General features: G+C 70.3%; 81 protein-coding genes, 2 tRNA genes and 1 pseudogene (1 of these 84 cut by a window edge). 36 read left to right on the forward strand and 48 right to left on the reverse strand.

The window, feature by feature from the left end:
• Positions 1-39, forward strand: partial view of a DUF885 domain-containing protein gene (locus O2L52_RS13935; protein WP_270116189.1) — the 3' portion only. Its footprint begins 1605 nt before the window's first position; 39 of the gene's 1644 nt are visible here — the last part of the coding sequence; its start codon lies off the left edge, out of view; its stop codon occupies positions 37-39.
• Between the two features lie 108 nt (positions 40-147).
• Here O2L52_RS13935 and O2L52_RS13940 read toward each other — a convergent pair whose 3' ends face one another.
• Entirely contained in the window at positions 148-1029 is an 882-nt protein-coding gene (locus O2L52_RS13940) for a CHAD domain-containing protein (RefSeq protein WP_270116190.1), read from the reverse strand.
• A gap of 134 nt (positions 1030-1163) precedes the next feature.
• On the reverse strand, positions 1164-2303 hold the full coding sequence (locus tag O2L52_RS13945; RefSeq protein WP_270116191.1) for a lytic polysaccharide monooxygenase auxiliary activity family 9 protein: 1140 nt from the start codon (positions 2301-2303) through the stop codon (positions 1164-1166).
• Between the two features lie 189 nt (positions 2304-2492).
• Here O2L52_RS13945 and O2L52_RS13950 point away from each other — a divergent pair, with 189 nt between their 5' ends.
• Positions 2493-2942, forward strand: coding sequence for a peroxiredoxin (locus O2L52_RS13950; protein ID WP_270116192.1), 450 nt, complete (start codon positions 2493-2495; stop codon positions 2940-2942).
• 88 nt (positions 2943-3030) lie between these two features.
• Here the strand turns inward: O2L52_RS13950 and rdgB are convergent, their stop codons facing one another.
• Both rdgB and rph read right to left on the reverse strand, forming a co-directional pair.
• Complete coding sequence (rdgB, locus tag O2L52_RS13955; protein ID WP_270116193.1) at positions 3031-3615, reverse strand: RdgB/HAM1 family non-canonical purine NTP pyrophosphatase; 585 nt, start codon at positions 3613-3615, stop codon at positions 3031-3033.
• Entirely contained in the window at positions 3612-4340 is a 729-nt protein-coding gene (gene rph / locus O2L52_RS13960; RefSeq protein ID WP_270116194.1) for a ribonuclease PH, read from the reverse strand. Before rph ends, rdgB begins: the two co-directional genes overlap by 4 nt.
• 156 nt (positions 4341-4496) lie before the next feature.
• On the opposite strand from rph, the gene O2L52_RS13965 reads away from it, so the two are divergent.
• Positions 4497-4578, forward strand: a tRNA-Leu gene (locus O2L52_RS13965).
• 44 nt (positions 4579-4622) lie between these two features.
• Here O2L52_RS13965 and O2L52_RS13970 read toward each other — a convergent pair.
• The 8 genes from O2L52_RS13970 to O2L52_RS14005 all read right to left on the reverse strand — a co-directional run bounded on the left by O2L52_RS13970 (position 4623) and on the right by O2L52_RS14005 (position 15141).
• Positions 4623-5735, reverse strand: coding sequence for a sulfite oxidase (locus O2L52_RS13970; RefSeq protein WP_270116195.1), 1113 nt, complete (start codon positions 5733-5735; stop codon positions 4623-4625).
• Between the two features lie 82 nt (positions 5736-5817).
• Positions 5818-8352, reverse strand: a complete 2535-nt coding sequence (locus O2L52_RS13975; RefSeq protein ID WP_270116196.1) for a glycoside hydrolase family 2 protein — start codon at positions 8350-8352, stop codon at positions 5818-5820.
• Positions 8349-9575 (reverse strand): mannose-6-phosphate isomerase, class I, encoded by a 1227-nt coding sequence (manA, locus tag O2L52_RS13980; protein ID WP_270116197.1) that lies wholly within the window; start codon positions 9573-9575, stop codon positions 8349-8351. Before manA ends, O2L52_RS13975 begins: the two co-directional genes overlap by 4 nt.
• A gap of 513 nt (positions 9576-10088) precedes the next feature.
• On the reverse strand, positions 10089-11030 hold the full coding sequence (locus O2L52_RS13985) for an N-acetylglucosamine kinase (RefSeq protein WP_270116199.1): 942 nt from the start codon (positions 11028-11030) through the stop codon (positions 10089-10091).
• Complete coding sequence (locus O2L52_RS13990) at positions 11027-11980, reverse strand: glycoside hydrolase family 113 (protein ID WP_270116201.1); 954 nt, start codon at positions 11978-11980, stop codon at positions 11027-11029. Before O2L52_RS13990 ends, O2L52_RS13985 begins: the two co-directional genes overlap by 4 nt.
• Positions 11977-12834: a carbohydrate ABC transporter permease gene (locus O2L52_RS13995; RefSeq protein ID WP_270116202.1), complete on the reverse strand. Its 858-nt coding sequence runs from the start codon at positions 12832-12834 to the stop codon at positions 11977-11979. Before O2L52_RS13995 ends, O2L52_RS13990 begins: the two co-directional genes overlap by 4 nt.
• The gene (locus tag O2L52_RS14000) at positions 12831-13805 is read right to left on the reverse strand and encodes a carbohydrate ABC transporter permease (RefSeq protein WP_270116203.1); all 975 of its coding nucleotides are present in this window, start codon (positions 13803-13805) and stop codon (positions 12831-12833) included. Before O2L52_RS14000 ends, O2L52_RS13995 begins: the two co-directional genes overlap by 4 nt.
• A gap of 10 nt (positions 13806-13815) precedes the next feature.
• Entirely contained in the window at positions 13816-15141 is a 1326-nt protein-coding gene (locus O2L52_RS14005; protein ID WP_270116204.1) for an ABC transporter substrate-binding protein, read from the reverse strand.
• Positions 15142-15414: 273 nt separating this feature from the next.
• On the opposite strand from O2L52_RS14005, the gene O2L52_RS14010 reads away from it, so the two are divergent.
• Entirely contained in the window at positions 15415-16428 is a 1014-nt protein-coding gene (locus O2L52_RS14010; RefSeq protein WP_270116206.1) for a LacI family DNA-binding transcriptional regulator, read from the forward strand.
• A 433-nt stretch (positions 16429-16861) separates the two neighbouring features.
• On the opposite strand, the gene katG is transcribed toward O2L52_RS14010, so the two are convergent.
• Positions 16862-19075 carry a catalase/peroxidase HPI gene (gene katG, locus O2L52_RS14015; protein WP_270116207.1) on the reverse strand — a complete coding sequence of 738 codons (2214 nt, stop codon included), beginning with the start codon at positions 19073-19075 and terminating at the stop codon, positions 16862-16864.
• Between the two features lie 301 nt (positions 19076-19376).
• On the opposite strand from katG, the gene O2L52_RS14020 reads away from it, so the two are divergent.
• Complete coding sequence (locus O2L52_RS14020; protein WP_270116209.1) at positions 19377-20084, forward strand: response regulator transcription factor; 708 nt, start codon at positions 19377-19379, stop codon at positions 20082-20084.
• Between the two features lie 41 nt (positions 20085-20125).
• A complete protein-coding gene (locus O2L52_RS14025) occupies positions 20126-21568 on the forward strand; it encodes a sensor histidine kinase (protein ID WP_416259897.1) in 1443 nt (480 codons plus the stop codon).
• A gap of 7 nt (positions 21569-21575) precedes the next feature.
• Here the strand turns inward: O2L52_RS14025 and bcp are convergent, their stop codons facing one another.
• On the reverse strand, positions 21576-22049 hold the full coding sequence (gene bcp / locus O2L52_RS14030; protein WP_270116211.1) for a thioredoxin-dependent thiol peroxidase: 474 nt from the start codon (positions 22047-22049) through the stop codon (positions 21576-21578).
• Between the two features lie 304 nt (positions 22050-22353).
• Here bcp and O2L52_RS14035 point away from each other — a divergent pair, with 304 nt between their 5' ends.
• Genes O2L52_RS14035 through O2L52_RS14050 form a run of 4 tightly spaced genes read left to right on the forward strand, consistent with a single transcriptional unit; the run spans position 22354 to position 24891 of the window.
• On the forward strand, positions 22354-23049 hold the full coding sequence (locus tag O2L52_RS14035; RefSeq protein WP_270116213.1) for an energy-coupling factor ABC transporter permease: 696 nt from the start codon (positions 22354-22356) through the stop codon (positions 23047-23049).
• Positions 23046-23387 (forward strand): PDGLE domain-containing protein, encoded by a 342-nt coding sequence (locus O2L52_RS14040; RefSeq protein ID WP_270116215.1) that lies wholly within the window; start codon positions 23046-23048, stop codon positions 23385-23387. The genes O2L52_RS14035 and O2L52_RS14040 overlap by 4 nt, the downstream gene beginning before the upstream one ends.
• Positions 23384-24142, forward strand: coding sequence for a cobalt ECF transporter T component CbiQ (gene cbiQ, locus O2L52_RS14045; RefSeq protein ID WP_270116216.1), 759 nt, complete (start codon positions 23384-23386; stop codon positions 24140-24142). The genes O2L52_RS14040 and cbiQ overlap by 4 nt, the downstream gene beginning before the upstream one ends.
• Positions 24139-24891 (forward strand): energy-coupling factor ABC transporter ATP-binding protein, encoded by a 753-nt coding sequence (locus tag O2L52_RS14050; RefSeq protein ID WP_270116217.1) that lies wholly within the window; start codon positions 24139-24141, stop codon positions 24889-24891. The genes cbiQ and O2L52_RS14050 overlap by 4 nt, the downstream gene beginning before the upstream one ends.
• A 122-nt stretch (positions 24892-25013) precedes the next feature.
• On the opposite strand, the gene O2L52_RS14055 is transcribed toward O2L52_RS14050, so the two are convergent.
• Entirely contained in the window at positions 25014-25751 is a 738-nt protein-coding gene (locus tag O2L52_RS14055; protein ID WP_270116218.1) for a DsbA family protein, read from the reverse strand.
• Between the two features lie 69 nt (positions 25752-25820).
• Between O2L52_RS14055 and O2L52_RS14060 the strand changes: the two genes are divergently transcribed.
• Complete coding sequence (locus tag O2L52_RS14060) at positions 25821-27482, forward strand: copper resistance CopC/CopD family protein (RefSeq protein WP_270116219.1); 1662 nt, start codon at positions 25821-25823, stop codon at positions 27480-27482.
• Positions 27483-27710: 228 nt separating this feature from the next.
• On the opposite strand, the gene O2L52_RS14065 is transcribed toward O2L52_RS14060, so the two are convergent.
• Positions 27711-28568, reverse strand: coding sequence for a TatD family hydrolase (locus tag O2L52_RS14065; RefSeq protein ID WP_270116220.1), 858 nt, complete (start codon positions 28566-28568; stop codon positions 27711-27713).
• Between the two features lie 232 nt (positions 28569-28800).
• Between O2L52_RS14065 and O2L52_RS14070 the strand changes: the two genes are divergently transcribed.
• The gene (locus tag O2L52_RS14070) at positions 28801-29922 is read left to right on the forward strand and encodes a hypothetical protein (protein WP_270116221.1); all 1122 of its coding nucleotides are present in this window, start codon (positions 28801-28803) and stop codon (positions 29920-29922) included.
• A gap of 70 nt (positions 29923-29992) precedes the next feature.
• Here O2L52_RS14070 and metG read toward each other — a convergent pair whose 3' ends face one another.
• The gene (metG, locus tag O2L52_RS14075; protein WP_270116222.1) at positions 29993-31783 is read right to left on the reverse strand and encodes a methionine--tRNA ligase; all 1791 of its coding nucleotides are present in this window, start codon (positions 31781-31783) and stop codon (positions 29993-29995) included.
• A 171-nt stretch (positions 31784-31954) separates the two neighbouring features.
• On the opposite strand from metG, the gene O2L52_RS14080 reads away from it, so the two are divergent.
• From O2L52_RS14080 to O2L52_RS14095, 4 genes are all read left to right on the forward strand, one after another.
• Positions 31955-32722, forward strand: a complete 768-nt coding sequence (locus tag O2L52_RS14080; RefSeq protein WP_270116223.1) for a hypothetical protein — start codon at positions 31955-31957, stop codon at positions 32720-32722.
• Between the two features lie 218 nt (positions 32723-32940).
• Positions 32941-35082, forward strand: coding sequence for a transglycosylase domain-containing protein (locus O2L52_RS14085; RefSeq protein ID WP_270116224.1), 2142 nt, complete (start codon positions 32941-32943; stop codon positions 35080-35082).
• Between the two features lie 65 nt (positions 35083-35147).
• Positions 35148-36713, forward strand: coding sequence for a dolichyl-phosphate-mannose--protein mannosyltransferase (locus O2L52_RS14090; RefSeq protein ID WP_270116227.1), 1566 nt, complete (start codon positions 35148-35150; stop codon positions 36711-36713).
• A gap of 67 nt (positions 36714-36780) precedes the next feature.
• A tRNA-Ala gene (locus O2L52_RS14095) sits at positions 36781-36853 on the forward strand.
• 65 nt (positions 36854-36918) lie between these two features.
• On the opposite strand, the gene O2L52_RS14100 is transcribed toward O2L52_RS14095, so the two are convergent.
• The 4 genes from O2L52_RS14100 to O2L52_RS14115 all read right to left on the reverse strand — a co-directional run bounded on the left by O2L52_RS14100 (position 36919) and on the right by O2L52_RS14115 (position 42026).
• Complete coding sequence (locus O2L52_RS14100; RefSeq protein ID WP_270116228.1) at positions 36919-38424, reverse strand: molybdopterin-dependent oxidoreductase; 1506 nt, start codon at positions 38422-38424, stop codon at positions 36919-36921.
• Between the two features lie 425 nt (positions 38425-38849).
• Positions 38850-39962 carry a trans-sulfuration enzyme family protein gene (locus O2L52_RS14105; RefSeq protein WP_270116230.1) on the reverse strand — a complete coding sequence of 371 codons (1113 nt, stop codon included), beginning with the start codon at positions 39960-39962 and terminating at the stop codon, positions 38850-38852.
• Positions 39959-40729, reverse strand: a complete 771-nt coding sequence (locus tag O2L52_RS14110; RefSeq protein WP_270116231.1) for an S-methyl-5'-thioadenosine phosphorylase — start codon at positions 40727-40729, stop codon at positions 39959-39961. The genes O2L52_RS14105 and O2L52_RS14110 overlap by 4 nt, the downstream gene beginning before the upstream one ends.
• 10 nt (positions 40730-40739) lie before the next feature.
• A complete protein-coding gene (locus tag O2L52_RS14115; RefSeq protein ID WP_270116232.1) occupies positions 40740-42026 on the reverse strand; it encodes a glycosyltransferase family 2 protein in 1287 nt (428 codons plus the stop codon).
• Between the two features lie 113 nt (positions 42027-42139).
• Here O2L52_RS14115 and O2L52_RS14120 point away from each other — a divergent pair, with 113 nt between their 5' ends.
• The 4 genes from O2L52_RS14120 to O2L52_RS14135 are packed head-to-tail and all read left to right on the forward strand — an operon-like array spanning position 42140 to position 46377.
• Positions 42140-42829, forward strand: coding sequence for a response regulator transcription factor (locus tag O2L52_RS14120; protein WP_270116234.1), 690 nt, complete (start codon positions 42140-42142; stop codon positions 42827-42829).
• Positions 42829-44058 carry a sensor histidine kinase gene (locus O2L52_RS14125; protein ID WP_270116235.1) on the forward strand — a complete coding sequence of 410 codons (1230 nt, stop codon included), beginning with the start codon at positions 42829-42831 and terminating at the stop codon, positions 44056-44058. The genes O2L52_RS14120 and O2L52_RS14125 overlap by 1 nt, the downstream gene beginning before the upstream one ends.
• A complete protein-coding gene (locus O2L52_RS14130) occupies positions 44055-45332 on the forward strand; it encodes a hypothetical protein (RefSeq protein ID WP_270116237.1) in 1278 nt (425 codons plus the stop codon). Before O2L52_RS14125 ends, O2L52_RS14130 begins: the two co-directional genes overlap by 4 nt.
• 19 nt (positions 45333-45351) lie before the next feature.
• Complete coding sequence (locus tag O2L52_RS14135) at positions 45352-46377, forward strand: NAD-dependent epimerase/dehydratase family protein (protein ID WP_270116239.1); 1026 nt, start codon at positions 45352-45354, stop codon at positions 46375-46377.
• A gap of 130 nt (positions 46378-46507) precedes the next feature.
• Here the strand turns inward: O2L52_RS14135 and O2L52_RS14140 are convergent, their stop codons facing one another.
• From O2L52_RS14140 to O2L52_RS14175, 8 genes are all read right to left on the reverse strand, one after another.
• A complete protein-coding gene (locus O2L52_RS14140) occupies positions 46508-47452 on the reverse strand; it encodes an NmrA/HSCARG family protein (RefSeq protein WP_270116241.1) in 945 nt (314 codons plus the stop codon).
• A gap of 101 nt (positions 47453-47553) precedes the next feature.
• Positions 47554-47931, reverse strand: coding sequence for a DoxX family protein (locus tag O2L52_RS14145; RefSeq protein ID WP_270116242.1), 378 nt, complete (start codon positions 47929-47931; stop codon positions 47554-47556).
• Between the two features lie 412 nt (positions 47932-48343).
• Positions 48344-49243, reverse strand: coding sequence for an alpha/beta fold hydrolase (locus O2L52_RS14150; protein WP_270116244.1), 900 nt, complete (start codon positions 49241-49243; stop codon positions 48344-48346).
• 426 nt (positions 49244-49669) lie between these two features.
• Positions 49670-51421 (reverse strand): ABC transporter ATP-binding protein, encoded by a 1752-nt coding sequence (locus O2L52_RS14155; RefSeq protein ID WP_270116245.1) that lies wholly within the window; start codon positions 51419-51421, stop codon positions 49670-49672.
• Positions 51421-53256, reverse strand: coding sequence for an ABC transporter transmembrane domain-containing protein (locus O2L52_RS14160; protein WP_270116246.1), 1836 nt, complete (start codon positions 53254-53256; stop codon positions 51421-51423). The genes O2L52_RS14155 and O2L52_RS14160 overlap by 1 nt, the downstream gene beginning before the upstream one ends.
• Before the next feature lie 26 nt (positions 53257-53282).
• Positions 53283-55487, reverse strand: a complete 2205-nt coding sequence (locus O2L52_RS14165; protein ID WP_270116248.1) for a thioredoxin domain-containing protein — start codon at positions 55485-55487, stop codon at positions 53283-53285.
• A 17-nt stretch (positions 55488-55504) separates the two neighbouring features.
• Positions 55505-58216, reverse strand: a complete 2712-nt coding sequence (locus tag O2L52_RS14170; RefSeq protein ID WP_270116250.1) for a KGGVGR-motif variant AAA ATPase — start codon at positions 58214-58216, stop codon at positions 55505-55507.
• Positions 58217-58219: 3 nt separating this feature from the next.
• Complete coding sequence (locus O2L52_RS14175; RefSeq protein WP_270116252.1) at positions 58220-58636, reverse strand: hypothetical protein; 417 nt, start codon at positions 58634-58636, stop codon at positions 58220-58222.
• 273 nt (positions 58637-58909) lie between these two features.
• Between O2L52_RS14175 and O2L52_RS25475 the strand changes: the two are divergent.
• Positions 58910-59383: pseudogene (locus O2L52_RS25475) on the forward strand (DUF998 domain-containing protein); the annotation flags it as partial.
• A 75-nt stretch (positions 59384-59458) separates the two neighbouring features.
• Here the strand turns inward: O2L52_RS25475 and O2L52_RS14185 are convergent.
• The 3 genes from O2L52_RS14185 to O2L52_RS14195 all read right to left on the reverse strand — a co-directional run bounded on the left by O2L52_RS14185 (position 59459) and on the right by O2L52_RS14195 (position 62248).
• Entirely contained in the window at positions 59459-60130 is a 672-nt protein-coding gene (locus tag O2L52_RS14185) for an aggregation-promoting factor C-terminal-like domain-containing protein (RefSeq protein ID WP_270116256.1), read from the reverse strand.
• A 54-nt stretch (positions 60131-60184) separates the two neighbouring features.
• A complete protein-coding gene (locus O2L52_RS14190; RefSeq protein WP_270116257.1) occupies positions 60185-60874 on the reverse strand; it encodes an aggregation-promoting factor C-terminal-like domain-containing protein in 690 nt (229 codons plus the stop codon).
• 69 nt (positions 60875-60943) lie between these two features.
• Entirely contained in the window at positions 60944-62248 is a 1305-nt protein-coding gene (locus tag O2L52_RS14195) for a PhoH family protein (protein WP_373897032.1), read from the reverse strand.
• A 181-nt stretch (positions 62249-62429) separates the two neighbouring features.
• Here O2L52_RS14195 and O2L52_RS14200 point away from each other — a divergent pair, with 181 nt between their 5' ends.
• The 9 genes from O2L52_RS14200 (at position 62430) to O2L52_RS14240 (ending at position 72641) form a co-directional block, all read left to right on the forward strand.
• On the forward strand, positions 62430-62696 hold the full coding sequence (locus O2L52_RS14200; RefSeq protein WP_270116260.1) for a hypothetical protein: 267 nt from the start codon (positions 62430-62432) through the stop codon (positions 62694-62696).
• Between the two features lie 72 nt (positions 62697-62768).
• Positions 62769-63542 carry a hypothetical protein gene (locus tag O2L52_RS14205; RefSeq protein ID WP_270116262.1) on the forward strand — a complete coding sequence of 258 codons (774 nt, stop codon included), beginning with the start codon at positions 62769-62771 and terminating at the stop codon, positions 63540-63542.
• A gap of 35 nt (positions 63543-63577) precedes the next feature.
• Positions 63578-66376, forward strand: coding sequence for an FtsK/SpoIIIE domain-containing protein (locus tag O2L52_RS14210; protein WP_270116264.1), 2799 nt, complete (start codon positions 63578-63580; stop codon positions 66374-66376).
• Between the two features lie 8 nt (positions 66377-66384).
• Positions 66385-67053: a hypothetical protein gene (locus O2L52_RS14215; RefSeq protein WP_270116266.1), complete on the forward strand. Its 669-nt coding sequence runs from the start codon at positions 66385-66387 to the stop codon at positions 67051-67053.
• A 104-nt stretch (positions 67054-67157) separates the two neighbouring features.
• Entirely contained in the window at positions 67158-67712 is a 555-nt protein-coding gene (locus O2L52_RS14220) for a hypothetical protein (protein WP_205324320.1), read from the forward strand.
• A 704-nt stretch (positions 67713-68416) separates the two neighbouring features.
• Positions 68417-70219 carry a phosphoenolpyruvate carboxykinase (GTP) gene (locus O2L52_RS14225; RefSeq protein ID WP_344473614.1) on the forward strand — a complete coding sequence of 601 codons (1803 nt, stop codon included), beginning with the start codon at positions 68417-68419 and terminating at the stop codon, positions 70217-70219.
• A gap of 237 nt (positions 70220-70456) precedes the next feature.
• On the forward strand, positions 70457-71224 hold the full coding sequence (locus O2L52_RS14230; protein WP_270116268.1) for an isoprenyl transferase: 768 nt from the start codon (positions 70457-70459) through the stop codon (positions 71222-71224).
• A gap of 116 nt (positions 71225-71340) precedes the next feature.
• Positions 71341-71892, forward strand: a complete 552-nt coding sequence (locus O2L52_RS14235) for an RNA polymerase sigma factor (RefSeq protein WP_270116269.1) — start codon at positions 71341-71343, stop codon at positions 71890-71892.
• Positions 71889-72641 (forward strand): midas domain-containing protein, encoded by a 753-nt coding sequence (locus O2L52_RS14240; protein WP_270116271.1) that lies wholly within the window; start codon positions 71889-71891, stop codon positions 72639-72641. The genes O2L52_RS14235 and O2L52_RS14240 overlap by 4 nt, the downstream gene beginning before the upstream one ends.
• Before the next feature lie 52 nt (positions 72642-72693).
• Here O2L52_RS14240 and O2L52_RS14245 read toward each other — a convergent pair whose 3' ends face one another.
• From O2L52_RS14245 to O2L52_RS14290, 10 genes are all read right to left on the reverse strand, one after another.
• Complete coding sequence (locus O2L52_RS14245) at positions 72694-73248, reverse strand: isochorismatase family protein (RefSeq protein WP_270116273.1); 555 nt, start codon at positions 73246-73248, stop codon at positions 72694-72696.
• A gap of 145 nt (positions 73249-73393) precedes the next feature.
• On the reverse strand, positions 73394-75070 hold the full coding sequence (ctaD, locus tag O2L52_RS14250; RefSeq protein ID WP_270116275.1) for an aa3-type cytochrome oxidase subunit I: 1677 nt from the start codon (positions 75068-75070) through the stop codon (positions 73394-73396).
• Between the two features lie 225 nt (positions 75071-75295).
• Positions 75296-75700, reverse strand: a complete 405-nt coding sequence (locus tag O2L52_RS14255) for a roadblock/LC7 domain-containing protein (RefSeq protein ID WP_205324330.1) — start codon at positions 75698-75700, stop codon at positions 75296-75298.
• An 11-nt stretch (positions 75701-75711) separates the two neighbouring features.
• The gene (locus O2L52_RS14260; protein WP_270116277.1) at positions 75712-78165 is read right to left on the reverse strand and encodes a sensor histidine kinase; all 2454 of its coding nucleotides are present in this window, start codon (positions 78163-78165) and stop codon (positions 75712-75714) included.
• Between the two features lie 108 nt (positions 78166-78273).
• Positions 78274-79620 carry a TrkH family potassium uptake protein gene (locus O2L52_RS14265; RefSeq protein WP_270116279.1) on the reverse strand — a complete coding sequence of 449 codons (1347 nt, stop codon included), beginning with the start codon at positions 79618-79620 and terminating at the stop codon, positions 78274-78276.
• A gap of 1 nt (position 79621) precedes the next feature.
• Positions 79622-80302 (reverse strand): potassium channel family protein, encoded by a 681-nt coding sequence (locus tag O2L52_RS14270; RefSeq protein WP_270116281.1) that lies wholly within the window; start codon positions 80300-80302, stop codon positions 79622-79624.
• A 222-nt stretch (positions 80303-80524) separates the two neighbouring features.
• Complete coding sequence (ehuA, locus tag O2L52_RS14275) at positions 80525-81337, reverse strand: ectoine/hydroxyectoine ABC transporter ATP-binding protein EhuA (RefSeq protein WP_270116283.1); 813 nt, start codon at positions 81335-81337, stop codon at positions 80525-80527.
• The gene (locus O2L52_RS14280; protein ID WP_270116285.1) at positions 81318-81986 is read right to left on the reverse strand and encodes an amino acid ABC transporter permease; all 669 of its coding nucleotides are present in this window, start codon (positions 81984-81986) and stop codon (positions 81318-81320) included. Before O2L52_RS14280 ends, ehuA begins: the two co-directional genes overlap by 20 nt.
• Positions 81986-82711 (reverse strand): ectoine/hydroxyectoine ABC transporter permease subunit EhuC, encoded by a 726-nt coding sequence (gene ehuC, locus O2L52_RS14285; protein WP_270116286.1) that lies wholly within the window; start codon positions 82709-82711, stop codon positions 81986-81988. The genes O2L52_RS14280 and ehuC overlap by 1 nt, the downstream gene beginning before the upstream one ends.
• Positions 82712-82722: 11 nt before the next feature.
• Positions 82723-83631 (reverse strand): transporter substrate-binding domain-containing protein, encoded by a 909-nt coding sequence (locus tag O2L52_RS14290; RefSeq protein WP_270116287.1) that lies wholly within the window; start codon positions 83629-83631, stop codon positions 82723-82725.
• Between the two features lie 201 nt (positions 83632-83832).
• Here O2L52_RS14290 and O2L52_RS14295 point away from each other — a divergent pair, with 201 nt between their 5' ends.
• Positions 83833-84636, forward strand: a complete 804-nt coding sequence (locus O2L52_RS14295) for a GntR family transcriptional regulator (RefSeq protein WP_270116289.1) — start codon at positions 83833-83835, stop codon at positions 84634-84636.
• Between the two features lie 182 nt (positions 84637-84818).
• Positions 84819-85589 carry an SGNH/GDSL hydrolase family protein gene (locus tag O2L52_RS14300; RefSeq protein WP_270116290.1) on the forward strand — a complete coding sequence of 257 codons (771 nt, stop codon included), beginning with the start codon at positions 84819-84821 and terminating at the stop codon, positions 85587-85589.
• A gap of 97 nt (positions 85590-85686) precedes the next feature.
• On the opposite strand, the gene O2L52_RS14305 is transcribed toward O2L52_RS14300, so the two are convergent.
• From O2L52_RS14305 to eccD, 3 genes are all read right to left on the reverse strand, one after another.
• Positions 85687-86496, reverse strand: a complete 810-nt coding sequence (locus O2L52_RS14305) for an Rv0361 family membrane protein (protein ID WP_270116291.1) — start codon at positions 86494-86496, stop codon at positions 85687-85689.
• A gap of 137 nt (positions 86497-86633) precedes the next feature.
• Positions 86634-88229 (reverse strand): type VII secretion protein EccB, encoded by a 1596-nt coding sequence (gene eccB, locus O2L52_RS14310; RefSeq protein WP_270116293.1) that lies wholly within the window; start codon positions 88227-88229, stop codon positions 86634-86636.
• A gap of 44 nt (positions 88230-88273) precedes the next feature.
• Positions 88274-89680: a type VII secretion integral membrane protein EccD gene (eccD, locus tag O2L52_RS14315; protein WP_270116295.1), complete on the reverse strand. Its 1407-nt coding sequence runs from the start codon at positions 89678-89680 to the stop codon at positions 88274-88276.
• Positions 89681-89931: 251 nt separating this feature from the next.
• Between eccD and eccCa the strand changes: the two genes are divergently transcribed.
• Together eccCa and O2L52_RS14325 are read left to right on the forward strand one after the other, a co-directional pair.
• Positions 89932-93963: a type VII secretion protein EccCa gene (gene eccCa, locus O2L52_RS14320; RefSeq protein ID WP_270116296.1), complete on the forward strand. Its 4032-nt coding sequence runs from the start codon at positions 89932-89934 to the stop codon at positions 93961-93963.
• 124 nt (positions 93964-94087) lie between these two features.
• Positions 94088-95251 (forward strand): hypothetical protein, encoded by a 1164-nt coding sequence (locus tag O2L52_RS14325; protein ID WP_270116298.1) that lies wholly within the window; start codon positions 94088-94090, stop codon positions 95249-95251.
• On the opposite strand, the gene O2L52_RS14330 is transcribed toward O2L52_RS14325, so the two are convergent.
• Positions 95252-96085 carry a hypothetical protein gene (locus O2L52_RS14330; protein WP_270116299.1) on the reverse strand — a complete coding sequence of 278 codons (834 nt, stop codon included), beginning with the start codon at positions 96083-96085 and terminating at the stop codon, positions 95252-95254.
• 92 nt (positions 96086-96177) lie between these two features.
• On the opposite strand from O2L52_RS14330, the gene O2L52_RS14335 reads away from it, so the two are divergent.
• A complete protein-coding gene (locus O2L52_RS14335) occupies positions 96178-97332 on the forward strand; it encodes a hypothetical protein (protein ID WP_270116301.1) in 1155 nt (384 codons plus the stop codon).
• Positions 97333-97395: 63 nt separating this feature from the next.
• On the opposite strand, the gene O2L52_RS14340 is transcribed toward O2L52_RS14335, so the two are convergent.
• On the reverse strand, positions 97396-98130 hold the full coding sequence (locus O2L52_RS14340) for a hypothetical protein (RefSeq protein WP_270116302.1): 735 nt from the start codon (positions 98128-98130) through the stop codon (positions 97396-97398).
• 11 nt (positions 98131-98141) lie between these two features.
• Positions 98142-98519, reverse strand: a complete 378-nt coding sequence (locus O2L52_RS14345; RefSeq protein WP_270116303.1) for a hypothetical protein — start codon at positions 98517-98519, stop codon at positions 98142-98144.
• A 387-nt stretch (positions 98520-98906) separates the two neighbouring features.
• On the opposite strand from O2L52_RS14345, the gene O2L52_RS14350 reads away from it, so the two are divergent.
• Complete coding sequence (locus tag O2L52_RS14350) at positions 98907-100427, forward strand: S8 family serine peptidase (RefSeq protein WP_270116304.1); 1521 nt, start codon at positions 98907-98909, stop codon at positions 100425-100427.
• The last annotated feature ends 150 nt before the right edge of the window (positions 100428-100577 follow it).

Below are 100577 nucleotides of genomic sequence, written 5' to 3' on the forward strand. Positions count from 1 at the left end.
ATCGGCCTCGACAACCTGGCCACGGTGCTGCGCGGGTAGACGCGAACACGGACGGGCCCAAGGCGAAAGCCTTGGGCCCGTTTGCTATTCGGTGGTGTCAGTAATCTGGTGAGCGCGACTTCGTCACCCTTACAAGATCGCTGCTCGCTAGGCCCACCGCTCGACCATGCCCGCTATGGCATTGTCGATCTGCTCGCCCAGCTGCCGCAGATGCTCCTTCTCGAGGCCGGCCAGGCTCGTGGTGAGCCGGTCGGCCCGGTCCGCGCCCGGCAGGCGCAGCAGCCAGTTGCGGGCGATCACCGACTGGCGGTACCGGTCGAGCAGGTGCTCGAGGTCCGCCACCGGGATGACGACGTCCATCGCGGCCTGCCCGAGCGCGGTCGCGGCGGCTTCGGCGAGGTAGTGCGCCTGGCGGGCCGCGATGCGCGTCTCGTCGCGTGCGAGCACGAGGTCGGTGGCGTGGCCGAGTCTGCCGTAGGTGTCGAGCAGGTGCGTCTTGGCCTTCGAGAGGTCGCCCATGAGCGCGGACGCGGGCCTGTCGCCGTCCCGGGTGAGCCGGGCGTGCTCGATGAAGAGCCGCACCTGGCTGAGCAGGACCGCGACCCAGGTCTGCGAGGCGATCCCCTCGGTCTGGCGGTAGGACTCGCGCATCTCGTGCTCAAGGGCCGCATACCATTTCGGGTACTCGGAGGTCTCGAGCGCGAGCTGGTCGAAGCGGTCGGAGAAGTGCACGCGGAGCTTCTCGAGGTCCTCGGTGTGCTTGAGCGCCTCGAGCAGGTGGTCGAGTTCCCGGCTGCGCGGCGGCGTCTCGGTGAACAGGTGCGAGTAGCCGCGGATGACGGTGCGCAGCCGGTGGATGGTGACGCGGACCATCCCGGCGGAGCCGGGCGCCTGCCGCTCGAAGGCCGCTATGGCGCGGTTGAGCGCGTCGACGTGATCGGAGATGTAGGTCTGGACGACGACGCCGGCGCGTGTCGACGCCGTCATCGGCTGCGGGCCGGCGTGTGCCGGCGCTGCGGGTGCTGACATGGCTCCTCCCCCCGGAAGACCTGCTGAGTCAAGTATCCAGCAGCCCTCCGGAGGGAGGAGTCGAAGCGGCGATTATGTCGACGAACGTTCAGGTTTCAGCCCTGTGTTCGTCGTCTCCGCGAATCACCGCGTTGTCACGCGGGCATGCACTCCAGGGTCGGCATCGTCGTCAGGTTGCCGCTGACGTTGAAGCCGAAGCTCGCCGTCCCGCCCGATGCGATCGTCGCGTTCCAGCCGGAGGGTCCGGCCATCTGCATGTCGCCCATCGTGGTGATCGTGGTGTTCCACGAGTCCCTGACGGTGATGCCGGAGTTCGGCGCCCACAGCCAGTGGATCATCCAGTTGCTCATGGTCGAGGGACTGGTGTTCTTGACGGTGATGTTCACGGTCGCGCCGCCGCTCCAGGAGTAGATGGAGGACGTGGCGGTGCAGGTGCCCGTCGGGCCGCCGGTCGGCGTCTCGGTCGGGTCGCCCGTGGGGGTCTCGGAGGTGGGAGGGTCGACCACGCCGCCGTCGTTGCCCGGCAGGTTCGCGCCCGGGCGGATGCCGGTGACCTCGCCGTTGCCGCCGTCGAAGACGACGTCGGAGCAGGCGTAGAAGTTCTCGTTCGAGTCCGAGCGCACCCAGTGCGTGAAGACCATGTGGTAACCGGACTTCTGCGGCAGGGTCAGGTTCGCGTAGTAGTAGTGGTCGTCGCTCCCGGGCCCGCCGTTGGAGGCCGGGTTCGTGAAGGTCTGGAACTTCTCGAGGTCGTCCCAGGCGAGCGGCTGATTCGGGTCCCATCCGTCCTTGGTGATGTACAGGTCGAACTTGCCGGGGTGGTGGGCCCAGTTGTTGTAGCGCCACTCGACGGTGTCGCCGGCGGTCACGTGGGTCTTCGGCCAGTTGCCCGGGTCGTTGAACGCCGAGAAGTCGTACGGGCCGCGGCCGCCGCCGTCGCAGATCTGGCCGTCGGGGATGTACCCGACGGTCTTGCCCGCGCCGTTGGAGTCGAGGTTGCCGAACCAGTTGTAGAACGGGGTGGACCCGCCCTGGTCCAGGGCGGCCTGGCAGGCCTCGTTGTAGGGGTCGAGCTGGCCGCCCCCGCTGAGGCCGTCGAAGTAGCAGAAGTACTGGCGCGAGCCCGGGAAGACCGTGGCGCCGTGGGCCTCGGCCTCGTCTCTGCTGAAGAGGCCTGTGATGGTCATGGCCGTTACGGCGGCCAGGACCATTGACATGACGGCGGCGATTCTGCGGCGTCTGCCGCCGAGTGCCGCCGTGGCGGTGGTGGACATGGAGTTACTCCTCTGCCGGACATGGAGCGCTCCCAACCTGGCCCTCGAGGAGCCAGCGCGATCTCGTGGACTGCTGCTGACAGTATCGTGATATTCGAGTGTATCTATATCTATTGGTGGAACGCAACGGTACCCGGCCGCCCGGCAAGGAACTGCTCGATTCCGGCGCACGCGGATACACTCGGCTCCATGGACACCGGAGACACCGCACCCGCATTCACCCTCGCCGACGAGACCGGAACGCCCCGCAGCCTCGACGAACTCCTCGAGTCCGGCCCCGTCGTGCTCTTCTTCTACCCGCAGGCGATGACCCCGGGCTGCACCGCCGAGGCCTGCCACTTCCGCGACCTCGCCGCCGACTTCCAGGCCGCCGGCGCCACCCCGGTCGGCATCTCCACCGACACGGTCGACCGCCAGGCGGCCTTCGCCGCCAAGCACTCCTTCGGCTACCCGCTCCTGTCCGACCCGGAGGGGAAGATCGCCGAGGCCTTCGACGTGCGCCGCAAGCTCGGCATCGTCGGGACCAAGCGCAAGACCTTCGTCATCGGCGAAGGCCGGACCGTCCTCGGCGCGTTCAAGAGCGAGCTGAACATGAACGCGCACGCGGACAAGGCCCTGGAACTCCTCAAGTCCCGGTAGCGAAAAGAGGCGGCCCTAGGGCCGCCTCGATCCGTTGGTCTATGTGTTGTGGGGCTTCAGATGCCGGTCGCAAGCTCCCGGCCGAGCTTCAGATACCGGTCGCAAGCTCTCTGAACGCCTTGCCCCGGTGGGAGATCGCGTTCTTCTCCCCTGCGGTGAGTTCGGCGCTGGTGCGGTCGAAGCCTTCGGGGGTGAAGAGCGGGTCGTAGCCGAAGCCGTTGGCGCCCTTCGGTTCACGTCCGACGGTCCCGCGCATCTCGCCGTGGACCACGAGCTCGCGCCCGTCGGGCCAGACGATCGCGGCGGCGCAGACGAACTTCGCGCCGCGCAGGCTGTCAGGGACGTCGGCGAGCTGCTCGAGGAGCAGCGCGTTGTTCGCCGCGTCGTCCTTGGCGCTGCCGGCCCAGCGGGCCGAGAGCACTCCGGGCATCCCGTTGAGGGCGTCGACGGCGAGACCGGAGTCGTCGGCGATCGTCGCGAGCCCGGTGTGCTTGACACCGTCGTGGGCCTTGAGCAGCGCGTTCCCCGCGAACGTCAGTTCGGTCTCGGGGGTCTCGGGGTAGTCGGCGACGGCGTTCAGGCCGACGAGCTCGATGTGCGGGGCGGCCTCGGCGAGGATCTCCCGCAGCTCGTCGATCTTCCCGGCGTTGCGGGTGGCGAGGAGGACCCTCATGGCGAGAGCAGGGTCCGGGCCTGGAGGCCGGCGAGTTCCTTGCAGCCCTTGAGAGCCAGGTCCAGCAGCGAGTCGAGCTCGGCGCGGTTGAAGACCGCTTCCTCGCCCGTGCCCTGGACCTCGACGAAGTCGCCTTCGCCGGTGCAGACCACGTTCATGTCGACCGAGGCGGCCACGTCCTCCTCGTAAGGGAGGTCGAGCACCGGCACGCCGTTCACAACGCCGACGCTGATCGCCGCGACCGAGGTCGTCAGGATCTTGTCGGGCTTGCGGGCGATCTTCTGCTCTTTGAGCCAGTCCACGGCGTCGTGCAGGGCCACGTAGGCCCCGGTGATCGCCGCGGTGCGCGTCCCGCCGTCCGCCTGCAGCACATCGCAGTCGAGCGTGATCGTGTTCTCGCCAAGGGCTTTGAAGTCGATGCAGGCGCGCAGGGAGCGGCCGATGAGACGCGAGATCTCATGCGTCCGGCCGCCGATCTTCCCGCGGATCGACTCGCGGTCGGAGCGCGAGTGCGTGGACCGCGGCAGCATCGAGTACTCGGCGGTCACCCACCCCTCGCCGGACCCGCGCCGCCAGCGCGGCACGCCGGGCGTCACCGTCGCGGTGCAGAGCACCCGCGTGCGGCCGAATTCAACGAGCACCGAGCCCTCGGGGTGGTCGGTCCAGGAGCGGGTGAACTTCACGGGGCGCAGCTCATCGGCGGCGCGCTTGTCAGGTCGAGTCATCCCCACCAGACTACGGGACCCCTGACGCGTGTGAAACACTAGTTGCTGCCCATCGCCGGACCACCCGGCACGGCACCCGGCGCATCGGCGACGATGCCGCCGGCCACTGCTGGCGCGAGTGGCGACTGATCCTTCCGATCCGCCGCGCCGCGCTGCGCGCGAGTGGCGGAACTGGCAGACGCGCAGGATTTAGGTTCCTGTGTCCTAGGACGTGGGGGTTCGAGTCCCCCCTCGCGCACGATGAAGGCCCCGGTCATGCGGGGCCTTTCTTGCTGTCAAGGGTCAGGCGGCGCAGAGGACCGGGACGCGCTGGACGAGGTTGTTGGCGAAGCCGCCGCGGTTCCAGGGCTGGGACAGGGGCTGGGTGCGGCCTTCGGCGTCGGTGGCGCGGGCGCACAGGACGTGGTCGCCGGGGGCGGCGGTCCAGGTGTACTGCCAATGGCGCCAGGCCCAGCGGTGGTCGGTGGGCGGTTCGAGGTTGGCGGGGTTCCAGGTGCGGCCGTCGTCGGTGCTGATGTCCACGGCGCTGATCGGGGCCCGGCCGGACCAGGCGCGGCCTTCGAGTTGCACGCTGCCGGGGCGGACGACGCGGGAGCGGGACATGAAGTCGGGGAAGCCGGGCGGGACCATCAGGGCGCGCGGGGCGATGCGGGTGACCGGCACGCCCTCCTCGTCCGGTTCCTGCCGGAGCCGGTAGGCCGTTGTCTGCTGGAAGCCGGTGAAGGGGCGCTCGGCGATCGTGATGTCGCGCAACCATTTGACGTGCGCCATGCCGTACCAGCCGGGGACGACCAGGCGGAGCGGGCGGCCGTGCTGCGGCGGCAGCGGTGCGCCGTTCATCGCGTAAGCGACCAGGACCTCGGGTGTGCCGCCCAGGGCCGTGTCGAGGGGGAGGGCGCGCTGGTAGTCCTGTTCGACGCCGCGCTCCACGCCGTGGTCGGCGCCGGTGAAGACCACGTCGACCGCGCCGTCCCGCACGCCTGCTTCATTGAGGAGGGTCCGCAGGGGCACACCGGTCCAGTCGGCGGTGCCGACCGCTTCGAGCAGCCAGGGCTGGCTCACCGGGCGCGGGGAGAGGAGCGCGCGGCCGTTGCCGGCGCATTCCATGGTGACGCGGGTGGTGACCGCATGGAGCGCTCGGAGCCCGGCCATGTCGAGGCGCAGCGGGTGCTCGACGTGGCCGCCGACGGTCAGCTCCCAGGACGTGTCGTCGGCGACGTACGGGATGTCGTAGTGGGTGAGGACGTAGTGCATGCCGGGCGGGGTCACGTCATAGCGCAGGCCTTCGAGCGGCAGGCCGTGATTGCGGGCGGCGAGCGAGAGCTCGTCTCGGCCGATGCCTTCTTCAGGTTCGGCCAGGCGTGCAGGTGTGCTGATGTCCTCGAAGCGGACCACGCCCTGATCGTATCGCCCGGGGGCCGGAAAGGGCCGTGCTCAGCGCAAAGGCCTCGGGCCCTCGCGCTGAGCACGGTCGCGGTCAGAGCAGGTCGTTGGCGCAGCGGACGGCCGCCGCGAACGCGGCCGGGTCGGCGCCACCGGTCGCGCTGACACGGATCTCGGCGGTCTCGCCGGCGCGGAGGGTGACCATGCCGCGGTCCGGTCTGGCGGTCGGGTGGACGGTGTCGGCGAGGCAGTGCGCGTCGCGGACGAGGGAGGTCGCGGTCAGGCGCAGCAGGACCGTGTCGCCCTCGCCGACCGCTTCGATGCGCAGCGGCTTCGGGTCGAGGTGCTGGTCGACGACCTCGGCGGCGTACCGGAACGCGGGGGCGAACCCGGAGCCGGGCGCGGTGACGGCGACGATCGCCTCGGCCGCCGGGTCGCCGAACGCGGCGACGTCGGCGGGCACCGCGACCTGGGCGCTGCCGCGCGCGGGGACGCTGACCTCGACCACGGTCTGGGCGAGCACGATGCCGTCGAAGGTCTCGCGGGTCAGGGTGAATGCGCCCGCGTAGTCCTCGCCCGTGTCGTTGACGAGCACGAGGGCCAGGTGGTCGGGCGCGGGTTCGGTGCCCTCCCACGCGTTCGCCTGGGCCTCTTGGGAAGCGCGCGGCTGGAGCGTGGCCAGGCGCGGGGCGTAGGCGTCGCGCAGGGCGTGCCACATGGGCTTGCGGTGCTCGTTGAAGTCCACGGCGGCCCAGGAGACGACGGGCCAGTTGTCGTTGAGCTGCCACATGATCGTGCCCGTGTTGTGCGGGGTGAGCGAGCGGCAGTGCTCGACGCCGAAGCGGATCGCGTGGGCCTGGTTCAGCTGCGTCGTCCAGTGCCAGTCCTGAATGGACTGCGGGTGGGGGAGGTGGCCCTTCCAGCCGCGCTCGAGCTTCGCGTTGCCCAGGTTCGCCTTCTGGTGCACCAGCATCTGCGGCCCGAACGGGTCGAGCGGCTCGTCGTGCACCACCGCCGCGAGCGTGGACCAGGCGGGCGGGGCCTGGAAGCCGAACTCGGAGAGGAAGCGCGGCTTGTACTCGGCGTACTTCGTGTAGTCCTCGCGGTTCCACACGTCCCAGATGTGCATGGTGCCGTAGCGCTCGTCGTTCGGGTGCCGGTAGTCGCCGAAGGAGTACGGGCTTGCCGGGGAGTACGGGCGGGTCGGGTCGAGCTCGGCCAGGAGGCCCGGCAGGACCTCGCTGTAGTAGGCGTCGCCCCAGCCGCGCTCGTCGACGCGGTGCGCCCACTCCCAGTCGACCGAGCCCCAGGTGTTCTCGTTGTTGCCGTTCCACAGCACGAGCGAGGGGTGGGCGCTCAGGCGCGTCACGTTCTCGCGGACCTCGGCCTCCACTTCGGACCTGGTGTGCGCGTCTTCGCTGTACGCGGCGCAGGCGAACGGGAAGTCCTGCCAGACGAGCAGGCCGCGTTCGTCGGCGAGGTCGTAGAACGCCTCGGACTCGTAGATCCCGCCGCCCCACACGCGCAGCAGGTTCATGTTGGCGTCCAACGCATCCGCGAAGCGGCGCGCGTACCGGTCGGCGTCGATCTCGGTGAGGAACGCGTGGTCGGGGATCCAGTTCGCGCCGCGCACGAGCACGCGCTCACCGTTGACCTGCAGCAGGAACGGCGCGCCCGCCGCGTCGGGAGCGGTGTCGAGCGCGACGGTGCGGAAGCCGACCCGGCCGTTCCAGGCGGCATCGGCGGTGGCGACCGCGACGCCGTACAGCGGCTGGTCGCCGTAGCCGACCGGCCACCAGCGGCGCACGTCCGGGACGCGCACTTCCACCGTGGTCGAGGACGCGCCGGGCGCGACGGTGCCCGTGGCCTGGCTGGTCCCGCCGTCCGGGCCGGTCACCGTGATCGTGACCGGCACCGGTGCGTCGCCTTGGGCGCGTTCGATGTCGACGTGCGCGGTGAGGACGCCGTCGTGGCCGCCGCCCACGCGCTCGACCACGTCCACGAGGGGACGGACCGCGGCGACGCGGACCCCGGTCCAGGACTCGAGGCCGATGGGCTTCCAGATCCCGGCCCCGGCGACGTCGATGCCCCAGTCCCAGCCGAAGGAGCAGGCCATCTTCCGGATCTGGTTGTACTCGTGGTGGTTCACGCGCGGCAGCGCGCCGTCGCGCTCGGCCCGCGCCTCGGTCTCGGGCACCGGCGCGGCGAACTCCACGGTGAGGGTGTTCGCGCCTTCGCGCAGCGCCCGGCGCACGTCCCAGCGGTAGCCGCGGTGCTGGTTCTCCGTGCGGCCGATCTCGATCCCGTTGAGCGACACGACGGCCACGGTGTCGAGCCCGTGCGCGACCAGGTCGTGGCGGGCGGAGCCGTCGTCGGTCCAGTCGAACTCGGTCGAGAACCGCCAGGCGGTGTCGCCGATCCACTGCTGCGCGGTCTCGTTGTCCCCGTCGAACGGGTCCGCGATGAGTCCCGCCCGGACCAGGTCCAGGTGGGCCTCACCGGGAACGGCGGCTGGGATGCCGGCCGCGAGCGGGACCGCTACCGCCTCGGGTGCGTCGGCGGCGAGGCCGGACGCGGTCAGCGTCCAGCCCTCGTGGAGCGCGCGGAAGGTCGAAGGAAGGTCGGTCATCGCTGATCCTCTTGGTGTTCGGGTGTCGGGTGGTGCTGTGACGGCGCCTCATTGACCGTGGCCAGGAAGACTTCGCCGGTGCCGGTGATCGCCACCGGCGACTCCTCCGGCGTGAGGTACCAGGCGGTACCGGGGGCGAAGTCGGTGCCGGCGATCCGGCCGCGACCGGTCGTCGCGATGGCGACGGCCGGGCCGTCGAGGCGGATCGAGGCGGACGCGGTGTCGAGGTCGAGCTGGTAGAGCGCGAAGTCGGGCACGTCCGGGCGGAAGCGGCGCACGCCGGGCGCGGGGTGCTCGGGGTCGAGCCGCGGGACCGGCAGCGGTTCGCAGTCGAGGACGTGCAGCAGCTCCGGCACGTCGATGTGCTTGCCAGTGAGGCCGCCGCGCAGCACGTTGTCCGAGGCGGCCATCAGCTCGATGCCGACGCCGTCGAGGTACGCGTGGAGGTTCCCGGCGGGCAGGTACAGCGCCTCGCCGCGGCGCAGGCGCACCCGGTTGAGCAGGAGCGACACGGCCGCACCGGGATCGCCGGGGTAGGCGGCCGCGAGCTCGCGCACGGTGGCGAGCGCGGCGGCGGCGTCGTCTGGCAGGCCTTCGGCTTGCGCGGCGAGGTGCACGAGGCGGGCGACGGCCGGTGCGGCGTCGCCGCCGAGGAGCCACGCGACCGTGGCGCTGTAGCCGTCCTCGAGGTGCTTCGCGAACGCCCGCAACGGTGCCGAGTCGTCGAGTGCGATGATCGCGTCCAGGATCGAGCGGGCCTCCGCGACCGGCCGGAACCCGCACAGCGCGTCGAACGTCTCGCTCACGGCCACGATGAGCTCGGGCTTGTGGAACGGGTCGCGGTAGTTGCGGTCCGCGGCGTCGAGCGCGAGCCCGGCGGCGTTCTCGCGGGCGAAGCCCTCGGCCGCCTGCTCGGGATTCGGGTGGGCCTGCAGCGAGAGCGGGGAGCCGGCCGCGAGGACCTTGAGGAGGAACGGCAGGCGCTCGCCGGCGGCGAAGTGCGGCCCGAGAGCGCTCTCGGGATCCTGCGCGATCCACTGCCGCAGGTCGGCGGCCCCGCCGGCCGCGGCCGGATCGAGGAGCCGCGCGGGCGAACCCGCGTGGGCGCCCAGCCACAGCTCGGCTTCGGGGCCGCCCGTGGCCGGGCGGTCGAGCAGTGCCGCGATCCGGCCGACCGCGCCCCACGCGTACGGCCGGGGGTCGTTGTCGATGGGGATGAGCAAAGCCGTTCCCTCTCTTCGGATTGTTGTGGTGTGGTCGTCAGGTCAGGTGATGCGGGCCGGTGTCGAAGGCTGCGGTGCCGCGAACCGTCGGGTTCGCGGTCCGCCGCGCGCCTTCCGGGCGCACAGGCCGCTCGGCGAGCGGATCGGCTCGGCCGGCGCCGCGGGCACAGCCCTCGGGAGCAGGTCGCCCGGCGGCGCCGCAAGCGTCAGTGCCCGCGATCTGCCGGGCGCGTCGGCCGCTTGCGAGCGGGATGACCCAGCCGGTGCGGGCCGCCGCGCCTGCGGGTGCCCGGCGCGCTGGACACGGTGCGCTGCGGAGCCTGGGGATCGGCCCGCGGTGCGAGCCGACGCCTTGGAGGTGAGCGCCGAGCGCGACCCGCACGTCCCCGCCTTCCCGACCCGGCCCTCCGGTCGGGCGCCTGCCGTCTCGGCGCGGCCGATCCGGCAGCGCCGCAGTGAGAATGGAGTCTTCGGCGGGCCACCCGTTCCCGTTCCGCATGGCGACCATGCTCCTCAGGCGCCGGCCTGCGGCACGCGTGCGGCGGCGATGCGGGCGGCGAGCGCGCTCGACGCGGCGACGTCCGGGAGCAGCCCGGCGCCGTCGAGCGGGTGCGATTCGCCCACGGCCACTTCGGCTCCCGGAAGCGTCGCCTGGACCTCGCGGGTGAACGCCTCGGCGAGCGCCGGTGCCGTGAAGACCCCGCCGATGCCGCGCACGCGCGGCCGTTCGGCACCGTCCTCGCCGGTGCGGCGCAGGCCCGCGAGGGCCGAGAGCGCGAGCTCCCGGCCGGCGCGGTCGAGGATCGCGGCGGCGACCGCATCGCCTTCGGCCGCAGCGGCGGTCACGGCCCGCGCGTACCCGGCGGTGCGGCGCACGCGGTCCGCGTCGGCCTGGAGCTCCAGGTAAGCCTGCTCCAGATCGGGGAAGTCGGCCCTGACCAGGTCGGTGAGCGCGGTCGCGTCACCGCGGCCGTCGTGGGCGCGCATGACCGCGTCCAGGCCGGCCCGGCCGATCCAGTAGCCGCTGCCGGCGTCGCCGATGAGGTGGCCCCAGCCGTCGACGCGGGCGACCTCGGTGCGGCCCACCGCGAGTGTCACGACGCCGGTCCCGGCGGCGACCACGGCCCCGCACCCGTCGCCGAGCGCGCCGAGGAACGCGGAGACCGAGTCGTGGGCAATGTGGACGGACTGCACGCCGCCCTCGCGGTACCGCTCGAGGAGGCCGGCCGCCTCGGCGTGCGCGGACTCCAGGCCCGAGACGCCGAGCGCGAGCCGCTCGAAGGCGTGGCCGTCGGCGACGGCCCGGTCGACCACGGCGGCGAGCTGCGGCAGGAGCGGGCCGTCGGTGCGGATCCCGGGCGCCGACCACTCGGTGGCGCGGCTCCCGTCCCGAAGGCGCACTTTGACACTGGTCTGCCCTGCGTCGATCGCCAGTGTCGCGGTCGCACCGTTCACTGGGCGGTCCTCTCGGTGTAGTGGCGGGCGATCACATCGGCCGCGGGCTTGGCGTAGGGGCAGTAGTCGTCGTTCGCGGCCGCTTCGTCCTCGGTGTAGAGACGCGGCGGCCAGTCCCAGAGCATGAACCCGCCGACCCACGGCCGGGCGTCGCAGGCGGCGAACATGGCCTCGTAGTACCGCGCCTGCTCCGCACCGGAGGGCTCGCCCGGCAGGGCCCAGTCGTTGGGCTTGTCGGGGGAGCCGGTGCGGGAGGGGCAGCCGGCCTCCATGAAGAAGAACGGCTTGCCCGCGGCGGCCACGGCCGGCTCGATCCGGTCGAGCTCGGCCTCCCACCCGTCGACCGGGTAGTAGCCGGAGGAGGAGACCACGTCGACGGCGTCCCACCAGGTGACGCGGTCCTCCTGGTACTTGTCGCAGTTGTACGTGATGAGTCCTGAGTAGACCCCGCGCACATCGGCGATGAGCGCGCGCCACTCGAACTCGCGGGCGTCGGCCCGCACCATCTCGCAACCGACGCAGAGCATCTCGCAGCCTTCGGCTTCGGCGATGCGGGCCGCGTGCATGATGAACTCGCGGTAGGACGCGAACCACTCGCCCCACGTCGGCTCCCCGGGCACGTCCCGGTCGAAGAAGCCGATGTGGGCGCGCCAGGTGCCGTCGCCGACGTTGACCACGGGCTTGAGGCACACCTTGAGGCCGTGGGACTTCGCCTCGCGGATCGCCCACACCACTTCATCGTCAGTGACCGTGGGCGCCTCGCGGAACGGGACCTCGGTCGACTGGGCGGTCTCCTGGACCGCGGCGTAGGCGAGCGCGGTCCAGTTGGCGCCGATGCCGGTCATCGCGCGCATCGACTCGGCGGCCTCCGGGGCCGCCCACGTGCCGCGCACCCCGGTCCAGCCCCAGGTCATCCCCGCTACGTACGGGGCCAGAGGATTCGCGGTCATTTCACGGCTCCCGAGGTGAGGCCCCTGTAGATCCACCGCTGGAGGAACAGGAACGCGATGAGGGTGGGGATGATGACGATGAGCGTCCCGGCCGAGATGACCTCCCACTGCGCGCCGAACGGCCCCTTGAACCGGAACAGCGAGGTGGAGATCAGGTCCTGCGAGGGCAGGTACAGGAACGGCGTGTAGAACTCGTTGTAGATCGCGATGCCCTTGATGATGACGACCGTGGCGATCGCCGGCCGCAGCAGCGGCAGGATGACCTTCCAGTAGATCGTCCAGCGGCTCGCGCCGTCGATCATCGCGGCCTCGTCGAGCGAGGTCGGGATGGCCTGCATGAACTGGATGAACAGGTAGATCGCGATGATGTCCGTGCCCATGAACAGCAGGATCAGCGCGGCCTTCGTGTCGTACAGGCCCATGCCGTTGATGACCTGGAAGGTCGCGACCTGGCTGGTCACGCCCGGGACGAGCGTGGCGATGAGGAACAGCGCGAACACGAGCTTCTTGCCGCGGAACTCGAACCGGTCGAGCCCGTAGGCGGCCATGGTGCCGATGAGGATCGTGCCGGCCAGCGAGACGACGAGGACGATGCCGGTGTTGAGGATGCCCTCGAGCATCTCGCCGCTGTCGAAGGCGGTCACGTAGTTCGAAAGGTTGAGCCAGTTCGACGGTGGCGTGAGCGCACCGGTCGTGCCGTACTCCTCCGAGGTCTTCAGGCTCGCGAACAGCACCGTGACGAGCGGCAGGAGCGTGCACGCCGCGGCGATGACCAGGCTGAGGTACTTCGCGGTGCCGACGGTGACCCGCTGCGCCTTCGCGCCCGTGCGTGGGACATTGTGGATGGTGGTCATGTCAGGTCCACCTTCTCGTCGGGGAAGAGCTTGCGCTGCACGAAGGTCACCACGAGGACGATCACCAGGAGCACGACGGCCATCGCGGAGGCGATGCCGACCTGGCGGTGGGTGAACGCGGTCTGGATGGTCTGGATGACGAACGTCGAGGTGCCGTTCGCGCCGCCGGTCATGATGAACGGGATCTCGAAGACCGAGAGCGAGCCGGCGATCGACAGGACGAAGCACAGGCCGATGATGCGGCGGATGCCCGGCAGGATGATCGCCCAGAACTGCTGCCACTTGTTGGCGCCGTCGAGCTCGGCGGCCTCGTAGATGTCGCTCGGGATCGACTGGATCGCACCGAGGAACAGCACGAAGTTCATGCCCATGTACCGCCACACGCTGGTGCCGGCGAGGGACCAGTTGGCGATCTCGGGGTCGCCGATCCACTGCGGCGGGTCGGTGAGGCCGAACCACGACAGGACCGTGTCGAGCGTCCCGTCCGGCTGGAACAGGTACAGGAACACGAACCCGATGGCGACGCCGTTGATCAGGTACGGGAAGAACAGCACGCCGCGGAAGAAGTTCCGGAACCTCGTGTTGAAGCTCAGGATCGTCGCGAAATACAGCGCGAGCCCGATCTGCAGGAACGAGGCGCCGAAGTAGTAGAGGCTGACGTAGAAGACCTCGAAGATGCGCGGGTCGGTGAAGACCTGCACGTAGTTCTCGAAGCCCACGTAGTTCAGGTCCTGGTCGATGCCGTCCCAGTCGGTGACGCTGAAGTACAGCAGGTTCGCCGCGGGCCAGTACGTGAGCAGGAGCAGCAGCGCTACCGCCGCCGCGATGAACAGGTACGGGGTGAGCTGGCGCCGCGTCTGCCTCCAGGTCCGCCGCCGGGCGGCCCCGGAGGGCCGCACGGGGCGGCCCTCCGGGTGGAGGCGGTCGGCGCCCGTGTCCGCCGAGGCGGGACCGGTTGCGTTGATCGCCATTGGTGTTCCTTTAGCTCGCGACCCGTTCGACCGACTCGCTCCAGCGAGCGTTCAGGTCGGCGAAGAAGCTCTCCTTGTCGCCGTCGGCGGCGCCTCGGGCGACGTCGACGAGCTCCTGGCGGTAGATGTTGCCGAACAGGTCGACCTGCGAGTCGCTGGAGACCTCGTTGAGCAGGCCCTCCTCACCGGACGGGGCGGCGTTCATCTCCATGAGCTGGACGCCGTTCTCCTCGAGGCCGGCCAGGTTCTCGGGCAGCGGCGCGGCCTTCACGGTGGAGATCATGGCCTCGTTCTCGGCGAAGCCGGACTCCTCGATGAACCACTGGATCCAGGCCCAGGCCGCGGCCTTGGACTCGGAGTGGCGGCTCACGGCGAGGTTGTAGTCGCCGCCGATGACCGCGTGCTGGGTGCCGTCGACGTTCGAGGGGAACGCCATGTAGCCGATGTCGTCGGCGGAGGCGCCGTTGTCCTCGGCGGCGGCCTGCATCTGCGAGATCGCCCAGGAGCCGAGGGTCATCGTGCCGATCTTGCCGGTCGCGATGTCGATCTTGGACTGCTCCCAGTTCGTGGTCAGCGGGTCCTCTTCGGTCAGGCCCGCGGCGACGGCGTCGTAGAGCAGGCCGTCGATCGCGTACATGTCCTTGCCCTCGGTCCAGGGCGCGGTGTCCTTCGCCATCTCGCTGGAGGCGTCGGGGTTGGCGGTGACGCCGCCGAGGTTCCCGAAGGACTGGCCGAGGGGCCAGCCGTCCTTGTAGTTGGTGTACATCGGGATGGCGTCGGTGTTGTCCTTGACCTGCTGCAGCGCGGCGATGAACGCCTCAGGGGTGGTGGGCAGCTCGGTGATGCCGGCCTGCTCGAAGACGCGCTTGTTGTAGAGCACGCCGTTCGCGTTGCCGCCGATGGCGAGCCCGTACTGGGTCCCGTCGTAAGCAGCGCCGTTGAGGAACCGGTAGGTCGCCTCGAACTCGGCCTTCTCGCCGAGCGGCTCGAGGAACTGGTCGAACTGGTTCGGCTGGATCGCGGCGGGGATGCCGATGACGTCGCCGTAGTTGTCGCTGCTGAGGCGGGTGGTCATCTCGCCCGCGTAGTCGGTGATGCCTTCGACTTCGACCGAGACGTCCGGGTACTTCTCCTCGAACGCCGCGATGTACTCGTCGAACTTGCCGCTTTCGACGAGGTCGGTGCGCCAGGTGATGATCTTGAGATCACCCTCCACCTCGCCGTCGATCGTGTTCGAGGGGTCGTTGTCGCCGGCGCCGCCGGTGGTGCAACCGCTCAAGGCGATAGCGGCGGCGGCGAAGGTCGCGACACCGGCCAATGCCTTCTTGGGTCTCATGGGGACTCCTTGTCGGGTTCTTCATTGAACTGCTCCGCGCGGCCGTTCAAGCGGAGCGATTGAAAGCCTAGGTTCTGAACCGGTTAATCGCAAGTTCATGTCAACGCTGTCTTGTTATCGATCAGTGACCTGAGTGATGCTGGTAACGGTATTGAGCTGGCGATTCATTTCGATCGAGCGGCAACCTTTTCATCGAAACTCGTTCGACTGTCCGACGATGGACATCGCTGAGCTTGACCGGGTAAGCTCAACTTTCAGGGGGAGGGGTCCGGTATGGCGGTGCAGCAGCGCGCGACGGTCGAGGACGTCGCGAGGCTCGCGGGGGTCAGTTCGAAGACCGTGTCGCGGGTGTTCGGGAACCGGGACCTCGTGGCCCCGGCGACGGTGGAGCGGGTGCTCGACGCCGCGAAGCGGCTGCGGTTCCGCCCCAACTCGCTGGCGCGGACCCTGCGCCGCGGCGGCGGCACCGACACGATCGGCTTCGTCATGGGCGAGCTCGGCAACCCGTTCTACTACGGGATCGCCTCCGGGATCGAGCAGGAGGCCTCGCGGAACGGGAACGCGCTCGTCGTCGCGACCACCGGCGACACCCCGGACGGCGAGGAGCGGGTGGTCGACGCCCTGCTCGCGCAGCGGGTCGGCGCGCTCCTGCTGGTGCCCGTGGCCGCCGACCAGTCCTACCTCGAGGGGGAGCGGCACCTGGGGACGCCGGTGATCGCCATCGACCGGCCCGCCCGCAACCTGGTGGCGGACGCGATCGTCCTCGCCAACCGCAGCGGCGTGTTCGACGCGACCTCGCGGCTGCTCGCCCGCGGCCACCGCCGCGTCGGCTATGTGTGCAACCCCGCCGCCGTGAAGGCCCAGGCCGAGCGGGTGCAGGGGTACCGGGAGGCCATGGCCGCGTACGGCATCGGCGGCACCTCGCGCTGGGAGCGGCTCGTGGACGACCCGCGCGCCGCGCCGGAGCGGATCGTCGCGGACCTGCTCAGCAGCGCCGACCCGCCGACCGCCCTCATCACCGGGAACAACCGGATGACGATCGGCGCGCTTCGCGCCATGCGCGGCCTCGGCGAGGACGCGCCGGCCCTCATCGGCTTCGACGACTTCGACACCGCCGACGTGCTCGGGGTCAGCGTCATCTCCCACGACCCGGTGGAGCTTGGCCGCCGCGCGGCCCGCCTCGCGATCGAGCGCATCGGCGACCCGCTCGGGTTCACTCAGCGCATCGAACTGCCGACCCGCTTCATCGGCAGGGGATCGGGGGAGCGCCCGCCGCCGAAGGCGTGAGCCCGGGCGCGGCGTGAGGGCGTAGCGCCGGGCGGGCCAGGGCCGCTCGACCATGCGGGGGCGCGATGCGCTCGCGGCGGAGGACTCCGAACGGTTTCGGCCGCACTCGCCGGGGCGCAGCGCTCGGCGGTTTGCGCGGTTCGACCCTGCCAGCGCGATGCGCTCGGCCGCGGCCGATGCCCGACCGCTGCAGAACGCCGGCGGCCCGGCTGCTCGCCGGGGCGCAGCGCTCGGCGGTTCCCGCGGTCCGACCCTGCCAGCGCGATGCGCTCGGCCGCGGCCGATGCCCGACCGCTGCAGAACGCCGGCGGCCCGGCTGCTCGCCGGGGCGCAGCGCTCGGCGGGCCCGAGCGGCTCGACGCCCTCGGCCGTTCCGCTTCCGAACGCATGCGGCCCCCGGCGCATCGCCGGGGGCCGCCATGCTGTCAGGGCGTCAGCGCAGGTCGAAGCGGTCCAGGTCCATCACCTTTGCCCAGGCTGCGACGAAGTCCCGCACGAAGTGCTCCTCGGCGTCGTCGGCCGCGTACACCTCGGCGACGGCCCGGAGCTCCGCGTTGGAGCCGAACACGAGGTCCACGCGGGACCCGGTCCACCGCACCTCGCCGGAGGCCCGGTCGCGGCCCTGGTACGTCTGCGAATCGTGCCCGGCCGGCTCCCAGTCGATGTCGAGCGAGAGCAGGTTCCGGTAGTAGTCGTTGTTGAGCGTCCCGGGCCGGTCGGTGAGGACGCCGACAGGCGAGTCCTCGACGTTCGCGCCCAGGACCCGCAGGCCGCCGATGAGGACGGTCATCTCGGGGACCGTGAGCCCCAGCAGGTTCGACCGGTCCACCAGCAGGTACTCGGCCGGGAGCGGGTGGTCCTTGCCGAGGTAGTTGCGGAACCCGTCCGCGGTCGGCTCGAGCGGCGCGAACGACTCGGGGTCGGTCTGCTCCTGCGACGCGTCCACCCGCCCGGGCGAGAACGGCACCTCGACCTGGTGCCCGGCGAGCTGCGCGGCCCGCTCGACCGCGGCCGAGCCGGCCAGGACGATCAGGTCCGCGAGCGAGACGCCCTTGCCGCCGCCGCTGCCGTTGAACGCCTCCTGCACGCCCTCGAGCGCGCGGAGGACCTCGGCCAGCGACTCCGGTTCGTTGACTTCCCAGTCCTTCTGCGGTTCGAGCCGGATGCGGGCGCCGTTCGCGCCGCCGCGCTTGTCGCTGCCGCGGAACGAGGACGCCGCACCCCACGCGGCGGCCACGAACTGCCGCAGGGTCGGGCCCGACTCGAGGATCCGCTCCTTGAGCTGCGCGATGTCGTCGGCGTCGATCGGCTCCCAGCTTGCGGCCGGGAGCGGGTCCTGCCAGAGCAGCTGCTCGGAGGGGACCTCCGGGCCGCGGTAGCGGACGACCGGACCAAGGTCGCGGTGGGTGAGCTTGAACCACGCGCGCGCGAACGCGTCCGCGAGCTCGTCCGGGTGCTCCAGGAAGCGCCGCGAGATCGCCTCGTACACCGGGTCGAACCGCAGCGACAGGTCGGTGGTGAGCATAGTCGGCGCGTGGCGCTTCGTCGGATCGTGCGGGTCCGGGACGGTGCCCTCGCCCGCGCCGTCCTTCGGCCGCCACTGGTGCGCGCCCGCCGGGCTGTCGCACAGCTCCCACTCGTAGCCGAACAGGATCTCCAGGAAGCTGTTGTCCCAGGTGATGGGCGTGTTCGTCCAGATCCCCTCGAGACCGCTGGTGATGGTGTCGTTGCCTTTGCCGGTGCCGTGCGCGTTGGCCCAGCCCAGGCCCTGCGCCTCCAGGGGCGCGGCTTCGGGCTCCGCGCCGAGGTTCTCCTCCGGCGCGGCGCCGTGAGTCTTGCCGAACGTGTGGCCGCCGACGATGAGCGCCACCGTCTCCTCGTCGTTCATCGCCATGCGGCGGAACGTCTCGCGGATGTCGTGCGCCGAGTCCACCGGGTCGGGGACGCCGCCCCGGCCCTGCGGGTTCACGTAGATCAGCCCCATCTGGGCCGCGGCGAACGCGTCCTCGATCTCGCGGTCCTCGCCGCGGCGCTGGTCGTCGAGCCAGTCGCTCTCCGGACCCCAGTAGATGTCCTCGTCGGCCTCCCACACATCCGCGCGGCCGCCGCCGAACCCGAAGGTCCGCAGGCCCATCGACTCCAGCGCCACGTTCCCGGTGAGGATGAGCAGGTCGGCCCAGGAGAGGCTGCGGCCGTACTTCTGCTTGACCGGCCACAGCAGCCGCCGGGCCTTGTCGAGGTTGATGTTGTCCGGCCAGCTGTTGAGCGGCGCGTACCGCTGCTGGCTGGTGCCGGCGCCGCCGCGGCCGTCGCTGATCCGGTACGTGCCGGCGCTGTGCCAGGCCATGCGGATGAACATGGGCCCGTAGTGCCCGAAGTCCGCCGGCCACCAGTCCTTGGAGTCGGTCATGACCGCTTCTATGTCGCGCTTTACAGCCGGGAGGTCGAGGGCCTCGAACGCCGCGCCGTAGTCGAAGTCCGCGCCGAGCGGGTCGCGGACGGGCGGGTTCTTCGCGAGGAGCTTGAGGTTGAGCCGGTCCGGCCACCAGCCCTGGTTGCCGCCGCCTTGGACGGGGAGCAGGGCGCGGCTGTGCTGCACGGGGCAGCCGCCGGTGTCCTGGTCGTTCGGTTCTTGCTTGGCAGACATGGGAATCCTTCCGCATGGACGCGTCGGGGAGCCCAGTGCTCGACCGAGCTTTTACACGACAGTGGGAGCCCCCCCATGAGGTCATACCATCACAATCTTTATTTATGCCTGAAATCGCCCCACTGATCCCAGCTGATTCGAGCCCGCGGCCCGCAGCATCCAATCAGGCGAACCGGTCAACGATCGTTGGAGACGGCGCCGCCGGACCCCGCTGACTCTTACCGTTCTTTGAGCCGACTCCCAGCGGCGCCGTGGGCCGCCGCGGTAGACATGCCCGGTACGCAGCACCGAAGGAGTCCAGGTGACCGAAGCGACCGAGCCCAAAGACCGCGTCCTCGTCGTCGACGACGAGGAGAACATCGGCGCGCTCCTGTCCGCCACCCTCCGCCTCACCGGCTTCGAGGTCGACGTCGCCCGCGACGCCGCCGAAGCCCTCCGGGCCGCCGCCCGCTTCGAGCCCGACCTCGTGATCCTCGACGTCATGCTCCCCGACATGGACGGCTTCGAGGTCGCCCGCCGCCTGCGCGCCGCCCGCGACCTGCCCGTCCTCTTCCTCACCGCCCGCGACGCCGTGCGCGACCGCGTCACCGGCCTCACCGTCGGCGGCGACGACTACGTCACCAAGCCCTTCGACCTCGAAGAGGTCGTCCTCCGCGTCCAGGCCATCCTGCGCCGCGCCAAGGCCCCCGCCCCGCCCGAGGACCGCGTCCTGCGCTACGCCGACCTCGAACTCGACGAGGAGATCCACGAGGTCCGCCGCGCCGGCCGCCCCGTCGAGCTCTCGCCCACCGAGTTCAAGCTCCTGCGCTACCTCATGCTCAACGCCGGCAAGGTCGTCAGCAAATCCCAGATCCTCGACCGCGTCTGGAACTACGACTTCGGCGGCAACGGCCGCATCGTCGAGTCCTACGTCTACTACCTGCGCAAGAAGATCGACCAGGTCGAACCCGCGCTCATCCAGACCGTGCGCGGCTTCGGCTACGCCCTCAGGGAACCGCGATCAAAGTGAGTAAGCCTCGGCGCTGGCGGCACTGGACCGTCCGCTCCCGCATGGCGTTCACGATCGTGACACTGTGCGCGCTCGCGCTGGCCGCGGCGGTCCTGGCCGCCACGCTCCTGCTCCAGAACGTGCTCACCGACCGGATCGACTCGCAGCTGCGGACCGCCGCGACGGCCATGCGCGACGAGGCGCCCCGGGCCCAGGACGACGGGTTCGAGCCGCCCGGCCCGCAGCCGGGGATGCCGGACGCGCCGCAGGTCTACGTCTACGACGCGGGCGGCTCGCTGCTCCACTCCTTCGGGGACGACGACGCCGCCGCGCTCACCGGCCTGGGCGACCTCGCCGCGAGCACCGGCGAGACCGCCACCGTGGAGGACGCGGACGGGAACTCCTGGCGCGTCCTCGTCGAGGAGGGCGACACGGCGGACACGTACGTCGTCTACGCGCTGTCCTCGGAGTACGTCAGCGCGGCCACCGAGTCGCTGCTGCTCATCGGCGGCGGGGTGACGCTCGCGATCCTGCTGCTGCTCGCCGTGAGCGCGTTCTGGGTCGCGCGGCTCGGCCTGCGCCCGCTCGACCGGATGCAGGCGACCGCGGACGCGATCGCCGAAGGCCGCCTCGACGCGCGCGTCACCGACACCGACCCGCACACCGAGACCGGGCGGCTCGGCGCCGCCCTCAACACGATGCTCACCCGCATCCAGGCCGCGCTCGACGCCAGCGCCGCCTCCGAGGCGCGCCTGCGGCAGTTCCTCGCGGACGCCTCGCACGAACTGCGGACCCCGCTGACCTCGATCAAGGGGTTCGCGCAGCTGTACCGGCGCGGCGGGGTGCCGCCGGGGCCGGCGCTCGACGAGACCATCGGGCGGATCGAGGCGGAGTCCAAGCGGATGGGGCTGCTGCTGGACGACCTGATGCTGCTCGCGTCACTGGACCGGCGGCGGCCGCTGAGCCGCGGGCCGGTCGACCTGCTCGGCGTCGCGGCCGACGTGGTCGGCGACGCGCACCTGCGTGAACCGGGCCGGTTCATCGCGCTCGAATCCCTGCACGGCTCCGACGACGACCTGCTCGAAGCGGTCGACATCAGCGGGGACGAGCCGCGGCTGCGCCAAGTCCTCACGAACCTCGTGGCGAACGCGCTGCGGCACACGCCGTCCGACGCGCGGATCACCGTGCGCCTGGGCTGGAGTGCGGACCCTGAAGGGCCGCGGTGCCTCGCGCAGGTCGGTGTGGTCCCGGTGCTGCCGGCGGCCGTGGTCGAGGTGGCCGACACCGGGCCCGGGGTCGCGCCCGAGCACGCCGAAGGGGTGTTCGAGCGGCTGTACCGGGTCGACCAGAGCCGTCTCCGTGGCCGCTCCCGCGGCGCCGAAGGCGGCTCGGGGCTGGGCCTGTCGATCGTCGCGGCCATCGTGACGGGTCACGGCGGCTGCGTGCGCCTGTGCGAGACGCCCGGCGGCGGAGCGACGTTCCAGGTGGTCCTGCCGAGATCTTGACCGGGGTCTACTCGGGGAGGCCGAGCTGCTTCTTCAGGCGCGCGACGTGGCCGGTGGCCTTCACGTTGTACTGCGCGAGCTCGATGTCGCCGTGCTCGTCGACGACGAACGTCGAGCGGACCACGCCGACGATCGTGCGGCCGTAGTTCTTCTTCTCGCCCCACGCGCCGTACTCCTCGAGCACCTTGTGCTCGGGGTCGGACAGGAGCGGGAAGGTCAGGCCGTCGCGCTCGACGAACTTGGCCAGCGCCTCCGGGGCGTCGGGGGAGATCCCGAGCACCGCGTAGCCGGCGGCCTGCAGACCGGTGAGGCTGTCGCGGAAGTCGCAGGCCTCCTTGGTGCAGCCGGGCGTCATGGCCTTCGGATATGCGAACAGGATCACCTTGCGGCCCTGGAGGCTCGACAAGGTCACCGGGTCGCCGGTGTCGGTGGTCAGCGTGAAGTCAGGCGCCGTCTCACCAGGCTGAAGTCGTACGTTCACAGGTCGCAACCCTACCGGTCGTCCCTGACAATCGCCTGGGAGCACGCTTGGCGGTCCCTGTCCGGCGGTCGGCGGCTTCCCGACACTTCCCGGTCCGGCTTGACGGCGAGAGGGCGGCTATTGCAAAATAATTGCAATAGCCTGACAGTGGGCTGTTGATTCCGCGCGTGGGCGCCCTGCATCCGGCAGGGCGACCGCCACCACCTCCCCGGCCCGCCCTAGGGCCTGTCCTGTGAATCAGGGAGCTCCCTGATTCACAGGACAGGCCCTAGCCCCCACAACCAGTCGAAAGGCGGCACTGCCCGTGTCAGACCTGGCGCTGCACATCCCGACGGACGTCGTCAACGGACCGACCTCCCTCGCCTTCGCCCTCCTGGCCGCCGTCGCCGTCGGCCTCTGCGTCGTCATGGCCCGCAGGCACCTCGACGAGCGGCTCGTCCCGCTCGCGGGCCTCGCGACCGCGTTCATCTTCGCCGCGCAGATGCTCAACTTCCCCGTCGCCGCCGGCGTCTCCGGCCACCTCCTCGGCGGCGCGCTCGCCGCCGCGCTCCTCGGGCCCTGGCTCGGGGCGCTCTGCGTCACCGTCGTCATCGTCATCCAGGCGCTCCTGTTCGCGGACGGGGCCGTCACGGCCCTGGGCCTCAACGTCGTGAACATGGCCGTCATCGCCAGCTTCACCGGCTACGCCGTGATCGTCCTGGCGCTCAAGGTCCTCCCGCGCACCCGCTGGGGCCTGGGCGCCGCGGTCTTCGCGGCCGCGCTCGTCAGCGTCGTCGCCGCCTCGGCCGGGTTCGTGCTCCAGTTCTGGCTCGGCGGCGAGGAAGTCGGCCAGTCCTTCGGGGCCATGGCCGCCGCGATCCTCGGCACGCACGTCCTCGTCGGCATCGGCGAGGGCGTCATCACCGCCGGCGCCGTCACCGCGGTCGCCGCCGCCCGCCCCGACCTCGTCCACGCCCTGCGCGGCAGCCGCCTCGCCGAGACCGCCAAGGAGTCCGTGTGAAGACCAAGCGCTTCTGGGTCACCGGCACCATCGTCACGCTGCTCCTCGCCGGAGTCGTGTCCCTGTTCGCCTCCGCCTCGCCGGACGGGCTCGAGTCGGTGCTCCTCACCGGCTGCGACACCGCCGACGGCGAGATCACCGGCGGCGCCTGCGTCCTCCAGGCCGCGGGCGACCACGAGATCGGCGGCGCCTTCGCCGACTATGGGGTGTCCTTCCTGGACAACGAGATCCTCGGCGCCTCGCTCGCCGGGATCCTCGGCGTCCTCCTCACCCTGGCCGTCGCCACCGGCCTCTTCTGGCTCCTCGCGCGCGGCAAGCGCACCCAGGAGGAGGCGTGAGCCCGGTCGACGGGCTCTACCGGCCGGGGGACACCCCCGTCCACCGGCTCCGGCCGCAGGTGAAGATCGTGGCGCTCGCCGCCTTCACCTGCGCCATCGCCGCCACCCCGCGAGAGGCGGTGTGGGCCTTCGGGGTCTACGCCGCCCTCCTCATCGGACTGTTCGCGCTCGCCCGCGTGCCGCTGACCTGGCTGCTCTCCCGCAGCCTCATCGAATCGCCGTTCCTGGTGCTGGCCCTGGCGTTCCCGTTCATGGTCGACGGGCCCGCCGTCCAGATCGGGTTCCTCCAGGTCTCCGAACCGGGCCTGTGGGCCGGATGGAACCTCCTCGCCAAGGCCACCCTCGGCGTCTGGGCCGCTCTCCTGCTCTCGGCCACCACGCCGATCGCCGGGGTCCTCGCCGGACTCTCCCGGCTGCGCTGCCCCGAGATCCTCCTGCAGATCACCGCGTTCGCGATCCGCTACGCGCACCTCACCGTCGCCGAAGTGACCCAGATGCGCCTCGCCCGCCTCGCCCGCTGCGACGACCCGCGCTTCCTCTGGCAGGCGAGCGCCCTCGCCCGCAGCCTCGGCGTGGTCTTCATCCGCTCCTTCGAACGCGGCGAACGCGTCTGGCAGGCCATGGCCGCCCGCGGCTACACCGGCCGCCTCCCGCTCGAAGTCGGCCCGGCCCCCGCCAGTGCGCTCCAATGGTCGGCCGCGCTCGCCGCACCGGCCCTCGCGGCCGGGATCGCCACGTGGACGGTGTTCGCATGAGCGCCCTCGACATCACCGGCCTCGAACACGTCTACCCCGATGGGCACCGCGCCCTCGACGGCGTCGACCTCCAAGTGCGCGAAGGCGAACGCGTCGCCATCCTCGGCCCCAACGGCGCCGGGAAGACCACGCTCATGCTCCACCTCGCCGGCCTCCTCACCGCCACCGCGGGCGACGTCCGGGTCGGCGACCTCAAGGTGGGCAAGAAGACCCTCGCCGAAGTCCGCCGCCGCGTCGGCATCGTCTTCCAAAGTCCGGACGACCAGCTGTTCATGCCCACCGTCGCCGACGACGTGGGCTTCGGCCCCGCGAACCTCGGCCTGCGCGGACCCGAACTCGCCGCCCGGGTCGCCGCCGCGCTCGCCCAAGTGGGCCTCGCCGACCTCGCCGACCGCCCGCCCCACCACCTCTCGGTCGGCCAGCAGCGCCGCGCCGCACTCGCGGGCGTCCTCGCCATGCGCCCGGACATCGTGGTCTGCGACGAACCGAGCGCCAACCTCGACCCGGCCGCCCGCCGCGACCTCGCCGCCATCCTGCAGTCCACCGCGCCCACCCTGCTGCTCGTCACCCACGACCTGCCGTACGCCCTGCAGCTGTGCGAACGGTCGGTCATCCTCGACGCGGGCCGCGTCGCCGCCGACGGCCCCACCGCCGAGATCCTCGCCGACACCGCACTGCTGCAGCGGCACCGGCTCGAACTCCCCTTCGGCTTCTCCCTGGAGACGGCGCTGGCGGCGATGCGGGCATAGCGCCGATCCCGCGGACCCTTGAGCAGGCCCCGCGGGACGGCCGGCCCGGGCACACGTCCCGCCGGCGCCGAAAAGGGGCGCGGCCGGGAGAACGGCCGCGCCCCTTGCATTCACCTGTAGGATCAGCCCGCGGCGAGTGCGGCCTGGACCACGTCGGCGACCGCCGAGTTCTCGACCACTTCGCCGTTCACCTTCGCGGTCGGCGTGCCGGTGACGCCCTGGTCGGACGTGGCGCTGGTGTTGCCCTCCTGGACCCAGCCGCGGTACTTCTCGCTCTCCACACAGGACTGCCAGTCGGCGCCGAGGCCCACGTCGTCGGTGCCGATCGCGATGAGCTCCTGATCGGTCAGGCCGGAGGTGTTCTCCGCGGGCTGGTTCGCGTAGAGCGCCAGCGTGTAGTCGAGGAACTGCTGCTCGCCGACGTCGGCGGCGCACACGGCGGCCGCGGCCGCGCGGCTGGAGTACTCGGTGCCCGCGCTCAAGCGGTCGAGGATCGCGAGCGGGTGGTAGTTCACCGTCACGGAGCCGTCGTCGACCCAGGACTGGATCTGCTCGGCGTACGCGGACTCGAACTGGTTGCAGGCCGGGCACATGTAGTCGATGTAGAGGTCGACCTGGACCGGGCCGTCGCCGATCTGCACGCCGAACGTGTCGGTGACCTGCGCGGCCGGATCGTTGACCTCGTACTCAGGTTCGCTGTTCATCCAGATGCCCCAGGCGAGGAGCCCTCCGATCAGCACGACGGCGGCGCCGATCGCCACCCCGAACACGATCTTCCGGCGCCGCGCCTCCGCGGCCTGCTGCCTGCGCAGCGCCTCGGCGGCCTGGCGGCGGTCGGTATTCCGGTTCGACTTCCCCATGTGCCTCGCTCAGCCTTTCTGCGGTCCAACTCTCGATTCACGAAGCGGATTCGAGTACGCTCAGCGGCGATGCGCTCCCGATCCAACGACCGCCGCACTGCCGCACAAGCGACCCGCTTCGCCTGGTCGTCGCTCGCAGCGGCCCTGCTCGGCGTGCTCTTCGGCGCGCTCTGGGCCTCAGGGGCCTGGGCGCACGCCTCGGCCACCAAGACCACGCCCGCCTCCGGCGCGCTCCTGGAGACGCCCCCGAGCGAAGTCGTCGTCGAGTTCAACGAACCAGTCACCCCCGTAGACGCGGCCACCGGCGTGGTGGCTCCCGATGGTGACCGAGCCGACACCGGGCTCGAGCAGAACGCCGAAGCGACCACGCTGACGATCGCGGTCGACGCCGACCAGGAGGGCACCTACCTCGTCAGCTACCGGGTCGTCTCCCACGACGGCCACCCCGTCTCCGGCACGTTCACGTACTCAGTGGGCGTCGAGAGCGAGGCGCCGAGCGCCGAAGCGCTCACGGCCGGAACCGATCCGTTCGTGCAGGCCCTGCTCTACGGCAACCGCTGGTTCGGGTACGCCGCGCTCGCGCTCGCCCTCGGGGCGGGCATCTTCCTCGTCCTCGGGGCCCGGCCGCGCGATTTCGCGGCGAAGATGGTCGCGCTCGGACTCGCCGTCGTCGCCATGACCGCCGTGCTCGGCCTGCCGCTGCAGGCCGCGTACGAGACCGGGACGAGCATCTCGAACCTCGACGCGGTCGGACTGCAATCGGTCATGGAGTCGAACGTGGGGCTCGCCGGGCTCCTGCGGCTGCTGCTCGTGCTGCTCGCGCTGCCGCTCATGCGGACGGTGGTCACGGGCGAGGAGGAGCCGAAGCCGCTCCTCGTGGCCGGCCTCGCGGGCGTCGGGCTCGCGCTCTCGGCGACCTGGCCGCTCTCGGGGCACCCGATGGCGACCGAGCCGGTGGTCGTCGCGTTCATCGCGGACCTGGTGCACCTGGGGGCCGCGATGGCCTGGGCGGGCGGCGTGATCGCGATCCTGGTGCTCGCGTTCCGCAAGGACGCCGAGATCCCGGACAAGGCCGCCGAGACCTGGATCGTCCTGGTGCCGTGGCTGTGCGCGAACGTGCTCGTGGCCGGGCTCGCGTCCGGGCTGCTCCACATCGACTCGATCGAGGCGCTCACCGAGACCCGGTACGGGCGCCTGGTGATGCTCAAGGCCGCGCTGTTCGTCGTGATCGTCGGCGCGGGCCTGTTCACGCGGCGGGCGCTGCTGCGCCGCACGCAGGCGCGGCGGCGGCTGCGGGTCGCGGCCGGCGTCGAGGTCGTGTTCCTCGCAGTGGTGATGGGCGCCGTGTCGGTGCTCGTGCAGGCCGTGCCGGCGAAGACCGCGCTGCTGGAGACCGAGACGACCGAGGTCGAGTCCACCGAGACGGCCACGCTCGTCACCACTGAGGTGTTCTCGGCGCAGCTCGTGCTCGAACCGGGCCGGCCCGGGCCCAACAGCGTCCGCATTCTTGCGACGGACCTGGAAGGCGAGCCGTTCCCGGCGGAGGAGTGGACCGCGAGCTTCGGCCTCGAAGGCGAAGCGCCCGAGGAGATGCGCCTCATCGAACTGCGCACCGGCATCCTCGCGGGCGAGGTCAGCCTGCCCGACGAGGGCCGCTGGGTCTTCACCTTCACACTGACCGACGCCGAAGGCAACACCGCGACCGCCGAAGCGGCCGTGGACGTCTCGTAACCTGAGCGACAGTCGGGCCGCTGAGCCGCTGAGCCGCTGAGCCGCTGAGCCGCTGAGGGCCGCGACACCGCGACACCGCGACACCGCGACACCGCGACACCGCGACACCGCGACACCGCGACACCGCGACACCGCGACACCGCGACACCGCGACACCGCGACACCGCGACACCGCGACACCGCGACACCGCTCCCTATAGGATATATCCTATAGGATTTCCGGGTGGGCTACCAGGGGCCGAAGGCGGCTTCCGTGTTGGCCCACAGGCGTTCGCACCAGGCCTCGAGGTCGCGGCCGAGGTGGTCGGCCAGGAATCGGGCCGTGTAGTTCGTGAGCGCCGGGTGGTTCCGGTGGCCGCGTACGGGGATCGGCGCCATGAACGGCGCGTCCGTCTCGACCAGCACCAGCTCCGCGGGGGCCACCGAGGCGGCGTCGCGCAGGTTCTGGGCGTTCTTGAACGTCACGTTCCCGGCGAAGCTCATGAAGAACCCGCGCCGCGCGCACTCCTTCGCGAACGCGAAATCACCCGAGAAGCAATGCAGCACAACGCGTTCGGGTGCGCCGTCCGCGTCGAGGATCGCGAGCACGTCCTCGTGCGCGTCCCGGTCGTGGATGACCAGGGCCTTGCCCCGCGCCTTCGCGATCTCGATGTGCGCCCGGAACGACCGCTGCTGCGCGGCGCGGCCGGTCTCGTCGGTGCGGAAGTAGTCGAGGCCGGTCTCACCGAGGGCCGCGACCCGCGGCAGCGCGGCGATCGCGTCGATCTCGGCCAGCGCCGCGTCCAGGTCGGCCTGGCGCGGGGCGTCGTTCGGGTGCAGCGCCGCCGCGGCGAGCACGCGCGCATCGGCGGCGGCGAGCGCGGCGGCCCAGCGGGAGGACTCGATGTCCGTGCCGACCTGCACCACCCGAGCGACTCCGACGGCTTCGGCCTCGGCGAGGCGGGCCCGCACGCCGGGCGCGTCGGGCGCGGGCGTCGGGAGCTCCTCCTCGGCGCCGAAGACGTCGACGAGGTCGAGGTGGGTGTGGCTGTCGGCGACGGGATGCGGCAGCGGTTCGGGCAGCGGCGCGGCTTCGGATCGGTACACGCGACAACTCTGCCACGGCCCGGTCCGGGAGCGGACCGCATGTGCGTTTGCCGAGGCCGGAAGTACGCGATGCTCTCTACGTAACATCTTTTTCATATACCGGACATCCACGCCTGACAAGCCGCGCTTACGTTGGCGGACAGTCGAACCACCGGCTGTGGACAAGCCACTACCGTCCGGCGACCGACCACGACAACGCCGTCGCATCCGCGCAAGACGAATCGAGACGCACATGACCCGCGACCTCGCGTCCCGCCGCAACCGCGCCGCAGCGCTCCAGCAACGCCGCCCCGCCGTCCCGGCCGAACCGACGCAGACCCAGACCCTCGTCACCGTCGAATGGCGCGGCGAGAAGTACCCCGGCACCCCCTATGCCGACGGCGCCGCCTGGGAGCTCTACTCCGCCCTCCCGCGCCCGGACTTCCTCCCCAACCCCCGCACCGGCAGCGACTACCCTTACCGCCACTTCGCCCACGCCGGCGAGGTCCTGCGCGACGGCGTGCCCGTCGCCGTCGCCGACGACCGGTCCCTCACCGTGCCCCTCGCGCCCGGCCTCGACCTCGAGTACGTCCGCCGCCTCACCCAGACCCCGCACCTCGACCCGGCCGCGCGCGTCCTCCTCGACCGCGTCCGCCGCTCCGCCGCGATCGCCCCCGGCGAGGTCATGGAGCGGCCCGTCACCGCCGCGCAGATCGCCCGCATCATGGAGACCGCCGCCGTCCCCGGCGGCTTCTGCTACCGCCGCTGGGACATCGCGCACCTGCGCACCCCCGCCGCCCGCTCCGTCCTCGGCGGCGAGACCGAGCCGAGCGAGCCGTGGGTGTTCGCCCTGCGCTGGCCCGCCGCGGACCCGTGGGACTACCAGGCGCCCGTCGCCCCCGAGTACGAGGGCCTGACGGCGATGCCGTCCTCCGACCGGCGCGGCATGCCCGTCCTGGGCACCGGTTTCGCGATCTCGACCGCGCACCTGCTGCCCGAGCACGTCACCGCCGACCTCACCGACCTGCCGCTGCCCGAAGGCGCGCGGATCCTCGCCTACACCGAGCAGGGCGCCGAGCTCGACCTCTTCGCGTACGCGGGCCAGCACTGGTCGCCGCTCACCCTCGAACGGCGCGTTGACATCCCGGGCGTCGAGCAGGGCCGCGTGCACCAGGTGCGCCGCGTCCTGCGCGAGGCGAACCACGTGGTCTGGAAGGGCGTCCCGGGCTCCCTGGTCGACGCCGACGAGGACTGGGCCCGGTTCCGGCTCTCCCGCCCGAGCCCTGACGTCCTCTCCCGCACCGGGGCCGAGCCCGTGCGCCGCGGCGTCTACGAGAAATGGGTCGAACGCGGCGACGTCGCTCCCGCAATCTGAGCCCCTACGATCCGACCCTCAGGCACGAGAAAAGGGCCCGGCACGAGCCGGGCCCTTCACGCTTGCGCCCCTAGGCGTTCAGCCGCTCGATCTCCTCGTCCACGATGGACGGCTCGAGCTTCGTGAACACCGGGACCGGCTTCTCCAGCACGGTGCCCGGCACCAGCGGCACGGACTCCCACTTCGGCACGTCCGAGTAGTCGCCGGTGAGGATCGGGTACGGCCCGTCGGTCGCGCCGCCCTCGTCGAGCTCCTCGACCTCCTCGATGAACGGCATCGGCGCGAACACGCCCTCGCCGCCCAGCAGCTCGTGCACCCGCTGCGACGAGTGCGGAAGGAACGGGCTCATCACCGTCTTCAGGTCCGAGACCGCCTGCAGCACCGTGTAGAGGACCGTGCCCTGGCGCTTCGGGTCCTCCTTCATCTTCCACGGCGCGGTGTCCGCGAGGTACTTGTTGGCCGCCGCGACCGCCTTCATGGCCTCGCCGATGCCGGCCCGGACCTTGTTGGCGCCGATGAGGTCCCCGACCGTGTCGAACGCCTGCTTCGTCGTCGCCAGCAGCTCCCGGTCGACGTCCTCGAGCTCACCGGGCTCGGGCACCGCCCCGAAGTTCTTCGCGGCCATCGCGATCGAGCGGTTCACCAGGTTGCCCCAGCCCGCCACGAGCTCGTCGTTGTTGCGGCGCAGGAACTCCGCCCAAGTGAAGTCCGAGTCCTGGTTCTCCGGGCCCGCCGCGCAGATGTAGTACCGCAGCGCGTCGGGGGAGTACCGCTCCAGGAAGTCCCGCACGTAGATCACCACGCGCCGCGACGACGAGAACTGCTTGCCCTCCATCGTCAGGAACTCCGACGACACGACCTCGGTCGGCAGGTTCAGCTTCCCGAGCGACCCCGGCTCGCCGCCCTTCGCGCCCTCGCCGTTGGCGCCCAGCAGCATCGCCGGCCAGATCTCCGAGTGGAAGACGATGTTGTCCTTGCCCATGAAGTAGTAGGACACCGCCTCCGGGTCCTGCCACCAGCGCTTCCACGCCTCCGGGTCGCCCGAGCGCCGAGCCCACTCGATCGTGGCGCTCAGATAGCCGATCACCGCGTCGAACCACACGTACAGGCGCTTGTCCGGCCGGTCCACCCAGCCCTCGAGCGGGATCGGCACACCCCAGTCCAGGTCGCGCGAGATCGGGCGCGGGTGCATCTCGTCGAGCAGGTTCTTCGTGAACCGCAGGACGTTCGTCCGCCAGCCCGTGCGCGTGTCAAGCCACGCGTTCAGCGCGTCCGCGAACGCCGGCAGGTCCAGGAAGAAGTGGTCCTCCTCCACGAACTTCGGCGTCTCGCCGTTGATCCGCGACTTCGGGTCGATCAGGTCCACCGGGTCCAGCTGGCGCCCGCAGTTGTCGCACTGGTCGCCGCGCGCCGAGTCGAACCCGCAGTGCGGGCACGTGCCCTCGATGTACCGGTCCGGCAGCGTGCGGCCCGTCGACGGGCTGATCGCCCCGAGCGTGCGCTGCTGCAGGATGTACCCGTTCGCGTGCAGCGTCGTGAACAGCTCCTGCACGGTCTTGTAGTGGTTCCCCGTCGTCGTGCGCGTGAACAGGTCGTACGACAGGCCCAGCGCGTCCAGGTCCTCCACGATGATCCGGTTGTACTTCGCCGCGGCCTCCGCCGCCGTCAGGCCCTCCGCGTCCGCCTGCACCAGGATCGGCGTCCCGTGCTCGTCCGTCCCCGAGACCATGAGCACGTCGTGACCGCGCATGCGCATGTAGCGGGCGAAGACGTCGGCGGGGACCCCGAATCCTGCTACATGGCCGATGTGGCGCGGGCCGTTGGCGTAAGGCCAGGCCAGCGCGGTCAATACATGAGTCATGCGCCCCATGTTATCGGTCCAGATATCAGGACCGGCACTGTCCGGACCCCAGCACGGCGCACGTCTCGCCCCCGCCCGGGACCCCGACCGCGCACGGCGCACTCGCACCCGACACGGCGATCAGCGTCCGATTCCGCCCATGCCAGCCGATTCGGTGATGCAATAACCGGTATGTCTGGAACCAACCGCGCGGTCGACCCCCAGCACCAGCCCGGGCCACCCGCCGCCCCGGAGCCGAACGTCCCCGTCCCCGAGATGCCCGCCGCCTACGGCATCGTCCGGGACACCACCGACGACCCCGTCTGGGACCCCGCCGCCGAACCCGCCGCCCCCCGCCCCGTCTCCCAGCGCGGCCCCCTCGGCTCCCAGACCGACGGCATGGCCGCCATCCGCGCCGTCTGGGAACGCGCCGCCGAGACCGACCGCCGCCGCCCCGCCAAACCCGGCAAGCCCCAGCGCCGCCGCGAACCCAAGGCCTTCGCGCCCGCCCTCCTCGGCATCCTCGTCTGCGCCTGCCTGCTCATGTTCTTCGCCTGGACCGCCGCCCCCGCCCTCTGGATCTCCGTGGGCCACTACGAGTACGGCACCGTCGAGGTCACCTCCTGCCAGGACGGCTTCGCCCCCTCCTGCACCGGCCGCTTCGAAGCCGACGACTGGGCCCGCGAACTCCACCTCACCGGCGACGTCACCGCCGCCGACCTCGGCGCCCAGCTCCCCGCCCGCTCCACCGGGCCCGACGCGCACTCCGCCTACGTCGGCGACACCGCCGGACTCCTCCTGCGCTGGGCGCCCTCGCTCGTCCTCTTCATGGCCGCCGCGTTCACCCTCGTCGTCGTCTCCGGCGCCACGAGGCTCTACGAAGGACGCTCCGGCGCCATCGGCCTGTGCTGGGCCGCCGCCGGAGCCGTCCTCGCCGCCGCCCTCGCCTTCGCCTGGTGACGCCCGCCGACGGCAGCCGCACCGCACCGCCCACACGCGGCGCGCGCACCCGGGACGCGTTGTAATGACGCCCACCCGGGTCGGAAGGCCCCTCCGCGCGCCGGGCGCGGCGTCGTAGAGTGAACCAGCCCCCGGAACTCCGCTCGGCTCGGCGCTACGCCGCGCCCATTTGAATTGACCGTATCCTTCCCCGCTCGCGGGGCACTTCGGGAGACAGCGTGAGTGCATCTTCGAAACCGGTGGCGCAGACCTGGTTCGGGCCCATCACCGCCGTGCAGCGACGCGCCATGTTCGCGCTCGTGCCGGTGGCGGTCGCCTTCGGTCTCGTCGTCGGCCTGGCCTTCCTGCCGCTGACGAGCGCCTTCGGCGGCCTCGCCAAAGTCGGCTCCGAGACCGTGCTCGAACTCCCCGACGAACTCGTGCTGCCCCCCGCGCCCGAGTCCTCCACCCTCTACGCCTCCGACGGCACCACCGTCATCGCCACCTTCGGCGACCAGTACCGGGTCCAGCTCGAATACGACCAGATCCCCGAATCGGTCGTCAACGCGCTCGTCGCCACCGAGGACTCGAACTTCTTCGAGCACAACGGCGTCGACCCCGAAGGCGTCATGCGCGCCCTCGTCACCAACCTCGCCGACGGCGGCACCTCCGAAGGCGCCTCGACGATCACCATGCAGTACGTGCGGCAGGTCCTCTCCTACACCGCGACCACGCCCGACGAGGTCGCCGCCGCCAGCGAGGTCACCATCGACCGCAAGGTCAAGGAGATGGGGTACGCGCTGGCGCTCGAGGAGGAGATGACCAAGGAGGAGATCCTCACCAACTACCTGAACACCGTGTACTTCGGCAACGGCGCGTACGGGATCGGCGCCGCGGCGCAGGTCTACTACGGGAAGGTCCCCGCGGACCTCACGGTCGCCGAGTCGGCGATGCTGGTGGGCCTGATCCAGTCGCCGTCGAACTACGACCCGATCAACGGCTCCTCGGAGGCCGCGCAGGTCCGCCGCGACCACGTGATCAACCGGATGGTCAGCGTCAAGTCCCTGACCGCCGCCGAAGGCGAGACGGCGCGGGCCGAGGGGCTGAACCTCAACCCGCAGGACGCGAACAACACCATGGGCGGGGCGATCGACTCCGACTACGGGTTCTTCGTCGACTACTTCGAGCAGTGGTGGAACCAGCAGGAGGACTTCGGCGACTCCGACGAGGTCCGCAAGGCCCGCCTCTACCGGGGCGGCTACGAGATCGTGTCGACCCTCGACGTGGAGCTGCAGGACGCCGCGCAGGACGCGGTGGAGAAGCAGAAGCCGATGGGCTCGGAGTACGCGCTCGGGTCGGTCGTGGTCGAGCCGGGGACCGGCGGCATCCAGGTGATGGCCGTGAACCGCAACTACTCCAACGACACCTCGGACAACGGCCCCAACACCTCGAACCCCGAGTACAAGGGCTCCTACCCGAACACCACGAACCCGCTGCTGAGCGGCAACTCGGCGGTGCCGGGCTACCAGGCGGGCTCGTCGTTCAAGATGTTCACGATGCTCGCGGCCCTCGAGGAGGGCCTGCCGCTGGACACGACGATCTACTCGCCGTACCAGTACACGTCGGAGTACGTGGTGGGCGACGGCGCTGCCTCGTGCGGGAACTACTGGTGCCCGAAGAACGCCTCCGAGTCGGAGGTCGGGAACTACAACATGTGGACCGGGTTCGGCGAGTCGGTGAACACGTACTTCGTGCAGCTGGCCGAGCGGATCGGCGTCGAGAAGGCCATCAACGTGGCCGAGCGGCTCGGCATCAAGTTCCGGGCCCAGGAGGACCTGAACCTGGTGACGAACAGCCCGGAGACGTACGGGCCCTTCGTCCTCGGCGTCACCCAGACCACGCCGCTGGACATGGCCGCGGCGTACGCGGCGCTCCCGGCGGACGGCGTGTTCTGCCCGCCGATCCCCGCGCAGAGCGCGACCACGCTGACGGGCGCGACCATCCCGTTCGAGTCCGCGTGCGACCAGGCGGTCAGCGTCGAGGTCGCCCGCGCGGCCGTGGACGCGGCCCGCTGCCCGACCGAGTACGGTGCGGCCGCAGGCAACTGCACGTGGGGCACCGCGCCGCAGGTCGGCAACGCCGTGGACGGCCCGGTCGCGGGCAAGACCGGCACCACCGACTCGAACTCCACGAACTGGTTCGTGGGCTTCACCCCGAACGCGGCCGCCGCGGCGTTCATCGCCGACCCGGACAGCCCGCAGAACCTGGTGGGCAAGGGCAATCTCGGCAAACCCGCGAACGCGGTCGCCGACATCCTGGCCGCCCAATGGGACCTGAACGGGGAGGGCGATTTCACGCCCCCGAAGGAACTGGTGCACTGACCGAGGAGTGAAAGGGCCTGACCGCGACTCGCCACAGAGGGCGCTCAGGCCCTAGACTCACCCCGGTGAGCGCCACCGCAGTCCGGCCCGAGCAGCCGCCCGCCGCCTGGCGGCCGACGCCGCTCCCCGGCCCCCTCCCCTCCGTCCGGGCCCGCCTCTCCAGCACCGTCCCGGATGACCGCCGCCGCGCCTTCTGGGTGACCCTCGTGGTCACCGGGATCGCCGCCGCGCTGCGCCTGATCGGCCTGGACCACCCCAAGGGCCTCATCTTCGACGAGGTCTACTACGCGCAGGACGCGCACTCGATGCTGACCCACGGCGTCGAGTGGGACCCAGGTTCGGACGGCTCCGCGTACGTCGCGCACCCGCCGTTCGGCAAGTGGCTCATCGGCCTCGGCGAGTGGGCGTTCGGCTACGACGAGGTCGGGTGGCGCATCGCCGCCGCGTTCGCCGGGATCATCGGCGTCGCGATCCTCATCCGCCTCATGCGCCGCCTCACCGGTTCGACCCTCCTCGGCGGCACCGCGGGCCTGCTCCTCGCCGTCGAAGGCAGCCACCTCGTGCTCTCCCGCACGTCACTGCTCGACATCTTCATCGCCACACTGCTTCTCGCGGCCATGTACTGCCTGGTGCGCGACCGCGACTGGCGCCGCGCGAAGTGGCTGGCCGCGATCGAGGACGGCCTGGACGTGCGCCGACGCCGGCCCCGCCTGGGCCTGCCGTGGTGGCGGATCACGTGCGCGGTGCTCCTCGGACTCGCCATGGGCACCAAGTGGAGTGCGCTGTGGTACATCATCGCCGTCATCCTCCTGTTCATCGTGTGGGACTGGCGGCTGCGGGTGGACGCGGGCGCCCGCAAGCCCTTCCGCGACACCCTCATCTACGAGTTCGGGCAGAACCTGTGGTTCGGGCTCCTCGCGGTCGGCGTGTACACGGCCTCGTGGACCGGCTGGTTCCTCAACGACACAGGCTCGTACCGGCACTGGCTCGCCGACCAGGGCGACAGCGAGCCGCCCGTCATCGGTGCGCTGGTCAACTGGATGCAGTACCACTTCAGCGTCCTGAACTTCCACGAGACGCTGGACTCCGAGCACGCCTACCAGTCCTGGCCCTGGCAGTGGCTGTTCGACCTGCGGCCCGTGGTCTTCTACTGGAGCTCCGACGTCGACTGCGGCACGAGCGACTGCGCCGGCGAGGTGCTCCTGCTCGGCACGCCGCTGCTGTGGTGGACGTTCGTGCCCGCCACGCTCGCCCTGCTCGTGTGGGCACTGCACCGGCGCGACTGGCGGGCCTGGTTCCTCCTCGCGGGCCTGGGCGCGGGCATCGCCCCGTGGTTCTTCTACCCCGAGCGGACGATGTTCTTCTTCTACTCCGCCCCGGCCGTCCCGTTCTTCATAGGCGCCGTCACGTGGTGCCTCGGGCTGATCATCGGCCGCGGCGACCGGCGCCGGCGCGACCTCGGGCTCCCGGCCCTGGGCTCACCGGAGCGGCGCCTCACGGGCGCGCTCATCGCCGGGGCGTTCGTGGCCGTCGTCGTCCTCTGCTTCGCCTACTTCTGGCCGATCTACACCGGCGAGGCCATCCCGCGCGACGAGTGGCACGCCCGCATGTGGCTCGACTCCTGGATCTGACCGAGACCCGGCCCACACGCCGCCCTTGCGGCGGCCTGACGCCGCTGTGCTAACCTTGTCGCCGCAAGGGGCTTTGGCGCAGTTGGTAGCGCGTTTCGTTCGCAATGAAAAGGTCAGGGGTTCGAATCCCCTAAGCTCCACAGCAGTGCAGGACCGGTCTCCCGTTCGGGAGGCCGGTCCTTTTGCGTGCGTTCGGTATCGGCTTCTAGCCGACGGTGACCTCGACGCTGTGGAGGCCGGTGGCGCCGTCGGGGATGACGCCTTGGACCTCGCTGGTCTGCGGGTTGCCGTCGCCGTCGGTGGCGCGGACGGTGAGGGTGTGGTCGCCGGGTTCGGCGTCCCATTCGACGAGCCACTGCCGCCACGTGTCGGTGGTGGCGACGTCGGAGAGCCGGCACGGCAGCCACTCGCCGTCGTCGACGCGGAGTTCGACGGCGCTGATGCCGCGGTGCTGGGCCCAGGCGACGCCGGCGACGACGACGGTGCCGGAGTCGGCTTTGGAGCGGGGCGTGTCGATCCGCGACTGGGTCTTGATGGGGCGCGGGGTGGACCAGCCGCGGGTGATCCAGTACGCGTCGTACGCGTCGAAGGTGGTGAGCTCGAGTTCGGTGAGCCACTTGGTGGCCGAGACGTACCCGTAGAGGCCGGGGATGACGAGGCGGGCGGGCCAGCCGTGGTCGACGGGCAGGGGGCTGCCGTTCATGCCGATCGCGATCATGGCGTCGCGGCCGTCGAAGACGAGGTCGGTGGGGGAGCCGGCGGTCCAGCCGTCGGTGGAGCGGGACACGAGCTGGTCGGCGCCGGGGTCGACGCCGGATTCGGCGAGGAGGTCGGCGAGGGAGACGCCGAGCCAGCGGGCGTTGCCGACGAGGTCGCCGCCGACCTGGTTGGAGACGCAGCACAGGGTGATGTCGCGTTCGATGAGCTCGCGGCCGAGCAGGTCGTCCATCGTGTAGGTGCGTTCGCGGTCCACCATGCCGTGCACGCGGAGCGTCCAGGTGTCGACGTCCACGCGGGGGACGGTGATGGCGGTGTCGATCCGGTAGAAGTCGCCGTTCGGGGTCAGGTAGGTGGACAGGCCGCCCTGCTCGAACTCGGCGACGGGCCCCGGTTCGACGGCGGGGACGTCCGGTTCGGGCAGGGTGAGCGCGTCGCGGTCGGCCTCGACCGCGGCGGGCCCGACGCGCCCGGCCCACCAGGAGGCGGCGACCGCGGCGGCCGCGACCCCGCCGACGGCGGCGAGGAACCCGCGCCGGCCGGTCTCCGAGCGTTCGCTGAACCGCGACGCCCACCATTGCAGGCCCGCGAGGGCGACCGCCCCGGCCAGGAGCGAGGGCACGGCCGCTCCGGCGCCGAGCCCGGGCCGGGTGACGGCCGCGGCGGCGCCGATGAGCGCGAACGCGAGGACCGCGGCCCGGGCGGGCCACGGGCGGGTCCGCCACAGCCTGCCGATCGAGTACCCGGCGACGGCCACGGCGACGGCCAGGCCGAGGACCAGCAGCGGCTTGTCGAGGGTCCCGACCAGGTCGATGAACCAGTGCGAGACTTCGAGCGGGACGACGGCGATCACGGTGTCGCTGAGCGCGGAGAGGGGCGCGGCCCGCGGTGCGGCGAAGGCGGCGACGAGGTGCCCGACCGCCAGTCCGGCGAGGGTCGCGAGGAGCCCGGCGACGCCCCAGGCGCGCGGAGAGGCGGGTTGCGTGGTGTTCACCTCTCCATCATCGCGCTTTCGGGGCGCTGCGGGTCGCGTCGGCGCCTTACGTTCCCCTAAACAAGCGCCCGGCGCAAGGGGTGTGGCCCGGTCAGCGGCCCGAGTGTCCGGTTCCGCCCGGCGCGGCGGCGCAGGGGCGGGGCCCTGGTCAGCGGGCTGAGGGTCTGCCGGTTCGGCGCGGCGCGGCGGCGCATAGTGGTGCGCCGGTCAGCGGGCTGAGGGTCCGGTTCCGCCCGGCGCGGCGGCGCAGGGCGGGGCCCCGGTCACGAGGCCGAGGGTCTGCCGGTTCCGCCGGGTCCGGTGGCGCAGGGGCCGTGCCCCGGTCAGCGGGCCGAGGGTCTGCCGGTTCGGCGCGGCGCGGCAGGGGCGGTGCCTCGGTCACGAGGCCGAGGGTCTGCCGGTTCCGCCCGGCCGTACGGGGCCGTTCAGTCGCCGAGTGCTCGGGTGAAGTCGGCGACCAGGTCGTCGGTGGCTTCGATGCCGGCGGAGAAGCGGATGAGGTCGTCGGGGAGGGCGGCGGCCTCGCCGCCGGACACGCGGGTCACGAGCGATTCGACGCCGCCGAGGCTCGCGGCCGTATACGGCAGGCGCAGTGCGGCGATGAGGGCGTCGGCGGCGGCGGTGCCGCCGGCGGGCCGGAACGCCAGCACCGACCCGAACCCGTCGAAGAGCTCGGTCGCGCGCCGGTGGTCGGGGTGGCCGGGGAGCCCGGGGTAGCGGACGTCCGAGATCCGGTCGTGCCCGTCGAGGAGCCGGGCGACGGCCATCGCGTTGACGTGCTGCTGGCGCACCCGCAGCGCAAGGGTCTTGAGGCCGCGCGAGAGCAGGTACGCCGCGTGCGGGTCGAGCGCGCACCCGTAGGCGCACATGACGGACGCGACGCGGGCGATGCGTTCGCGGGAGCCGGTCACGACCCCGGCGGCGAGGTCGGAGTGGCCGTTCAGCGCCTTGGTCGCCGAGTGGCACACCAGGTCGAAGCCGACCGTGTGGGGCCGGAAGACCACGGGGGTCGCGAGGGTGTTGTCGATGATGGAGGCGATGCCGTGCCCGCGGGCGAAGCGGGCGGCGCCGGCGAGGTCGCCGACCCGGACGAGCGGATTGGTGATGGTCTCGGTGAGGAACGCCTTCGTCTCGGGCCGCAGGGCCTCCCGCCAGGCGCGGGCGTCGGCAGGGTCGACGAGGTCGTACGTCCAGCCGAGGCGTGCGGCGTGCTCGGTGAGGAACCGCAGGGTGCCGCCGTAGAAGGTCCCGGCGGCGATCAGATGGTCGCCGGCGCCGAGGACGCTGTGGAGCGCGACCGAGATCGCGGCCATGCCGGAGGCGGTGGCGATCGCGTCCTCGGCGTCTTCGAGTGCGGCGAGCCTGCCGTGGAGGTGCCGCTGGGTGGGGTTGGTGCCGAGCCTGGTGTAGGGGGCGTCGCCGCCGGGGCCGGCCTCGAAGACGGTGCCCTGGTGGATCGGGTACACGACCGAGCCGCCCGCGGCGGGGCGGGGCTCGCCGCCGTGGACGGCGAGGGTCTCGAACCGTTCGGCGCTCACCGGGCCAGCCTCGGGATCGCCGCGTCGAGGAGTTCGCGGACCTTGTGGAGGTTCGCCTGGAAGACGGCGAAGACCGCTTCCTGGCTCACCGGTGCGACGCCGGGGTCCTCGTCGAGGCCGGCGTCGTAGTCGGTGACGAGGGCGATGCCGACGAAGGGGATGCCGGCCTCCATGGCGAGCGGCGCCTCGGGGGCCTGGGTCATGTTGACGACGTGCCAGCCGCAGTCGCGGTGCCAGCGGGACTCGGCGCGTGTGGAGAAGCGGGGGCCGTTGACCACCACGACGGTGCCGCCGTCGTGCGCGACCGCGCCGACCTCGGCGGCGGCGTCGAGCATGATGCGGCGCAGCCGCGGGTCGTACGGTTCGGCGAACGGCAGGTGCACGGGGCCGTCGCTGAACTCGTCGTGGAAAGTGGACTCGCGGCCCCAGGTGCGGTCGACGAGCTGGTCGCATACGACGAACTCGCCGGGCCGGATCTCGGGGCGCAGGGACCCGGCCGCGAACGGCGAGACGAGGGCCCGCACGCCCAGCTGCCGCATGGCGTCCACATTGGCCCGGTAGTTGACGCGGTGGGGCGGGTACCGGTGGCCGGTGCCGTGCCGGGGCAGGAACGCGACGCGGGCGCCGCCGATCGCGGCGACGGCGACCGGCGCGGAGGGCGGCCCCCACTCGGTCTGGAGCTCGATCGTGTCCGCTTCGGCCGCAAGGGAGTAGAAGCCGGAGCCGCCGAAGACGCCGATGTCGGCCCGGGGCGGGTACTCGTTCACTGCGTGCTCCTCATCGTTTCGCGGGCGCGTATTGCGCCAGTTGGGCGCGCATGTCCTTGACCGCGCGGAGGGTCCCGCCGAGGGTCCCGGTCACCTTGCTCCTGCCGGTGCGGGGCCGGTAGCGGACGGGCAGTTCGGTGATCCGCCAGCCGTCTCGCCCCGCGCGCAGCACCATCTCGAGCGGCCAGCCGGAGCGGCGGTCGGCGATGCCGAGGCCGAGGAGGGCGTCGCGGCGGGCGGCGCGCATCGGCCCGAGGTCGGTGACGTGCGCGTCGCAGCGGCGGCGGACCTGCCGGGCGAGGTAGCGGTTGGCGAGGCGCCCGTGGAGGGGCTGCGCGCCCGCGTCGGCGTCCCGGGCGCCGAGGACGAGGTCGGCCTCGCCGGCGAGGACCGGCCCGCAGATCCGCGGCAGGTCGGCGGGGTCGAGGGACGCGTCGCAGTCCATGAAGGCCACCACGGGCGCGGTCGCGGCGGCGAGCCCGGCGAAGCAGGCCGCGCCGAACCCGCGGCGGGCCTCGGCCACGACGTGCGCGCCGAGTCCGGCGGCGACCTCGGCCGAGCCGTCGTCGGAGCCGTTGTCGACCACGATCGGCCGGTACCCGGGGGGCATGCGTTCAAGCACCCACGGGATCGCGCCGCGCTCGTTGAGCACCGGCAGGACCACGTCCACCGCCGGCTCCAGGAGCGCCCGGACCCGCTGCGCGGTGCGGGTGCGCGGCGCGAGCGCGGCGATGGCCCGGGCGTCCTCGGCGTCGTCGAGGTCCCGCAGGACGGGCAGGTCGGCCACGGTGAGCCCGAGGGCCTCCAACTGCTTGCGCTGCAAGGCCCCCGTGTCGTCCTGGCTCATCGGGACGCCCGCGAACGCGTCGGGGTGCGGCCGGGCCAGGCCCAGCGCCCACCAGCCGCCGTCCTCGGCGAGGCCGAGCGCCGCCGCCGCGCCGCCGGCCACGACCGCCAGCGCGGCGTCGAGCAGGTCCGGCGTCACCTGCGGCGTGTCCATGCCGATCTGGAGCCCCGGCCCGCCCGCGAACGCCCACGCCGCGGCGAGCCGCTCGTTGAACGTGCCTTCGACCTGCGGCACCACTTCGAAGCCCGCCGGGAGCCACGGCCCCGGTTCGCCGTCGAGTGCGAGGACGCGCCGCTCGGCGCCGCACGCGGCGACCGCTTCGAGCGTGTCCGCGAGCGCCGCCTCCGCCACCGCTGCGGCCTCCACAGTGGTCAACGGCGGGGCGAGCCTCGTCTTGGAACGCCCCGCAACCGGGGCCTTCGCCATGACGAGGAGATGGGTCCGCTGCATGGGGCCGATGCTACTGACGGGCGCGCCCCGAAAGGCCGGGTCGAAGCTTACGGTCTGCGAAAGTCTTGGACCATCCGGTGACGGGGGCCGCCCGCATCGGTCATCGTTGACGCATGAGCTCCCAAGCCGCCCCCCGCGTGCTCGTCGTCGACGACGACACCGCACTCGCGGAGGTCGTCGCCCGCTACCTGCGCCGCGAAGGCTTCGACGTCGACTACGCCGCCGACGGCGCCACCGGCCTCGAACGCGCCCTCGCCACCCGCCCCGACCTCGTCCTCCTCGACCTCATGATGCCCGGCATGGACGGCTTCGAAGTGTGCCGCCGCCTCCGCGAATCGACCGTGGTGCCCGTCGTCATGCTCACCGCCCGCGGCGAGGAGCACGACCGCATCGCCGGCCTCGACCTCGGCGCCGACGACTACGTCACGAAGCCGTTCTCCCCGGGTGAGCTCGCCGCCCGAGTCCGCGCCGTCCTGCGCCGCGCCACCGCCGCACCCCCGCCCGCCGCCGTGCTCACCGGCGGCGGCCTCGCGATCGACACCCTCGCCCACCGGGTCCGCCGCGACGGCGCGCCCGTCGACCTCACCACCAAGGAGTACGACCTCCTCGTCTGCTTCCTCAGCAACCCCGGCAAGGCCTTCCACCGCGCCGAACTCCTCGAGACCGTGTGGGGCTGGAGCATCGGCGACACCTCCACCGTGACCGTCCACGTCCGCCGCCTCCGCGAGAAGGTCGAGGACGACGCCTCCGCCCCCCGCCACCTCACCACCGTGCGCGGCGTCGGCTACCGATGGGAGCCCTGATGGAGCACCTGCGCCACCGCCGCACCGGCTCGCTGCTGATCCTCGCCACCGCCCTCGCCGCGGCCACCGCCCTCGCGGTCGCCTTCGACTTCCCGCCCCGCGACATCGCCGTCCTCGTCACCGTCGCCGCGGTCGCCTCGGCCGTGGCCGGCGGTGTCGGCGGCGTCGCCCTCAGGCGCCTGCGCAGCCGCCCCGCCCGCGTCCAGACCATGACGGTCGCCCTCTCCTCGGTCCTGGTCGCCGCCACCGGCGTCGTCACCGCCGCGCTCGCCATGTTCATCTCCTTCCACGACCTCGTCGTCCTCTTCGTCGTCCTCATCGTGGCCTCCGGCGTCGCGTTCGGCGCGGCCTGGCAGCTCGGCGACGACATCGGCGCCGGCGCCCAGCAGGTCGGCGCCTACGCCCGCACCATGGTCGGCACCGACGGCCGCATCACCACCGCCCTCGCCCCCGCGGTCACCGGCCCCGGCGAACTCGCCGCCCTCGCCGGGGAGCTCGCCGACGCCTCCCGCCGCCTCGAGGAGTCCCAGCGGCGCGAACGCGCCCTCGAGTCCTCCCGCCGTGAACTCATCAGCTGGGTCTCCCACGACCTCCGCGCCCCCCTCGCCACCATCCGCGCCATGGCCGAAGCCCTCGACGACGGCGTGGTCGACGACGACGCGGCCGTCAAGCGCTACCACCACCAGATCCGCACCGACGCCGAACGCCTCACCGCCCTCGTCGACGACCTGTTCGAACTCTCCCGCATCAACAGCGGCACCCTCAGCCTCGGCCGCGAGAAGGTCGACCTGTGCGACGCCGTCGCCGACGCCATCGCCGGGGCGAGCGCCGCCGCCGAATGCAAAGGCGTCGCCGTCGTCGAACGCCTCGACACGCTCCCGCCCATCGAAGTCGCCGCCCGCGAATGCTGCCGCGCCCTCGACAACCTCTTCGACAACGCCATCCGCCACACCCCCGCCGGCGGCACCGTCGTCATCGCGGCCGCCGCCGACGGCGACGCGGCCGTCCTGCACATCGACGACGAATGCGGCGGCATCCCCGACCACGACCTCCCGCGCGTCTTCGACATCGCCTTCCGCGGCGACGAGGCCCGCCGCCGCGACGACCGCGGCGGCGGCCTCGGCCTCGCCATCAGCCGCGGCCTCATCGAAGCCCACGCCGGCTCCGTCACCGCCGCCAACACCGCCCGCGGATGCCGCTTCACGATCCGCCTCCCGGGACGCCCGTGACGACCCGCGCCCGGACCGCCGCCGCCCTCGCCGCCTGGACCCTCCTCCTCGCCCTCGCGTGGGTCCTCGGCCAGGCCAAACTCGCGGACACCGCAGGCAACCTCCAACTCGGCGCGATGCCCCTCTACGGCAGCTGGGAACTCCACGTCGACGCGACCCTGCTCGCCCCGATCGCCGCGGGCGCGCTCGCCATCGCGGTCCTGCCCTGGGCCGCCGCGCGGTGGCGCTGGCGGTACGTCGTCGCCGCGACCGCCGCCGCGGCCGTCCTCTTCAGCATCGCCTTGGCGTTCGCGCACTCGCATCCGGCCACGTGGAGCGACCTGGACGACCACTACGCGGGGCACGCGCACCTCGTGGACGACGCGGGGGGCTTCGCGCCGTTCCTGCGGCACTACACCGATGCGCAACTCGAGGGCGCCTACTCGGTGCACCTGCAGTCGCATCCGCCCGGGCTCGTCCTGTTCTTCTGGGCCGCAGCGAGAGCCGGGTTCGAGGGGCCGCTGTTCCAGAACGCCGTCGTCCAGGTCGCGGTGGCCGCGGCGGTGGCGGCGGCCCTGATGATCGGCCGCGACGTGGCGGGGGAGCGGCTGGCCCGGCGGGCGGCGCCGTTCCTGGTCGTCGCGCCGGCGGCGTTCTGGCACAACAACGCGGACCTGGTGTTCGCGGGCGTCTCGCTCACCGCCGTCGCGTGCCTGATCCTGGCCACGAACCGGGCGGGCGCGCGTTCGGCGGCCCTGACGGTCGCCGGCGGCCTGCTGGCGGGTGCGGCGCTCCTGCTCTCGTTCTCCGCGGCGCTGCTCGCGGTGCCGCTCCTGGCCGTCGCGGTCCGGCGCCGCCGCTGGGCGGTGCTCACGGGCGGGGGCGCGCTCGCGGCCGCGGTGGTGCTCGCGCCGCTGGCGTGGGGGTACTGGTGGCTCGAGGGGCTGCAGGTCACGCGGGTCCGCTACTACGCGGGGGTGGCGGCGCTGCGCGGGTACTGGTACTTCCTGCTCGCGAACCTGGCGGTGTTCGCGCTCGCGCTCGGCCCGGCGATCGCGGCGGCGCTCGCCCGATTGCGCGACCGCCTCATGTGGATTGTCGTGGGGTCGTGCCTGGCGGCCGTGGCGATCGCGGACCTGTCGGGGATGTCCTCGGCGGAGACGGAGCGGATCTGGCAGCCGTTCATGCCGCTCGTCCTCCTGGCCGGGTGCGCGCTGACCCGCCCCCGGGGGTGGCTGGCGCTCCAGCTGGCCGTCGCCGTCGTCCTCGCCGCCGCACTGCGGGTGCAGTGGTGACCGAGAGAAAGGCAAGTCCTTGCGTGTACTGGTGACCGGCGGCGCCGGGTTCATCGGCGGCCACGCCGTCGAGCGGCTCGCCGCCCGCGGCGATCAAGTGGTCGTCTTCGACTCCCTTGCGGCCCATAAGGAACCGCCGCCTCTGCCCGACGGGGTCGAGCTCATCGTCGGCGACCTCCGGGACGAGCGGGCCCTCGAGCGCGCGGTCGAGGGCGTCGACGCCGTCTGCCACCAGGCCGCGCGCGTGGGCCTCGGCGTCGACTTCGACGACGTGGGCGACTACGTCGCGGACAACGACGGCGGCACCGCGAACCTCCTGCGGGCCCTGTGGCGCCGCTCGTTCACCGGCCGCCTCGTCGTCGCCTCCTCCATGGTCGTCTACGGGGAGGGCCGCTACCGGTGCCCCGACCACGGCGACGTCCGGGCCGCCCCGCGCGACCGCGAGGACCTCGACAATGGACGGTTCGAGCCCCGCTGCCCGCACTGCGGCGCCGACCTCGCCTGGGCCCCCGTCGACGAAGACGCCCGGCTCGATCCGCGGAACGTCTACGCCGCCACGAAGGTCCAGACCGAGCACCTCTCGTTCCTGTACGGCCGCGAATCCGGTGCGCGCGTCTGCGCCCTGCGCTACCACAACGTGTACGGGCCGCGGATGCCTCGCGACACCCCGTACGCGGGGGTCGCCAGCATCTTCCGCAGCGCCCTCGAATCCGGCTCGGCCCCAAGGGTGTTCGAGGACGGCCGCCAGACCCGCGACTTCGTCCACGTCCACGACGTCGCCCGCGCGAACCTCCTCGCCCTCGACGGCGACTGGACCGGCGCGTGCAACATCGCCAGCGGCGAACCGCGCAGCGTCGGCGACATGGCCCGCGCCCTCGCCGCCGACTCCGGCCTCGAATCCGTGGTCACCGGGGAGTACCGCCTCGGCGACGTCCGGCACATCGTCGCCGCCCCCGATCTCGCCGCCGAAGCCCTCGGCTTCCGCGCCGAGACCGGCTTCGCCGAAGGCATGCGCGCCTTCGCGAACGACCCGCTCCGGGACTGACCGGCGCAGCCCGTGCTCGCTTTTTCCCCGCCGGACGCCGCGACGCGACGGCCGCGAAGCAGCGGCGGGAACGCGGAGAGGGACCGTCCCCACGGGGGCGGTCCCTCTACTCCTGCAAGGCGTCTCGCGGTCAGGCCGCGAAGGCGTCCTTGTGCTCGGTGAGCCACTCCTTGAACGTCTTGAGCTCGGGGTTCAAGGTGCGCACGGTGTTCAGGTCGCGGCGGCCGGTGAACTCGTCGTCGAACTCGGCGTAGTACTGGAACATGTTGCCCATCTCCTCGGCGGCCGGGAAGCCCGCCGCGCGGAAGTCGCCGAACGGCACCGGGTGGTACGCGACCGGCTCGTCGAGGACCTCGGTGAACACGTCGGCATACTCGGTGCCCGTCAGGTGCTCCCCGGCGATGCTGATGGTCCTGCCGACGAGTTTCTTGCCGCGCTTGAAGATCCCGAACGCGGTGCGGCCGATGTCCTCCGCGGCGATCCCGGCGAGCGCGCCCTCGTCCATCGGCATCGCCAGGACCAGGCTCCCGTCCTCCTGCCGCCGGGGCGGGAAGTAGGCCATGAAGCCCTCCCAGTAGAACGTGGTCTGCAGGAACGTGGTCGGGACGCCGGCGGCGCTGAACAGGGCGTTCGCCTCGCCCTTGACGTCGAAGTGCGGGACCTTGAAGCGGCCCAGGAGGGTCGGCATGCGGTCGTCCTCGAGCGGCACCGCGTCGCGCGTGTCCTCCAGGGTCGACCAGATCGCGTGCTCGACGCGGGCGCTCGCGGCGGCGCGGGCCAGGTTCCCGGCCTGCTCGAACTCGCGGTCGGGGGACATGTGCTCCCAGAAGTTCGTCACCAGGTACGCGCCGTACGCCCCGTCGAAGGCCTTCGCGAGGCTCGCCTCGTCGTCCAGGTCGGCCTCCACCACTTCGGCGCCGAGCCGCGCGAGCTCGCGGGCCTTCTCGGAGTCGGCGCTGCGGGTGATGGCGCGCACGGCGAACCCGGCGTCCGGCTCGGCGAGGATCGCGCGGGCGAGCCCGCCGCCCTGCTGCCCGGTAGCGCCGACGACTGCGATGATCTTCTGCTCGGTCATGATGGTGCCTTTCGGTTCGGTGTCCCTGGTGCCCCACCCGGGACGATAGGTCGGTGGCGGGGTGCTCCGGCGCGGTTCGACCGAACCGTCCGGATCGCGGATCAGAACGCGTACGGGCCGAAGCGGCCCCAGGCGACGACGGCGGCGAGGACGAGCAGCACCAGGTTGGTGACGACCGCCTGGCTCTCCTTGCGGCGGCCGTGCGTGACGGCGGCGCCGGCCATGAGCACCACGAGTCCGGTGGCGGCCAGCGGCACGAGGAGTACGGCGGTGTCGAGCGCGGCGGGCAGGATGAGGCCGATCGCGGCGAGCACTTCGAGGGCGCCGATGAGCTTGATGAGGCCCGGCGGGAAGTCGGCGGCCCAGCCCATGGACGGCGAGTCGAGCAGTCCCTCCTTCGACTTCGCCAGCTTCGTGAGGCCTGCGAACAGGAAGAACGCGGCCAGCAAGCCTGCCAGGATCCAGAGGACGAGGTTCATGATTCACACCTTCAAACGACTAGTTGATGCATCATCTATCTCCTCATAGAGATGCATGATGCATCATTTACCGTAGCGCGAGATAGATGATGCGTCAAGTATCGAGTGAGCGGGGTCCCCGGCTCCAACGCTGCAGACCGCGCCGCCCGACGCCGCACACCACGCCGTTCCGGAGCACGAGGGCCCAAGGCACCCCCGTCAACACGGAGGCGCCCGCCTATCGCACCAATGAAATCGCGCGGAGTGTCCCGCGCTGCCGCCCGCCTCGATCGCACGGCCGAACCACGCGGAGCTGCCCGCGCTGGCGCACGCCCTGACAGGCCAGGGCCCGCTTGCTCAGGCCGCGTTCGCCCAGGCCGCAACGACCCAGGTCACCGATCGCACCAGGGCGCCGATCAAGCGCCCCGCCGTCTCAGATCGTCGCGGGAATCCGGCGCAGGTCCTCAACGACCGTCGCGTACGCCAGGTCTTCCAAAGGCTCGCAGCCGAAGAAGCGGTTCATGAGGTCGACCAACTGCGCCGGCCGCTCCAGGTGAATGAGGTGGTCGGCGCGGGCGAGCTCCACGTACCAGCTCTCCGGGCAGGTGAACGCCAGCTCGCGGCAGAGCGCCGGCGGCGTCAGCGTGTCGTGCTCGCCGGTCGTGAACAGCGTCGGCACCGCGGGCGGGATCGACGGGTCGATGAGGTCGCGCGAGAGCAGCCGGTTCGTGTTCGCGATGAACTTCGCGAGGTCCGCGTCGTCCGCCGCGCCGAACCGCATCGCGAGGATGCGGCGCACCACGGCCTTCGCCGCGATGTCCGGGTGCGGACTCATGAGCGCGTCCACCGCAGACGGCCCGAAGCGCTCGCGCGGTCCGTGCTCCGCAAGCGCCACAGCCGCACGCATCATCGGCCGCGATGCGGCCGGGATGCCGCCCATCGTCCCGGCGAGCACCATGCGCGCGATCCGCTCCGGATGCGTCTGCGCGAGCCGGTAGCCCACAGACGAGCCGTACGATCCCGCGAACACGTTCACCTTTTCGATCCCCAGGTCGTCGAGAAGCCGCACCATCGCCTCCGCGGGGATGTCCGGGCCCAGATACGGCGGTAGGAGGTCGGCGCGGCCCCAGCCCGGCAGGTCGGGGCAGATCACGTCCGCCCGCCCGAGCATGCCCTGCTCGACCCGGCCCCAGTCCTCCTTGCGGTGCAGCGCACCGCCGATGAGCACGACCGGCGCGAACTCCGGCGAATCGGAATACGTGCGCCGCGACCAGTACGTGTAGCCCGCGAGGCGGTGCTTGTATTCCTGAGGAGTGGCGGCAGTGCTCGGCATGGAAGCTCCCGTTCGAGGGTTGACGTTCGCGGCGCCGTGAGAGCCGCCGCAGGTACGGGAGATCACCCTAGTATCCGAAATGCGAATTTCTGGTATTTTGCGGTTTAACCAGTGGCATGTCCGAGTTCCTGGTTGAGTCGACGCCTGGAGCACTCGACACGAGCCGACCGAGCCGGCACTACCGCTTGACTGGGACGACGACGGAGCGGCCCAGGGCATCCGCCCCGAGCCGGAATCGCCGCTTCACTTGGACGACGAAGCGGCCCAGGGCCTTGCCCGACCCGCCCGAGCCGGTATCGCCGCTTCACCAGGACGACAAAGCGGCCCAGGGCTGCCCGAGCCGCCCAAGCTGGCACCACCGCTTCACCTGGACGACGACGAAGCGGCCCGGGGCATCCGCCCCGAGCCGCTCCTTCTGCCTCCGGCCTAGACCGCCACGCCCTTCCAAGCCCACCACAGGCTCGCGTACGCGCCGCCCGCCTCGAGCAGCTCCGCATGGCTGCCCTCCTCGGCGATCCGGCCGTCCTGCACCACCGCGATCCGGTCCGCCGACTCCGCCGCCTGCAACTGGTGCGCGATCGCGATCACCGTGCGGCCGTTCAGCGCCGCCGCGAGCGCCGCCTCCACGTTCCCCGCACTGCCCGGATCGATCCCCGCCGTCGCCTCGTCCAGGATCACCACATCAGGGTCGGCGAGAATCACGCGCGCCAGCGCCAGCTGCTGCGCCTCGGCCAGATTCAACCGGTGGTGCTCGTCCCCGAGCATCGTGTCCATGCCCTCCGGCAGATCCGCCGCCCAACGCGCGTCCACGGTCGCCAGCGCCGCACGCAGCGCCTCGTCATCCGCCTCAGGCGCGGCCAGGTTCAAGTTCTCCCGCAGGGTCGCCGTGAAGATATAATGCTCCTGCGTCACCAGGACCACCTTGCGGCGCAACACCTCCAGCGGAATATCGGCCACCGGCGCACCGCCCAGCGTCACCGACCCCGCCCGCGGCCGGTCGATCCCGGCCACCAGCCGCGCGATCGTCGACTTCCCCGCCCCGGACGGCCCGACCACGACCAGGCGCTCGCCCCGCCGCGGATGCAGGCTCAAGCCGTGCAGCACGTCAGGACCGTCCCCGTACCCGAACGTCACCGCATCGAGCCGCACCTCCGCGCCCTCCGGCTCGGCCTCCCGGACCTCGTCCGGCATCAAGTGCACGCCCTCGACACGGGCCATCGCCGCCCCGCCCATCTGGAACTCGCTCAGCGACATCATCGTCCGGAACACCGGGCCGTCGAGGCGCAGCGTCAGCATCGCCACCGCGACCACCTCGCCCACCGTCACCCAGTCGTTCAGGTACCAGAGGGCGCCCACGATCGTGACGACCATGGCCGGCGTCAGGAACGTCAAGTCGGTCGCTGGGAAGAACCACGTCTGCAACCGCACGATCCCCTTCAACCGGTCCATGTGCGTTGCCGCCCGCGCATACCCGGCCTCGCCCCGCTCCTCCTGCATCCGGTACGCCGCCACGGTCTGCGCGCCCGCCGCCGAAGCCGTCGCCGTCTCGGCGATCTCGCTCATCGCGGCCCGCTCGCTCAGGAACACCGGGCTCGCCAACCGCAGATACCGCCGACCCGCGATGAACAGCATCGGCATCCCGACCACGAACAGCAGACCCAGCAGCGGGCTCACCACGAACGCCGCGACGATGATCACCGTGCCCTCGATTAGCGCGACCGCGACCTCCGGAGCCGTCTTGCGCAGCAGCTCCGCCACCGCGCCCACATCACCCGACGTCCGCGTCGCGAGGTCACCGGTCCCCGCGCGCTCCACCGTCCCCAGCGGCAACCGCAGCACCCGGTCGATGAACGACTCCCGCAACCGCGCCGCCGCCCGCTCGCCCAACCGGTAGCCCAGGCGCCGTCCGGTGCGCATCAGCACCAGCTGCAGCAGGACGCACGCGACGATCACACCGCACACCAGGTCCACCCGGGACGCCGTCCAACCCGTCCCGATCCCGTCGATGACCTCACCCAGCATCACCGGCAGCGCCGCACTCGCACCGGCGGCCAGCACGTACAGCGCCACCACACCCGCGAACGCGCGCCGGTCCGCCAGCACCAGCCGCCTGATCGCCTCGACCATCGCGGCCCGGCCCGCCACCGGCAGCCGACCCGCAGTTTCCTTGACGCTCATCAGGACTCCTGCCTAGAGGTGAGGGACCGGTACTCGTCTTGCAGCGAAAGCTCCGCATGGCTGCCCGTGGCCCGGACCTTCCCGTCCACCAGCCACGCCACCGCATCGGCACGCGCCAGCCACAACGGCGACGCCGTCACCACCGCCGTCGTGCGCCCCGCCCGCGCCGCCGCCACCCGCTCGGCGATCAGCGACTCGGTGTGCGCGTCCACAGCCGACGTCGGCTCCACCGCGAGCAGCACCTCCGCATCGGCCGCCAGGGCCCGCGCCAGGCGCAGCCGCTGGCGCTGGCCGCCCGAGAGGTTGCGGCCGGCGTTGTGAACCTCGCCGTCCATGCTCGAGCCGAGACTCGAGTGCACATCGCCCGCGCCCGCCGCGCTGATCGCCGCGAGCGCGCGCTCCTCGTCGACCCGCAGGGTCTCGCCGAGGGTCTGCGCGAACAGGTAGTCGTCGCGCAGGAGCAGCACGCGCTCACGCACTTCATCGAGCGTGAGGTCGGCGAGTTTCACGTCGCCCCATTCCGCGCTCGAAACCCGCGCCGCGGCTGAACCCCACGCTGTCGCCGCACCCCGGTCCGCTCCTGAACTCCGCTCCGCGCCCGAAACCCGCGCCGCGGCTGAACCCCACGCTGTCGCCGCACCCCGGTCCGCCCCTGAACTCCGCTCCGTCGCTGCACGTAGTTCCGCCTCCGTACCCGGCTCAGGCCCGGCCTCGCGGTAGCGGGCCAGGCGCTCCATCGCGGCCTCGGCGGGCTTCGCCTCGGCGCTCACGATCACGGTGAGCCGCCCGGGCTCGATCTCGAGCCCCGACTCGGGGTCGCGCAGCGTGCCGGCCGCGCCCGTGGCGGTGCCGTCGTCGGCGATGTCGCTGCGGGTGTTGAAGAACGCGGTGAGCCGCCGGGAGGCGACCTGCGCGGCGATCACGGCCTGGGCCATGCCGATCATCGCGCCCGAGTGCTGCGCGACGAGCGCGGTCATGCCGAACGCGGCCGAGAGCTCTCCGATGGTGATCGTGCCGTGCAGCGCGAGGCGCGCGCCCACCCACGTGACCGCGGCGATGAGCGCCAGCGGCAGGCTCGCTTTCAGGCCCTGCACCCACGAGTCGGCCGTGGCCACCCCGTACCCGGCGTCGCGCAGCTCCGCCGAGGCGGCCCGGTAGCGCCGCGAGAACTGCTCCTCGCCGCCGACCCCGCGCAGCACCCGCAGGCCGCCCACGACGTCGCTCGCCTGCCCCGTGAGGGTCGCGACCGAGGACCGGTACGCGATCTGGTGGTGCTGCAGCCGGCCGAGCACGGGTCCGACCACGAACCCGATGAGCAGCACCCCCGAGAGCGTGGTGATCCCCAATGCGGGGCTGGCCCGCCACAGCAGCACGGCGCCCACGGCCGTCATGACCAGGCCCATCCAGCCGAACCCGAGCTGGAAGATGAACGAACCGGTCTTGTGGGCGTCCTCAGTGGAGAGGTTCACCATCTCGCCCGGGGAGATCGCGCCCCGCACGCCGGTCCCGGCCCGGTTCAGGTGGTCCGTGATGTTGCGGACCGTGCGCACGCGCGCGTGCGACTCGGCCATGAACAGGGACCGGTACCCGGCCACGAACACCCACGAGGACGCGATCGCGACGACCACGAGCATGATCGACCACCGCGCCAGCGGCTCGGCCGACTCCGCCAGGAGCACCTCGTCGATGATCTTCGCGATCGTCCACGGCAGCAGGATCCAGGCCGCTCCGGAGATGCTGAGCAGCACGAACCCGAGCGCGACCAGTCCGGTCTGGGCGCGGGCGACGTACCAGAGGTACCGCCACGGGTCGGCTGGAATGTCCGCGGGGGACAAGGCAGGGGGGTGCAGTGGGTTGGGCTTCACAACTCATAAACGTAGGCACGCGGCTTGCCGGGCGGCAAGCACTTATGTGACAGCTGCCAGTGTGATCCGGCACCCAATGCGGCTCGTATGCGGTTCTTGCGGGTGGCCGGGCCCGGGCCCGGCCCCCCGCGGGGCCCGGGGGGGGGGGGCGCCCGGGGGGCGCGGGGGGGGGGGGGGGGGGGCCCGCCCCCGCCCCCCCCCCCCCGCGTCTCCATGGAGGAGGCGGCCCCTGCGGGGACCGCGCGCGGGTGGGTTCCCGCGCGCGGTCTCGGTATGGCGACGTTCGCGAATCCCCTTCTGTCGCCGCCATCCCGCAGGAGCCGGATGGCTTTTTTGCTATCTACTACAACATGTCCGGTAGTCGAGCGGCAACAGAAAGTTCGCGCCTGTGGATAACTCGGCGTGCCCTGTGGATAACGGCCTGTGGATAACTCCGCGCGCTGGGCGCGGACCAGCGCTTCCGCCACCGCGTGCAGGCCCGCCGTGAAGCGCGGGTTCGCGGCCATCACCGGCTCGGCCCGGGCCACCGCCCGCCACGCGTCGTCCTTGTACGTCTCATCGCCGGTCACCTGGAACGCCTCGAGCATCGCGGCCGCCGCCAGCGCCCAGCCCGAAGCGGTCGGGCCGTCGTGCACATCGGCCGGCCGCGTCACCAGCACTTCCGCGTCGGCGGCCGTGTCGTAGAACCCGCCCTCGAAGTCCGTGAAGTGCTCCCGGATCTGCTCGATCAGGCCCTGCGCGCGGGCGGTCCAGTCGCCGCCGAGCCGCAGGAACCCGAGCGCGACCGCCGCGTAGTCCTCCAGGATCCCCGGCGCCTCCGAGGCGGCGCCGCCGAGCGAGACCCGCGCCAGGCGGCCGTCAGCGCCGATGTGGACACGCCGCAGGAGTTCAGCGGCCTGCTCGGCCGCCAGCAGCGAATCGCGGTGGCCGGTGCGCGAGGCGTACTCGGCGAGCGCCGCGATCGCGAGGCCGTTCCAGGCCGCGACCACCTTGTCGTCCCGCCCCGGCTGCGGCCGGCCGCGCCGGGCCGCGAGCAGCCGGTGGCGCGCCGCCTCCCAGCGGGCGCTCTCGCGCGGATCGCGGGGCAGCTCCAGCACGTTCGCGCCGTGCTCGAAGTTCGGATTCGCGAGGTCGACCCCGAAGGCCTCGGCGGCCCACGCCGCGTCCTCGCCGAGCACCGACTCGAGCTCGGCGGCCGTCCACACGTAGGTGAGGCCCTCGACGCCGTCGGTGTCGGCGTCGAACGCCGCCGCGAACGCGCCCTCCTCGGTCGAGAACCGCTCCAGCAGGAACGCGGCCGTCTCGTCCGCGACCCGCGCGAACAGGGCGTCCTCGCCGTACAGCCGCGAGTACAGCCACAGGAGCTCGGCGTTGTCGTACAGCATCTTCTCGAAGTGCGGCACCGTCCACGCCGCGTCCACGCTGTACCGCGCGAACCCGCCCTCGAGCTGGTCGTAGATCCCGCCGCGCGCCATCCGCTCCGCGGTGAGCCGCACGTGGCCGAGCAGCCGCTCGTCACCGGTGCGCACGTAGGCGTCGCAGAGGAACCGCAGGGCCGGCACGCTCGGGAACTTCGGCGCCCCGCCGAAGCCGCCGTTCACGCCGTCGGCGGAGGCCATCGTCGTCGCCGCGGCCGCGTCGAGCAGCTCGGTGCGGATCGGCGGCGCGGGCGGGCACGGCCCGTCCAGCGGGCACGCCACCGTGACGTCGGCGAACGCCGGGCCGCTCCGCGCGCTCGCCTCGACGATCGCCGCGCCCTGGTGCGCCAGCTCCTCCCGCTGCGTCGTCCACGCCGTGTGCACGGCGTCGAGCAGCCGCAGGAAGTGCGTCTTCGGGAAGTACGTGCCCGCGAAGAACGGCGTCCCGTCAGGGAACGCGAACACGGTCATCGGCCACCCTCCCTGGCCGGTGATCGCCATCGTCGCCTGCATGTAGACCGCGTCCAGGTCGGGCCGCTCCTCCCGGTCGACTTTGATAGCGACGAACCGGGAGTTGATCGCGTCGGCGACCGTCTTGTCCTCGAACGACTCGTGGGCCATCACATGGCACCAGTGGCAGGTCGAGTAGCCGACCGAGATCAGGACCGGGACGTCGCGCTCGGCGGCCTCCGCGAGCGCCGCGGCGCTCCACTGGCGCCACGCCACCGGGTTCTGGGCATGCTGACGCAGATACGGGGACAGGACTCCCGCCAACTCGTTCACAGTCAGCCTTATTCCTCTCAGCCTCGCAACACTCTGGGGCGCTGCTTCATTGGAATACCGAGACCTTGACGGTAAATTTCGGGCAAGACGTACCCACCCTTGTAACTTTCAAGAGCGCCTTGATCGATCAACCGATCGGCTTCATGAGATTGCAAACCGACTTCTTCCAGAGTAAAGGGGGCGCTTACCTTGCCATTAAGCTTCTTTAGTCTATCAAGTAGATTCCCGGTATCGGGATCTTCCTCATTGATAGCATTAATCTTGATCTCACTGCAGGCCTTCAAAGCGTCGCGCATCGCCACTGGTGCCAGCAACCTATCTTCCCAGGAACTGCGCTGCTGCTGCGACAGTTTTGCCGCCTCTCCGAGAAATGCGACAACGTCTCGTGCTTGTACCTGGCCTTGGCAGTCGCCGAGGGCAGCAGGAACCCACATATGAGACCGGCCTTGTCTTGACTTCTCCGATCCCATCTTCCATCCCCAAACTTGGGTCAGGAGGTTAATCACCTCTTCATAATCGAGATCTGAAACCGCGGCTTCCTCAAGCGGTTGCAGGAGTGATCCCGCTCGCGCGGCGACCCATAGTGCAAGGCGTAGCGCCTGATCTTGATCCCATTCAAGCTCGTACGATCGATATCGGTCGAGTAGTTGGGCACTGTTCTGACGAATTGCCCACGGCACGAGATCGCGACGGGTAAGGACGATCAACCCAAGCGGGTGTCCACGCAGCTTTCGGAACCACTCAACCACATCGGTAAAAAGTACCTTTAGTGCAACTGGTGCCGATTCGGAGCGGGAAGTCAGGAACACTTCTTCAAGTCCATCGATTATAAATAGGACAGAATTATCTTGGCTCATCCGGAGAAGATCCGATGCCGGATCATCTGAAGGAGGTAGTCCGACGGAAACGGCGATGACTTCCAGCCAAAACCTTCGCCACTCGACCTCATCATCAGGGCCGACGGACTGCAGCCCTTGCTTTAGCCGCTGTCTAATATCAACCGGCACATCGGTACCAGCGATTCCAGCTCGCTGGGCGAAGTCCAGCCGCAGTTGTTCAGGAGTCAGTCCTTTATCATCAAGCTGCTGAGGGGCAAGAACTGGTACGACATGGGCTTGCCGACTTACCCTAATCCCGGATTTTTCAGCGAACTCAATCCATGTTCTAGATCCGCAAGCCTGGCTAAAAAGGAATGTTTTACCTGATCCCTTCGGTCCGGTGACCAGAACAATGGGCAAATCGGTTTTGTGATTTATAAATAGCTGCCGCAATGGTTCTGTTAGCATGTAATCGCTATTGGACGGGATACCTTTTGCCTCGGCATAGACCATTTCATTCGCTGCCTGTTCGAGGCGCTTGCGACGATCATCGATCGTGACGGGAGTCGGAGGCTCGTGTTCGGGAGAATCAAGGATTGCGCGAGTCGGCGCCAACTCGCTCACCACGCTATCAACTCCGCAGATTCTCAGAGTCTGAAGTACTGATTCCCACGTGGGAGGGAGTGCAAGTAGTTCCTCTCGAAACGGACTTGCCAGAACTTGAGGTAGAATTATCGTGTCCGCAGGATCGGGGGATCCATTGAGCGTCGAAGACAGTGCCTCCTGAAGCTGTTCGGAGGCAAGGTCGAACCTCTTCTGATGGTCATTAGGTCGGTATTGAGTCACGATGACGGAGCTTGCTGGATCTCCATTGTGTTCGCCTATTGACGTCGATTGGGTTGGTGCGCGAAAGCCAAGTTGCTGTATCAGCTCACAAGTTCCTGAGAGTGACTGATCGGCCAAAGTGGTCACAAACACCCGCTGAACTCTTGGGTCCAGTAGGATGGGAGCTGATAGTTCCGAAATCCCGGCACGCAGATCAATTATCACAGTTTCGCACTCGAAGCCGATCGCGAGCTCTGCAAGAGATTCCGTTAGATAATACGGTGACCTCGACGAATCGGTCAAGAGATCGGATGGTTCAATTGCAGGCGGAGTGAGCAACAAGCGTTGGCTTGTCGGAAGAATTGTGATCTCTCCTGGGACTGCATATCGACCGATACTTTGGTTTGGAAGAAACTGGATTGCAGTCTTGACCGCGGTTTGAGCAGTTCCGTCTTCTGAACCATGAAGCAGAGCAATGAAATCTTCGTACGTGAAGTCGATTTGCCGACCTTGGTTGCGATGCATCCGTGTAATGCCGGGCGCAGCCAAGTCTGCATCGACTAGAAGGACTCTTCCTCCCTTTCGCGCGATCTCATCGGCGAGCGCTACGGCGTGCAGTGTTCGCCCGACCCCACCTTTAAATGAGTGGAATGCGATCACTTGAGTTTGACCTGAAAACTGATCCCCTTCCGGGCGCACGATCGGTTTTGTCAGCGCCTTTGTTAGAAAGCGTTCACGAAAGAGGGGGAGCCTCCGAGGGAGATCCGAATCGGTTGCGTACTCAAGAATTACTGGTAGCCCCGCAGTATCGTTTTCAGCGGGTAGATCCAGCTTCAAGCGAAGGCCTTCACCCTCTCCCAGGGCGGACCCAGTGCCGAATGTTTCTTCAAGCCACTCGCGAACTTGTGAGTAGGAAGTTCCCGGTGTTACCAGAAGCTGGAACTGATCCCACCAAGGATCGACTGACTGAAGCCATTCAGGCCATCCATCGACAATAGCAAGCGCTGCGAGGTGGTCCTCGATGTTGGTCCATGTGAATAGGTGTTCAGGAGGGTTGATCTGTTCGCTGGTGCGATCGTCAGCCACGGCTTATCCTTCCTTGCACTTACTGATAACAAATCTGAGGATTTCATTCGCTCGTTTTTCGGTGCCTACTTCAAGTTTTGCACCATATCGCCAATGTTCGTGCAGCTTTGCCACCTCAACGGGAGACCGATCGGGCGTCCGGCACGCAGCTAGAGATTGAAGTTTCTTCGCAAATGGTGCGGAGAACTTCAGATCCTTTGCGAGCCGAATCAGGTCATGGTGTCGCTGGTCGCCGAGAGCGGCGGTGGTGCGAGCTCGTTGACGCTGGAGCATGAGGGTCTTGAGGGCGCACTCTGCCGAGTAGAAGAGCAGCATACAGATTGTCTCGAGATCGGCGTTGACGCTGTTTTCCAGCTGGTCAGCGGATGCAAGGAGTGCATCTCGGCGGCGTCGGAGATCGCTGATGCCGGCATCTGTCATCCATTCAGTATGGCAGCTGCTCATGCCAGGAGCGGAGTGAGTCTGGAGCTAGAAGGACGCTGTACTGATGAGGGTAGGGCAGGCGCTACCACCGGCCGGGTGCAGGCGGGGGGAGCGATTCGGGTGCCCGCGTCACTGAATCCGGGGCCCGTTTTCGCGAGGCTTAACAGCATGATCATTCATGCGCCCCTTGGCGACAGTGCCGACACTGCGACCACCCTCAAGGGACTGACGACGGCCGGTTTCACCGCGCTCGGCGTCGGGTTCGCCGCTATGGTCGTCCTCCACGCGACCTCCGGCCTCAACCCCGTCGAGGTCGTCATCAGCCTCCACCTCTACACCCCGCTCGGCTGGCTCCTGCCGGTCGCGCTCGTCCTCTTCGGGCTCGGCGCCTGCGCCTTCGCCGCCGTCGCCCGCCGTGTCGCGGCCCCGCGCTGGCTCAGCCCGATGCTCCTGGTCTGGGCCGGGTTCCTGGGCCTGGTGGCCCTGTTCCCGACCGACCCGCCCGGCCTCCCCGAGGTGTCGCTGATCTCGGCGATCCACCGCTACGCGGCGTTCTGCGCCTTCAGCACCATGGCCGTCATGGGCCTCGCGTTCGCCCGCTGGGCGAAGGGCACCGAATGCCCCGAGAGGACCCGCAAGGCGATCCTCGCGGCCAGCTGGATCGCCGTCATCGCGCTCACCGCCTGCTCGGCGCCGTACGTGGCCGAGTGGTTCGGGGTGCCGCGCGAGCCGGGCGCGTTCGCGGCGGGCCTGCTGCAGCGCACCACGGTGGGCATGGAGCTGGTGGCCCTGGCGTTCGTGGGCGCCTGGCTCAAGGGCTCAGTAGAAGCCCTCGGCCTCGGATTTGGCCCAGGCGTCGCAGGGGGCGTCGTACCGGCGCTCGATGTAGTCGAGGCCCCAGAGGATCTGCGTGACGGGGTTGGTGCGCCAGTCGTCGCCGAAGTCCGCCATCTTGTTGCCGGGGTAGGACTGCGGAATGCCGTAGGCGCCGATCGAGTTCTCGGCCAGTTCGTTCCAGCCGGACTCCTTGTCCCACAGGAGCTCCAGGCACGCGAACTGCTCCAGGTCGAACCCGGCCTCGAGCGTGAGCGCGCAGCCGGTCGCCTTGTTCCCGGAGAACTCGTCGCAGCTGGACGGGATGTCGACTGACGTCGGGTTGTTGTTCGCGGCGGCCTCCTCAGCGGCCTGGTCGGCGTCCTCCTGGGCGTCGTTCAGGCCGTTCGCCTTGTCCGCGGCGTACTCGAAGACCGCCTCGGCTTTGACGGTGACGTCGGCGCCGGCGGTCGCGGCGATGTAGTCGCGGTGGTGCCCGCGCGCCTCCTCGTAGGCGGCCTCGGCGTCGGCCTGCTGCTCGGCGGCGGCCTGGCCGGGGTGGTCGGCGTCGATCTGGGCCGGGTCGTCGGTGATGGCGGAGACGGCGATGAGGGCGCCGATCGCGAGCACCACGAGTGCGGCGATCCGGGCCCCGTAGCGGGTCAGCTTCGGGATCATGAGGGGCTCCAAGAAAAGACCGCCGCCCGGCGGACCGGGCGGCGGTGGGGGTCGCTAGTACCAGCCGACGTCTTCGGAGTGGTTCCAGGCCTCGCAGGGCGTGCCGTAGCGGCCCTCGATGTAGCCCAGGCCCCACTCGATCTGCGTGACGGGGTTGGTCTCCCAGTCGGCGCCCTCGCTGGCCATCTTGTCGCCGGGGAGGGCCTGGGGGATGCCGTAGGCGCCGATGCCGTTGGCGGCGGTGTGGTTCCAGCCGGACTCGCGGTCCCAGAGGGCCACGAGGCAGCCGATCTCGTCCATGCCGAAACCGTGCTCCTGCGCGAGGGCGCAGCCGGTGGCCTTGTTGCCGGAGTACTCGCCGCAGCTGCCGGGGATGTCCACATCGGTGCGGCCGGCGTTCGCGGCCGCCTCGGCGGCCTCTTCGGCCTCCTGCTCGGCCTCGTCGGCTTCCTTCTGGGCGTCGTTGAGGCTGTTCGCCTTGTCGGCGGCGTAGCTCGAGACGGCCTCGGACTTGACGGTGACGTCGGCGCCGGCGGTCTCGGCGATGTAGTTGACGTGCTGGTAGCGGACTTCCTCGTACGCGGCTTCGGCTTCGGCCTGCTGTTCGGCCGCGGCCTGGCTGGGGTGGTTCGCGTCGGTCTGCCAGAGATTGTCGCTCGCGGCGCTGACGGCCACGACGGCCCCGAGTGCAAGGACGAGCACGGCGGCGAGTTTCGCGCCGTAGCGGGTCAGCAGTGGGATCATTCGCTCTACTCCTGTGTCCCGGGCGTCTGTCCACAGACGCCCGGGACACAGCATGCCAGAGCGGTGTTCCTAGCCTTCCAGCAGGTTGGTGACCATTTCCGCGATCTCCGAACGCTCACTGCGCGTAAGCGTCACGTGAGCGAACAGTGGGTGGCCCTTGAGCACGTCGATCACCGACGCGACCCCGTCGTGGCGGCCCACCCGCAGGTTGTCGCGTTGCGCGACGTCGTGGGTGAGCACCACTTTGGAACCCTGGCCGATGCGCGAGAGCACCGTCAGGAGCACCCCGCGCTCGAGCGACTGCGCTTCGTCGACGATGACGAACGCGTCGTGCAGCGAGCGGCCGCGGATGTGCGTGAGCGGCAGGACTTCGAGCATCCCGCGCTCCAGCACCTCCGAGATCACGACCTCGTTGGTGACGGCGCCCAGCGTGTCGAACACGGCCTGGCCCCACGGGCTCATCTTCTCGCCCTCGGAGCCGGGCAGGTAGCCCAGCTGCTGGCCGCCGACCGCGTACAGCGGCCGGAACACGATGACCTTCTTGAACAGCTCGCGTTCGAGCACCTGCTCGAGCCCGGCGCACAGCGCCATCGCGGACTTGCCCGTGCCGGCCTTCCCGCCGAGCGACACGATCCCGATCTCGGGATCGAGCAGCAGGTCGAGCGCGACCCGTTGCTCGGCGGAGCGGCCGTGGACGCCGAAGGCGTCACGACCCCGGATGAGGCGGATCTGCTTGTCCACAGTGACCCGGCCCAGCGCCTTCGAGCTGTTGCCGGTGAGGACCAGCCCGGTATGGCAGGGCAGCTCCACGTCGTGCGGGAGGTCCGCTTCGCCGCCGTCGAAGAGCTGATCGATCACTTCGTCGGACACGGCGAGCTCGTGCATCCCGGACCACGTGGGGTCCACGGCCTGCCCGTGGCGGTACTCCTCTGTCGGAATGCCGACAGCGGAGGCCTTGACCCGCAGCGGCATGTCCTTGGTGACCAGCACCGCGTCGGCGCCTTCGAGCCCCAGTGCCCGGGTGACGGCGATGATGCGCGAGTCGTTGGTGTCCACGGCGAAACCGGCCGGCAGGCCGGAGGTGTCGACGTGGTTGAGCTCGACCCGGATGGAACCGCCGTGGTCCCCGACGGGGATCGGCTGGTCGAGGCGCCCGTGCCTGATGCGGAGTTCGTCGAGGCGCCTGAGGCACTCCCGGGCGAACCAGCCCAGTTCGGGATGGTGGCGTTTGGCCTCCAGTTCGCTTACTACGACGAGCGGAATGACCACGTGGTGTTCGTCGAACCGTGAGAACGCACCAGGGTCTGATAGCAGAACCGAGGTGTCGAGGACGTAAGTGCGTTGCACTGGCACGGTCGCCTCCCGGGTGTCGATGTGTAGGGGACGAGCCCCGTTGGTACTCACACTCTAGTTGGGAGGTACGTCACTTCGCCACCGTTAAATGCATCGAAAGCAATACTCGCAGTCACGGCGGCGTCGGAAATCCGACAAAGCAGACACGCCGGGTTATCGGTCGATGACTGAAAGTGGACGTTTCCTCGGTGAGAATGAGCCTGTGTCCACCGTGAGCGTCGCCGAACTCAAGTCCGCCATCGCCGCCGCCCTCCAGCAGGTCCGCGACGGCCAGGCCGCCATTGCCTCCGCCAGCCAGAACATCGAGTCCGCCCAGGGGAGCCTCACCGCCGTCACCGCCGGGTCGGGGCACGACTCGGTCGCCACCGCCCAGGCCGCGCTCGCGCAGGCCGCCGCCGAACTCGAGCAGTCGCTCGCCGCCACCTTCGCCGCCGCCGAGCAGGCCGAGGCCTACGCCGCGACCCTCTAGACCGTCCCTCTGAACCGTGTGCCCGCCAACCGTGTCCGCGCAAAGCAGTGTCGATGTAGAACGGAGCCCCCTGTGGACGTCGCCGCCCTCGCCGGGCACCTCAAGGCCCTGGCCGCCGACCTCCCGCTGCCCGCCCTCGACACCGCCGACCAGTGCTTCGAAGCGGCCCAGGCCGAAGTCAAAGAGGCCTCGCGCGAATCGAACCAGGAGATCGGCCTCCACAAGCTCGGCGCCGCCCGCGAACGCCTCGACGCCGCCCGCGTCCGCCTCACCGAGGCCGCCACCGCGATCGACGACTACCTCGCCGGCATCGGCGCCGGAGCCGCCCCGGCACCGGTCGCGAACGCCCCCAAGGCCAGTGCCGCGAAGCCGCCGCCGGTCGACCCGAGGCGGTGGTGGACCGACCGCGTGAACGAGCTCTGCGACCGCACCGGCGCCGCCGACCCGCAGCAGGTGCCGCCCACGCGCCTGTTCAACGACCTGCTCAAAGCCGCCGGCGACGGCAACGCCGAGGCCTACTGCAAGCGCCTGCGCGACGCCGGCCCGCAGACCGGCGTCAAGCTGCCCGGGCTCGCCTGGCCGCTGATGCGCACCCTCGCCGCCGAGCACCTCGGCCGCGCCCCCACCGCGCGCGACGTGCCCGCCCTGCGCGACAAGTGCGCCGACAAAGTGCGGTCCCTCGTGCCCAAGGCCGAGCCCGACCACATCGGCGCCGCACTCGCCTCGGCCTGCACCCTGGGGCGCCGGGGCGCCGACGACGAAGGCGACGCGGCCCGGACCGCGGCGATGGGCCCGGCCCTGGTCGCGGCCCTGCACCGGTTGAGCAAGAGCGAGCGGAGGGCGTGATCATGAGCAGCTGGCGGCGACGACTGGTATCGGCCATGAGCGACGAACTCGGGCGCGCCCGCGGCGAAGCCCGGTTCCTCGCCGAGCGCACCGCGGCCGAAGCCGATCACGAACGCGCCAAGGCCGAGCAGGCGATCACCGACGCGACCCGCAAGCAGTCGCAGCTCAGGAGCATCCACGAGCGCATGCTCGCCACCCTCGAGGCCCGCAGCGCCAGCGCGGTCCAGAGTGCCCACGAGGCCGCCCTCCAAGCGGCCCGCGACGCCGCCCCGACGGCGGCCGGCGCACCGTGGCGCGCATGGAAGCCCGAATCGGGCCTGACCCGCGGCGCGGCCCCGATGCTCCGCATCGGCACCCTCGCCGACAGCGAGCAGATCCTTCCTTCACCTCCCCCCGTGCCCACCCGCCCCGCCGCCACCACCAGTGCCGCCACGACCGCCGCCGGCATCCAGGCCTTGACGACCATGGCCACGATGCCTGACATGACCGCCACCAGCGCTGCGACCGGCACCCTTCTCGAGTGCGCCGATGCCGGTGATGCGAGTGTGACAGAGGGGTACGACATTGCAGTGCCTACGGCGACCGCGGCATCACTCCCCGCGTTGATCCCGCTGCTCGACCGGGCGCACCTTCGCATCGACACCGATGCGGCGCAAGCACTTCCGGGCCTGCTGCTGCGCGCCGTCGGATCGGTCCCCGCCGGGCTCACGCGCCTCCATGTCTACGACCCGGAGCGGCTCGGCGGATCGCTCTCCGCGTTCGCCGCCCTCGGCAAGGCCGGGCTGCTCGCGTTCATCGGGCCCTCCGGGCTCCGCGAGACGCTCGACGCGCTCGTCGAGACCGTCCGCCGCGTCAACGCCGAAGTCCTCGCGGGGGAGCACGCCTCGCTCGCGGAGCTCGCCGCCGCCACCGGGCGCCGCCCCGAGCCGTGGCGCATCCTCGTCCTCCTCAATGCCGACCTCGCCACCTGGCCCGCCCACGACCAGGCCCAGCTCGCCCGCTTGCGCCGCACCGGCGTCGCCGCCGGGGTGCACCTCGTCGTCGTCGGCGACGACACCGCCGGCCCCGCCGACCTGCCGCGCCTCACCGCCACCGGCTACACCGGGCTCCCGGGCGCCGCCATCGGGCTCGACGGGCCACCGCCGCTGGGGACCATCACGGCCGCCGCCAAGGCCGTCGCCGAGAAGCACAGCGCTGGCAGGGAGCCCGCCCGGCTCGTCGACCTCCTCCCGCAGCGGCTCTGGGCCGCCTCCTCCGCCCCGGGCCTCTTCGCGGCGATCGGCGAGACCGCCGCCGGCGACGTCGCCCGCCTTGCCCTCGGCGACAACCCGCCCCACGCGCTCGTCGGCGGCCCCTCCGGTTCGGGCAAGACCAACCTGCTCTACGCCTGGATCGCCGGGCTCGCCTCCAACTACAGCCCCGACGAGCTCGCGCTCTACCTCCTCGACTTCAAAGAGGGCGTCTCCTTCGCGCGCTTCGCGTCCGGCCGCCGCGACCCCACCTGGCTCCCGCACGTGCGCCTCGTCGGCGTCAACATCAACGACGACCGCGAGTTCGGCCTCGCCCTCCTGCGCCACCTCAAAGAGGAGCTGCGCCGCCGCGCCGAGGCCGCCAAAGCCCACGAGGCCACCAAACTCGAAGAGCTCCGCGCCGCCGACCCCGAAGGGCACTGGCCCCGCATCGTCGCCGTCGTGGACGAGTTCCAGGTGCTCCTGGAGGCCCGCGACGCCGTCACCGACGAAGCCGTCCAGCTCCTCGAGGACCTCGCCCGCCGCGGCCGCAGCCAGGGCATCCACCTCGTGCTCGCCTCCCAGGACATCGCCGGGATCGAAGCCTTGTGGGGCCGCCCCAGCCTCGTCGCCCAGTTCACCCTCCGCGTCGCCCTCCCCAAGGCCCGCAGGGTCCTCGCCGAGAACAACCACGCCGCCGACACCGTCCCGCGCTTCCACGCCGTCGTCAACGACGAGTCGGGGCACTCCGGGGCCAACCGGATCGTCGCCGTCCCCAACGCCGGGCACGCCGACGCCTGGGAGCCGCTCCAGAAGCGCCTCTGGGAGGCCCGCCCCAACGGCAACGAACCGCCCGCCCTCTTCGACGGCGACCACGTCCCCGACCTCACCGCCACCGCACCGCCGCCCGAGACCGCGCTCCTGGGCCAGACCATCGACGTCGCCTCCCGCGGCGCCGAACTCGCCCTCCACCGCGCACCCGGCCGCAACCTCGCCATCCTCGGCACCAGGGCCGCCGAAGCCGCCGACATCCTCGGCGCCGCCGCCCTCACCGCGGCCCGCGGTCAGCGCATCGGCGTCGACCTGTGCTGCCTCGAACCCGACGCGGCCCCGTCCGCGCTCGCCCTCGCCTCGGCGCTCGAAGCCGAAGGCGCCGAAGTCGACTGGCACGACAGCCTCGCCGAGGTCTGCAACGACTGGGCCGGGCGTTGCGACGGGACGCTGCGCCTCAACCTGGTGTACGCGGTCGACGCCGGGTCGGCGCGCCTCGACGCGCCCGGGACGGCCGCCCTGCGCCGCATGCTCATCGACGGCCCCGAGCAGCACCTGCACACGCTCGGCTGGTGGCGGTCGGTACCGCGCCTGCGCGAGGACCTCGGCGGTTTCTCGGCCCGCTTCGACGCCGTGGACGCGTGGCTCGCGCTCGACGTCCAGGGGCCCGAGCTGGCCCCGCTCTCGCCCGCGAGCGGCGGCCCCGCCTGGTACCCGCGGGTGCGCCGCGGCCTGTACTTCGACCGGGCCCGGCACCGCACGCCGCAGGTCGTCATCCCCTATAGGACAGCTGCGCTGCTGCCGCGGCCGGAGGCCGTCCTCGACCTGCCGTAAGGAGCGCCATGCCGACCAGTGACACCGAGTACGCCACCGCCGTAGCCGCCTACCTGAAGGAGCGGGCCGACGCGGACGCCGAGATCCGCGCCGCCGTCGTCGCCTACCGCAGTGAGGCCGACCGGCTCGCCGCGGCCGTCGAAGCCGCCCGCACCGCCCGCGAGGACGCCGACAGCGCCTCGGTGAACGCGGCGGCGCTCGTGGCCGAGACCGACAAGACCGTCACGGTCATGTGGCGCGCCCTCGGCGACTTCGTAGGGCACCGCCGCACCGGCCCCACGCCCTCGGCAGGAGCGCCCGACCCGGAGCCGGACGCGGAGCGCGTGCGGGCCCGGCTCGAGCGCTCCGAGCGGCTCCTCTCCCTCGCCCGGCAGGGTGAACTGCCGATCGAGGCGCCCCGCCACACCGAGATCACCGCCGCCGTCATCGGCCTCGGCCTGGGATCGCTCGCGGTCTGGGCGGCGCTGGGGCTGCTCTCGACGCCGGGGGTGCCGTTCGCGGAGGCCCTGGCCGCGCTGACGCTGTTCGCGGGGCTCGCGACGGGCCCGATCGCACTGGGGGTGTGGCTGTCCTGGCAGTACCGGGTGCGGGCGCGCCCGGGGCAGACCCTGGTGTGCGTGGGGGCCGCGATCGTCGCGGTGTGCGCGCTGGCGGGTCTGTTCATGCGCGGCCTGTAGGGGCCCGGGCGTGCCGGATCGGCGGATCGCGGGGCCTCAGTCGGCAGGGCGTGGACGCGATGGGGTACACCTGATGCGTCAACGAAACGTGAGGAGTCCCGTCAATGGCCGCCATCGACGACACCGGCTCGTGGCATTACGGCCCACTGCCGTCCACTGACGACGCCCCCGCCTGGATCTACGGGATCGTCCCGGACGGCTGGATCGCCGGCATGCCCGACGTGACCGTGGACCGCGACGAGATGATCATCATCTGCCCGCTGCCGACCCCGGACCACCCGGCGGACGCGACCGAGTCCGACCGGGCCGCGACCGAGGAGGGCCGGATCTCGCGGTTCCGGGAGGCCACGCGGGACATGCGCGTGCAGATCGCGCAGCAGCTGCAGTACCGGTACCACCGGCAGTCCTCGTGGGGGGCGCGCTGCGGCTCCACGACGATGGTGTTCACGCACCAGTCGCTGCCGGTGACGACGCGTCTGCGCCAGCCCGAGCGGCTGGTCCTGGACACGCTCGTGGGCTCGGGCGTGGCCGCGTCGCGCTCGGACGCGCTCGCGTGGTGCGTGCGCCTGGTCGAGCAGCACGCGGAGGACTGGCTGAAGGAGCTGCGGGAGGCCATGGTGAGCGTGGACGAACTGCGCCGCCGGGGGCCCTCGGTGTAGCCGCGAGACGAGATGCAGGGCCCGGACGTGCGCGTTCGGGCCCCTTTTTCGTGTGCCCAGCCGTGCCTCAGCGCAGGAGCAGGTAGGCCAGGAGGACCGCCAGGACGATGGCGATCGCGACGACGAAGCCGACCGTGGCGCTCTTCGCGCGGTTCGACTGCGGTTCCGGTTCTCGGTGCGCCATGGGCGTCTCCAACGCTTCGACACTCGGGTGCGGCTGTGCAGACCTGCATCTTCACCCACGACGGGCCGGGGTGCGGCCATTCGGGCCAAAACGACCGCGACTCGTGCGCGAAACGCCATCGCGATCGCGCGCTAACGCGCTCGTTCCATGATCGAAACCGATCGCATTAGTTGTGATGAACGGTCAAATTCATTCCAGAGTGCGCGTTGCTGCTCGGTCACGCAGAAAGTGCGAGTAGTTGTGCTCGTTTCGAGCTTGAATGCGCACATGATCAAAATATGGGAACAGAGCCCCTGTTCAGGCGCAGACTGAACGCGCACGAGTTCCTGCGCGCGCCCGGGTATTCCCGTAGCGTCCGAAAGACCGGCCCCCGACCGGAGCGATCAGCTCCGGCCCTGAGGCACGGCCCGACGCCGGCCGCCACAAGCGGGCAGCGCGCACCGTGCATGAGCACAGCACCGAAGGAGCCACCGTGAGCATCGAAGCCTCCATTGCCAGTGTCGTTGAAACCACTGCCTCGATCGGCCTCACCGATCCGCCCACCCGCCACCACAGGCTGCTCGCCTGGGTCGGCGAAGTGGCCGAGCTGACCGACCCCGACCAGATCGTGTGGTGCGACGGCAGCCCCGCCGAATGGGAGCGCCTGACCGCCGAACTCGTCGCCTTCGGGACCCTCGAGCCGGTCCCCGCGAAGCCGGACTCGTTCCTGGCCCGCACCGACCCGAACGACGTCGCGCGCGTCGAGGAGCGCACCTTCATCTGCTCCACCGACCCCGACGACGCCGGACCCACCAACAACTGGACCGCGCCCGACTACATGCGCGAGACCATGACCGGCCTCTACCGCGGCTCCATGCGCGGGCGCACCATGTACGTCGTCCCCTTCTGCATGGGCTCGCTCGACGCCGAGAAGCCGATGTTCGGCGTGGAGCTCACCGACTCCGCCTACGTCGCGGTCTCGATGCACATCATGACCCGCATGGGCACCAAGGTCCTCGAGGCGATGGGCCGCGACGCCGACTTCGTCAAGTGCCTCCACTCCGTCGGCGCGCCGCTCGCGCCCGGCCAGGCCGACGTGCCCTGGCCCTGCAACGCCACCAAGTACATCTCGCACTTCCCCGAGGACCGCGAGATCTGGTCCTACGGCTCCGGCTACGGCGGCAACTCCCTGCTCGGCAAGAAGTGCTACGCCCTGCGCATCGGCTCCGCCATGGGCCGCGACGAGGGCTGGCTCGCCGAGCACATGCTCATCCTCAGACTGACCAGCCCGGAAGGGAAGGTCTACCACGTGACCGGCGCGTTCCCCTCCGCGTGCGGCAAGACCAACCTCGCCATGCTCGAGCCGACCATCCCCGGCTGGAAGGTCGAGACCCTCGGCGACGACATCGCCTGGCTCCGCTTCGGCGAGGACGGGCGCCTGTGGGCCTCCAACCCCGAGTACGGGTTCTTCGGCGTCGCACCCGGCACCGACTACAAGACCAACCCGAACGCCATGCGCACCATCGAGAAGGGCCACACGCTCTTCACGAACGTCGCGCTCACCGACGACGGCGACGTGTGGTGGGAGGGCATGGGCGAAGCGCCCGAGCACGCCATCGACTGGAAGGGCAACGACTGGACCCCGCGCTCCGAGGAGCCCTCCAGCCACCCCAACAGCCGGTTCTGCACGCCCATCAAGCAGTGCCCGGTACTCGCACCGCAGTACGACGACCCGCGCGGCGTCCCGATCGACGCCATCCTCTTCGGCGGCCGCCGCGCGACCACCATCCCGCTCGTCACGCAGGCCCGCGACTGGGTCCACGGCGTGTACATGGGCGCGACCCTCTCCTCGGAGACCACGGCCGCCGCCGTCGGCAAGGTCGGCGTCGTCCGCCGCGATCCGATGGCGATGCTGCCGTTCATCGGCTACAACGCCGCCGACTACTTCGGGCACTGGATCGCGATGGGCAAGTCCGCCGTCAGCGAGGACCTCCTGCCCGAGGTTTTCTACGTGAACTGGTTCCGCCGCTCCGACGACGGCCGGTTCCTGTGGCCCGGCTTCGGCGAGAACGCCCGCGTCCTCAAATGGGTCGTCGAGCGCCTCGAAGGCCGCGGCGAGGCCGTCGAGACCCCGATCGGGTACTGCCCGACCCCGGCGGCGATCGACGTCGACGGGATCGACGTGAGCGAGGCCGACCTCAAGGCCGCCCTCGAGGTCGACAAGGACGAGTGGGCCGCCGAGGTCCCGCTGGTCGAAAGCTGGTTCGCGCGCTTCGGCGACCGCCTCCCCACGGTGCTGTGGAGCGAACTCGACGCGCTCAAGCAACGCCTCGACCTGCAGTAGGCCGACTTCCATCGCCCGCGTGCTCCCAGCACGCGGGCGATGGCGCGCCCGGAGGCGGTACGCGCGAGCCGTCGAATTCGGCCTTCATGGCGAATCCGGCGAACCGTAGGAACAGCCTCCACGGTGACGCTTGCGAGCCGTGAATACGGCTCCACCGCGAGGCTTGCGAGCCGTAAATTTGGCCACCAGGGCGAAGCTTGCGAGCCGTAAATTTGACAGAGCCTACAATTGCCGGTTGTGGCGATCTCGAACCTGCTTTACCGGATCTACGAGCGTCGGCTCGCGCGCGAGCTGACCGGCCAGCCGCTGCCCAGGCACATCGGTGTCATGGTCGACGGCAACCGTCGCTGGGCCCGCGACATGGGCCTGACCGACCCCAACGACGGCCACCGGGCCGGCGCCAAGCACATCGAGCGCTTCCTCGGCTGGTGCGAGGAGCTGGGCGTCGAACACGTCACGATCTGGCTCCTCTCCACCGAGAACCTCTCGCGCCCCAAGGAGCAGCTCGACCCGCTCCTCGACATCATCGACGAGCTCGCCGGCGAACTCGCCGACGAGGACCAGCCCTGGCAGCTGCGCATGGTCGGCGCCCTCGACCTCCTCCCCGAGGAGCACCAGGCCGCGCTCAAGAGCGCCCAGCAGCGCACCGCCGACAAGCGGGGCATGCAGGTCAACCTCGCCGTCTGCTACGGCGGCCAGCGCGAGATCGCCGACGCCGTGCGCTCCTTCATCCTCGAGCAGGCCGCCACCGGCGCGAGCCTGGAGGAGGTCGCCGAGTCCATCGACGCCGACTCGATCGCCCGCCACCTCTACATGACCGGCCAGCCCGACCCGGACCTGGTGATCCGCACCAGCGGCGAGCAGCGGATCTCCGGGTTCCTGCTGTGGCAGTCGGCCTACTCGGAGTTCTACTTCTGCGACTCGAACTGGCCCGACTTCCGCCGGGTCGACTTCCTCCGCGCGGTGCGGTCTTTCGCGATCCGCGACCGCCGCTACGGCAAGTAGCCCCCGCTTCACCTGAAAAAACTTCGACGGGCACTGCGTCATTTGCGCCGGTTCCTTCGTGTGGGGAGTGCGATCAAACCGACTGCACCTCAACCACCCTGGAATCGAGGAACCGGATGACTGCGAGCCCCATGGTGCAACAGTCCACTGTGTCCCATGTCTCGTCCGCGGAACGCGCGGACTTCGACGGCTTCTACGCCGCGAACGCCGCCCAGATCACCGCGCAGATCCGCGCCTACGTCGGTGACCTCGCCGAGGCCGAGGACCTGGTCGCGGAGGCGTTCTGCCGGGCGCTGGCCCGCTGGGGCGCGATCAGCGCCTACGACAACCCCGCGACCTGGGTGCGGCGGGTCGCGTGGAACCTGGCGACCTCCCGGCTGCGCCGCGCCGCCGTCCTGCGGCGGTTCCTGCGCTGGCAGCGGCCCGTCCACGACGATGGCCCCGGGCCCGAGCGGCTCGACCTGGAGCAGGCGCTCTCCGAGCTGAACGAACGCCACCGCAAGGCGGTCATCCTGCGCTACATGGCGGGCATGACCACCGCGGAGATCGCCGAGCAGGAGGGCGTGGCCGAGACGACCGTCCGCTCCTGGCTGACCCGCGGCAAGGCGGCGCTCGCGCAGCGCCTTCGCATCGACGACACGACCCCCCGATTCGAGGAGAACCGATGAACGCCCCTCAGCGAGACCCTTTGAGCGCCATGTTCGACCAGTACGCTGCCGCCACCGCCGCCGAGACCTCCCCGCCCTCCACCGGGCAGCTGCGGCGCCGGATGCGCCGCCACCGCACCGCCCGCGTCGCCGCGGCCGGGGTGGCTGCGGCCGTCCTGGCCGTGCCGGGCGGCTGGGCGCTCCAGCAGGCCGGGGCGACCGACCAGGGCCCCGGCCCGGCCGACGGCGGCCCGACCGAGGAGGTCAGCGAAGTGGTCGGCTGCGAGGACTGGCCGACTGACCCGCCCAGCGAGGACTGGCCCACTGACGACTCTCCCGCGGACGAGCCGACCGGCTCTGAAGAGTCGCCCAGCGAGGAGCCGACCGGCGGCGTGGTGCCCACCGGGGACGAGGTCTCGGCGAGCGAGGAGCAGTCCGAGTACGGCACGGAGGAGGCGAGCACCCAGGTGCCGCCGGAGGACGAGTCGGCCACGGCGGCGCCCTCCGAGGAGGCCACGCCGTGCGAGGACTCGCCCTCTGAGGAGCCGACGGAGAGCGAGTCCGAACCCGGCGAGGAGCCGACCGACAACGAGTCCGAACCTGGCGAGGAGCCGACCGACGTCGAAGAGGAGCCGACCGACAGCGAGTCCGAACCCGGCGAGGAGCCGACCGACGTCGAAGAAGAGCCGACGGACGACGGCTACGTCACCCCGTCCGCCGAGGAGCCCACCACCGGCATCGACGAGCCCTCCGAGTCGTCCACGCGCTGACCGCACACGTCGAAGCCCCCGCGAGCAATGCTCGCGGGGGCCTTCTCACGTGCTAGGCGAGGGTCACGCCCGCCGCTTCGAGGTCCTTGAGGGCCTTGGCCTTCGTCTCCTCGGCGACGGCGGCGGTGTACTCGAGGAGGACCGTGGTCGCGAAGCCCTCGGCGGCGGCGTCCAGGGCGGTGGCGCGGACGCAGTGGTCGGTGGCGATCCCGACGACGTCGACCGCGTCGACGCCGCGGTCGCGCAGCCACTCGGCCAGGCCCGTCTCGCCCGCCGAGCCCTCGAAGCCCGAGTAGGCCGCCTCGTAGGCGCCCTTGTCGAACACGGCCTCGGCGACGGTGTGATCGAAGTTCGGGTGGAAGCCCGCGCCCGCGGTGCCCACGACGCAGTGCGGGGGCCAGGAGTCGCGGAAGTCAGGTTCGGCCGAGAAGTGCAGGCCGGGATCGATGTGCCAGTCGCGGGTGGCGACGACGTGCTCCCAGCGGCCCGGGGCGGAGCCGATGAGTTCGGTGACGGCCGACGCGACGGCCGCGCCGCCCGCGACAGCGAGCGACCCTCCCTCACAGAAGTCGTTCTGGACGTCTACCACGATCAGTGCCCGGCTCATGCCCCGATCCTATTGCCATTCGCGATGGGCTACAAGACGCGAGGCCCCGCGACCCGGCGCCGAGATCCTATAGGATATATCCTGCAGGATTTCGGGCACGGAAAAGCCCGGAGGCGAACCGCCTCCGGGCTGTTTCACGTGTGCGTCAGTGCCCCTTGACTTCCTTGACCAGGTGGCCCCACTTCTCGTCGAAGACGGGGCGCTCCGAGCGGATGCGCGGGAGGCGGTCGAAGTTGCGCAGCGGCGGCGGGCAGCTGGTCGCCCATTCGAGCGAGCCGCCGTAGCCCCACGGGTCGTTGGTCTCGACCACGCGGCCGGCCTTCCAGGACTTGAACAGGTTCCAGATGAACGGCAGGGTCGACAGGCCCAGGATGAACGCGCCCACGGTGGAGATCATGTTCAGCGTCGTGAAGTTGTCCGACTCCAGGTAGTCGGCGTACCGGCGGGGCATGCCCTCGGCGCCGAGCCAGTGCTGCACCAGGAACGTGGTGTGGAAGCCGATGAAGGTCAGCCAGAAGTGGACCTTGCCGAGCCGCTCGTCGTACATGCGGCCCGCGACCTTCGGGAACCAGAAGTAGACGCCGGCGTAGACGGCGAACACGATGGTGCCGAACAGCACGTAGTGGAAGTGCGCCACCACGAAGTACGAGTCGGAGACGTGGAAGTCGACCGGCGGGCTGGCGAGCAGGACGCCCGAGAGGCCGCCGAGGAGGAACGTGACCAGGAAGCCGATGCTGAACAGCATCGGGGTCTCGAAGGTCAGCTGCCCCTTCCACATGGTGCCGATCCAGTTGAAGAACTTCACACCGGTCGGGACCGCGATCAGGAAGGTCATCAGCGAGAAGAACGGCAGCATGACCGAGCCGGTGGCGTACATGTGGTGGGCCCACACGGCCATCGACAGGCCCGCGATCGCGAGGGTCGCGGCGACCAGCGTCTTGTAGCCGAAGATCGGCTTGCGGCTGAACACCGGGAAGATCTCGGAGACGATGCCGAAGAACGGCAGCGCCACGATGTACACCTCGGGGTGCCCGAAGAACCAGAACAGGTGCTGCCAGAGGATCGCGCCGCCGGTCTCGGAGTCGAAGACGTGCGCGCCGAGCTGGCGGTCGGCCATGACGGCGAGGAGCGCGGCGAACAGGATCGGGAAGACCAGGATCACCAGGAGGCTCGTGATGAGGATGTTCCAGGTGAAGATCGGCATGCGGAACATGAGCATGCCCGGGGCGCGCATCGTGATGATCGTGGTGATCATGTTGACCGCGCCGAGGATGGTGCCGATACCCGAGATGGACAGGCCCACGAACCACATGTCGGCGCCGATGCCCGGCGAGTTGACCGCGTTCGACAGCGGCTGGTAGGCGAACCAGCCGAAGGAGGCCGCGCCGCCGGGGGTGATGAACCCGGAGACCGCGAGGATCGAGCCCAGCAGGTACAGCCAGTACGCGAAGGCGTTCAGCCGCGGGAACGCCACGTCGGGCGCGCCGATCTGCAAGGGCACCAGGTAGTTGCCGAACGCGAACACGATCGGGGTCGCGAACATGAGCAGCATGATGGTGCCGTGCATCGTGAACAGCTGGTTGAACTGCTCCGACGACACGATCTGGAGGCCGGGCCGGAACAGCTCGGCGCGGATCAGGAGGGCGAGGACGCCGCCGATCGCGAAGAACGCGAAGGACGTCACGAAGTAGAGCAGACCGATCTGCTTCGCGTCCGTCGTGCGGAGCGTGCGGGCGAGCCAGGAACCGTTGGGCTCCCGGCGTACCGGCCAGGGGCGCGCGACGATAGGCGTTGGCTCAAGCTTCGGCTCAACCGTGGTCACCTGTGGGCCTCCATGATTCATTTCCAGGTAGCGAAACGCAGCATAGCCCCGGGAAGGGCCGCCGATGCGGAGGGGGATTGCACTAGCGGCGTGGCGGAGCGTGACCGCGTGCCGTGTGCAACGTGGTTCCCGCAGGTCGCGTCAGCGACGAACGGGTCGGGGGGAGTGGCGCCCGCGGGTCGCCGCATCGGGCCGGCGCCCGCGGGTGAGCAATCTCCTACAGGTTCACAGGCTGCCGCGGGCGTCGGGCTCGAGCGCGGCGTAGACCCGCTTGACCAGGAGGGCGGTCTCGTAGCCGACCTGGCCGAGGTCGCAGCCGGCGTTGGCCAGCACGGCGAGCTGGGCGCGGTCGCCGACGGCCATGAGCAGCAGCACGCCTTCGTCCATGTCGATGACGGACTGGCGGATCCGGCCGGCGTCGAGGACCTTCGCCGCACCCGTCGTCAGGCTCGCGAGCCCCGAGGTGATGGCGGCGAGCTGGTCGGCCCGGTCGGTCGACAGGCCGCGCGAGGCGGCGATGGCGAGTCCGTCGACGGAGACCGTGAGCGCCTCTGAGACGTCCGGGACCTTCTCCACGAAGGAGGTCAGGAGCCAGTCGAGTTCACCGACGTTCTTGTCCTTGTTGTCCATCTCGCTGCTTTCTATTGGCGTTGTTCGTGCGCGGCGGCCGCCGCGATGCCGGAGGCGAAACCGGCGAGCCGGTCCCTGATCTCGGCAGGGTCGAGGTCGGTTCCGCCGCCGCCCGAACGCGAGCTGGGGACGGAGCCGGGGAGCAGCCGGGAACCGGGTGCGCGGCGGGGCAGTTCCGCGCCGTTGACCCTGCCGGAGGTTTCGAGTGCTCGGTTCACCTTCCTGAAGGTAACATCCAGCGTCTCGGGCGCGGGCCCCGCAGGGGCGTGGGTTCCGTTCCCTCCGTTGCGCGGCGCGGGGTTCGGCGGTGCCTGCGAACCGTAGTTCGGCCCGGCCACGGGCAGGGGTTCGGGGGCGGAGCCGGCGCGGCGCGGACGCGGCACGATCGGCTCGACGGCGCCCGGCGCGCCCGTCTCGGCGCCCGTCCCGGTCACCGGCAGGTTCGCGGCGCGGGCCGAGAGCGCCAGCTGCGCGGCCGTGCCGCGGTCCGCCGGGGAGAGCCCCACCGGGTCCTCGGCGTGCGCGCTCGAGGGGATGCGCACGAGCGCGAGCGTGCCCTTGCCCATCGTGGAGTGGAGCTGGACGCTGATCGAGTGCTCGGCGGCGAGCCGGCCGACGACCAGGAGGCCCATGGTCGCGGTGAGCTCGGAGTTCAGCTGGGTCGGTTCGGCGAGGCGGCGGTTGATGGCGGCCATCGGCTCGGGGGCCAGGCCGATGCCGTCGTCGGCGATCGAGATGACGATCTCCGAGCCCGAGCGACGCGAGGTGACCCGCACCGACTGGGTCGGCGGCGAGTAGGACGCGGCGTTGTCGAGCAGCTCGGCGAGGATGCGCACGAGGTCGCCGGCGGGCTTGGTCTCGAGCCGGACCGCGACCTGGTTCTCGACGACGACGCGCCCGGCGTCCTCGATCTCGGCGACCGCGTCGCGGATGATCGCCTCGAGCCCGGCCGGGTGGTTGTACCGCCGCTGCGGGTCGCCGCCGGCGAGCAGGAGCAGGTTCTCCTCGTTGCGGCGCATGCGGGCCAGCAGGTGGTAGACGCTGCGCCACTCGTCGGGGATCGACGAGGCGGCGGCGCCCTCGACGAGGGCCTCCATGACCTGCTGCTGGCGGCGGATGAGGCTCTGGCCGCGGCGGGCGAGGGTCTTCATCATCGCCTCGACGTCGATGCGCAGCAGCGCCTGGTTCGCGGTCTGGCGCAGCGCCTGGTGGTGGGCGGCGCTGAAGGCCTCGGCGAGGCTGTCGAGCTCGTCGGCGTAGCGCGAGTCGGTCTGCAGCACGGTCTGCTGCTTCGCGGCCTGCAGCAGCCGGTCGACCTCGTTCGCGTTGGCGGCCTGGGACACCGCGGCCACCGTCTTCGGCAGCGTGTCGTACGCGGCCGTCAGGGTCGCCTCGCGGACGCCGTCGACGCGCAGGCTGATCCGGCGCGCCAGCATGGCCGCGGAGATGATCGAGGTCAGCGCCAGCACGAGGACCAGCGCGAACGTGGTGAGGAGGGTGCGCGAGGCCGCCTCGCGCATGAGGTTCACGTCCTCGCCCATGAAGGCGAGCACCGAGACCTGGGTCGTGTCGAGCGAGGCGACGACCGCGCCCTGCGCCGCCATGAAGTCGGTGGGCGAGATGGTGGGGATGTTGCCGCGCAGGTAGACGCTCATCGCGGTCCGGGCGTCCTTGGCGTCCTGGGACTCCATGGCGGCCTTGTAGACCGAGGCGGTCTCGTTCGAGGCGTTGGCGCGGAACTCGGTGATCTGCTGGTCGAACTTGCCCGAGAGGCTCGCGACCTGCCCGAGGGCCTCGCGGTTGACGAGGCCGGCGTCCCCGTCCTCGAGGAGCGCGAGGTCGGCGGCGACGGTGAACTGGATCTCGGCGGCGATGCGCCCGGCCTGCATGACCGCGGCGAGGGAGTCGAGGTGCGCGGAGATCTCGGAGTCGTCGACGAGGCGGGGGAGGATCGAGGCGATCCCCACGATGTGGTCGGCGAGGTCGCGGTAGACCTGGATGCCCTCCGCCACTTCCTCATCGGTGTAGACGGCGTCGCCGTTGTACATCTCGTCGAACGCGAGCCGGGCGGTGTCGAGCTCGTCGACCTTCGTGAAGAGGGAGTCCATGTCGTTGGCGAGCTCGGGGAAGCGGGCCACGGCGGCGTCGGAGGTGCCGCGGAGCGCCTCGAAGGCCTCGTCGGTCTCGCGGCGGGCCACCGCGGAGTCGAACTGGCCGCCGCCGCCGTTGACCACGGACATGACGACCGGGCCGATCTCGGCCTGATGCTGGTCCAGGGTCTTGTTGAGGCCTTCCGAGAGCTCGGCGAGGACCTCGGCGTCGGTGGCGTTCTGGTAGGAGTCCCACACCGTGACCGTCTGGAACAGCCCGAGCACCAGCATCCCCATGAGCGCCGCCGCGATCGGCAGCATCAACTGCATCCGAATCGGGAGGCGACTGGTGCGCTGCCGGCTTTTACGGGCCATCGGGGGGCGTCCTTTCTGAGGGGCGAAAGCGCTGCGGCGTGCTGCTGACCATCTTCGCTTGTGCTTTCAGGGCTGTATGAGGCGGGGCTCACTCCGCGGGTCGGCCGTTCAGCCGACGAGCGGCCGTCCTTCCGGGTATCGGTACAGGCGGTGGCGGGAGCGGAGGGCGAGGGACGCGGCGAACAGTACCGGGCCGATGCGGCCGGTGTACATGGCGATGGCCAAGAGCCACTTGGAGGGTTCGGACAGGTCGTACGTGACGCCGGTGGACTGGCCGAGGGTCGCGAGCGCGCTCGTCACCTCGAACATGATCGACATCAGGTCCAGGTCCGGCTCGAAGCGCTGCATGAGGAACACGCCGAAGGCGTTGCAGGCCACGTACACGAGGGCCACGGTGAGCGCCTCGCGGATCACCGAGGGGTTGATGCGGTGCCGGAAGGCCGTGACGTCGGGTTCGCCGCGCACCTCGGCCCAGATGACCAGGAGCAGCACGAAGAACGTGCCGACCTTGATGCCGCCGGCGGTCGAGGCGGAGCCGCCGCCGATGAACATGAGGATGATCGAGGCGAGCTGCGAGTCCTGGTTCATCGCTCCGATGTCGACGGAGTTCAGGCCGGCCGCGCGCACCATCGAGGTCTGGAAGAACGCGGGCAGGATCCGGTCGTACCAGGGCCACTGCCCGAACGTGGCCGGGTTCGACCACTCGAACATGAGGAACGCGATCCAGCCGCCGAAGAGCAGGATCGCCGAGCCGACCAGGGTGATCTTGGTGTGCACCGACCACTGTTTGCGGCCCCAACGGCGGCGCGTGACCTCGAAGATCACGGGCATGCCGAGCCCGCCGATGATGGTCGACAGGCACAGCGGCAGGCAGATCCACCAGTCGGTCGCGTAGCTCATGAACGAGTCCGAGAACAGCGCGAACCCGGCGCTGTTGAACGCGCTCACGGCGTGGAAGATCCCGTACCAGATCGCCTCGCCGAGCCCGAACCCGTACATGGAGAAGCGGATCGCGAGCACGAGCGCGGTGGCGGCCTCGACGATGAGCGAGAGCGCCACGGTCCGCAGGAGCACGGCCTTCACGTCCCCGAGGCTCAGCGCCCGGCTGATCTCGGTCTGCGTCATGAGCTTCGTGCGCAGGCCCAGCTTGCTCGACACGAGGAGGCCGACCAGCACCGCGCTCGTCATGATGCCCAGTCCGCCGACCTGGAACAGCAGCATGATGATGAACTGCCCGAACCAGCTCCAGTGGAAGGGCGTGTCGACCACGGCCAGGCCGGTCACCGACACCGCCGAGGTCGCGGTGAAGAACGCGTCCGTGACGTGCGTGACGTCGTTCTCCAGGTGCGCGAGCGGCAGCATGAGCAGGAGCGTCCCGGCCACGATCGTGGCCAGGAAGATCAGCGGGATGAGCCGCGCGGGGTGGCGGAAGAAGTCCTGGAGTCGGGCGGTCATGTCAGGTCGTGGAGGCGAAGTGCTCGACCCTGGTGGTGGCACCGGAGACGATGAGGGTGTCGCCTTCGGCGATCACGGTGTCGGGGGTGGCGTAGGTGAAGTCCTCGCCGGGCTGCTTGACGCCCACGACGGTGACCCCGTACTTGCTGCGGAGCCGCGACTCGCCGAGGGTCTTCCCCACGGCCTCGGCGGGCGCCTTGGTCTTGACGATCGCGAAGCCGTCGTCGAACTCGATGAAGTCGAGCATCTTGCCGCTCACCAGGTGCGCGACCCGCTCGCCCATCGCCGCCTCCGGGTAGACCACGTGGTGGGCCCCGGTGCGGTGGAGGATCTGGCCGTGCTTGGCGTTGATGGCCTTCGCCCAGATCTCGCGGACCCCGACCTCCTCGCAGGCCAGCACGGTGAGGACGCTCGCCTCGATGTCGGTGCCGATCGCGACCACGACGTGGTCGAACTCGCCGATGCCGAGCTGGTTGAGCACCGTCGACTCGGTCGAGTCGGCCTGCACCACATGCGTGAGGGTCTCGGAGGCGCGCTGCACGATCTCGGGCCGCTCGTCGATCGCGAGGACCTCGTGGCCGAGCCGGGTGAGGGACTCGGCGACCGCGGACCCGAAGCGGCCCAGGCCGATGACGGCCACGGTCTCCTCCACGGTGCTTTCGCCCTTGCCGAACAGGTTCATCGGATCGCTTCCTCAGTAGGTGCTGACACGCTGTCTGATTCTGCCACCCGCCCGTCGCGGCGGCGGTCCGTACCCGCGGTGCGGCCGTTGCGGTGCCGCTGCGGCCATTCGGTCCACTTCGGATTCCAGGGCGAAAAAGAAGAGGGGGGCGGCCGATAACCCCTCATGGCCGCCCCCCTCGAACACCCCTAACACTCTCCAAGGATGGAGGAGATCACAAGTCTACTCCGCGAGCACGGCCCTCAGGAAGTCCTGCGTGCGCGCTTCTCGCGGATCCGAGAAGATTTCGTCAGGGGCGCCCTCCTCGACGATCTGGCCGCGGTCGAACATCATCACCCGGTTCGAGACGTCCCGCGCAAACCCCATCTCGTGCGTCACGATGAGCATCGTGATGCTGGTCGTGTCAGCGACATCGCGCAGCACGCCCAGCACGTCCGCCACCAGCTCGGGGTCGAGCGCGCTGGTCACCTCGTCGAGCAGCAGGATGTCCGGGTCCATCGCCAGCGCCCGGGCGATCGCCACCCGCTGCTGCTGGCCGCCCGAGAGCTGCGACGGGTAGTTGTCCACCTTGGACGAGAGGCCGACCAGCTCCAGGAGGTCGCGGGCCTTGGCCTCGGCCTCGTCCTTGGAGCGGCCGAGGGTGTGGACCTGCGCCTCGGTGACGTTGCGCAGCACCCGCATGTTCGGGAAGAGGTTGAACGACTGGAAGACCATGCCGATCTTCTTGCGCGCCTGCCGCAGGTGGCGCTCGTTCGCCACCACGAGCTTCCCGCCCTTCTCCATGTGAGAGAGCGGCTTGCCCTCGACCCAGATGACGCCGCCGTCGGCGGCCGGGTCCTTGGGCGGGGTCACGTGCTCCAAGGTCATGAGCAGCCGCAGGATCGTGGTCTTGCCCGACCCGGACGGCCCGATGAGCGTCACGCGCTCGCCCGGGTCGACGTCGAAGCTCAGCCCGTCCAGGACCTTGAGGTCCCCGAAGGACTTGTCGACGCGGTCGAAGCGGATGATCGACTCATTAGAAGTTGGACTTGGCAAGACGGTTCTCCAATCTCCGCGCCGCGACCGCCACCGGGTAGGAGGCGGCCAGGAACAGGATGCCTGCGATGGTGTAGCCCTCGACGGCGCCGTCGTAGTGCTGCCCTTGGTACTTCTGCGCCTGCGCGATCATCTCCAGGACGCCGATCACGAACAGGGTCGGCACCTCCTTGAACATGGCGATGATCCAGTTGGCGACCGCCGCGGCCGAGCGCCGCAGCATCTGCGGGAGCACGATCGCGCCCCACACGCGGTGGGTCGGCAGGCTCAGCGCCGTCGCGGCCTCCCACTGCCCCACCGGGATCGCCTCGATCCCGGCCCGGTACGACTCCATGGTGTAGGACGCGTAGTGCACGCCCAGCACCGCGGAGCCGACGGCGAACGCGCTCCACTCGGGGTTGATGTAGTAGCTCGTCGCGGTCCACACGAACAGCACCTGCACCAGCAGGGGCGTGTTCCGGATGAACTGGAAGACCGCCGACAGGACCCGCCGCAGCCACGGCGGGCCGATGCGCAGGCCGACGGCCACCAGCAGGCCCAGGAGCACCGCGATGAGCCCGGCGACCAGCGTGACCTGCAGGACGACGATGAAGCCCTGCCACATCGCCGGGAAGATCTCGACGACGATCTCGTTGTTCCACTCGTTCATCAGGCCAGGCCCTTCTCGGCGACGGCCGGGGTCAAGCGGCCCTTGACCGGCTTCGCGTCGATGCCGATGCCGCGCTTGGCCCGGCGCTCGAGCGCGCGCATCCCGGTCCAGATGAGCCAGGCGAGCACGAAGTAGATGACGAGGATGAGGCCGTAATGCGCCAGCAGGTTCTGGCCGCCGTTCTGCCCGCCGATGAGGCCGGCCATCGCGGTGAGGTCGGTGACGCTGATGAGCGACACGAGCGCGCTGGCCTTGAGCAGCATGATCGCGAACGCGCACAGCGAGGGGATCATCTCGGGCCAGGCCTGGGGGAGGACGACCAGCCGGAGGCGCTGGAACGGGGTGAAGTTCACGGCCAGGCTCGCTTCGAGCTGGCCCGGGGGGACCGCGGCGATCGCGCCGCGCACGACCTCGGAGCAGTAGGCGCCGTAGTTGAGGCCGAGGGCGATGATGCCGGCGATGATCGCGTAGTCGAACTGGATGCCCAGGACCACCGGCATGGCGAAGGCGAACCAGAACAGCTGCACCACCACCGAGGAGCCGCGGAAGAACTCCACGAACGCCCGGGCCGGGGTGCGGACCGCGAGCCGCTTCGAGCTCGTCATGAGCCCCAGGGCGAACGCCACCACCAGCGCCAGCGCCGCCGAGGCCAGGGTGACCTGGACGGTGACCAGCAGCGGTTCGGCGTACCGGGGCAGTGAGTCGACGACTTCTTGGAAGTCCATAACGGCGACTCCTACTGGTAGGTGTCCGGGCAGAGGTCTTCGGCGGTCAGCCCCTCGGGGTGGTTCTCCTCGACGGTGAACCCGTACTCGGACACCAGGCCCTCCCAGGTGGGCGTGTCGGCGAGGAGCTTCTCCAGCTCCTCGTTGACCGCGTCCCGGAAGCCGGTGTCGGCGGGCTGGAAGACCGCCGCGCCCGCGCCGATCATGTCCTCGCCGGACTCGGGGTCGACGAGCCAGAAGCCCTCGGTGACCTCGACCTCGGGGTCGGCCTCGGCCGCGAGCCTGAGGTTCGCGCTGGTCAGGCCGATGGCGTCGCAGCGGCCGGACTTGAGCTCGAGGATGAGCCCGGACAGGTCGGCCTGGACGTTGATGCGCTCGGCGTCGAAGATCGCGTCCGCGACCTCCTGCTCGCTGGTGCCGTTCATGACGCCGATGACGCCGTCGGTCTCGGCCATGGCGTTGAGCGTGGTCCAGCCGCCCGGATTCCCGGCCTGGACCATGAGGGCGTCCGGCATGATGTAGTCCGGGTTCGCGAAGGCCACGGCGTCGCAGCGCTCAGAGGTGACGTACATGCCCGCGATGACCATGTCGTGGTTGGTGCCCAGGCCCGAGATGAGCGATTCCCACTCGGTGAGCTTCCATTCGATCTGATCGGCCTTGATGCCGAGCTTGTCCAGCAGGTACAGCTGGACCGCGACCGACTGGCCGGTGACCGACTCGTCGTCCGCGGTGTACGCGTAGGGGGCCTCGTTGGCGTAGGCGATGCGGAGTTTCCCGCCGTCCTGCGCCTGCTCCAGCAATCCGTTCCCACTGCCGTCGCCCTGGTCGGTGCGTGAACAGGCCGCCAGCGCGAAGGCCGCCGCCCCGGCGGTGGCCCCGCCGAGCAGATGGCGGCGGTTGAGGTGCATTCGGTTCGACACGTGGTCGCCTCCTGGTTCGGGGTCGGGTACGTTGCCGACACTAACGTTCTATTGTAAGTTTGTCGACAATACGATGATCGACGTTCGATAACAAAAAAGCAAGCATGTTGACGGGGGACGCAACCGGAGCTTGCACCTGAACGTGATGTACCGGCAGCGCTAAGATGCTGCCCAGAAGAGACAGAGGGGGAGCAGGCAGACGTGTCTGATCGCAGCAGCGGATTGGGTGGGCTCACGAGCGCCCGCCAGGTGGGGCGCCTGGCCCCGGTGCGACGCACCTCGACGGTGGACCTCATCGCCGACCGGCTCCGCGACGCGGTGGTGGACGGATCGCTCCCGCCCGGAGCCGCCCTCGGCGAGGCCGAACTCGCCTTCCAGCTCGGCGTCAGCCGCGGCCCGCTCCGCGAGGCCATGCAGCGGCTCACCGCCGAAGGGCTCCTCGTCATCCCGCGCCGCCGCGGCCTCGCCGTGCGCACCATGACGCCCGAGGACGTGCGCGACATCCACTGGCTGCGCGCCCGCATCGAACCCGAGCTCGCGCGCCGCATCCTCGCGCGCCCGCTCGCCGAGCGCAAGACCGTCCTCGCCGAACTCGGCGCCGAGGTCAAGCGCATGCAGCGCGCCCTCAAGAAGCACGACGCCCGCGCCCTCGGCGACGCCTACCTCGACTTCCACCGCGGCCTCGCCGCCTGGGGCGGCTCGATCCGCTTGGCGCGCATGATGTCCACGCTCCTCATCGAGACGCGGCTGTGCACGTTCTCCATGTACGAGCACTTCGAGGTCGCCGTCGACCTCGTGCCCGAGCACGCGGCCTTCGTCGAGGCGCTGGCCGCCGAGGACGCCGAGCGGTTCAACGCCCTCATGTGCGCGCACCTCGACGCCGAGGTCCGGCGCCTGCTCGCCGAGCCCGAGGCGACCAAAGAGGACGATGCCGACCGGCTCCTGGCCGAGACCCCGGACGAGCCGCAGCCGCTCGACCGCCTGGACCTTCCCGAGGGCATCTGACCTGCCGCGCGATCATCCTTGCGACCCGTTGGCGCGCAAGTGGGAACGACGACTGTCAATATCCTGACACTTCATGGTCCGTTGGTGGACCGTCCGTTACGAAACCTATATAAATAGGGCCCCGACCCCGGACAAAATTCGAGACGGAGCCCAAAATGTCATACCCCCGACGAATCTCCACAATGGCGGCTGCCCTCCTCGCCGCCCTCGTGTCCGTCACCGCCCTCACCAGCGGCGCCGCCCAGGCGCAGACCATCGAGTACGTCGCCCTCGGCGACTCCTACGCCTCCGGCGTCGGCACCCGCGACTACCTCGACGACTCCTCCTGCCGCCGTTCGGATGCGGCCTACCCCGCGCTCCTCGCCGCCGAGATCGGCGCGGACCTCGAGTTCGCCGCCTGCTCGGGCGCGAAGACCGGCGACGTCCTCGCCGGCCAGCTCGGCGGCCTCTCCGCCGGCACCGACCTCGTCACGATCACCATCGGCGGCAACGACACCGGGTGGACCGGCGTCGTCCAGAAGTGCGCCTACCCGTACCCGTGGACCTGCACCAAGGAGATCGACACGGCCGAGGCGTTCGTGCGCGACGTGCTGCCCGGCCGGCTCGACGAGGTCTACGACGCGATCGAGGCCGCCGCCCCGAACGCCGAGGTCATCGTGGTCGGCTACCCGCTCCTGTTCAACGGCGAGCAGTGCAACGCCATCACCCGCATCAGCCCCGGTGAGCAGGCCGCCCTCAACGACGCCGCGAGCCTCCTGGGCGACGTGATCGGCACGGCCGCCGCCAACCACGGCTTCCAGTACGCCGACGTCCGCGCCGCCTTCGACGGCCACGCCGTCTGCGACGACGCCGAATGGCTCAACGGCCTCTCCTACCCGATCGTCGAGTCCTACCACCCCAACAAGGCCGGCCAGAGCGACGGCTACTTCCCGATCGTCAGCGGCCTCGTCTGAGCCGCCTGCGAACAATTGAGCCGCTCGCGAACAGATCGGCACAACGCGAAGGGCCCCACCGGAACTCCGGTGGGGCCCTTCCTTCACGCTGTCGCCGTTAGGCGGGGATGACGCCGGCGGCGTCGCTGTCGCAGATGAGCCACTTGCCGTCTTCCTTCACCAGGTCGATGGTCATGCTCTCGTCGATGGGCGTGGCGCCGTAGTCGGGGATCGTCACCTCACCGGTCATGGCGACGTCGACCGTGGCGTCATCGCCGGTGATCGACTCGTTGCTGACCTCGTAGTCCATGGTGACCTCCACGCCCTCCATCAAGTCCTCCATGCCGGCCATGTCCTCGCCGGTGGCACCCTCGATGGCGGCGTCGATCTCGTCCTGGGACTCCGAGCACAGGAACGGACGCACGTCCTCGACCAGGGCTTCCAGGTTCGACATGCCGTTGGACTCGAAGGAGGAGACCGAGACGTCCATGTACGCCTCGACGACCTCGCTGGGGGAGTCGCCGCCCCCGGGGCCGCCGCCCCCGAAGGGGTTCATGACGAGCAGGACGATCGCGACGATGAGGACCACGGCACCGGCGCCGACGCCGACGATGAGGCCGGTCTTCGACTTCTTCGGGGCCGGGGGCAGCGGCTGGCCGAACCCGCCCGGCTGCTGCTGCGGCTGCCCGTAACCGGGCTGCTGGCCGTAGCCGGGAGGCGGCGTCTGGCCGTACCCGGGCTGCTGCGGCTGGGACTGGCCATACCCGGGCTGCTGCCCGTAGCCCGGCTGCTGCGGCTGGGACTGCCCGTAACCGGGCTGCTGGCCGTACCCAGGTTGCTGGGGTTGCGACTGGCCGTACCCCGGCTGCTGGCCGTAGGGCGGTTGCTGGTTCGGGTCGAACCCCGGCTGCTGGGGCGGGTAGGCCATGACGTGTCCTCGTTTGTCGGGAGTGGGTTGCGCCAGGTTAACACGCACACACCAACATCACCGCCCTCGAATACGGCCGGGAGAACGAACGGCGCCGGGACCTGGAAGGTCCCGGCGCCGCCCAAACGATTGCGGCGTCAGCCGCCGCCCTCTTCCTCGGGCGCGGTCTCGTAGACCGGCACGTCCTCGATGTTGAGCTGCATCTGCTTCTTCGCCTCGTACGGGTCGAGCTCCGGACCCTGGGGGATGAGGGAGACCATCGTGTCCGGGACCGAGACCGGCTTGACGCCGCCGTAGCCGAGCGCGTTCTGGGTCGTGTCGGTCGGCCCGTCGTCGACGATGCCGTGCGCGATTCCCTGGTCGCTCACCATGAACGTGAACCCGGAGACCGTCGCACCCTGGTCGGCGCGCTTGTCGATCAGCGTCGCCGTGCCCTGCGGGAGCACCGTCTGCGCCTGGAGGTTGTCGATGGTCGAGAAGATCTCGCCGTCCCCGTTGACCTCGACCGACTTCGCGTTCTCGGTGAGGGTCTTCGGCGCCTCCTCGTACATGGCGACCTTGATGTTCGTGGACTCGTCGTTCTGGTCCGCCGGGTCGTACACCGCGCACACCGCCGGGCGACGCGCATTGGTGCTCCACAGGGTGTCGCTCAGGTCCTCCTGCGGGTACGTCTCGGGCTCGAAGACGGCCTGGTTGCCGGTGGTCGACACGGTGGTCGGCTCGACTTCCTGGGCGGTGTCGACCTGGGACTGGAGCAGTTTGAACATGGTGGCGGAGATGGGCGCGAACGCGTCGACGCCGTTCTCCTTCACGAGCACGTACTGCTCGCCGGCGGCCTGCACCGGCGCCCCGTAGGTGACGAAGCCGCCGTCCGTGGTCGGCACGTTCGAGACGTCGCCGAACTCCTGCCTCGGGTCGGGCGCGATGGGCGCGACGGAGGGGATGGTGTTGAGCATGCTCTCGTTGAGCATCACCGCGTCCGCGACCTGCAGGCCGAGGCTGCCGATAAGGCTCTGCGCCGTGGTCGCGTCCTCGCCGATCTGGTACTTGCCGCCGTTCCACAGCAGGAAGTACTTGGGCTCCGAGTCGTCGTTCTGCTTCGGGGCGGTCTGCGCCAGGATCCACTTGTCATCGCCGAGCCACTGGCTCGGTTCGGGCAGGTCCTCGACCACGAGCTGCGTCAACTGGAACTCGGCCGTGCCGCCCTCCACCCGCGACATCGAGCAGGTGTTCCAGTCGACGTCGTTCGCCAGCAGCTCCTCCTTGTCCGGCGGCTGCGAGGGGATCCCCTGGATGCCGATCGTGAAGGAGCCGCGGGGCTTGCCCTTCAGCGAGTCCGGCTTCAGGTCCTGGACCTCGGGCTTGCCGTTCGCGCCGGGCTTCGCCAGCAGCAGCGCCGACGTGTAGTTGGTGACCTGCCAGAGCCGGGCCGGGTTCTCGTCGGTCGGGTCCTTGCCGTCCTTCGTGACGTACACGTACACGGCGTTGGAGCCCTTGATCGTGATGATGTTGCCCACCACCGGCTCCGCGTTGCCCTTGCCGAACAGGGTCGCGATGGCGAACCCGCCGAACACCAGGGCCAGCACCATCGTCGACACGAAGATCGAGAGTCCGATGCGCCGCAGAGGCCGCTCGATCGAGTCGGGGTTGGCAAGCACCAGCGCCTGGTTCATGCGCGAGGTGATGAACTTGTGGGCCTCCACCTGTTCACGGCGGGAGCGCATCTGGGGCATTCGGATTCGCCTCTCTCGGAGTCGGGCTCAGGGGGTGGAAGTGGCTAGCCGCGCAGCGACAGGGCGATCGTGTACAGGTCGCACACCCAGCCGACCAGCGGCAGGATCGCCACGATCAGCAGCGCCTCGATGATGTCGAGCGCACGGCCCCAGGTGGGGGCGATCTTCTTGCCCGCCACGGCCAGGCCGTAGACCATCGCGATGAGCGTGAGCAGCGTGAGCGCGCCGAGGATCACCGTGAGGCGCACCAGGATGTTGTCCTCGCTTGCGACGAAGATCGCCGCGAGGGTCGCGGCGAGGCCGCCCATGCCGCCGGTGAGCATCACGATGCGGGCGGCGCGGTCCTCGATCGTGCGCGACCGGCTGAGCAGCACCAGCGACAGGATCGTGGAGAGGATGAGGCCGGGGAGCTCGCCCGAGAACGCCAGCGCGATCGAGGCGATCAGGCCGACCACGGCGGCGAACGAGTACAGGGCCTCGAGGTAGTTGCCGGCGTGCTCGGAGAGCTTCAGGATCCGCTTGCCGTCGATGGCCTCGGCGTCGCCCTCCTTGAGCTCCTCCGTGGTCGTCGGCAGCTGCGGGGTGGGCACCATCGCCATGGTCAGCGACAGCGACGGGGCGAACGGCAGGATCGCCAGCGCCAGCGGCGCCGCGATGCCGGCGGCCGTCGCGGCCGTGCCGTTCGGGATGATGAGCATCAGCGCCGTCGAGACGCCCAGCACGACCGCGCCGAGGATCGTCACGATGAACACCGGAGCCGACGCCATGTCGCCTACGGCGACCATCGCCAGGACGCTGAACAGCAGGATCGCCGAGGCGGCGATGATGACGTGCTGGCCGTCGAGATCGAACAGCCCCGTGTGCTCCTGGTCGGCGATGAGCAGACCGCCCACGCCGCCGTAGAGCACGGAGGTGATGCCGAAGTAGGTGGCCGCCCGCGAGTCGCCGACGGCGCGCGAGAGCAGCGCCGAGGCGCCCACCAGGATCACGGCGACGGCGAGCGCGACGATCGCGGAGGCGAGGTGCAGGGTCAGCAGGAGCGCGGTGGCGCCCACGGCCAGTGCCGCGGTGCCGATGCCGACGCTGAAGCGCTTGGTCGCCAGGTAGTCCCAGCGGTTGCCGCGCTGCTCGGTGGCGGTGGCGATCGCGTCGATGATGTCGTCGAAGACCACCTCGGGCTTGGCGGCGTCGGCGGGGTTGAGGTACAGCATCTCGCCGTCGTTGATCCCCAGCTGGGAGCAGGAGTGGCCGGTGTCGATCGCCTCTTCGCCGAGGCGGGTGAGGATCCAGCCGCCGTTGTCGCCGGCTTCGTCGATGTAGTACTCGCCGGCTTGGTGCAGGATCGTCGGCAGCAGGTCGGACAGGGGGACGTCTGAGGGCAGTGCGAGGTCAATCCTCGTGCGGGGACTGACGATCGTCACCCTTGAGAGAGTGGCCGACTTGGTGCTCACCGTGCGAACCTCCGGGTCGGGTCGGTGATCGGGGGACCGTTCAAGGATAAATCCCTTATGCAACGGCGGGTGTACCGCGGGGCCCCGGGCCGCACCGGCATGGCTGTACCAGCATAGTGGCGATACGGGACTACCCTGGTGAGTGCGATACTCGACAGAGCGCACTTATATCTTTTATACGACAACGCTAAGTTACGGCCAGCAAGCGTCCCCGTGGTAGGCGCATCCCCCGGTGAGCACAAGGACCCTCTGTGACGACCAAACTCTTCCGCAGGCCTCCGCGCAAACGCGGACCGCAGGCGCCGCGCGGTGACATCCTCCTGGAGTCGCCGCCGGACATGCCCGACCCGCAGCCCAAGAACATCACGCAGTACCTGATGATCCTGCCGATGCTCGCGGGCGCGGCGGCCATGGCCATGATGATGATGAGCCGCACGACCGGCGGCGGCAGCAGCGGCAACAACACCCTGCGCATCGCCATGGGCGCCATGATGGGCATCTCCATGGTCGGCATGATGGCCACGAGCATGGGCGGCAACCGCGCCCAGAAGAAGGCCGAGTTCAACGCCGACCGGCGCGACTACATGCGGTACCTCAACCAGGTCCGCCGCCGTGCCCGCAAGGGCGCCGAGCGGCAGTGGCGCGCGGCCCGGTGGCGCCACCCGGACCCGAAGGCCCTGTGGTCCCTCGTCGGCTCGCGCCGCATGTGGGAGCGGCGCGCCAAGGACGACGATGCGCTGGACATCCGCGTGGGCGTCGGCAAGCAGCGCATGACGATGAAGCTGGTCCCGCCCGAGACCAAGCCGGTCGAGGACCTGGAGCCGATGACCTCGATGGCGCTGCGCCGCTTCGTGGCCGCGCACTCGAACGTCATCGACATCCCCCGCTCGATGAAGTACACCGAGGCCGCCCGCGTGGTCCTGCGCGGCGACCGGGCGCTCGTCGTCGACAACATCCGCGCCCAGCTCGTCCAGGCCGCCGTCCTGCACTCGCCCGACGACATCATCGTCGCGGTGGTCGCGGACAACGAGCGCATGGCCGAGTGGCACTGGATGAAGTGGTTGCCGCACCTCCAGCACCCGTCCGCAGAGGACGGGGCCGGACCGGTCCGCATGTTCTACAACACCACCACCCAGCTGGAGAACTCGCTGCGCGAGCAGCTCTCCGGCCGCGGCGCGTGGTCGCCCGGCGCCACCGCGGGGGAGGGGCAGCCGCACCTGGTCGTCATCCTCGACGGCGGCGAGGTCGACCCCACCGGCATCATCGCGGCCGACGGCATGGGCGGGGTCACGGTCTTCGACTTCTCCGGCTACCTGCCGCGCAAGCCCGGACCGCAGATCAAGCTCTACGACGTCACGGCCGAGGAGATCTACACCGACCAGGCCGGCCGCCGCCGCGTGCTCGGCAGGCCCGACCGCATGTCGTACAACCAGGCCGAGGGCGTGGCCCGCTCGCTCGCGCCGTGGCGGCTGACCCTCAAGGGCGCCACCGGCAAGACCGAGTCGGGGGACGAGGACCAGTCGCCGCTGGCGAACCCGTCGTCGCTGCCCGAGATGCTCGGCTTCAACGACGCCGCGGCGCTCGACCCGGCCGTGCACTGGCGCGAGAAGCCGGTCAAGGACTACCTGAAGGTCCCGATCGGGCCCGGCCCGGACGGCGGCATCGTCGACATCGACTTCAAGGAGTCCGCGGTCGGCGGCATGGGCCCGCACGGCCTGCTCATCGGCGCGACCGGTTCCGGCAAGTCCGAGGTGCTGCGCACCATCATCGGCTCCCTGATCGCCACGCACTCATCCGAAGAGCTCAACTTCATCCTCGTCGACTTCAAGGGCGGCGCGACCTTCGCCGCCCTCGACGACCTGCCGCACGTCAGCGCGGTCATCACCAACCTCGCCGACGAGATCGAGCTGGTCGACCGCATGGCCGACGCGCTCGAGGGCGAGCTCGTGCGCCGCCAGGAGGTGCTGCGCGCCGCCGGCAACTACACGAACCGCTGGGAGTACGAGAAGGCCCGCAAGGCCGGGCAGCCGATGGACCCCATGCCGACGCTGCTCATCATCGCGGACGAGTTCTCCGAGATGCTCGTCGCCAAGCCCGAGTTCATCAACCTGTTCCTCCAGATCGGCCGCATCGGCCGCTCGATCGGCGTGCACATGCTCCTCGCGTCGCAGCGCCTCGAGGAGGGCAAGCTCAAGGGCCTCGACACGTTCCTGTCGTACCGCGTCGCGCTCCGCACCTTCTCGGCGCAGGAGTCCCGCACCGTGATCGGCTCGGGCGCGGCCTACGAACTGCCGCAGGCGCCCGGCCACGGGTACCTCCAGGTCGGCACGCAGGACCTCGTGCGCTTCCGCGCCGCGTACGTCGGTGGCCCTTACAAGCCGCCGAAACGCGTCGCTTCGCGCGCCGAGCGCATCGCGGCCGTGCAGCACAAGGTGCAGCGGTTCCTCCCCGGATTCGTCGAGCTCCCCCCGGAGCCCGAGGTCGAGGAGGAGCCCGAGGAAGTGCTGGAGGCGACCGAGGCCGACGACGAGAACGAGAAGCTCTCCGAACTCGAGGTCATGGTCAACAACTGCCTCGGCATGGGCCGCCCGGCCCACGAGGTGTGGCTCCCGCCGCTCCTCGAGCCGCCGACTCTCGACCAGCTGCTGCCCCCGCTCGAAGCCGACCCCGTGCGCGGCCTGTCTCCGAAGGGCTTCTCGCTCAACGGGAAGCTCCACGCCGTCCTCGGCGAGGAGGACCGGCCGTTCGAGCAGCGCCGCAGCCCGTTCGTGGTCGACCTCTCGGGCGCGCAGGGCACCGTGGCCATCGCCGGCGGGGCCCAGTCGGGCAAGTCGACGATGCTCCGCGGGCTCATCGGCTCGCTCGCGCTCCTCCACACCCCGCGCGAAGTGCAGTTCTACTGCCTCGACTTCGGCGGCGGCACCCTGCGTGGCCTCGAGGACCTCCCGCACATCGCGGGCGTCTTCGGCCGCCAGGAGGAAGAGGGCGTGCGCCGCACGATCCAGGAGGTCTCGACCATCCTGGACGAGCGCGAGAAGTTCTTCACCGACAACAAGATCGACGGCATGAACTCCTACCGGCGCATGAAGGCCGACGGGCGGTTCCAGGAGGACCCCTACGGGGACATCTTCCTCGTCATCGACAACTGGATGACGCTGCGCGAGGACTTCGAGCCGTTCGTCGACCAGGTCCGCGCCATCGGCAACCGCGGTCTGGCCTACGGCGTGCACGTCATGGTCACCTGCACCCGCTGGGGCGACATCCGCATGAACATGCGCGACATGTTCGGCCTGAAACTGGAGCTGAAGCTCTCGGACAACATGGAGTCCGAGATCGACCGCAAGGCGGCGGCCAACGTGCCGAAGAACCGCCCCGGCCGCGGCCTCTCGCTCCAGAAGCTGCACTTCCTCTCCGGCGTGCCCCGCATCGACGGGATCCGCGACGGCGACGACCTGCAGGGCGGCGTCGAGGACTTCGTCAAGAAGGTCAAGCAGGCCTGGCGCTTCGCGCCCTGCCCGAAGGTGCGGCTCCTGCCGCGCCAGCTCCACGTGGCCGACTTCCTCCAGGCGGTCGACCGCTCGAAGCCGGGCATCCCGATCGGCCTCAACGAGGCCGGGCTCAAGCCGGTGTACCTCGACTTCCAGACCGAGCCGCACCTGCTCGTGTTCGGCGACTCCGAGTCCGGCAAGACCAACCTCCTGCGCCACATCGCCCGGCAGATCCAGGCGACGTACACGCCCAAGGAGGCCAAGGTCATCATGGCGGACTACCGGCGCGGCATGCTCGAGGAGATCTCGAAGCCGACCCTGCTGGACTACGCCATGTCGGGCAAGCAGTTCGAGACCTCGGTCAAGAACCTCAAGGGCCCGATCGAGCGGCGGCTCCCCGGAGACGACGTCTCCCCGGCGCAGCTGCGCGACCGGTCCTGGTGGACCGGCCCGGACCTGTACCTGATCGTGGACGACTACGAGATGGTGGCCCAGCGCGTGAACCCGCTGACCGCCATCGCCGAACTCATCCCGCAGGGCCGCGACATCGGCTTCCACGTCATCATCGCCCGCCGCGCCTCCGGTGCGTCCCGCGCGATGATGGACCCGATCGTCGGCCAGATCAAGCAGCTCGAATCCCCGGGCCTGCTCATGAGCGGCCGCAAGGAGGAAGGCGCGATCTTCGGCAAGCTGCGCCCCAGCCCGCAGCCTCCGGGCCGCGGCACCCTGGTGCGCCGCAAGGACGGCGAGCAGCTCATCCAGACGACGCTGCTGCCCCCGAACGGCACCGCCTAGCGCAGGTCACTGCGTTTGACGCACATCGCAGGGCCGCCCACCGCAACCGGTGGGCGGCCCTGCGGCGTATAGGTTGCAGAACGGACGCGAATTCCGCTCGCGCCACTGGAGACCAAGGCCCCGCATGAAACCGCTGCTCACACCCCCCGGCCCCGACGCCCCCACCGTGCCGACCGGCACTGTCGTTAACAGCACTGTCGCGGGCGGCGCAGCCGAGACCGCGGTCCTTCACGCCCCGACGCGCGCCCCCATGAGCATCCAGATCCTCCGGCTCCTCCTCCTGGCCGCCACCGCCACGGTCGTCGCGACCTGGCTCTGGGCCTGGCAGGGCGTCCAGGCGTACGCCTGGCCCGGCATCGACAACGGCCTCACCGAACGCGGCCTCGCCTACCTCCTCATCCTCGCCCCCGCCGTCCCCGTGAACCTCATCGCGGCCCTCCGCCTCGCCCGAGGCGGCCGGCGCGCGGGCCGCTACCTGGCCGCGGCGGCGGCCCTCGCCGCCGTCCAGACCCTGCTGCTCCTGACCCCGAGCGCCATGCCCCTGGCCGAGACCATGAGCGACGGCTCCACGAACGTCGGCATCCGCCACCTCGTCACCACCGGGCCCCTCGTCTTCGCCGGCCTCTGGCTCGCCACTTCGACCAAGGCCCGCGCATGGCTCGGCGCGGCCCCCAGGACCCGCCGCCGCCTCCCCGGCCTCGAAGCGGCCGTCTGGTGCCTCGCGCTCGCCTGCGTCTTCGCCATGGGAACCGAAGTGCGCCAATGGAGCCACGCCGCCACCGCCACCCAGGCCCCCGGCGGCGAGTACCGCGAGCCCGGCACCTGGGCCGGCCTCGAGCAGGCCGTCACCGAGACCACCGACGCGGTCCCCGGATTCGCCGGCGCCACCGCCCGCACCCTCGACGTCCAGCCCTGCGGCTACCAGACCCCCGCGGGCCTGCCCACCTACCGCTACCTGCTGACCTACGAACTGCGTGCCACGGAGCCCGGTGCGGCCGAAGCCATCGCGGCCCGCTGGACCGACGGCGAGTTCACTCTCACCTACGACGGCGCGACCCTCGCGGACACCCGCCTCATCACCGCCGAACGCGCGTTCCCCGCCACCGGCGGCACCTACCCCACCGCCACCGGCGCCCACGCCATCACCCTGGCCTACACCGAAGCGCCGACCCCGACGCTCCACCTCGAGAGCCCTTGCGTCGAGCGCGCCGCCGAACCCACCGAATGCATACTGCCCCAAGGCGACCCGGCCACCGACACCATCAACGGCATTACCTGCCGGGACTAGCTACCAGCTCGGCGTGAACTCGGTCAGCGAGAGGTCCGCCCCGGCGGGAACGTCCTGCTTCCAGATCAGGAACTCGCGGACCGACTCCCCAGGCGGCAGCGCCAGGTCGGCGAACACCCTCGCAACGCCCACCGGTGTGCCGTCGGCACGGCGGAACACCGCCGACAGCCACGGGGCGACCGCGTGGTCGGCGCCGTTCGCCACGGTCACCGAGAACCGCATCTGCCCGCGCGGCTCGTCGCCTTCGTCGACGGCGTCGACACGGGCGCTCAACTGCGGCGCCTCCGGCATCTCGGCCGCCTCCTCGTCGAACGCGAACCACTCCAGCAGCACCACTTCGAGCTCGACGGCGGGCTCGGACGGCAGGTCCCCGGCGAGATACTGCGAACCCCCGACCTGGACCTCACTGCCCGGCATCGTCAGCGCGCCGAACGTCGACGCGTCCTCGCGAACGAGATTCCCGTCCACGCTCAACTGCAGTCCGAACCGCACCGGATACTCGCCGTGGGTGTTGCGAACCGAAGCGCCCCAGGTGAACGCCGTGCCGTCCACCGAAACGTCCCAACCGAGCTCCTCCACGACGACGGCCGACGCCGCCGGAGGCTCCTCCTCCGGGCGCACCTCCGCCAGCGCGAGATAGCCGCCGTCCCCGCTCAACTCCGGGAACTCCGGCTCGGCATCCGCCACCGTCCGGGGATCGAGGAAGCCGCCGGACGCCACGGTCAGCACCGGCGAGAGGACCAGGACCAGGAGCGAGACGGCCAGCGCCAGCGCGAACACCCCATCGGGGACGCGGGGCCGACCGGGAGCTGCGGTTTCGGGGGAGGGGGTCACGCGGCCATCATAGAAATCGGGCGCAACCGTGTGGATCCCCCGCAGTACGGTGGGTCGCGATCCCCGAGCCCCGACCCGCCCAAGGAACCCCGATGGCCGTCGCCCCCGCCAAGCCCGGTCCCCGCGCGCCGCAGCGCTGGCCCGACGTACCCATGCGGGCCCGCACCCGCCGCCGGATCGCCGTCGCCGTCCCCCTGGTCCTCGCCCTCGCCGCGGGCGTCTACGCCGTGCGCTGGGCTTACGCGGACCGGGAGGCGAACGAACCGGTCGAAGCCCTGCGCGCCTTCCTCGAAGCCTCCCGCACCGGCGATGTGGAAGCGGCGCTCGCCATGACGACCGGCGAACCGCATGGCGAAACGGACCTGCTCGTACCCGAGGCGACGAGCGACGACTGGGAGATCCTCGACCTCGGCCTCCAGACCTGGTCGCCGTACGACCAAGGCGCTGACGTGTGGGCCACCGTCAAGGGCCCCAACGACACCGAACTCACGACCGAGTTCAGCCTCACCGCGGTCGGCGACGACTGGAAGGTCGAGGACCCGTTCACGACCCTGACCGTCCAGACCGTTCCCGTGCCCTACGTCGACGTCAACGGGTTCTCGGTCCCGCTGACGGGCGATCCGTACGACAGCCACGACTTCGCGCTGCTCCCCGGCGTCTACCAGCTGTACGAGAACCCTCCCGAGTTCTTCGCCTACGAAGCCGCGCCGATGCTCGCCCTGGGGGACTTCCTCATCGACGCGGACGGCGCCGAACCGCCGTTCCTGCGTGCGGCATTCGAGGGCTTCACCGCAGTCGAAGGCAGCGAACCGGAGCTCAACGAACGGCTCGCCGCCTACTTGGACGCGTGCATGGCGGATCCCGAAGGTCCCGAGGTCTTCGGCTGCCCGTTCGACCTGCAGGAGGGGGACATCGACGAGGGCGGCTTCACCTTGGGCGACACCCGCTGGGAGATCCTCGAATACCCCCAGGCCACCGCCTCCGCCTTCGCCGGCGCCGTCCACACCGAGCCGTTCGGCCTCGAACTGCTGACCCGCAAGGAAGGCCGCGCCCGCGTGACCGCGGCCGACACCGACTCAGGCGAGGAGATCGTCCTCGAATGCACGATCCACACCACCGGCCTCTACCTGGTCTACGACGACACCGGCGAATACGCGATCGGCCCCAACCAGGACCCCGACCCCGCCACCGACCCCTACCCGACCACCTGGCAAGGCGGCTACGAACCCGGATGCGAGCCGGTCTGACCGGCAATCCGATCCGCCTCCAGCCAGACCTTCAGACCGCTGCAGGCCCGGCCGGAGCCATGGTCAGTCCTGCTCCAGAGGAATGCGCCCCATCGCGAGTCCGGCCAGTTCGGTCATCGCCGCTCCGAGGGCTTCTTCCTGCGAGTCCTCGATCGAGCTGCCGGGGGAGAAGTATGAGCCCTGAAGGCTCACTTGCAGATTGCCCGTCGAGCTCACGAGACCTGAGTAGGCGGAGGCCCGGGTATTTGAGCCCTCTCGACAACTCTCAAGTATCTGACTCGTGACGAACTGCTCCTCACTGCTCACGCAGATATCCGTGCCTTGGCTTTCATCGTACGTCCAGGACGCATTCTGCCAGTCCGCAAAGTACGACAACGGCTCGTACTCGAGCTTGATCGCGGAGGATGCTCGAACCTCTTCATTGCGGATGGATACGTTCAGCCGCAATGAAATGTAATCCTCTGAGATGCGGTCGTACTCTGGGAACTTCAAGTAGATCCCGTACTCGCAGGTGATCTCCTTTTCATCCAGCGGGTTCATGAGGCTGGAAATCTCTTCCCCGTACGCAAAGCTGACGCCTTTCGGCAACGACTCGAGTTCGCTCGCTGCAGGGCAGACCTCCACGCCTTCGATATCTTTGGCGAAGATGCTGCCTGCCCCGGAGGTAGATTCCGAGGAAGACGGTGTGTCCGCAGGCGGATCATCGGTTCCGTCGGCTTCACCTGGCCCCTGGCAGCCGAGAGCCAATGAGAGCCCCAAGATCGCGCAAGCTACTCGTGTGGCGAGAACGCTTCTCATGGCAGCACCTCCTAGCTTTCGGACTCGTTGCGAGGGAGGTCGTACAGCTCTAGAAGCTCACTCGGGACGCTGTTCAAAGCGTTCCTGACGTCCTTGGCCGCACTGACATAGGAGTCTTCTGCTTCGGTGAGCTTGGTCTTCATTTCTTCGATCTGGGCAAGAAGGCTGGAAACCACCTCCTCGGGTGTGCTGACGGTCGCCGTGCCTTCGGCATCGCACAGATCAGGATCGGCGGTGTAGGTGTTAGCGAAGCAGGCCAGCAGCTCACCGTAGGCCTCGGCGGCCTGATAGCTGCGATTGGCCAGATTGGCGAGGTGGTAGTAGTCGACGGTTGTACTGTTGGCGGCTCCCTGCTGGATCGGGTTGTTGGCTCGGCTTGCAGAGGGCATAGCTCAAATCCTTCGTGGGGTTGCGATCGTCGCCGAACATAGCAATCCAAAGCAGACAATAGGGTTCACGATGAGAGCTCTTGCGGGATAGCTCGCCACATTCGACTACGCTCCGTGATGATTAAGGGTTTGGGTCGCACCGGTCCTGCGAAAACGGCGTCACAATGTCACGATCTGTTGCTTCATAACGATTTGTGGTTGTTCTGACTTGCGAGCTGCCTCAGCCACAGCAGTGGAGGTGCGACCTGCTAAATCTGCCCTGAGCCGTGGATCTCTCGGGCCATGTGCCCAGATCAACCGGCCTCGCGGCACCGTGGTCGGTCCGGTATCTTGTGGGACAGAGCGGACCGCGCTGTAACGACCGGCACACGGAAGGGGTCTCACCCTATGGCCACACCTCTCACGCCAATCCCTCCGCAACCTCGACCAGCGCGACGCAACCCAGGTTCACTCGCCGCTCTCGGCGCCGGATTCGCAGCCCTCGCCACGGCAGCGGTCATCGCCGCAGCGCCGGGAACCGCCCTGGCACAGGACCCGACCTACGAGGAAGACAACGCCTGGGTCCCCGAACTCGTACAGGCCCCTGCTGCCTGGGAGACCACCAGAGGCGAGGGAGTTACTGTTGCCGTGGTGGACACGGGAATCAGTGACCATCCGTACTTCGCCGACAAAGTCATCCTCCCTGGCTATTCCGTTTTCTCCGATGAGACCGACGGCCGCAACGACACGGATGGCCACGGATCGGCCGTAGCAGCGGGGGTGCTCCTTACCGCGCCAGAGGCGACCATCATGCCGATTCGGATGGGTACCGGGGCGACGGACTTCGGTGGAGCGCTGGGCGAGAAGGAATTCGAAGCGTTCCGGTGGGCTGTGGACAACGGCGCTGATGTTCTAGTCGTTCCGTGGAATATTCAAGCTGCCGACTCTGTATTCACCGGTCAATACCTTGAGACGCTGCAATATGTTATCGACAAGGGCGCGATCGTGATTGCTTCGGCAGGCAACGATCCGGCAGCGGAAGTGGGCTACCCCGCGAAGATCCCAGGAGTTGTCGCGGTTACGGGAACGGACCGAAGCGGGAACATCTGGTTTGAAAACACGACGACTGGTCCGGAAGTTGTGATCGCCGGGCCCGCCGATGTGATGACAGCACCGGTTCCACAGGACCCTACGTTGGGGAACTCCGAGCTCTATGCCGATGTCGTTGGCGGCACCTCGATGGGATCAGGAGTGGTCGGCGGTGTGGCGGCATTGACTTGGGCCGCGCATCCTGAACTCGATGCGAGCAACATCATTCAGCGGATCACGCAGACCGCCGGTGATGGAAGCGGCAACCGCAGCGACGACGTTGGATTCGGGCTCATCAATGCCGACCAGGCTGTCCACGCCGCGGACATCGAGGAAGCAACGGAGAACCCTCTCGGCTATCCGATGGGGGAGGCCGGTGCCAGTGGCGCTTCTCCAGATGACGAGGGTTCTGAGGAGCCCGCCGAATCCGGAGCGGCCGGTGAGTCTGCAGGCCCGGCGTCCACGGGCGCTGAGGGAAGCAAAGAGTCAAATCTCTCGACCATCATCGTTGTCGCAGCTGCGGTCGCCCTTGTAGGCGCGGCGATCGCCGTCTGGCTCGTGCTCCGCGGTCGCGGCCGCAAGAACACCGCCGCCCCAGAGCCCGGGCCGTACAATCCGAACAATGGCCCCGTCCAGGGCGGATATCAGCAGCCACCTGCGATGCAACAGCAGTACGGAGGGCCACCCCCGATGAGTGGCGGCCAGGGTTACGGCACTCCGCCTCCTCCTGGGCCGCAGGGTTACAGCAGCCCTCCCCGCGGGCAGCAGGGATTCACCCCGCCGCCCGGTGGCGGAGAACAGGGCACGCCGTGGCGACCGAGTGACCCGAACCGGCAGTAGCACGTAGGAAAAAGGGCCCCGCGCAATGCGGGGCCCCTCTGCTATCCCAGGCCTGAGACGGACGAGTGAGGGGGGGGGGGCGGGGCGCCCCCCCCCCCCCCCCGCCCCCCCCCGGGCGGGCACCTCCTAGTCGGAGAGGTTCGAGCGACG

This window comes from Glycomyces algeriensis (genome assembly GCF_027622855.1).
In the GTDB taxonomy this organism is placed as follows: Bacteria; Actinomycetota; Actinomycetes; order Mycobacteriales; family Micromonosporaceae; genus Glycomyces; species Glycomyces algeriensis.

Bases quoted from the DNA above. Each gene is read 5' to 3' on its own strand.
- O2L52_RS14055 (WP_270116218.1), bottom strand. From the start codon at position 25,751: ATGGGGAAGTCGAACCGGAATACCGACCGCCGCCAGGCCGCCGAGGCG.
- O2L52_RS14150 (WP_270116244.1), bottom strand. From the start codon at position 49,243: ATGCCGAGCACTGCCGCCACTCCTCAGGAATACAAGCACCGCCTCGCG.
- O2L52_RS14300 (WP_270116290.1), top strand. From the start codon at position 84,819: ATGGCGGCTGCCCTCCTCGCCGCCCTCGTGTCCGTCACCGCCCTCACC.
- O2L52_RS14080 (WP_270116223.1), top strand. From the start codon at position 31,955: ATGTCTGGAACCAACCGCGCGGTCGACCCCCAGCACCAGCCCGGGCCA.
- O2L52_RS13975 (WP_270116196.1), bottom strand. From the start codon at position 8,352: ATGACCGACCTTCCTTCGACCTTCCGCGCGCTCCACGAGGGCTGGACG.
- O2L52_RS14235 (WP_270116269.1), top strand. From the start codon at position 71,341: ATGACTGCGAGCCCCATGGTGCAACAGTCCACTGTGTCCCATGTCTCG.
- O2L52_RS14060 (WP_270116219.1), top strand. From the start codon at position 25,821: ATGCGCTCCCGATCCAACGACCGCCGCACTGCCGCACAAGCGACCCGC.
- O2L52_RS14010 (WP_270116206.1), top strand. From the start codon at position 15,415: ATGGCGGTGCAGCAGCGCGCGACGGTCGAGGACGTCGCGAGGCTCGCG.
- O2L52_RS14350 (WP_270116304.1), top strand. From the start codon at position 98,907: ATGGCCACACCTCTCACGCCAATCCCTCCGCAACCTCGACCAGCGCGA.
- O2L52_RS14260 (WP_270116277.1), bottom strand. From the start codon at position 78,165: ATGGCCCGTAAAAGCCGGCAGCGCACCAGTCGCCTCCCGATTCGGATG.
- eccB (WP_270116293.1), bottom strand. From the start codon at position 88,229: ATGCCCCAGATGCGCTCCCGCCGTGAACAGGTGGAGGCCCACAAGTTC.
- O2L52_RS14335 (WP_270116301.1), top strand. From the start codon at position 96,178: ATGGCCGTCGCCCCCGCCAAGCCCGGTCCCCGCGCGCCGCAGCGCTGG.
- rdgB (WP_270116193.1), bottom strand. From the start codon at position 3,615: ATGAGGGTCCTCCTCGCCACCCGCAACGCCGGGAAGATCGACGAGCTG.
- O2L52_RS13995 (WP_270116202.1), bottom strand. From the start codon at position 12,834: ATGACCACCATCCACAATGTCCCACGCACGGGCGCGAAGGCGCAGCGG.
- O2L52_RS14210 (WP_270116264.1), top strand. From the start codon at position 63,578: ATGAGCGACGAACTCGGGCGCGCCCGCGGCGAAGCCCGGTTCCTCGCC.
- rph (WP_270116194.1), bottom strand. From the start codon at position 4,340: ATGACTCGACCTGACAAGCGCGCCGCCGATGAGCTGCGCCCCGTGAAG.
- metG (WP_270116222.1), bottom strand. From the start codon at position 31,783: ATGACTCATGTATTGACCGCGCTGGCCTGGCCTTACGCCAACGGCCCG.
- O2L52_RS14140 (WP_270116241.1), bottom strand. From the start codon at position 47,452: ATGACCGAGCAGAAGATCATCGCAGTCGTCGGCGCTACCGGGCAGCAG.
- O2L52_RS14190 (WP_270116257.1), bottom strand. From the start codon at position 60,874: ATGATCCCACTGCTGACCCGCTACGGCGCGAAACTCGCCGCCGTGCTC.
- O2L52_RS13950 (WP_270116192.1), top strand. From the start codon at position 2,493: ATGGACACCGGAGACACCGCACCCGCATTCACCCTCGCCGACGAGACC.
- O2L52_RS14220 (WP_205324320.1), top strand. From the start codon at position 67,158: ATGGCCGCCATCGACGACACCGGCTCGTGGCATTACGGCCCACTGCCG.
- O2L52_RS14325 (WP_270116298.1), top strand. From the start codon at position 94,088: ATGAAACCGCTGCTCACACCCCCCGGCCCCGACGCCCCCACCGTGCCG.
- O2L52_RS14115 (WP_270116232.1), bottom strand. From the start codon at position 42,026: ATGCAGCGGACCCATCTCCTCGTCATGGCGAAGGCCCCGGTTGCGGGG.
- O2L52_RS14280 (WP_270116285.1), bottom strand. From the start codon at position 81,986: ATGAACGAGTGGAACAACGAGATCGTCGTCGAGATCTTCCCGGCGATG.
- katG (WP_270116207.1), bottom strand. From the start codon at position 19,075: ATGTCTGCCAAGCAAGAACCGAACGACCAGGACACCGGCGGCTGCCCC.
- O2L52_RS14070 (WP_270116221.1), top strand. From the start codon at position 28,801: ATGACCCGCGACCTCGCGTCCCGCCGCAACCGCGCCGCAGCGCTCCAG.
- O2L52_RS14270 (WP_270116281.1), bottom strand. From the start codon at position 80,302: ATGAACCTGTTCGGCAAGGGCGAAAGCACCGTGGAGGAGACCGTGGCC.
- O2L52_RS14000 (WP_270116203.1), bottom strand. From the start codon at position 13,805: ATGGCGATCAACGCAACCGGTCCCGCCTCGGCGGACACGGGCGCCGAC.
- O2L52_RS14215 (WP_270116266.1), top strand. From the start codon at position 66,385: ATGCCGACCAGTGACACCGAGTACGCCACCGCCGTAGCCGCCTACCTG.
- O2L52_RS14050 (WP_270116217.1), top strand. From the start codon at position 24,139: ATGAGCGCCCTCGACATCACCGGCCTCGAACACGTCTACCCCGATGGG.
- O2L52_RS14025 (WP_416259897.1), top strand. From the start codon at position 20,126: ATGGCGTTCACGATCGTGACACTGTGCGCGCTCGCGCTGGCCGCGGCG.
- O2L52_RS14155 (WP_270116245.1), bottom strand. From the start codon at position 51,421: ATGAGCGTCAAGGAAACTGCGGGTCGGCTGCCGGTGGCGGGCCGGGCC.
- O2L52_RS14265 (WP_270116279.1), bottom strand. From the start codon at position 79,620: ATGACCGCCCGACTCCAGGACTTCTTCCGCCACCCCGCGCGGCTCATC.
- O2L52_RS14120 (WP_270116234.1), top strand. From the start codon at position 42,140: ATGAGCTCCCAAGCCGCCCCCCGCGTGCTCGTCGTCGACGACGACACC.
- O2L52_RS14240 (WP_270116271.1), top strand. From the start codon at position 71,889: ATGAACGCCCCTCAGCGAGACCCTTTGAGCGCCATGTTCGACCAGTAC.
- O2L52_RS14305 (WP_270116291.1), bottom strand. From the start codon at position 86,496: ATGGCCTACCCGCCCCAGCAGCCGGGGTTCGACCCGAACCAGCAACCG.
- O2L52_RS14245 (WP_270116273.1), bottom strand. From the start codon at position 73,248: ATGAGCCGGGCACTGATCGTGGTAGACGTCCAGAACGACTTCTGTGAG.
- O2L52_RS14255 (WP_205324330.1), bottom strand. From the start codon at position 75,700: ATGGACAACAAGGACAAGAACGTCGGTGAACTCGACTGGCTCCTGACC.
- O2L52_RS14345 (WP_270116303.1), bottom strand. From the start codon at position 98,519: ATGCCCTCTGCAAGCCGAGCCAACAACCCGATCCAGCAGGGAGCCGCC.
- O2L52_RS13940 (WP_270116190.1), bottom strand. From the start codon at position 1,029: ATGTCAGCACCCGCAGCGCCGGCACACGCCGGCCCGCAGCCGATGACG.
- O2L52_RS14175 (WP_270116252.1), bottom strand. From the start codon at position 58,636: ATGACAGATGCCGGCATCAGCGATCTCCGACGCCGCCGAGATGCACTC.
- O2L52_RS14340 (WP_270116302.1), bottom strand. From the start codon at position 98,130: ATGAGAAGCGTTCTCGCCACACGAGTAGCTTGCGCGATCTTGGGGCTC.
- O2L52_RS14145 (WP_270116242.1), bottom strand. From the start codon at position 47,931: ATGAACCTCGTCCTCTGGATCCTGGCAGGCTTGCTGGCCGCGTTCTTC.
- O2L52_RS14005 (WP_270116204.1), bottom strand. From the start codon at position 15,141: ATGAGACCCAAGAAGGCATTGGCCGGTGTCGCGACCTTCGCCGCCGCC.
- ehuC (WP_270116286.1), bottom strand. From the start codon at position 82,711: ATGGACTTCCAAGAAGTCGTCGACTCACTGCCCCGGTACGCCGAACCG.
- O2L52_RS13990 (WP_270116201.1), bottom strand. From the start codon at position 11,980: ATGACCGCGAATCCTCTGGCCCCGTACGTAGCGGGGATGACCTGGGGC.
- O2L52_RS14185 (WP_270116256.1), bottom strand. From the start codon at position 60,130: ATGATCCCGAAGCTGACCCGCTACGGGGCCCGGATCGCCGCACTCGTG.
- O2L52_RS13945 (WP_270116191.1), bottom strand. From the start codon at position 2,303: ATGTCCACCACCGCCACGGCGGCACTCGGCGGCAGACGCCGCAGAATC.
- O2L52_RS14125 (WP_270116235.1), top strand. From the start codon at position 42,829: ATGGAGCACCTGCGCCACCGCCGCACCGGCTCGCTGCTGATCCTCGCC.